The sequence below is a fragment of the Aeromonas sp. MR19 genome, assembly GCF_963899305.1.
Classification (GTDB): Bacteria; Pseudomonadota; Gammaproteobacteria; order Enterobacterales; family Aeromonadaceae; genus Aeromonas; species Aeromonas bestiarum.
Genome location: NZ_CAWQWZ010000001.1, coordinates 1 through 114625, shown reverse-complemented (window position 1 = coordinate 114625; position 114625 = coordinate 1). Strand labels below are relative to the sequence as shown.

Genomic DNA, 114625 nt, shown 5'->3' with positions numbered 1-114625 from the left:
CGCGCCTTGATGGCCAGACATTCGCGCTCAATTTCCTCTGCATCCAGCGTCTTGCGCTTCAAGCGATTGCTCATGGAAAAACCGCAGTAGGAGCAGTCGTTGGCACAGAGGTTCGACAGATAGAGGGGCACGTAGAAGCCCACCGTATTGCCGAAACGCTGGCGGGTGAGGCGCTCGGCCTCAGCCGCCATCTGCGGCAAAAACGCCTCGGCGGCTGGCGAGATCAGCGCCATAAAGTCGGCCAGGGTGCGGCGCGGATTGGCCAGCGCCCGCTCCACATCCCGGGTCGTCTTGGCGCGGATCTGCATGCCGATATCGTCCCACTCCAGCTCGCGCCAGCGCTCGACAAAGCTTGCGTCCTTTGTCTCAGCCGCGGCCCTCACCCCCAACCCCTCTCCCACAGGGAGAGGGGAGCGGATCCCATCCCTCTCGGGAATCGGGGCGAGAGAGGCCACCGCCACCGAGTCTTGTCCAGTGCTGAGGCTCATAAGGCCTCCAGAAAATCGGTGAGCGGGCTGGAGGCGCTGGCTTGCAGACCGCGCGCGCCGAGGCCCGCCTCATAGGCGCTGCGACCGGCCTCGCAGGCCAGCGCGAAGGCGCGGCCCATGGCGATCGGATCCCGGCTCACGGCGATGGCGGTGTTGACCAGCACGGCGTCGGCGCCCAGCTCAAAGGCGGCGGCGGCGTGGCTCGGCGCCCCTATCCCCGCATCCACCACCACAGGCACCCGCGCCTGTTCGATGATGATGGCGAGGAAATCCCGGGTCACCAGCCCCTGGTTGGAGCCGATGGGGGCGCCGAGCGGCATGACGGCGGCGCAGCCCACCTCTTCCAGCCGCTTGCAGAGCACGGGATCGGCCCCGCAGTAGGGCAGCACCACGAAGCCCTCTTTCACCAGCTTCTCGGCAGCCTTGAGCGTCTCTATGGGATCGGGCAGCAGATATTTGGGATCGGGATGGATCTCCAGTTTCAGCCAGTTAGTCCCCAGCGCCTCGCGGGCCAGGTGGGCGGCAAATACCGCCTCGGCGGCCGTCTTGGCGCCCGAGGTGTTGGGCAGCAGCTTGACCCCGAGTTTGAGCAGCGGGGTGAGGATGTCGTCGTGGCGCTTGCCGGGGTCCAGGCGCTTGATGGCCATGGTCACCAGCCGGGAGCCGCTTGCTTCGATGGCGGCAGCCATCAGATCCGGGCGGGCAAACTTGCCGGTGCCGGTAAAGAGACGGGACGAAAATTCATGGTCGGCTATGGTCAGCATCTCAGCCTCCGGCGATGGCAGTGAAAAGGTGGATCTGGTCCCCGTCATTGAGTCGGGTGTCTGGCCAGCGGCTGCGGGGCAGCACGGCGCCGTTGAGTGCCACCGCCACCCCCTGCGGGGCTACCTCGCGGGCAGCCAGCAGCTCGGCCACGCTGATCTGGTTATCCGGGCTGGTCGTCAGCACCAGCTCGCTGTCGTTCAATCGGATCTTCATTGCGCATCCTCCATGGGCTGGGCAAGGGTGACGCCGCCACACACCGGGCAGGCGAGATCGGGGGACAACCCCAGGGTCTGCCACTCGTGGGTCAGGGCATCGAAACGGCGCAGGGTGCCCGCCACCGGGCTGGGTTTGCCCAGCAGCAGACGCAGGGCTTCCAGCGCCTGCAAGGCGCCCATCACGCCGACCAGAGGGCCTGTGACGCCGCTGCTCTGGCAGCTCTCCGTGATGCGGGTATCCAGCGGATAGAGGCAGGCGTAGCAGGCCTGTTCGGGAGCGGCTCGCACCATCAGCTGACCTTGCCAGCCGACGGCGGCGGCGGAGATCCAGGGCTTGTTATGAGCCACGCAGACGGCGTTGATGGCGTGGCGACTGGCCAGGTTGTCGCAGCAGTCGACAACCAGATCCACCTCGGCCACGAAGGCTGGCAGGCTCTGCTCATCGAGCCGCTGATTGATGGCGATCAGCTCCACATGGGGATTGTTGGCCGCCAACCGCTCGCGGGCCAGCTCGGCCTTGGAGTGATTGACCGCCTCGGAATCGAACAGGATCTGGCGCGGCAGGTTGCTGGAATCCACCACGTCGCCGTCGGCCAGCCACAAGGTGCCCACCCCGGCCCCGGCCAGATAGAGCGCCAACGGCGAGCCGAGCCCACCGAGGCCGACGATCAGCACGGATGCCTCTTTCAGCCTCGCCTGCCCCGCTTCGCCGATTTCGCTCAGCATCAGTTGCCTGCCGTAGCGCAGGTATTCAGCATCAGAGAGCATGATCGGCCTCCTGCTGCGTGATGGCCTTATGGGTAAGCGCAGAGCAAGGCTCATCCCCCGCCCCCACGGCCGCCAGCAGTCGGGCTATGGCCCCCTGCCAGTCGTCGCTTGCCGTGATGGCAGAGACCAGGGCAATGCTGCCGACCCCGCTTGCCTGCACTGCAGCCACTCTATCCTCGCCGATGCCGCCGATGGCGACCGTCGGCCAGTCGCACATGAGTGCCCGATAGCGTTGCAGCCGCACCAGCCCCTGCGGGCGGGACGGCATCTGCTTGGTGTTGGTAGGGAAGATATGACCCAGCGCTATGTAGGAAGGGGCCAGCTCCCGGGCCCGCATCAGCTCGAAGTAGCCGTGGGTGGAGAGACCGAGGCGCAGGCCGGCAGCCTGGATGGCGGCGAGATCCGCCGTCTCCATGTCCTCCTGCCCCAGATGCACGCCGTAGGCACCGGCGGCTATGGCCTGCTGCCAATGGTCGTTGATGAAGAGCCGCGCCCCGTGGCGGCGACCGAGCGCCACCGCCTCGGCTATCGCTGGCGCAACCTGGGCGGCGGGCAGGTTCTTGATGCGCAGCTGGATGGTCTTGACCCCGGCCCCCAGCAGACGCCTGAGCCACTTGACCGAATCCACCACAGGATAGAGGCCGAGCCGATGTTCGGTCCGGGCGAAGGGGCCATCCGGCAGGCGAGCCTCGCTGGCGGGATAGAGACCAAAGCGGCGATCCAGGCTCGATCCCGCCAGTACGGCGCGGGGAAAGTGCGCGAGACTGGTCGGCCAGCCGAGATGGGCTATGGGGCCAGGGCCGGCCCCCACCCCTTGCGCCCCCGCCAAGCCTTGCTGCAGGTAGGCGCGCGCCAGCGTGATGGCGTCATCGACCGGGTGATCCTGCGCCACCACGGCGGCGATGGCGCTGGCGTAGCAGCAGCCGGTGCCGTGGCCGTGGCGGGTGTCGAGGCGTGGCGCCCCTAGCCAGAACTCGCGGTGCTCGTCCTGGTAGTAATCGAGGCAGAGCTCTTCGCTCCAGCCCAGATGGCCGCCCTTGACCAGCACGGCGCGGACGCCGAGTTCCCGCAGTCGCGCCGCCCCCGCTCGCACCAGCTCAGGGCTGCTGGCGGGAATGCCGGTCAGCGCCTCCAGCTCGGGGCCGTTGGGGGTGATGAGAGAGAGGCGCGGCAGCAGGTGCTCACGCACCGCCGCCAGCATATTGGCTTCGGCCATGGGGGTGCCCGTGCTGGCAATCGCCACCGGGTCGTAGACCACAAAAGGCGCCGCCAGAGTATCGAGCCGCCGGGCCAACACCTCCACATGGAGCCGGGTCGGCAGCAGGCCTATCTTGATGGCCGCCGGCGGCAGATCGACGCCAAGGGCGTCGATCTGGGCGCAGAAGGTCTGCATCAGCACGGGATCCACCATCTTCACCGCCACCGAATTCTGGGCCGTGATGGCGGAGATGACGGAGCAGCCGTGTACACCCAGGCTGTGCAATGTGTGCAGATCGGCCTGAATACCGGCGCCGCCCCCCGAGTCGGAACCGGCTATGGTCCAGACTATGGGTCGGCTGTTCATGCCTCCTCCCGCGCCGGTTTGAGGGCCGCCGCCTGATGGTAGAGCTCGCTCCCCTTCTCCTTGAAGGTCTCAGCCATGCGACTCATGCCGCTTTCCACCTCGGCCACTACCCGCTCCTGCTGGCCATCCATGCCCACCAGTTTCACCTCGACCGCTTCCAGGCTGGCGGCGTAGTCGCGCACGTCCTGGGTGATCTTCATGGAGCAGAACTTGGGGCCACACATGGAGCAGAAGTGCGCCACCTTGCCGGACTCCTGGGGCAGAGTCTCGTCGTGGTAGGCGCGGGCGGTCTCGGGATCCAGTGCCAGGTTGAACTGATCCTCCCAGCGGAACTCGAAGCGCGCCTTGGACATGGCGTTGTCGCGGATCTGGGCGCCCGGATGACCCTTGGCGAGATCGGCGGCATGGGCGGCGATCTTGTAGGTGATGAGACCCTGCTTCACGTCCTCCTTGTTCGGCAGCCCCAGGTGCTCCTTGGGGGTGACGTAGCAGAGCATGGCGCAGCCATACCAGCCGATCATGGCGGCGCCTATGCCGGAGGTGAAGTGATCGTAGCCGGGGGCTATGTCTGTGGTGAGCGGGCCAAGCGTATAGAAAGGCGCCTCGTGGCAGTGTTCCAGCTGCTCCGTCATGTTGCGCTCTATCATGTGCATGGGCACATGACCCGGCCCTTCTATCATCACCTGGACGTCGTACTCCCAGGCGATTTTGGTCAGCTCGCCCAGGGTGTGCAGCTCGGCGAACTGGGCCTCGTCGTTGGCGTCATAGACGGAGCCGGGACGCAGGCCGTCGCCGAGCGACAAGGCCACATCATAGGCGGCGCACAGCTCGCAGATCTCCCGAAAATGCTGGTAGAGGAAGTTCTCCTTGTGGTGCGACAGGCACCACTTGGCCATGATGCTGCCGCCGCGCGAGACGATGCCGGTGAGGCGCTTGGCGGTCATGGGTACGTAGCGCAGCAGCACGCCGGCATGGATGGTGAAGTAATCCACCCCCTGCTCGGCTTGTTCGAGCAGGGTGTCGCGGAACAGCTCCCAGGTGAGGTCTTCGGCGATGCCGTTGGTCTTCTCCAGGGCCTGATAGATGGGCACGGTACCGATGGGGACCGGGCTGTTGCGCAGGATCCACTCGCGGGTCTCGTGGATGTTGCGACCGGTGGAGAGATCCATGACGGTGTCGGCGCCCCAGCGGGTCGACCAGACCAGCTTCTCCACCTCCTCTTCGATGCTGGAGCTGACCGCCGAGTTGCCTATGTTGGCGTTGATCTTCACCAGGAAGTTGCGGCCTATGATCATGGGCTCGGTTTCCGGGTGGTTGACGTTGTTGGGGATGATGGCGCGGCCGGCGGCCACCTCATCGCGCACGAACTCGGGGGTGATGTTCTCGGGCAGGCGGGCGCCGAAACCCTGACCCGGATGCTGGCGCAGCAGCAGCTCGGAGCGCACCCGCTCGCGGCCCATGTTCTCGCGGATGGCGATAAATTCCATCTCTGGGGTGACCAGCCCCTGACGGGCATAGTGCAGCTGGGTCACCCGGCGGCCCGGCTTGGCGCGGCGGGGCTTGGGCAAGTTATCGAAACGCAGGTGATCCAGCCCCTCGTCGGCGAGGCGCTCCTGAGTGAAAGCGGAGCTGAGACCATAGAGTTCCTCGGTATCCCCCCGCTCCAGCACCCAGCCTTGCCGCAGGCGCGGCAGACCAAGACGCACGTCGATGACCGCATGCTCATCGCCATAGGCACCCGAGGTATCATAGACGGGGACGGGCTCGTTGGCTTCGAACTGCGGGTTCTCCTTGCTGCCGCCGACCAGGGTGTCGGCCAGGGTGATTTCACGCAGCCCCACCCGGATATCGGGGCGAGAACCTTCGATGAAGATGCGGCTGGAGTTGGGGTGGGCCATCCCCTTGAGGTTGTCGATAAAGCGCTGGGCGCTGGCGCGCTGCTCGCGACGGCTGGGGGCTGGCTTGCGCTGTTCGGAAACAGCCTGCTCGGATACGGCCTGTTCAGTGGCGGATGATACGGAAGTAGACATAGCAAAACTCTCATTAACTGGTTGAAGTTATGGGTGTTTGCTTGTCTGGAGTTCGAGGAGAAGTGATGAACCTGTGGGTGAGTTGTGCCGCAAGAGGGAGCGAGCCCGGGATCTGTTCCTCCCTGCTCTGCTGTCCGGATCCCCCCTTGTCAGGTGGGTCGTACGGCGCCCTCCTGGGCAGACCGGACGGGACAGACTCCCTCTTGTGCGCCCTGACTCATCGAGGAATGGCTCCTCTTGATGAGCGGGAGAGGCTTGTCCCTCCCCCGGCGCGGCAACCCGCAAGTTACCCTTGTTTCCCTTCGCAGGTGCTAGCCTGATCAGGTTCCACGGATCCCGAATTAACGGTCTCAGCCTCGCGTCGTTCGACGGTTGGCACTCCGACAAGATGGCGCCAGTATAAGTGGGGAAATGGAAAGCACAAGCCTTTAACAAGCCCGACCAGTGCAAACAAAAACCGGGCCAGAGGCCCGGTTCCATCACTACAACGCGCTGCCGTTATTGATTGGCAGCAGGGGTCACGCTGAGGCTGACGTTGTTGAAGCCAAGCCCGGAGAGCTCTTGCGCATCGAGCGGGATCTCCAGCCTCAGGCCCTGACCAGCGCCGTCCACACTGCGAGCACGACGCACCTTGCTGTCAGCCGCGAGCGGCACGGGAGCACCGATCTCTATGTTGCCGGCAAACTGGCTCTCGGCACTGAAATCACCGGTGATCCCCGCCCGCACCGGGCGCAGCACTCTGGCCAGGTTGTTCTGCATGGTAGACAGACCGTTCTGCTGTATGGTCCAGTTCCAGTCCCACCACTTCACTTCACCCGGGATGTAACGCTTGTCCCACTGGTAGCGAATGCTGCTCGCCTTGTCCTTGTACGGGCCTATGACGAAGGTGTGGTTCCAGTTCGGACGGTTGTCCGGATGGGTATACCAGGCGTTGCCGCCCCAGCGCAGGAAGCCGCTCAGGGTCAGGTCATAGCTGACATCGGCCTTGAACTCATAGGGGTAGGAGATGTCGGCCTTGTAGAGCTCTATCTTCACCGGGATCTTGGAGCGGGCCGGCACAGTCGGTCGCACGGACTGAGACAGGGAGGTGGTAGTCGAGCCCCCGTTCTGGGACGCCCAGGACTGGTTGGCAGCAATCTCGATGGAGAGTTCGGTTTCCCCCACCAGTGGCCACTTGAACTTGTTCTTGGTGGTCACCTTCTCGCTCAGGCCATAGGTGTTGGTCTTGGACCAGTTGGTGGCAGTGTCGTAGCGCAGGGTGACGTCATAGCCTGATTGGGGGGTGTCGCTGTCGTTGACCGCCCAGCCCACCACAGTCTTGACCAGCTGGCGGTCGGACTGGGTGACATCGCCATGCTTGAAGCTGTCGGGATCCAGGTTATAGGCGAAGTTGCTGACCTTGATGGCGGTCTTGTCACCACAGCGATAGCCGTCACAGCCACCGTCATTGTTGCCACGGATCACCCAGCCATCGCCATCACGGGTCACATCCATGTCTTCACCGACATATTGGCTGTGATTGCCGCCCACCCAGGCATAACCGAGATAATGGGCCAGATAGCTTGTTGGTTTGATGAAATTCGCACTGTCGTGTACCAGCCGCCACTGCACATCGACTTCGTCACCATCTGGAATATCCAGGGCAGACAATGTCGGTATTTCACCGGTAACAGGACTGGTCGGATAACACCAGGTATTGGACGCTGTCCCTGGTTTTATTTCACCGTTATAACCCGGCCCCATAATGACCCAGCCGTTGGCCAGCCCGCTTATTTGCCATTGCCCCATCATGCCGACAATATTGCTTTTAACGCTCTGGGCTTCTTCTCAATTGACGGGGCGATACTTGTCGCCACAGACCCCTTGGCCCAATGAAAACAAGCGAAGCTGGTCTGGATAGACGGGCTCTGCCGCTTTCGCCTGTGCCATCAGCAGGCCGGATATGATTAATGACAAGCCAGTTAGTTTTAATTTTTGCATAGCAACCCCAATATATTGAACATTGACATGCATTCACCAACTTTATATATCAGCGGGTGGCATGTGAGTACGACAATATCAGTCATGTTAATCTCAATATGCGATCCAGCCCACATTTTAATATGCACAATATATTAACAAAATCATAAATTGAACTTCATTCAATATTGATTGACATAATATCAGAGCACTCGCTCTATTATTTTATTCGTCACTTAATCATCTTTTGGAATATAGATAAAAAAGATATTTCTAATTTAGCAAAATAAATATTAAGCGTTTGGCTGCATGATCCTTATTCCGGTTCATCCTCGGGGTTGGGGATCAGGATCTCGGTTACCCGACCCGTTTCATCGCGGCTCAGCACCAATTGGCGACCCGGTTGCAGATCGGCGGGACCGCCGTTGAGCCAGCGGGTGCCGGCATCGAAGGTGATTGTGCCCAACCCCTGCAATTGCAGCGAGTGACCGGCCACCGCAAGCAAGGGGGCCTGTGCCCGTCGCCAGTGAACGGCCGCAGCTGACTCGGGCGCGAGATCTGTGCGGCGAATATGCTCGGCGACCCCGTCACGACTGAGGATGGCGAGCCGCATGCCGGGTCTGAGCTCGCCTGTGTGGCGAACCCCGCTCAGGCGTGCACTGCCCAGTTCCAGTTCAGCGCCCTGAAATTGCAGGCGAATGCCGTCGTTGTGTTCCAGTTCCACCAGCCAGAGCTCGCCATCGGCGGCCAGGGTGCAGAGCGGCAGTGCCAGCAACAGAAGGGAGGTGCGCGTCATAGCAATAAGCCCATGGTCAAACTCGTGTCGAGGTTTAACTATGGATCTGGGCAGGCCATTTTGCCGGTAGACAATTGAAGCTTATGTTCAGTCGTCCTCGCGGCAGCGGCTCAACCGCATGCCGTCAAACTTGCACTCCAGCTCCAGCCAGCGGCCTTCGAAGGGGGCCAGGCTGTCATCCGAGGTGACATATCCCCAGATACGCCCCTGTGCGACCGGCCCTTCCAGCTCCATCTCATCGTCCTCCTCCAGCGCCTCCACTTCGCGGATCACCCTCAGCTCGCCCTCCATCACCCCTTCCAGATCGACCCAGGTGCCACCGAGATCGTCCTCGCTCAGCCCGTCCTTGAAGCGGGTCCCTTCATCGAGCACGAAGGGAATGCCATTGACCATCAGCTGGCCCAGCTGCCAGGTGGTGCGGCCGGTCAACTTGAACTCGGCCGACTGCGCGGTGCCAAGTGGCAACAAGATAAACAGCAAGAGCGCGCAGAGAGACTTCTTCATCGGGGATCCTCGGGGTTACACTGCCACACAGGATGGCTTGTCCGGTGTGAGACGAGCGTGAAATGCCGGTCAAAACCAGGAGATCAAAACATGAAAATACTGGTGGTGGAAGACAATCCCCAGGTGGCGGAAACCATCATGGATTACCTGGAGCTGGCCGGGCACAGGATGGACTGTGCCTATCACGGTCAGGCAGCGCTGCAACTGCTGGCGCAGCAGCGCTTCGACGTCATCATAATGGACGTCATGATGCCACGCCTGGATGGTCTGAGCACGGTAGAGCGGCTGAGAGCCGACGGGGTATCGACTCCAGTGCTGTTTCTCACCGCCCGCGACAGCCTGGATGACAAGCTGGCGGGCTTTCGGGCCGGTGGCGATGACTATCTGGTCAAGCCCTTCGCCATGGAGGAGCTGGAAGTGCGGCTGCAGGCGCTGGCCCTGCGCGGCCCCCGCAGCGACATGGGGGCGCTGTGCGTGGGCGAGCTGACGCTGGATCCCGCCAGCGGCCGCGCCACCCGGGCCGGGGTCGAGCTCAAGCTCGGCAAGATCCCGTTCCAGATCCTCACCCTGCTGGTGCGTCGCGCCCCCCATCTGGTGAGCCGTCAGGAGGTGCTCGACACAGTCTGGGGCGATGAAGAGCCCGACTCCGATGCCCTGCGCAGCCACATCTATGCCCTGCGCAACGCGCTCGACAAGCCCTTTGCCACCCCCATGCTGGAAACCCTGCACGGTCAGGGCTATCGGCTGGTGACCTCATGACCAAACCCGGAAGCCATGACCGACCAGCGACTGATGACCCCATGACCAAACCCGGAAGCCATGACCGACCGGCGACAGGTGACCCCATGACCCAACCCAGAAGCCATGACCGACCGGCGACTGGTGACCCCATGACCCAACCAAGAGACCATGACCGACCAGCGACTGGCGACCCCATGACCAAACCCGGAGACCATGAGCCATCCCCATCGGGTGACTCAATGGGCCAGCCTGCAGAGGGCCTTGACCAGACACGGCCAGATGCCCAGGACAGCCTGCCCAGCTTGCGCCGTCGCCTGATCCTGACCCTGAGCGGGGCCGGCATGCTGCTGCTGATCATCATCAGCCTGCTGATGGTGGTGGCCGAAGACAAGATGGAGGAGCTGAGCCTGCGTCACTGGCTGGAAGCCGAGGTGACCCGCTACAACGACGACTGGCTGCGGCTCGGCGTGGCGGCCCCCGCCCCCAGCCCGCGTCAGTTCTCCAGCTACTGGACCCAGGCCGGCCGGCTGCCCGCCTGGCTCAAGCCCTATCAGAGCCCGGGCTTCTACGAACATGTGCTGGGGGATGAAGACAAGCACTTCCTGGTGCGGCCCCATCCGTCCGGCGAGGGGCTGCTCTATCTGGTATTCAACGATGACGCCGACGATTACCTTGATCCCTATGAAGACCAGCTGCATCTGGCGACCCGGCTGATCGGGCTGGCCCTGCTGCTCGCCTGCATCGGCTTCGGCATCTGGCTGGTGCGCCACATCACGCGCCCCCTTGAGCGATTGCGTCAACGGGTGGCTCATCTCACGCCGGATCAGGCGGATTTCGTACCCGACGCCCCCTGGCAGGAGCTGCGGGACATAGAGCTGGCGCTGCTGACCGGCAAACACGAGGTGGCCGCCGTGTTCGCCCGCGAACAGGAGTTCAGCCGCTTCGCCAGCCACGAGCTGCGCACCCCCAACATGGTAATCCAGGGGTCCGCCGCCTTGCTCGGCAAGGTAACTGACCTGCCGGCTCCGGCCGCCCGCGCCACCCTGCGCATTCGCGCCGCCGCCGACGAGATGGCGCTGCTCACCGAGACCTTCCTGCTGCTGGGCCGCAAGGAGGCGGTGGAGCGTCCCCCACAACGAGTAGCGCCGCTGATCCAGCAGGAGCTGGCGCGCCTGGCCCCGCTGCTGCAGCGGGAGGAGCTGGATATCCGGCTGCAGCTGGACGAGGAGAGCGAGGCGCTGGCCCCCCTCTCCCTGCTCGCCATTGCGCTCGGCAACCTGCTCAAGAATGCCCTCAGCTACGCCGAGGGGCACATCGACATCGAGCTGGCCGGCCCCGTGCTCACCATCAGCAACCCCACCGCCGCCGCGCCGGACCAAATCCTCGGTTACGGCTGCGGCCTCACCATCATCCAGCGCATCTGCGAGAAGCTGGGCTGGCAGATAGAGACCCGGCTGGAGGGCGGCATCTTCAGCGCCAGACTGGCGATGCGGGAGTAAAAACGACAAGGCGCCCGAGGGCGCCTTGTTCATTGTTTCAACCACCAAAACCGGCCAAGAGGCCGGTTTTGCATTCAGGCCAGGCCCTTACTGACAGGCGCCACCTGTGGGCGACCCTGCAGGCGATCCCAGAGGGCCGCCAGCAGCAGGGCACACAGCGAGGGCGGCAGCCAGGCCAGCCCCTGCTCGTTCAGGGGCAGGGCCAGGCTCCAGGCCGGCAGCAGGTCGGCCAGGGCCGAGGCCTTGAGCCCGTCGATCAGGCCGAACAGCAGGCTGATCAGCATGACAGGCCCCACCACCCGGGTGCCGTTGCCCCACCAGCGCAGGGTGAAGCTCAGCACCACCAGCACTATGCAGGGGGGATAGATGGCGGTCAGCACCGGCACCGAGAGCTGGATCAGGTGGCTCAGCCCCAGGTTCGAGACCAGCATGGAGAAGCCCCCCAGCAGCAACACCAGGGTGCGGTAGGAGAGCGGCAGGTACTGGGCGAAGAACTCGGCGCAGGCGCAGGTCAGGCCGACGGCCGTCACCAGACAGGCGATGAAGATGAGCAGCGCCAGGAAGCCGCTGCCCATGCTGCCAAAGGTGTGCTGGACGTAGGCGTGCAGGATCTCGGCGCCATTCTGGGCATGGGGCACAAGTTCACCGCTCACCGAGCCGAGGCGGAACAGGCTGAGGTAGACCAGGGTCAAGCCCATCCCGGCGATGAGGCCGGCCAGTATGGTGTAACGGGTGAGCAACTTGGCGCTGCTCACCCCGCGCGAGCGGGCCGCGTTGACGATGACGATTCCAAACACCATGGCCCCCAGCGTGTCCATGGTGAGGTAGCCATTGACGAAGCCGTTGGAGAAAGGCTGATGCTGGTAGCTCTCGATGGCAGGGATGGCAGAACCGGCAGGCCACAACAGAACGGCGAGGCCCAGCGCCGCCAGCGCCAGGATCTTGATCGGCGCAAGCACGTGGCCCACTGTGTCGAGCAGCCGACCCGGATAGAGGGAGATGCCGATCACCAGGCTGAAGTAGACCAGGCTGTAGATCAGCAAGGCCGAGCCATCGTCGCCAAACAGGGGCGCCAGCCCCACCTCGTAGGAGACAGTCGCCGTGCGCGGGGTGGCAAACAGCGGCCCCACGGCCAGATAGCAGACGGTAGCGAGCAGCAGCCCGGCCTTGCGGCCGATGGGCGCACTCAGGGCATCCACACCGCCCCCCACCTTGGCCAGCGCCACGACTGTGAGCACCGGCAGACCGACCGCCGTCAGCAGGAAGCCGGCGGCGGCGCTCCACACCAGCTCACCGGCCTGCAATCCGACCATGGGTGGAAAGATGATGTTGCCTGCGCCGACGAAGAGCGCGAAGGTCATGAAGCCCAGAGCGACTATGTCTCTGGATGTTAATTTTTGGTTATTCATGCTGCGTAGTCTGCCTATGACAAGGTAAAATCATGACGGAAGTCGGCGCGAATGGCGTATTCGTGCAAGAAATCCGCAGATAGTTTTATTAAATTTTTATGTTCCGCGACGTGCGAAGGGCGCCAAGTAGAGCGTTTGTGCCACCCGGAGGCAAGTGCGGCACCGCAATCCAGTCACTTCATCCAGAAAATAATTAAGCATTGGTGTTTGATCGTGAGGTGGTGCAATTTTGCAACAGATGATAACGCAAGCATGAGCGCCATTTGCCGCCCTGCTTTGCCGCTTCTTCTGCCGGCCTGGGCCTACTGGAGCCCTCCTTCTTGCGCAGCGCTATGGCCTTCTCCATCCCCTCTTGCTCGACCCCTCGGCAACCTGATTGAGGCGGCGTTGAGCTGCACCGACGGCCAGATCGAGCTCACCCTGGCGGCCCGGCCCCTCACCCGAGCGGCGAGCCAAAAAACGACGAGGCGCCCGAAGGCGCCTCGTCTGTTCCAACCATTCTGGTTGCTGCGATCATTCGGCAGGCTTGTTCTTGCGGCTCGCCTTGAGTTCGAGGAACTCGATGATCTTGCCCGCCACATCCTTGCCGGAGGCCGCTTCCACCCCCTGCAGGCCGGGGGAGGAGTTTACCTCCAGCACCAGCGGGCCACGGGCACTGCGCAGAATATCCACCCCGGCCACATCTAGCCCCATGATCTTGGCGGCCTGCACCGCAGTCGCCCGCTCTTCCGGGCTTATCTTGATCGCCTCGGCGGTACCGCCACGGTGCAGGTTGGAGCGAAACTCCCCCGGCTGGGCCTGACGACGCATGGCCGCCACCACCTTGCCATTGACCACCAGACAACGAATGTCGGCGCCGTTGGCCTCGCGGATATACTCCTGCACCAGGATGTTGTTGTTGGTCTGGATAAAGGCCTCGATCACGCTCTCGGCGGCCTTCTGGGTCTCGCACAGCACAACGCCTATCCCCTGGGTCCCCTCCAGCAGCTTCACCACCAGGGGTGCGCCGCCCACCATGGTGATGAGATCCGGCACGTCGTGGGTGCTGTGGGCATAGCCGGTGATGGGCAGGCCTATGCCGTGGCGTGACAGCAACTGCATGGCACGCAGCTTGTCACGGGAACGGGAGATGGCGACCGAGCTGTTCAGCGCCATGGTATTCATCATCTCGAACTGACGCAGCACTGCGGTGCCGTAAAAGGTGATGCTGGCGCCGATGCGCGGGATCACAGCGTCGTAACTCTCCAGCTCGCGTCCTTCGTAGTGAATGGAGGGGCTGTGGGAAGCAATATTCATGTAGCAGCGCAGGGTGTCGAGCACCTCTACCTGATGACCGCGCGCCTGTGCCACCTCGACCAGACGGCGGGTGGAATAGTTTCTGGGCTCACGGGATAAAATGGCGATCTTCATGAAAATTCCGCTAGAAGGCAGTGCCTGGGCAGGATGGGGCGGGAGAGTATAAGGTGCCACAGCGCCAAGACAACGCCAATTGTTTCTCCTGACAACAAGACAAACCACACAGAACTGCACACTGCAATCCCGTTGTCACCGATATGTCAAACGGCGGCCCTAAGCTGGTCTGTCCACCAGCCCAAGGATGCCGCCGTTTCTCGTCAAAGATCAACCCGTGTCACGGGGAGATCACCCTTCAGTTCAGGTTTGGCCCCAGCCAACGCTCGGCTTCCACCAACGTCATGCCCTTGCGCACGGCATAGTCTTCCACCTGATCCTGCTGGATCTGCGCCACCGCGAAGTATTTGCTGTCGGGATGGGAGAAGTACCAGCCCGACACGGCAGCCCCCGGCCACATGGCGTAGGACTCGGTAAGCTTCATGCCGATGGCCTGCTCTACCCCCAGCAGCTCCCAGATGCTGCCCTTCTCGGTGTGCTCGGGGCAGGCGGGGTAGCCGGGGGCCGGGCGTATGCCGCGATAGTTCTCGCGGATCAGCTCCTCGTTGCTGAGGGCCTCATCCTGGGCATAGCCCCAGTGCACTTTACGCACCTGCTCGTGCAGGTACTCGGCGAAGGCCTCCGCCAGACGATCGCACACCGCCTGGATGAGGATGGCGTTGTAGTCGTCGTGATCGGCCTTGTAGGCCTGAGCTATGACCTCCTCACCTATGCCGCCGGTCACCGCGAAGGCGCCGATCCAGTCCGGCTTGCCACTCTCTTTCGGCGCCACATAGTCCGCCAGACAGTAGTTCGGGAAGCCCTGCTTCTCGCTCTGCTGGCGCAGGTGGTGCAGCACCTTGCGCACTTCGGTGCGCGACTCGTCGGTATAGACCTCTATGCTGTCCCCCACGGCGTTGGCGGGGAACAGGCCTATGATGCCGGCGCAGCGCACGCTTCCATCGCGCTCGAGCTGGTCGAGCATGGCGTTGGCATCGGCAAACAGCTTGGTCGCCTCCTCGCCGATAATCTCGTCTTCCAGGATGCGCGGATACTTGCCTGCCAGCTCCCAGCTCAGGAAGAACGGCGTCCAGTCGATGTAGGGGCGCAGCACTGAGATGGGCACGTTCTCGAACTTTTGCACGCCGGGTTCGCAAGGGGCAGGCGGCTGATAGCCGACCCAGTCCAGCTGATGACGGTTGGCACGGGCGTGGGCCAGGCTGACCGGCTTGGAGCGCGGCTGCTTGCGAGCGTGCTGCTCACGGGCGATTTCGTACTCCTTGTCGATGCGGGCGACGAAGGCGGGCTTGAGCTCTGTGCTCAGCAGGCTCTGGGCCACCCCGACGGCACGGGAGGCGTTCGACACATAGACCACGGGTTCGCTGTAGTTCTGCTCTATCTTGACCGCTGTGTGGGCCTTGGAGGTGGTGGCCCCGCCGATCAGCAGCGGCAGCTTGAAGCCCTGGCGTTCCATCTCTTTCGCCACGTGCACCATCTCGTCGAGAGACGGGGTGATCAAACCCGACAGCCCGATAATGTCGGCGTTCACCTCGCGGGCGGTCTTGAGGATAGTCTCGCAGGAGACCATGACCCCGAGATCCACTATCTCGTAGTTGTTGCACTGCAGCACCACGCCGACGATGTTCTTGCCAATGTCGTGCACGTCCCCCTTCACGGTGGCGAGCACTATCTTGCCGTTGCTGTAGCCGCCCTGCTTCTCGGCTTCGATGTAGGGCTGCAGATAGGCCACCGCCCGCTTCATCACCCGCGCTGACTTCACCACCTGGGGCAGGAACATCTTGCCCGCGCCAAACAGATCGCCGACCACGTTCATGCCATCCATCAGCGGCCCTTCGATGACGTGCAGCGGCTTCTCGGCCCCGGCCCGCGCCTCTTCGGTGTCTTCCTCGATGAAATCGGTAAGCCCCTTGACCAGGGCGTGCTCGAGCCGCTTGCCCACAGGCCAGCTGCGCCACTCCTGATCCCGCGGATCCTCCGCCTGGGCACCGGCGCCGCGATACTTCTCGGCGATGGCCAGCAGCGCCTCGGTGGCATCGTTGTTCAGGTTCAGCACCACGGCCTCGACCTTCTCTTTCAGCTCCGCCGGAATGTCTTCGTAGATGGCGAGCTGACCGGCATTGACGATCCCCATGTCCATGCCGTTCTGGATGGCGTGATAGAGGAAGACCGCGTGGATCGCCTCGCGCACCGGCTCGTTGCCGCGGAACGAGAAGGAGACGTTGGAGACACCGCCCGAGATCATGGCGTGGGGCAGGTGCTGCTTGATGTCCTTCACCGCCTCGATGAAGTCCACCGCGTAGTTGTTGTGCTCGTCGATGCCGGTCGCCACCGCAAAGATGTTGGGGTCGAAGATGATGTCTTCCGGCGGGAAGCCCACCTGATCCACCAGGATCCGGTAGGCGCGCTGGCAGATCTCGAACTTGCGGGCACGGGTGTCCGCCTGGCCCACCTCGTCAAACGCCATGACGATGACGGCGGCGCCGTAGCGACGCAGCAGCTTCGCCTGGGCGATGAATTTCTCCTCCCCCTCCTTCATGGAGATGGAGTTGACCACCGGCTTGCCCTGCACGCACTTGAGGCCGGCTTCCAGCACCTCCCACTTGGAGGAGTCGATCATCACGGGCACCCGGGCGATGTCCGGCTCGCCGGCGATCAGGTTCAGGAAGCGCACCATGGCCGCCTCGGCGTCCAGCATGCCCTCGTCCATGTTGATGTCGATGATCTGGGCGCCGCTCTCCACCTGTTGCTTGGCGACGTCCAGCGCCTCGTCGTAGAGCCCCTCCTTGATCAGCCGCTTGAACTTGGCCGAGCCGGTGACGTTGGTGCGCTCCCCCACGTTCACGAACATGGACTCCGCCGTGATGATGAGCGGCTCGAGGCCGGACAGGCGGCAGGCGACCGGCAGCGTTGGCAAGACGCGAGGACGGATGCCCGCCACGGCGTCGCTCATGGCGCGGATGTGGGTCGGGGTGGTGCCGCAGCAACCCCCCACCAGGTTGAGGAAGCCGCTCGAAGCCCACTCGCGGATGTGCTCCGCCATCTCGCCCGCGTCCAGATCGTACTCGCCGAACGCATTGGGCAGACCGGCGTTGGGGTGGGCGCTGACATGGGTTTCGCTGATGCGCGACAGCTCTTCCACGTACTGGCGCAGCTCGTCCGGGCCGAGCGCGCAGTTGAGGCCGAACGAGATGGGCTTGACGTGGCGAAGCGAATGGTAGAAGGCTTCCGTGGTCTGGCCCGAGAGGGTGCGGCCCGAGGCGTCCGTGATGGTGCCGGAGATCATCACCGGCAGGGCATAACCGAGCTCCTCGAACACCAGATCCACCGCGAAGGCGGCGGCCTTGGCGTTGAGGGTATCGAAGATGGTCTCGATGAGGATGAGGTCGGCTCCACCCTCGATCAGGGCGTGGGTTGATTCGGTGTAGGCGGCCACCAGCTGGTCATAGGTGACGTTGCGCTTGCCGGGATCGTTCACGTCCGGCGAGATGGAGCAGGTGCGGTTGGTGGGGCCCAGGACCCCGGCCACGAAGCGCGGCCTGGTGGGGTCCTTGGCCGTCCACTCGTCCGCCACGGCGCGGGCCAGACGGGCGGCCTCGCGGTTGATCTCGGCGGAGAAGGCTTCCATCTCGTAGTCGGCCATGGCGATACGGGTGGCGTTGAAGGTGTTGGTCTCGAGGATGTCGGCGCCGGCGGCGCAGTACTGATCGTGGATCTCGCGGATCACCCCGGGCCGGGTCAGCACCAGCAGATCGTTGTTGCCCTTGATGTCGGTGTGCCAGTCGGCAAAGCGCTCGCCCCGATAGTCCGCCTCACCCAGCTTGTAGCCCTGGATCATGGTGCCCATGGCACCGTCGATGATCAGGATCCGTTCCTTGAGACAGGATTCCAGCTTCTTCTTTATGTCCGACTTTTTATTCGACTCTATGCTCGACACCGCTCGTTCCTCTTACATCCATGCAACTGCGTGAACTTCATCCTAGCAGCAAACAAATCAAATGGAAATCTAGCCGTCTATCTGTCCGTAATTGCGACCTATATACTCATAAATGGGTAATGAGTAACATGTGACCCCAGAGTACCCTATGCCCGTCCTCAATAGGGATACGTGCTTGCTGTTTACTAAAGAGAAAAATAACTATGAGCGTCTACTACACACTCTGCTTCCTGGCAGCCTTGGCGATCTTCATCGCCTTTGCCAATCAGTATGTTGTGAAGATCCAGACCACCATCGCCATCACAGCCGGATCCATGCTGATCTCCGCGCTGCTGGTGCTGTTCGGTAAGCTGGGCTGGTTCAATCTCGAACCCCTGGCCGTCAAAACCATGGAGAGCATAGACTTCCAGAACTTCCTGCTGAAGGGGATCCTGGGCTTCCTGCTGTTCGCCGGTGGTCTCGGCATCAACCTGAAGGCATTGCGTAGCCAGAAGTGGGAGATCACCATTCTCTCCATAGTGGCAACCTTGCTCTCCACCTTCCTCATCGGCTACGGTTTCTGGTTCATCGCCAAACTGCTGGGCTGGGAACTGCCGCTGGTCTACTGCATGTTGTTCGGGGCCCTGATCTCCCCCACCGACCCCATAGCCGTGCTGGCCATCGTCAAGAAGATGAAGGCGCCACCCCAGATCGCCATCCAGATCGAAGGGGAATCCCTGTTCAACGACGGTGTCGGTCTGGTGATCTTCGCCACCGTGTTTGCCGTCGCCTTTGGCGGGGTTGAACCCACCTTCGGCAGCGTGGCCGGCCTGTTCCTGCATGAAGCCCTCGGCGGCATCTTGTTCGGCGCCGTGCTGGGCCTCATCGCCCACGTGATGATCAGTGCCACCGACGACGGCTCCCTGGAGCTGCTGCTGACCCTCTGCATCCCGACTGCCGGCTTCGCCTTCGCCAACATGATCGGCGTCTCCGGCGCCCTGGCCATGGTGGTCACCGGCATCATGATCGGCAACTGGACCCGCCAGTCCGGCTTCTCCGAGCAGAGCAAGCACCACCTGGATCACTTCTGGGAGTTGATGGATCAGTTCCTCAACGCCCTGCTGTTCCTGCTGATCGGTCTGGCGCTGGTGTTGCTGGAGCTCGCCTGGCAAGACTGGATCCTGCTGGTCATCGCGGTTCCCCTCTGTCTGGCCGCCCGCTTCATCAGCGTGTCGCTGCCCTACATGGCCTTCCGCCGCTATCGCAGCTACAACAAGTTCTCGGTGCGGATCCTCACCTGGGGCGGTCTGCGCGGCGGTCTGGCCATGGCCATGGCGCTGGCGTTGCCCTCCGGCGTCATGATGCTGCCGGAACACGGCGTCGATCTGCGGGAAGTGATCCTGGTGATGACCTACTCTGTGGTGATGTTCTCCATCGTGGTGCAGGGCATGACCATCACCCCCATGATCACCGCCGCCAAGAAGGCCACCGGCGACTATTGAGTCACCCGCTGACCCCGGTTGGCATCATGCAAAAGGGCTCCCGACGGGAGCCCTTTTTGTGGCTGGCGATACTGAAAAAAACGGATTTGAGATAAAATCACCAAATAATTGTTTGCTTTTTATTCATATCGAGGAGAGAATGCGCACCGGCTAGTTAATCAGCCCTGTTTATGTTCGCAATGCTTCAACGTTAGATGAATCCTGCCAGTACCTACATAACCTTCCTCTGATTTACTCGCCTCGAGAACCGTCAGGCTGTCTGCCTGCGTTGCCCGGCTCTCACGGCGCAGACCCGTTCTGCCCACCCAATTTGATTTATGCATCAGCATATTCCTTGACAGTGCAGACGCCCGTGACTCGGGCTGGGTATTCCTGCGCGCTTGTCGACCCTGGCGGTTGACCGCGCCCATTAACCTGAAATTTGCAAAAACAAGGAGCAAACACTTAATTTATATAGAGAAATACCATGATGAAAGCCATACATACACACAAGCCCCTGCGTCGCAGCAAACCCATCAACCTGCCTCCACAAGAGCAGGATTCCGATGCGTTCCTGATCCAGTTCAGCACCCGCTTCAGCGGCGGTTTCGCCATCTCCTGTGATGGTATCGCTGGCGAGTTCTCCATCGAAGACCTCAACTGATCCTGCCTGCCAACCGGCAGCGCCCGATGCAGACAGGCCGCAACTCACGGCGGCCTCTTTGTTTCACCTCTTGAACTTAATTTCTCCCGCACCAGCGCCACTCACAGCGCCTTCCATCACAGACTGTCAGCCACGCCTCGCCGTTGCACGCTTCAGACCGGACAGGTTTGAGTTCCGACCGCCTCCAGCAGCAGACACTCATCAGCATCCTCGCTCAGCTTGACCAGACGACTGCGCACCAGCCCCAGCTTGGCCAGCAGTGCCACCGATCGCTCGTTGCCCGGGGTGACGATGGCGATCACTCGCTCTATCCCCAGCCTCTCCCGACCATCTTGCAGCGCAGCCTGCGCCGCTTCTATGCCGTAACCCTGACCCCGATAGGCGGGCAGGAAGGCATAGCCTATGTCCTCGCAGGGCAGGGTATCGCGCTTGATAAGGCCGCAGATGCCGAGCTTGGCCTCATCGCTCCTGCGCACGACCAGATAGAGGCCGTGGCCATGACGGGCATAGCTGACGGCAGGCCCCTGCTGGATGTAGTTTTCGGCGTCGAGCAGGGTGCGTATGCCGCGATCACCGATATAACGGTGAAAGTCGCTGTCGTTGAGCAATTCGAGAATGAAGGGGGTATCGGCTGTGGTCAGTTCGCGCAGCAGCAGGCGCTCGGAGAGGATCATGGCAAGGACTCTTTTCAACAAAAACAGGCCCTCAAGACTGCCCCTGCTCCGCCTCATTGGCAAGGCAAACCCCATGAAAAAGGGCCGCAGTGCGACCCCGATAACAGGATGAGCAGGCTCAGGCCGCCAGCAGACCCGCATAGCCATTGCCCTGCTCGCGCAAGGCCATGAACACGGCGGCACAATCCGGCCAGGCCAGACCGAGTCGCTCGGCCACCTGGACGGGCCACTCGGGCGGCGCCTCCTCCCCCACATCCGACTGCGCCGCCAGCACTATGCCCAGGTGGATCAGCGCAGCCTCGGCAGAGAACTCCTTGGCCAGCAAGGGGTTGTAGTGATACTCCACCGCATGGCAGATGCTGAGGGGAAATTGCCAGCGCCTGGCCATCTCGGCCCCTGTCTGGGCATAGTTGAAGCCTACCACCAGCTCCTCGGCCTTGGCGCGCCCCTTGCTGGGCTCCAGATCCTTGATGTGGTTCACCATGTTCTCCGGCAGTCCCACATGCATGATGAGCCGCCCCATGTCATAGAGCAGGGCGCAGGTGAACACCTCCTCCCCCTTCATGCCCTTGAGCTTGGCGAGCCGTCTGGCCAGCTCGGCCACGTCGAACACCTTGCCCCAGAAGTGTTTGAGGTCGATGCCGGGCACCGCATTGATGGAGCCTGTCAAACCGCAGGCCAGCACCATGTTGCGCACCACATCGACCCCGAGTCGCACCACAGCCTCGTTGACGGTGGCGACCTGGCGACTGCCGCCAAACTTGGCGGAATTGGCCAGCCGCAGCAGCTTGGCCGAAATGACGGGATCCTTGTTGATCTTCTTGGCGATCAACAGGATATCCGGTTCCTTCTCACTGAAGGTCTGCACCAGATCGCGCATGACTTCGGGCACATTGGGCAGATTTTGGGGCTTGGATAACAGCGAGTCTATGGTGGGCATCTTGATATCCGTCCATGCAATTTTATGATGTCTTTCGTTTGCCGACAGCAAACCCTCAGTAAGTATGGGTAACAAAAAGCGGCCTCACAGGAATGTTTTTATCGACATATTTCAATGTGTTAATAGCATTGTGGCTATACTGGCACCCTTTATGACATGACGAGGAAGTTGAACATGAGCGAACCCACCGAGTTCTTTGACGAACAAACCCTGCTGGAAATGGTCGACAACCAGCTGATCGATGGTCACCCGTTGCAGGTCAAGGCGACCCTGATGCGGCTGGTGATGAAGGGCACCCCACGGGAAGAGGCGCTGCAATACATCGCCTGTGCCCTGGGCGCCGAACTGATGGCGATGGAGGCGGAACAGGGTCCCTTCAACCTCGAGCGTTACGCCCAGTTTCTGGACTCCCTGCCCGAGATGCCCTGGGCCGAATAAACGCGCTTGCCAGCCGATTGCGGCCCGGCCGCAGGCCTGGCCCCGTTAGGCAAGCCGCACCGCCAGCCATTATCATTACTGCCATTGCACATGAGGGGAGCAAGGCTATGCGCTGGCAGAATCGCCGTGAGAGCAACAATGTTGAAGACAGGCGCCAACAGGGCGGCGGTGGCGGGCTTCCCATCGGCGGCAAGGGTCGCCTGATCCTGCTGGTGGTAGTCATGGTGGCCGGCTACTACGGGGTGGACCTCTCCCCCCTGCTCAGCGAGCCGACGACCCAGAGCCAGCCCCAGCGTCAGGAGGTGTCTCAGCCGGCCAAGGATCCCCTGGCCAAGTTCACCTCGGTGATGCTGGCCTCCACCGAAGATGCCTGGGGCGAGATCTTCCAGCAGAGCGGCAACCCCTATCAGGCCCCCAAACTGGTGCTCTATCGCGGCGCAACCCGCACCGGCTGCGGTCAGGGCCAGTCGGTGATGGGTCCCTTCTACTGCCCGGCGGATCGCACCGTCTACATAGACCTCTCCTTCTATCAGGAGATGCGCGACAAGCTGGGAGCCGACGGCGACTTCGCCCAGGGCTATGTGGTGGCGCACGAGGTGGGTCACCATGTGCAGAACCTGCTCGGCATAGAACGCAAGATGCGCCAGCAACAACAGGGGCTGAGCCGCGCCGAGCAGAACAAGCTGTCGGTCAAACTCGAATTGCAGGCCGACTGCTTCGCCGGCGTCTGGGGCCACTACATGGAGCGGGAACAGGTGCTGGAGCATGGCGATCTGGAAGAGGCGCTCAACGCCGCCCAGGCCATAGGTGACGACCGCCTGCAACAGCAGAGCCAGGGCCGGGTGATCCCGGACAGCTTCACCCACGGCAGCTCGGCCCAGCGTTACGCCTGGTTCAAGCGCGGCTTTGACAGCGGCAAACCCGCCAGCTGCAATACCTTCGCCGCCCGCTAGACGCCAGGAAAAAAGGGCCGGCTCCTGACAGGAGCCGGCCCTTTTGCCAACCGCAAGACGGCGATCAGAACTGGGAGTCGACTATCACCTCTTCCCCCAAAGCGCCAGCCAGCGGCAGCGGCCGGTAGGTGGAGTTGGCTGCCCGCAGCAGGCGTATGCCGCGCACACCCACGGCCTGCGCCGCCTTGATATCCCCGTCCGCATCGCCGTAGAAGATCTTCATCTGTTTATCCTTGAGCCACTGCACCTTGGTGTTCTGACCCGGTTGATCGCCGGCGAAGATCACCGGATTGAGCCGATCGGCCGGGATCCCCATGGTCTGCTGCAGCGTCTGGCTCACGGTTTCGGTCTTGGTGGCCGAACGGCCGGTGACGAAATAGATTTGATCGCCGCGCTTGAGGTGCATGGCGATCAGCGCCTTGCCCACCTCTTTCGGCACACTGAACGCATCCCAGCCGTTGTTCATCTTCTCCCAGAAGGCGGGATTCTTGAGGTAGCTCTCGTCGTTGGGCGAGAACTCCTGCTTGCCGCGATAGAAACCCGGGCTGGAGAAGAGCAGGGTGTCGTCGATGTCGAAGCCCACCGCCATCGGCGGTAGGCCATCCAGACTGGCGGCAATCTGCGCCACCGACACCCAGTGAATGGGCGCCTGCTGGGCCAGAGTCACAGTCGTGACACCGGTCGGGCTGGTCACGGCCTGATCGGCCAGGGCGGGCAGGCTGAGGGTTGCGGCGAACAGGGAGGCTAGCAGGGCAAGACGGGGGAAAGCGGGCATGGTACGACTCGTGACGTGAATAAAACAGGGTGCCAATCCTGCCCCATGCTGTCGACCGAAACCGTGAAACCGGCCACAAAACGGAACCAGGTGACTCGCGCCAACCGGTATTTTCCACGCGGGATGAACGCCAGGCGCCGCGTGAATGTGGCCTCATCCGAGCGATCGTCACATCTGATCGCCACCAGCCCCTTTTGACCCTTAATTCAGGCCTAAAGAGCCCGCGTGAGCTATAACTGCTTAACACCCTTTATTGATATCAACATCAACGACATTCTCTCACTGGAGATGCCATGGACGCACACACCTCTGCCCATTCCACCAAGACCGGCTCAGCATCATCCCCTCACCAAGCCCAGATGGACGCCATCGACAAGATGCTGGCGCGGCTCGAACTCTCCCCCGACGGGCAGATCCTGGACGCCAACCCGCGCTTTCTCGCCCTCATGAACTATTCGCTGGACGAACTCAAGGGCCAGCACCACGAGGTGCTGCTCTCACGGGATAAAGCGCAATCCCCATCCTATACCGCCTTCTGGGAGGCACTGCGCAGCGGCCAGCCACAGGAGGGGGAGTTCCACCGGCTGGACAAGCAGGGGCGGGATGTGTGGACCCTGGGCACCTGCAGCCCGATGCTGGATGCACAGGGCAAGCTGATCCGGATCATCGAATACGCCATGGATCTGACCGAACAAAAGCAGCTCAACGCCAACTTCGAGGGACAGATCAATGCCCTGAGCCGGGTCATGGGCAAGGTGGAGTTTTCCCTGGATGGCACCATTCTGGATGCCAACTCGCGCTTTCTCGACATAGTGGGCTATCAGCTGGAGGAGCTGAAGGGTCAGCACCACAGGTTGCTGGTCGACCCGGATTACGCCCAGTCGCCCGATTATCGCGCCTTCTGGGAAACATTGCGCCGCGGCGAGTACCTGGCCGGCGAGTTCTGCCGGCTCGGCAAGCAGGGCGAGGAGGTCTGGATCCAGGGATCCTACAATCCGGTGCTGGATCTGAACGGCAAGCCCAGCAAGATCGTCAAGTTTGCCACCGACATCACGGCCCAGGTGGAGCAGCACCGTCAGCTCAAACGAGCCATGGAGGAGGCGGAAGAGGCCGCCAGGGTGCGCGAGGAGCTGCACAAGTCGCTGCAGGAGATGTCGACCCCGGTCACCCCCATCTGGGACGGCATCCTGCTGCTGCCGCTGGTGGGGATCATAGACTCCATGCGTACCGCCGACGTGATGAACAAGTCGCTCACCAAGATTGCCGAGACCCGGGCCCGGGTCTTCGTGCTGGACATAGCCGGCGTCGCCACCGTGGATACCGGGGTCGCCAACCAGTTGATCAAGATCACCAAGGCGACCCAGTTCATGGGGTGCGAGGCCATCATCTCAGGGGTCTCTCCCGCCATCGCCCGCACCATGGTGGAGCTGGGGGTCTCGGTCGGCGATATCCGCACCACGGCGACCCTGAGGGATGCCTTCGAAATTGCCCTCAAGCGGGTCGGATCCACCCTCTAGGAGCCGACCATGACCATGCAGCTCAACAACGATCTGGGCATAGCCAATGTGGCTGACTGCGTCGTGGTCAGCATGCGTCCCGATCTCGGTGACGACGGCATGCAACTGCTGATGCAGACCCTCTCCCAACGGCTGGTACAGGGCCGTCAGCGCGCCGTGTTGCTCGACTTCTCCGGCGTCATGCTGCTCGATCACCACGAATTCAGACAGGTGTGCAAGCTGGCCGACGTGTGCCGCCTGCTCGGCGCCATCTGCCTGCTGGTCGGGTTGAATGCTGGGATCGCCGCCTTTCTGGCGCTGGCCGAGGCGCAGCCGGGACAGCTGCGCTGCTTCATCGACATGGACGATGCCTTCGCCCATGTCAATCGCCTCAAGGCCGAGGAGTAAATCCCATGCAACTGGAACAGACAGCGCAGGAAGCCAGGTATCCGTTGCGCCACGACATCGACCTGCACCTGACGGTGATGGCGGTGCGTCGTCTCCCCTTCATCGCCAGCCTGTCCGAGGTGGACCGCGCCATGCTCTCCACCGTGGTCTCCGAGCTTGGCAGCAATATCCTGAAATACGCCACGAAGGGGGAGATCACCCTGGCTCTCAATCACCCCAAGGGACGCCCCTGCATCGACATCATCGCCCGTGACAAGGGGCCCGGCATCCCGGACGTGCACCAGGCCATGCAGGATCACTACAGCACCTCGGGCACGCTTGGGCTGGGGCTGCCCGGCGTGCGGCGCATGATGTCCGAACTCACCATCAGCACACCGCCCGAGGGGGGCACCCTGGTACAGGCCCGCAAGTGGCTCGGGGCGGCACCCTCGATGGCCCGCGTCACCCTGCCCACTCAGGTGTCGAACACCCGCGCGCTGACACTGGAGTGGGCCAGCGAGAACCGGCCCTGCTATCCGGAGCGGGTCTCGGGCGACTTGGCCTTTATTCGCCCAGGCCCCGACGGGGTCTCGTTGGTGCTGATCGATGTGAGCGGCCACGGTGCCTCGGCCAACAAGCTGGTGCAGATCCTCGAGGAGGCGCTGCACAACAGCCAGGAGCAGGAGCCTGCCCGTCTGCTGCACCTGCTCCACCAGCACTGCATCGGCACCCGGGGAGCCGCCGCCGGCGTGGCGCTGATCAATGGCGAACGCGGCGAGCTGAGCTATGCCGGCATCGGCAATACCCGCATCTGCCTGCGTGGCCACGAGCCCTGGCGCGGCATCTCCCGCGACGGCGTGCTGGGGGAGCGTTTCCCAACCCCCTTGCTGCAACGTCAACCCATAGTGCCGGGGGATGTGGTGATGCTCTACTCGGATGGCATCAGCGAATCACTCAACCTGCGCGACGGCGCACTGGAACTGGGGGCGGATCCCGCCACCCTGGCTCGCCAGGTCATAGCCCACAGCGGCCGCAGTACGGACGATGCAAGCTGCATAATATTGCGGGTGCAACCGGAGGAGGAAGGCTAGATGCAACAGCTGATAGGTGACATTCGGATCTCTGGCCCGGCGGCGGCCCTCACCGCCAGACGCAAGGTGATCCAGGTTCTCACCTGCATCGACAAGAGCCCCACCTTCGTGGCCCCGCTGGCGGGGGCCACCTCGGAGCTGGTGCGCCAGCTGGCGGCGACGACCGGCTGGCTGCAACTGCGGCTGTGGCTGGAGAGCAAGACGCAGGAGCTCTGGCTCTCCCTGGCCGCCGATGAACCGCTGCAACCCGGTTCACCCGGCACCGCTCATGGCGCCATACGGCTGGTATCTCACTCGGGCAGTGCCATCGCCCTGGTCTGCCACCTGCCCCACTGGCCGGATGACGGCATGCTGCAACAGATGCAGCAGCAGTTCGCCGAGCCGACCCGGGAAGAGCTGTTCGCCGTGATGCAGACCAAGAATCAGGAGCTGGAACAAGCCTATGAACTGGCGGAGAGCGCAACCCGGGCCAAGAGCGACTTTCTCGCCAACATGAGCCACGAGATCCGCACCCCCATGAACGCCATCCTCGGCATGGCCCACCTCGCCCTGCAAACCCGGCTCGACCCGCAGCAGTTCGACTACGTGGGCAAGATCCAGCGCTCCGCCCAGCACCTGCTCGGCATCATCAACGACATCCTCGACTTCTCCAAGATAGAGGCCGGCAAGCTGGATCTGGAGCGGATCGAATTCGATCTCGACCATGTGCTGGAAAACCTAGCGACCCTGGTGGGCGAGAAGGCCGAGGCCAAGGGCATAGAGTTGCTGTTCGAGGTCGACCACCAGCTCGATACCCTGCTCTATGGCGATCCGCTGCGCCTCGGCCAGATCCTGATCAACTACGCCAACAACGCGGTCAAGTTCACCGAGCAGGGCGAGATCCTGGTCAAGGTCAGCTGCCTGGAGAAGCTGCCGCAGGAGGTGCTGCTGCACTGCTCGGTGCAGGACACGGGGATCGGCATGAGCCAGGAACAACAGCAGCGGCTGTTCCAGTCCTTCCAGCAGGCAGACAGCTCCACCACCCGTAAGTACGGTGGCACCGGCCTCGGACTCGCCATCTCCCGCAAACTGGCTGGGCTGATGGGAGGCGAGGTGGGGGTGCAGAGCGAACCGGGCCAGGGCAGCACCTTCTGGTTTACCGCCCGCCTTGGCCGGGGCAGGTACAGATCCCGCTACCTGCCCAGCCTGGATCTGCGCGGCCGCCGCATGCTGGTAACCGACGACAGCGCCAGCTCCCGCACCATACTGGCCGCTCTGCTGAGCAGCATGAGCTTCGTGGTGGACACCGCAGAGTCTGGCCAGCAGGCGCTGCAGATGATCGCCAGCGCCGAGCAGGAGGGGAGACCCTATGAGGTGGTGCTGCTGGATTGGCACATGCCGGGGCTGGATGGCATAGAAACGGGTCGCCGCCTCATCGCCCGCGGCTTCACCCAACGCCCCTACCGGGTCATGGTGACGGGTTACGGACGGGAGGAGGTATTTCGCGAGGCGGAGGCCGCCGGATTTGACCGGGTACTGGTCAAGCCGGTGTGCGCCTCAGTGCTGTTTGATACCGTCATAGGTCTGTTTGGCCAGCAAGCCACGCCGGTCGCCTTCAAGTCACAACAACCGGCCCACAGCTACCGCTTCGACGGGCTCACCATACTGCTGGCGGAAGATAACGAGCTGAACCAGCAGGTGGCGCGGGAGCTGCTGCGAGCGGTCGGGGCCAAGGTCGACATAGCCGCCAATGGCGCCATCGCCCTGAAGATGGCGGAGCAAGCGCACTACGACCTGATCCTGATGGACATGCAGATGCCGGTGATGGACGGGCTGGCCGCTACCCGGCTACTGCGCCTGCAGGAGCGCGAGGGGCATCACATCCCGATCCTGGCGATGACGGCCAATGTCATGGCCGGCGATCGGGAGCGCTGCCTGGAGGCTGGCATGGATGACCACATCGCCAAACCCATAGATCCCGACAAGCTTTATGCCGCCCTGCAGCGCTGGGCGACCTCCTTCAGCCGTGAAACCGGGGGGCGGATCAAGTCCTCGGTGACCCAGCGCGAGGAGCCCTTGCAGGCGCAGTTGCAGGCGCTCGGGTTCAAGGCAGAGACAGCACTGCAGCGCCTGATGCATAACTGGGAGTGGTATCGGGACCTGCTGCGCCGCTTCGCCCAGCAGGGCGTTCAACCCATGCAGCATCTGATCGCCGCCCTGCAGAACAACGATAGCGAAGAGGCGCATCGGCAAGCCCATACTCTCAAGGGCATAGCCGCCACCCTGGGCGCCGACCCGCTACGGGACATAGCGGCCCGGCTGGAGAGTGCCATCGCCCGGGGAGACGATGCCAGCAGCCTGTTACCCCTGGCCGAGCAGGGGTTGCAGATGCAGCAGCAACTGACCGATGGCTTGCTCCCCCTGCTGCCCCCCCAGGCCTCCCCGGCTCGACCCGAGCTGCCGCAACCGGACATAGCGTCCGTACTGACACGGCTGACCCAGTTGCTGCTGGAGGATGATGCCGAGGCCTTCATCCTGTTCCAGCACCATCAGGCCAGGCTCGCCCCCTTGCTGGAGGAAGCCGCACCGGCCATGGCCAGCGCCATGACCCGGTTCCGCTTCACCGACGCATTGGCACATCTGCAACAAGTCCGGGCCCTCAAGCCCGATCTGTTCAACCAAGAGTGAGGGCACCATCATGCTCAATTTGCTGGATCCCGACACCAAACCCACCCTGCTGGTGGTCGATGACACGCCGGAGAATCTCTCCCTGCTCAGCGCCTTGCTGAGCCCTCACTATAGAGTCAAGGTGGCCATCAGCGGCCGGCGGGCGCTGGAGATACTGTCGGCCGGAACCCGGGTGGATCTGATCCTGCTCGATGTGGTGATGCCCCTGATGGACGGTTACCAGGTGATGCAGGCGCTGCAGGAGATGCCACAGACGCGGGACATTCCAGTGATCTTCCTGACCGCCAAGGTAGAGGAGAGCGCGGAGGCACACGGGCTGGCGCTGGGCGCGGTGGACTATATCCACAAGCCGATCACCCCCGCCATCGTGCTGGCCCGCGTCAGAAACCATCTGGAGCTGAAAGCCGCGCGGGACCTGCTGCACGACCAGAACGCCTATCTGGAGCAGGAGGTGGAACGGCGCACCCGGGAGAACGAGCTGATCCAGAACATCACCATCCACTCACTCGCCTCTCTGGCCGAGACCCGCGACAACGAGACCGGCAACCACATACTGCGCACCCAGCACTACGTGAAGCTGCTGGCGGAAACCCTGTGCGATCACCCCCGCTTTCGCGCCGAGCTGACCCCCAAGACCATAGAACTGCTGTTCAAGTCGGCGCCCCTGCACGACATCGGCAAGGTCGGCGTGCCGGACCGGATCCTGCTAAAACCCGGCAAGCTGGATGCAGACGAATTTGCCCAGATGAAGCATCACTCCATCCTCGGCAAGGAGGCCATAGTCCATGCCGAGGAGGCGCTGGGGGTGGAGGTCGAGTTTCTGCGCCTGGCCAAGGAGATCGCCTGTTACCACCATGAGAAGTGGGATGGCACCGGCTACCCCTATGGCCTGATGGGGGACGAGATCCCCCTCTCGGCCAGGCTGATGGCGCTGGCGGATGTGTACGATGCCTTGATCAGCAAGCGCTGCTACAAGGCCGCCATGTCCCACGATGAGGTGGTTCCCATCATATTGGCGGGGCGCAGCAGCCACTTCGACCCCGACATCACGGATACCTTCGCCCGCATCCACTCGCAGTTTCACGACATAGCCCTACGCTACAACGACGACAAGGGCGAGCGGGAGACAAATACCGACTAGACGATAGGGAGGTCGGCAGGCAGCAGGTCGGTGAAGACGAAGCCATCCCGCTCTACAGTCTCTCCGACCCGTATGGTCAACGGCCGCAGGAACATGGGGCCGTCCCAGGCCAGGGTATGAAACTCGCCATTCTCGCCGCAGGGATCCACCCCGGCTGGCAGGGCCGCCAGCAAGGCGGGATCAAACTCGTGGCCGCCCAGGCTGGCATCCAGTTTCTTCGGATCCAGGGAGCTGATCCTGGCCCTGAGCCCAGCCGCCATCATATGCTGCGCCAGCTTGGCCGTGTCGCTGCCCCACAGCGGAAACAGCGGCTCAATGCCCGTTCCCAGCAGCTGTTTCTCCCGATAGGCGCGCACATCCTCGAGAAAGAGATCACCAAACGCCATCTGGTGGATCCCCTCTGCCACCACGCCCGCGATGAAGTCGGTCATGATGCGGGCGTAATCCTCATTGGTGCAGGGCCAGGGCAGATCGATGGCGGTCAGCGGCAAGCCAACGCACTCGGCCTGCTGCATCAGCAACTGCTTGCGCACCCCGTGCATGGCCACCCGCTCGAAGGTCTGATTGAGGGTGGTAAACAGACCCACCACCTCGATGGCCGGATCCTGCCGCAATGTGTGCAGCGCCCAGGCGCTGTCCTTGCCGCTGCTCCAGGAGAGCAACACCTTGGTTTTCTTCATGATTTCTCCAGCTGTCTTGTACCCGGAAACGGGTTGAGTACCCGGGTATAGTTGTAGTCATTCGCCCCGGGAGCAGGCTCCCGGATATGGGCCCGGTTCCCCGCCTCGCTGCACCAAAAAGCTGCAAGACAGTGTTGCGAATTGTGCGATTTACATACCGGGATGCAAAAGCATACCCTCGGTCATGAGCGTGTCCCCTCAAAGGATGGGGAACAATAACTAAAAAAACGATGGGAAACATAAGGATATGACGACAGTCACGCAAGCTTACGACCACAGCCGTCCCCTCAACCGACAGGATTACAAGACCCTGAGCCTGGCCGCCCTCGGTGGCGCCCTCGAATTCTACGACTTTATCATCTTCGTCTTCTTCGCCGTGGTGATCGGCGAGCTGTTCTTCCCGGCCGACATTCCCGAGTGGCTGCGCCAGTTCCAGACCTTCGGCATCTTCGCCGCCGGCTATCTGGCCCGCCCCCTCGGCGGCATCATCATGGCCCACTTCGGCGATCTCATCGGCCGCAAGCGCATGTTCACCCTCAGCATATTGCTGATGGCGCTGCCGACCTTGCTGATTGGCCTGCTGCCCACCTACGCCACGCTCGGCATCGCCGCCCCCCTGCTGTTGCTGCTGCTGCGGATCCTGCAGGGAGCCGCCATCGGTGGCGAAGTGCCGGGTGCCTGGGTGTTCGTGGCGGAGCACGTGCCCGCCCGCCGGATCGGCGTCGCCTGCGGTACCCTCACCGCAGGATTGACGGCCGGCATACTGCTTGGCTCCCTGGTGGCCACCGCCATCAACCGCGGCATGAGCCCGGCCGAGGTGAGCGACTGGGGTTGGCGTCTGGCCTTCGTACTCGGCGGAGCGTTCGGCATAGTCGCCATGTACCTGCGACGCTGGCTGCACGAGACCCCTGTCTTCGCCGAGATGCAGGCCAACAAGGCACTGGCGGAAGAGCTGCCGCTCAAGACTGTGCTGCGCAACCACAAGGGCAGCGTGCTGATCTCCATGCTGCTGACCTGGTTGCTCTCCGCTGGCATAGTCGTGGTGATCCTGATGACCCCCACCTACCTGCAGAAGGTGCATGGCATCAGCCCCGCCGATGCCCTGACCGCCAACTCCCTGGCCATCCTGGCCCTGACCCTGGGCTGCATCTTCTATGGCCGGCTGATCGATGCCCTCGGCAGCGGTCCCACCTTCATGCTGGGCTCCCTGTTGCTGGCCGGCGCCAGCTACGCCTTCTACCACGGCCTGGCGACCGGCATGGACCAGCTGATCCCGCTCTACATGCTGGCGGGCTTCGCGGTCGGGATCGTCGGCGCCGTGCCCTACGTCATGGTCAACGCCTTCCCGGCAGTGGTGCGTTTCTCCGGGCTGTCGTTCTCCTACAACGTGGCCTACGCCATCTTCGGCGGCCTGACACCCATGCTGGTCACGCTCTGGATGAAGGAGGACGTGCTGGCCCCCTCCCACTATGTGGTGAGCCTGGCTGCGCTCGGCTTCGTGCTCGGCCTGCTGCTCTGGCTGCAACAGCGCAGCCAACGGCAGGCTGCGCCGCAAATCGCCTGACCCCTCGCAAGCCCCACTGAAATCGGGGCTTTTTTCATATGGCTGGTGTTCAGCCCGGCCGACATAAGATAGCCTCCCTCTCGGGCCTGTCGACGGCCCGGGACACTCCTCCACTCTAGTCATCCGAGGTTCATGATGTTCTTTCAGGTCGTATTTCTCGCCTTGCTTGCCCTGCTGCCCATGGTCAATCCACCCACCACGGCCACCCTGCTGCTGGGGCTGAGCAAGGGCATGTCCCGTGAGCACGTGCGCCGCCAGATCAATCTGGCCGCCATCTATCTGTTCTGCACCCTCTGCGTCAGCTTCTTCATCGGCTCCTCCATTCTGGATCTGTTCGGGATCTCCATTCCCGGCCTGCGCCTGGCCGGCGGTCTCATCATCGCCTTCATCGGCTTTCGCATGCTGTTCCCGGCCCCGAGCCAGGCGGCCGGGGTCGATATCAACCAGAGCATTGCCTTCGTGCCGCTGACCATGCCCAGCATGTGCGGGCCGGGCACCATGGCGCTGGTGATCAGCGGCGCCGCCCAGATAGCCGAGCTGCCCGACGAGTACAACCGTTTCACCATCTATGCCGCCATGGTGACCGCCTTCGCCCTGATGAGCGCACTCAGCTGGGGCGTGCTCAAGCTGGCGGATCCTGTCTGCAAGATCCTCGGTGCCACCGGCATAGATGCCATGACCCGGATCATGGGCTTCCTGCTGGTGTGCATGGGCATGCAGTTCTGCATCAACGGCATCAAGGAAGTGGCACAGGATCCCGTGTTCCACGGCGCCACTGCGGCACAAACGGCACCTGCATTGCCACATGTATCCGGTGCACTCGAACAATTGGAAGAGGCCCGCCAGCCCTGACTGAAAACGGTGTCATAACCGCCGACAATCGTCACTGATCTTGCGCCTGATCATGTTGCTGACACATAAATGAGATAGTGTGTTTTTTGTACAGACTCGATTCAGAGTGTGCTTGATAGGTTTGTGGGTGGAGACACCCACTCACTGCAGGAGATGTGCAAATGGAAAAGATGCTGACCGAGATTGGAAGCTACAGCCTGTTTCATGAATATCTGAATGTGGTCGGTGCAGCCAGCCCCGCCCTGGCCAGGATAAAAACACGGTGGGAATACAAACAGAGCGATCGTCTGGTTGCCCAGATCAGGGTCGATCCACAAGGCAATGCGCGCTTCTACATAGACGCCAGAGCCATATCGGTCAACTGACCCAGTCACCCTATCCACCAGCCCCGGCCATGTGCCGGGGCTTTTTGTTGGTTGCCGTCTGCCTGAATGACAAAACCCCGGCAGGTGCCGGGGTTTGACTTTGCAGATGCAGCGTCGGGTTATGCACGGCGCGGCCGACCCAACCTAGGAGGTGCCACCCACTGTGAGCTGGTCCAGCTTGAGGGTGGGCTGGCCGACCCCGACTGGAATGCTCTGCCCCTCCTTGCCGCAGACGCCGACTCCGCGATCGAGCGCCAGATCCCGACCCACCATGGAGACCTGGCTCATGGCCTCGGGGCCGTTGCCGATCAGGGTCGCGCCCTTGATGGGGGTCGTTATCTTGCCATCCTCGATGAGGTAGGCCTCGGAGGCGGAAAAGACGAACTTGCCGGAGGTGATGTCCACCTGACCGCCGCCGAAGTTGGGGGCATAGATGCCCTTCTTCACCGAGGCGATGATCTCCGCCGGATCATACTGACCCGCCAGCATGTAGGTGTTGGTCATGCGCGGCATCGGCAGGGCGGCGTAGGATTCGCGGCGACCGTTGCCGGTGAGCGGCACGCCCATCAGGCGGGCGTTCTGCTTGTCTTGCAGATAACCTTTCAGGATCCCGTTTTCGATCAAGACGTTGTAGCCGCCCGGCGTCCCCTCGTCATCTATGCTGACGGAGCCGCGCCGACCCGGCAGGGTACCGTCATCGACTATGGTGCAATGTTTGGAGGCGACCTGCTCGCCGATGCGACCTGCGAAGGCGGACGAGCCCTTGCGGTTGAAGTCCCCCTCCAGACCATGGCCCACGGCTTCGTGCAGCAGCACGCCTGGCCAGCCGGCGCCGAGCACCACCGGCATGGTGCCGGCCGGGGCGTCTATGGCCTCGAGGTTGACCAGCGCCTGACGCACGGCTTCGCGCACATAGCCAAAGGCCCGGCTCTCCAGCCCGTCCAGCTCCAGGAAGTAAGCATAACCACAGCGACCACCGCCACCCGCACTGCCGCGCTCCCGGCGATCCCCTTTCTCGGCGATCACAGTCACCGACAAACGTACCAGCGGGCGCACGTCGGCGGCGAGCGTGCCGTCGGTGGCGGCCACCAGGATCTCCTCATAGACGCCGCTGATGGAGGCCATCACCTGATTGATCGCGGGATCCAGGCTGCGGGCAAACTTGTCCATCTGCTCCAGCAGGGCGATCTTCTGGTGCTTGTCGAGGGTCTGCAGCGGATCCATGGCCGGATAGAGCAGATTGGCCTCAGTGCGGGCCCAGGCCTTCACCTTGCCCTGCGCGCCGGCGGCGGCTATGCCACGGGCAGCGGTAACCGACTGTTGCAGCGCCAGCAGGCTCAGCTCATCGGAATAGGCGAAGCCCGTCTTCTCGCCACTGACGGCGCGGACCCCGACACCCTGGTCTATGTTGTAGCTGCCATCCTTGACGATGCCGTCTTCCAGCATCCAGGACTCGTGCCAGCTGCGCTGGAAATAGAGGTCGCCGAACTCCACCTGATGGCTCATCAGGCTGCCGAGCAGCTGTTGCAGCCGCCCTTCATCTAGGTCGTTCGGGGCCAACAGGGAGGCACTAACCTGGCTCAATAGACTCAATCTTCTTCTCCACTCTCGTAACGAGATGTTTTAACCGTTTGTCGACTCGCAGGGTCGATTGGCCGCATGGCGGCATCATCGAATGGCTGCGAATCCAATTGCATAGGGTCTGCATCACGGCCGAACAGGCTTTGCCCAATCGACCCGACCACAGCCGGACCCGGCTTAGTACCGGTCAGCGGCTGCGTTTCAATTCAGCACCATACCGTCAAAGCAGGCGGGCGTGGCTCAGCACCGGCATGGTGCGCTTCAATTCATCGACAAGCCCGGCATCCATCTTTGCCAGCACTGTGGCACGGCCCGCTGGCTGGCAGGCCAGCACCCGGCCCCAGGGGTCGATCACCATGCTGTGGCCCCAGGTCTGGCGCCCCGTCTCGTGGGTACCGCCCTGATTGGCGGCCACCAGATAGCACTGGTTTTCGATGGCGCGGGCCCGCAGCAGCGGCTCCCAGTGCGCCTCGCCAGTCACGGCGGTAAAGGCGGCAGGCACCAGCAGCACGCGGGCTCCGGCCCGGGCCAGCTGGCGGTAAAGCTCGGGAAAGCGCAGATCATAACAGATAGAGAGGCCGAGGGGACCAAAGGGGGAGTCCACCAGCACAGGCTGGCTCCCCGGGCTGAAGGTCTCCGACTCCCGGTAGCGACCCTGATTATCGGCCACGTCCACATCGAACAGGTGGATCTTGTGGTAGTGGCCCTTGAGCTCGCCGCTCGGGTCGAACACCAGCGAGCTGGTGTGGATATGCTCCGAACCGGCGATGGTGGTCGGCATGGCACCGGCCACCAGCCAGATGCCGTAGTCGCGGGCCCACTCGGCCAGCTGTTGCTGGATCGGCGCTGCTCCGCCCAGACCGGGGCCTATGGTCTCGGCCCCGTCCAGATAGCCCTGCCGCTCGCCAAACAGGGCGAAGTTCTCCGGCAGCAGCACCAGCAGTGGCCGCTCTTTGGGCAGCGCCGCCAGCTCGGCGGCGATCTGCTCCCGGTTATCCTGCCAGCGACGGCCGGACACCAGCTGTATTGCGGCTAACCACATGACTCTCTCCTTGTCGCTCGGGCCGTCAGACAGTGACAGCATCCCCCGCTTGCAGGGTGTAATCCAGCACTATGATGCGATCCAGCACGGGACGAAAGAGTGTCTTGAGAGCGTCGTGATCTGGATGGGGCAGATAGCGCTGGCGGGCGGCCTCGTCGGCGAAGGTCATCAGCACGCTGTGGGTAAAACCTTCGGCACGCCCCTCCGGACTGTCATTTTGGCCCCACTCCACCGCCAGCACGCCACTGACCTGATGGGGGATGGCGAGAAAGGCCGCCCTGACGGCTGCGATATCGTCGGGGCTGGCCTCACCCTTGAAGGTGATCAGCAGAATATGTCGGATCATGGCTCACTCCTTGTGATGGCAAGACCCGCCACCAGCCTCAGCGCTGGGCGGGCCCCGCGTGTTTGGGGGTCAGCAGGAAGGGGGTCACCTCCTGCGTCGGAAGGTTGGGGGCCACCGCATCGACCGCCTCCTTCTGCTGCTGGTTGAGCTTGATGCGGGCCCGATCCCGCCCCGCCTCGATCAGCTTGGGAGCATCCAGCGGACCCGAGACCCGAAAATCGATGCGGGTGACCACGTCCACCACCGGCTCCAGCAGCTTGGAGAGGGCCAGTACATAGAGGCCGGTGATCGGGGTCAGGGAGAAGGCCGCCACCACCGGCAGGGTGCCGCCCAAGTTGGGGGAGAAGCTCAGCTCGTAGTCGAGTCGCCAGCGCACCAGGTCGGCGATGCCTTCGCCGCGCAGGTTGCCCGCCGCGCCCTTCATGTAGAAGTCCTGGTTATCCACCACCCCTTGCTTGATCTTGGCGGAGGCGGACATGGATTCGAAATAGAAACCCTTGTCGAACACATCGCGAAAATCGAGCCGCAGCTTGCGCAGCAGGGAATCCAGGCTGAGCAGGGAGAGCAGGCGCGCCCCCTTGTCGTTGACCTCGCGCAGCGTGCCCCCCTCCAGCTGATAGTTGGCACTGCCGGCCAGGGTCGGCACATCCAGCCGATAGGGCACATCGTTCCAGTTCAGATCCAGCGCCATCTTGCCGGGCGCATCGCCGATGGGCGAGGTATAGCCGAGCCGCTTGAGCAGCAGCTCGCTGTTGTTGCTGCTGATGCTGGCACGGGCATGGGTCTGCATCCGGCCGGGCTGGGCCAGCCAGTCTACCGTGCCGGTCAGCTGGCTGCCCGCCAGCCGCATGTCCAGCCCCTTGAGGGTCAGCTTGTTGGCGCCGGGCACCAGCTCTCCCTTCACCTCCCCCAGCGGCAGGGCGCCGAAGCGGCAGTCCACGCAGCTGAAGGTGAGCCAGGGAATGGCGTCCATGATGGCCCTGTCCTGTCTGGCATCGGGCTCGGGGCTCAGATCCGAACTCTTGCCGGACCAATAGATGCGGGCAAATTTCGCGTCTATGGGCTGACGCTCGGTCACCGGCAGGCGCACCACTCCCATCACGTCCGGGCTGTCGATCATCACCTCGGTGGCCTGCTTGACCGGCCCCACTGTGAAGTGCACCGCCTTGAGGTTGGCGCTGCCGATGTCGGCGCGGGCCAGCTGGCCGTCCACCCACCACTCCTGGGGCAGGAAGGCGGGACCGACCACGGCATTGCCGCCCGCCGCCGTGCTCGCCGGCAGCCATTGCTTGAGTCGGGCCAGCCAGCCGGCCACATCCGCCTGCTGCTGGTTGATGGCCAGCAGCATGGGCTTGTCACGCAGCACCCGGGCCCCGGGCTGACCCACGTCCACCCGCACCCGGCTGAGGTAAGGCACCCCATCGCCATAGACCAGCCGGCTCTGCATATCCACATCGGCGCCCAACACGGCGCGAATGTCGGCGCTGCCGTCGCGGCCACGGGCTGTCACCTTGAGCGGCAAGCGGCTGTTGGCGTCCTTGGCCAGCGGCGAGGGCAGATCCAGCCCCATGCCCTGCAGGTTGGAGTCCAGCGCCAGCTGGAAGCTGAACGGTTTGTCGTTGGGCAGGGTCAGCCCCAGGGTGCCGGCCCAGTTGCCACGCCCCTTGAGGATGTCGAGCACAGGCAGATCGCGGCGCTGGCGGCTGCTGTCCCACAAGCCCTTGAACTTGAGGTCGACCTGATAGCGGTTCGGCTGCTGCCGGCCCTGATAATCCAGGGTCAGCGGCTGGTTCCACAGGCTGGCCTTGAGGTTGCTGAAACGGGTCTGCTCATTGTCATATTCGAGCCGCCCCTGCACCTGCTCCAGCGGCAGATCCAGGCTGGCCACCCGCACCTTGTTGTTGCTGAACAGGGCGTCGCCGCTCGCCTTGACCTCGCTCTCGCCATCGAGGGGGATATCCAGCTTGACCGAGCCCTTGAGCGGGCCCCGGATCTCGATCTCCCGCAGCGCCTGACCGACGGAGTCCCCCAGCGGGGAGTCCTGCAGGTAGTCGCTGATGGCCTTGCCCTCGCCCTCGACCTTGGCATCCACATAGAGGTGGGCACCCGGGTAGAGATCCGGGATCCAGGCATGGACCGAGTCGGAGCCGGCCTTGCCGAGCCGGGTGGAGCGGCTGTTCATGTCGAGGCTGGCGTTCTGGAATAGCAGGTCTATCTGCAGATCGGTGAGCGGTTGCCAACCGGGGAAGAACTGGAAGGTGGCCCGTTCCAGCGGCACCGCCACCTGGAAGATGCCCTCGCCCTTGCTGTAGGGGAAATCCTTGAACTCACCGTACCAGAGCAGATCCGCGCCCCTGGCCTGGCCGCCCTTGATGGCGCCGCTCAGGTAGTCCACCAGGCTCTTGCCCATCACCTGCAAGGGGTAGTAGCGATCCGCATTGCCCGCATTCTTGACGTCGATGCGACCGGTCAGGGCGAGGAAGGTATGTTCGTACAGATCCATCCTGAAACGGCTGGCGAGGGTCAGATCCGGGTTGTCCAGCGCCACGTCCTGACCATAGAGCACCCAGCCCCTGGGATCCTGCCACCAGTCGAGCCGTGCCGAGAAGCTGTCGACCGGGATCGGCTCCTTGAAGTGGCGCGCCGGATCCACTTTGTCCTTGTGCAGCGCCAGCCGGGCGCTGCCGCCGGTCGGGGTCAGCCAGAACTCGCCGTTGAGATCCTGCACGCCGGGCACGTCTTGCCAGGCAGTGACCTTGATGTGGGAGAGCTGGCCGCTGAGGGAAAGCCCGCGCCAGTCGGCGTCGGCCTGCAGGACAAGATCCTGCAGCTGGCCCTTGGGCTGGGTGCGCTTGATGGTTTCGGTCAACTCTGGGTAGAGGCCGGAGACCAGCTGGCTCAGATTGGCGACCTGATCCAGATCGATGGCGGGCACATAGCCCTGAATGCGGGAGCCAACCCGCTCGAGCTGCAACCGGCTCTGCAGCCAGGGCTTGCCGTCGAGCTTGAAGGTCACGTCATGGCTGGCGAGCTGCCACTCTTCGCCATCCCGGCGCAGCTGGATCTTGCCCCCCTGCAGGCCGAGACGGTGCATGGCACCCTGCTTCTCATCCTGCCAGATCAGGTAGTTGTTGCCGAATGCCAGCAGGGATTCCCCCAGCTGACCGCTGGCAAAGGTGCTCCAGAGCTGGAAATCGAGCTGGCCGGCCACCCGTGGCTCGCCGGCGTGGATCCGTGCCAGCATGGGGCTGATGTCGAGCTGGCTGGCCCCCAGATAGAGCTGCCCCTTGAGCCGATCGAGCCGCGCCTCGGGGGCATCCACATCCAGGATGAGATCTATGGTGCTCTCGCCCACCCCGTTGATGAGATAGGCCTTGCCGACCCCCTGATGGCGCTTGCCGCGGTTCTGCCAGCGCAGCTGGGCGATGTCGAGGGCCCGCACCTCCCCCAGCGCCGTGGTCAGGCTGAGGCGGGTGTCGTGAATGTCGAAGGTGGAGAGCTGGGTCAGCAGGAAACGCAGCAATGCCTGCTGCTGATCGCGGCCGTCACTGGGCTCGGGGTCGGCCGGCTGGGCCAGATCCAGCGCTATGTCGCCATCGCTCAAGATGAGCTGGCCGAACACAGGCTTGAGTTCGTTGAGGGAGCGCCAGAAGTCGAGGTGCGCCCACACCTTGCCAAGGCGCAGGGCGAAACGGCCGGAATCCGGCGCTATCACCAGCTGTTGCAGTTCGAGAGCCGGGCCGCGCCGGGTCCAGTCCAGGCCGATGCGATCGACGCTGGCTTCCAGCTTGCTGTCGGCCAGCAGGGTGTCGAGCAGTGCCTGCCTGTGCTGATTGAGCAAGGGGCCGCCAAAGCGCACCAGACTGACCAAGATGGCCAGCAGCACGAAGAAGACCCCGAGGGCTAACCAGCCCCGACTCAGCCAGCGATAGACCAATTACATCATCACCACATCGAATTGTTCCTGGCCGCAGAGTGGTTCACTCACCACCCGGACCTGCTTGCCGATGAACACCTCCAGCTCGGCGAGGCTGTGGGACTCTTCGCCCCGCAGGTAGTCGGCCACGGCCGGCGCGGCGTAGACGGTGAACTGATCCGCATCGTAGGCGCGATTGACCCGGATGATCTCCCGCAGGATCTCGAAGCAGACCGACTCCACCGTCTTGACCCGGCCGCGTCCCTTGCACTCGGGGCACTCGGAGCAGAGCACGTGCTCCAGGCTCTCGCGGGTACGCTTGCGGGTCATCTCCACCAGACCGAGCTGGGAGAAGCCGTTGACGTTGGTCTTGGCTCTGTCCTTGGAGAGCGCCTGCTCCAGGCTGTGCAGCACCCGCCGGCGATGATCCTCAGACTGCATGTCGATGAAATCGATGATGATGATGCCGCCGAGGTTGCGCAGGCGCAGGTGGCGGGCGATGGCCGCCGTCGCCTCGACGTTGGTATTGAAGATGGTCTCTTCCAGATTGCGATGGCCGACGAAGGCACCCGTGTTGATGTCCACCGTGGTCATGGCTTCAGTCTGGTCGATGATGAGGTAACCGCCGGATTTCAGCTCTACCTTGCGATCCAGCGCGCGCTGGATCTCGTTCTCCACGTCGTAGAGATCGAAGATGGGCGACTCGCCGGAGTAGTATTCCAGCTTGCCGGCCAGTTCAGGCACGTACTCCTCGGTGAAGCGCTTGAGCTGATCGAAGCTCTGGCGCGAGTCGACCCGGATCTTGTCGAGCTCGGCGCCGACGAAATCGCGCACCACCCGGAAAGCCAGGCTGGGATCTTCGTAGAGGATCTTGCAGGGCGGGTACTTCTGCTTGCGCTCCAGGATCTTGCGCCACAGCCGCTTGAGGAAGGCGGCGTCCTGCTCCAGCTCCTGCTCCCCCACCCCTTCGGCGGCGGTGCGAATGATGTAGCCACCGAGATCATCCACATAGCTGGCCACGGTGCGCTTGAGGCGCTCGCGCTCCGCTTCGGACTCGATGCGCTGGGAAACCCCCACGTGGGCACTGCCCGGCATGAACACCAGATAGCGGGACGGCAGCGTGATGTCGGTGGTGAGACGGGCGCCCTTGGTGCCCAGCGGATCTTTCACCACCTGCACCATGATGTCCTGCCCCTGGCGCACCAGCTCGGCTATGTTGCCGGCCTGGAACTGCTCCTTCTCCTTCACCGCCACGCACTCGGTGTGCGGCACTATGTCGGAAGCGTGCAGGAAGGCCGCCTTGTCCATGCCGATATCGACGAAAGCCGCCTGCATGCCGGGCAGCACCCGGCTGATCTTGCCTTTGTAGATGTTGCCCACTATGCCGCGCTTGGCCTGACGCTCTACGTGCACTTCCTGCAGCAGACCGTTTTCGACCAGGGCGACCCGGGTTTCGGAGGGGGTGACGTTCACCAGCAGTTCTACCGACATAAGTTACCTTGCCTTTCTAGTTTTAAATTCTGGCAGCCAAACCGGCGCGTGCCCGGTGAGTAACGCAGTAAGAAACAGCCGGCGAGTTTCACCGACCCATGCCTTGCCTGTGATGGCTTCAAATTCTGACCGCCATGTTCCGACCCTGTGCCTGCCCGCTGAACGGGCCTCGCAGAACACGGCTGGCGGATAGATTACCGAGACTGTTCCAGATGATGCTTGATCAGCAGATCCGTTTCCAGCAGGGGCAGGCCGACCACGGCGCTGTAGCTTCCCTCGATGCGGCTGACAAACTTGCCGGCAATCCCTTGAATCGCATAGGCACCCGCCTTGTCACAGGGCTCACCCGTGCGCCAGTAGGCTTCGATCTCGGCCTCGTCCAGCTTGCGAAACGCCACGTTGGTGGTGACCAGGCGCACATCGCAGCGCTCTGGAGTCGCCAGCGCGACCGCCGTCATCACCTGATGCACCTTGCCGGAGAGCGCCTCCAGCATGTCTTTGGCATCGAGCAGATCGGACGGCTTCTCCAGCACCCGATCACCCAGCACCACTATGGTGTCGGCGCCCAGCACCGGCAGTGCCGTCGGGGCGGCTGCCACGCCGGCCATCGCCTTGTCGCGGGCGAGGCGGCAGACGTAATCCTGCGCCTTTTCACCCTCTTCCCGCCGTTCCGGCACATCCAGTCTGAGCACCTCGAAGCGGTACCCCAGCTGGGCAAGCAGTTCATGACGGCGGGGCGAGCCCGAGGCGAGATACAGTTGCAGTTCGTTGTGCTTGTTCATATTCACTTAATGAGATGAGGTAAAGTTACAATGCATTGTTTTTGCTCATATTCACTTGATATTGAAGCGGCGGCGCACCTTGCGCAAGACCAGAAACACCCAGGGCCATATTAGCATCGTGCTCAGGGTCGACCAAAAGTAGGCAAGATTGAGGCTGGCACGGCTGAACAGGTGTTCGGCCCAGAAGATGGTCACCTTGCCCACCAGCGAGAGACAGCCGATGATCAGCGCCTGTTGCCAGAGGGAGAAGTTGCGGATCTTCTGGAACTGGAAGGCCGCCAGATAGGTGGTGATGGCCATGGCCATGGCCCGCACGCCGAGGGTGCTGCCCAGCAGCACGTCCAGCAGCAGGCCCGCCACCCAGGCGGAACCGACGTTGGTCCTGTGCGGCAACGCCAGCGCCCAGTAGATGAGCACCATGGCGAGCCAGTCCGGACGGAAGGGTTCAAATTGAAAGGGAAGCGGCAGGATCGACAGGCACAGAGCCAGCAGGATCGAGATCCAGATCCAGATCCTGCCGCTGGCGGGTTGCAACATCAGCGCGTCGCTCCCGCAGCCGAGGCTGCCGCTACCGGCGCAGCCGCCGGGGTCGGCGCCTCTTCATCATCGTGCACGTCCGGCTTCTTGTCGGTCCAGAGCAGCAGCAGGTAGCGCAATCTGTCCAGTGCCACCAGCGGCTTGGCCTCGACCTGAGCGAAGGGCTTGCCCTCCACATAGTCGGAGCGGGTCACGGTCGCCACCGGATACCCTTCCGGGAAGCGGCCGCCAAGGCCGGAGGTGACCAGCAGGTCGCCCACTTGCACGTCCGTGTTGCGCGGCAGGTTGCGCAGCTCCAGCTTGTCCAGCTCGCCGCTGCCGGAGGCAATGGCGCGCAGATCGTTGCGCAGCACCCGCACCGGGATGCCGTGGCTGGAGTCGGTGATGAGCAGGACACGGCTGGTGGTGGAACCCACGTGCAGCACCTGACCTATCACCCCCTGATCGTTGATCACCGGCTGGCCGTTGTAGACACCATCCAGCGCCCCCTTGTTGATCAGCACCTGATGGCTGAAGGGGTCGGAATCCACCGACAGCAGCTCGGCCACCATCTTGCGGGACTCCTTGTGCACCGGAGAACCGAGCAGCTCACGCAGACGCTGGTTCTCGTGCTCCAGATGGTCCATCTTGAGCAGGCGCGAACGCAGGGTGAACAGCTGTTGTTCCTGCTGCTTGGTCTGCTCGATCAGGCCGGCCCGGGTCTGCACCTGGGTCGACATGGTATCGAGCATGATACCTGGCGCATTGGCCATGTATTGCAGCGGGCTGACGAGCGAACTGAGGTAGACGCGGACATGGGTAAACACACCGAAGCGAGAGTCCGCTACGATGGCTGCAATGGAGATGATGACGGCGAGAAACAACCGTAACTGAAGCGAAGGGCCTCTACCAAAAATGGGTTTCATGAGTCGTCAAAAAAGAGCCGGCGCGCTGGCCGGCTTTGGGTCTTATTCGTAGTGGAACAGGTCGCCACCGTGCATGTCGATCAGCTCCAGCGCCTTGCCGCCGCCACGGGCCACACAGGTGAGGGGATCTTCGGCAACCACTACCGGTATGCCGGTCTCTTCCATCAGCAGACGGTCGATATCCTTCAGCAGTGCGCCACCACCGGTCAGCACCATGCCGCGCTCGGAGATGTCGGACGCCAGTTCCGGCGGAGACTGCTCCAGCGCCACCATCACGGCGGAGACGATACCGGACAGCGGCTCTTGCAGCGCTTCCAGGATCTCGTTGGAGTTGAGGGTGAAGCTGCGCGGCACACCCTCGGCCAGGTTGCGACCACGAACTTCGATCTCGCGCACCTCTTCGCCCGGATAGGCGGAGCCGATTTCGTGCTTGATGCGCTCGGCGGTGGCTTCCCCGATCAGGCTGCCATAGTTGCGACGCACGTAGCTGATGATGGCTTCGTCAAACTTGTCGCCACCGATCCGCACGGACTGGGAGTAAACCACGCCGTTCAGGGAGATGATGGCCACTTCGGTGGTACCACCACCGATGTCGACCACCATGGAACCGGTCGCTTCGGAGACCGGCAAGCCGGCACCGATGGCGGCAGCCATGGGTTCGTCAATCAGGTAAACCTCACGGGCGCCGGCGCCCAGTGCGGATTCCTTGATGGCACGGCGTTCTACCTGGGTAGAGCCACACGGCACACACACCAGCACACGGGGGCTGGGGCGGAAATAGTTGTTGTCGTGAACCTGCTTGATGAAGTGCTGCAGCATCTTCTCGGTCACGTAGAAGTCGGCGATGACGCCGTCTTTCATCGGACGGATGGCGGAGATGTTGCCTGGGGTACGACCCAGCATCTGCTTGGCGGCATGACCGACGGCAGCGACCGATTTGGCGTTCCCGCGCTCTTGGCGAATGGCGACAACTGAGGGTTCGTTAAGGACGATCCCTTGATCTTTTACGTAGATCAGGGTGTTGGCAGTTCCCAAGTCGATCGACAGATCGTTGGAAAAGACGCCTCTGAGCTTTTTGAACATGGCTACGGGAAATCCTAAGAATTTGGAGGTGCAGAAAACCGGCTAACTTTACCAATGCCCACCCCAATGGGCAAGCGCTCAAACTGTCGCCAACCCATCAGGCGCGACAAAAATGCGAGTCATCACTCACCCGCACAGGCTGACAAACGCTAATAAACAAGAAGATAGGGGGGAAGATCGCGAAGATCCGCCGCCCCGCCTCCATTACGGCATCACTTCGCGCCGATAAATAATTCTGTCATTGCCCCGGCTGGAGCCAAAAATGGCCTCGCCTTGCAGAGTAACAGGGTCAGACAACCAGAGCGGCCGCAACGGCTGTTTCGACAAATCGACCCTGTAGGGGATCCGTACCGAGATATCCGGCTTGGCAAACTGGAACAGGATCTCGCCATCTTTCGCCTGGGCAGACTCGCCCCCCGGCGCCGCACTACCCAACCCCAGCCGGATCTTGCGATTGCCCCCCAGACTCAGGTCACGGGTACTCGCATCAAACGCCTGGCCCGGATTGAGGAAACTGAACCCCTGATTGGCCAGAGAGAGCTGGGTACATTGGTCCAGCTTGTTCAACTGCCAGTTGCCCGCCTCGTAATATTGCATCTGCAAGGGAACGGCCAGCGGCGCAGAGGCAAGACCCGCCCCCGTGCCCGCCAGCAATCGACCGAAATAGACCTGCATGGCCACACTGTCGATCAGCCGGGCATTGCAACCAGCTCCGCTGCAATTGCCGGCCACGGCATCGTTGAAGTCGGGGCTGGCAATCAGGGTACGTTCGCCATCGTTGTCTTTCATATAGAGACCAAACAGCAAAGACTGGTAAGGGCCATCCTGTTGGGTGTCGGAGAGGCGAACAAACTCGCTATTACCGGTAAACGCCGACCGCCCATTCACCCAGGGCAGCGCAGACAGGCTGCGCAACCGGGCCGACAGGGATTTGCCATCCTTGTTGTTGGCAACAGAGAGATAGGCGTCTCCCTTGGCAAACAGCCCCGTATAGTTCTGGGTCTGGCCACCCGACAGGTTGCGGGCCAGCACATCCAGCGCAACCCCAAAGGGCTGCCCCATATAGGAGAAGGCATTGCAGGCAGGCACTATGTCGCCGCTGACCAGATTGAAATCGGCGGGGATAAAACGGCCCACCGGCTGGCTCTGGGCGGATGGGATTGTGTAAGTGAAGTAACCGCTGGCTGGCGGGGTCGCCGTCATCCGGAACACCCCCACCTCGCTCACCGTCTGGTTGACGCTGTTGAGACTGTTGGCGGCGGCCACATGGTTATAGCTGGTGGTGCCAAGCGTGGCATTGGTGCCCGGGCTGGGGGCCACCAGAGTGCTGCCCAGACCGATGCCGCTCAGTACAAAGTTGGGCGTGGTCTGATTTCCGGCGCAGATATCCCCATCATTGGCGGATTCCCAGGCCATCGCCTTGATGTCTACCTGGAATGTCTCTCCCGCTTTCTTGAACACAGGGCAGCTGCTATTCCCTGCCGCACACACACCTTGCGGGGGTGTAATGCACAAGCCGACAGGACGCGCCACAAACTGGTCGGCGCCAAGCATCACCAGCCCCGCCTCATTGCCCGTGCCGTCGTAACGGACATCCAGTTGCACCTGACCGGCGTCCGGGTAGCTGACCGTCATGCTCGACTGCCCCTGGGCATCAAACATGAGGGATACAGGCGTCGCAGTGCCCAGACTGGTACCGATCACACTGCTGTTGACACTCATCTTGCTGTTGTAGTTATTGCTATTCGGCAAGAGATAGCTGCTCCAGAACTTGATGATCTTGCTCTGGCTGGCAAAACCCGGCACGCACTGCTGGGTCAGGTCGCTCTTCTTGACCGCCTTGATGGTCACCGTCTGCGGCTGGTTGGAATAGGTATCCGGCACGTCGAAGAAAAAGCCGCTATCGGCAAAATTCAGGGTACAGGCTGCCGCACTGGGCGTCCCGGCGCCAGCCTTGCACAAGGTGGTACTGAATGGCTTGGTGGCCGGGGTCGAGCCGGACACCCCTATGGTAACCGCAGTGGCGGTGTTGTTGCGCAACTGAACGGTCGTGGAGCCGCCACTGAAGGTCACCGTATTGCCGCCGATCCAGCCATTGCTGCTGGAAACAGGATCCAGACTCAGGGTCGCGGTGACAGGATCTGTGATTAGCGTGGTACAAGCAGCATCGGCGCACGCCTTGATAGTCACAGTCTCCGGATTGCAGGTCAGTGCCTGACCGGAGTGATCGAGCTGGAAGTGGTCGATCTGCACCCCGACCGGGTTGGATCGCAGGGCGCAGATCCGCACGTTGTCGATCTCGTGGTAGTTGGTTACCGAACCGGTGGAGCCGGTCAGGGAGAGCAGGAAATTGGCCGGCACCGCCGCCTGGCCGGCCTGACTCGCCATGTTGATGGGACCAACCAGGGTGCCATAGCCCGAGCCGGTATCCCGCTCGACTTTCGCCAGCGAGCTGCCAGTCGTCCTGGAGTCGACCGTGATGCGGTAGCGGTGGGGGCGATTGCCGTTGATGCCGCTGTCGACGGACGGACTCAGGTTGCTGACGGTACCGGCCAGATAGTTGTAGCCGGAGGTGCCAGAACCCGAGCCACGGATGGAAACGGCCTGAGGACGGGACCCCCAGTTGTAGTTGCCCCCTTCGTTGGCATAGTTGCCGTACTCGTCGAGCCCCACCCCGAGCCAGCCGCCCGCGAAGCCACTGATCCCAGTCTTGAAGCCATAGCCCAGCGGGCCGCCAAAGGCCCCCGGCTGCGGCGTCAGGGTGGCATCCGAGAGCACCACCGCCATGCCGTCCGCCCCGCTCGTGCCGAAGGTCTTGTAGGCGAACTGATCGAATTCGACCGTCACCAGGTTGCCGGCTCCCGGAAAGAGGCGCTGGAAGGTGGCCGAAGTGGCCTGATCGGTGACGTTCTGGGTGAGGCGCAGGCGGCCATTTTGCACCGATGGCAAGGTACTGTTGTTGCGCTGGGCCACCACCCAGCTGTCCGGGTTGATCTGGGCGCTGTCAAAACCGTCCTCAAAACAGGTCAGCGGAGGAGGAACGGCATAGTCGTTGATGCTGGACTGGGCATCCATGCTCAGATAACGGGCCGTCACCCGCCCATAAACGGTGGCATTGTTGTTCATGGTCAAACGACCATCGGTGTAGAGGTAGCCATAAAATCGGGAGTTGTTGTCTATGGTCATGTCGCCATAGTTGACCCAGACAAGGCTGCCCTGATTGGTCGCATTGATGTTGACCGTGTTGAGCAGCTTCATGTCCTTGTTGACAAAAATGCGCGTCGTGCCGTTGCCGGACAGGCGGATGGTGGCATTGTCGAGGATCAGCGAGTCGATAAAGTAATCCCCATCCCCCAGCACCAGCACACCGTTGTTGCGTACACTCAGCGACTTGATCTGGTAGGTGCTGCGGCTCGGAAAGGTCACAGTGCAATTCTCGACCGTGGCAGACCCGTAGTCCGAGAAGAGTGCGGTTTGCTGGCCCTGCTGGCAAAGAAGCGGCATCACAGAGGTGATGGTCGGGAACTTGTTGTTCCCCGTTGCCATCGGGAGGCCGCGAATATCGCTGCCGGTGATGGCGCAGACCTTGTAACCGCCAGCCCCGTTATCGCAACGGGGCGTATTGTTCTGATCGGGCAGGATGGAACAGAAATTGAGCGGCAGACCGCCGGTGCCATTGATCTTGGGATTGTTGAGCTGGCTCAGCTGGTTGCCGCTGATCTGGTGGCAGGTATTGTTGTTGTCACCATGATGACCCTGTACCACAGCAGGGAAGAAGGTGCTGGTGTCGATAGGGTCAAATGCCCAGACCGGGCTAGTGAAGAGGGCCAGCGCCCATAGCCATTTCATCATGAACCTCCATCATAGGCTTCAACGGCCAGAGTGCGACTCACGGCAAAATCCGGGTTGGCGCTGCCGAGATCGGTAGAACCACAGGAGCCGACACTGAGCAGACGGTAGCCATTGGTCACCCCTCCGTTGTAGGTCACGGGCAGTTGCACGCAACTGATCCTTGCCTCGCAGCCAGCCAGTCCCGGATTGCCATTAAACACAGGTGATGAGAGTACCCACTCGCAGCGATCAAGCGGTGATGGTGGTGTCGGTCTATTGGGAAACAGCTGATACAAGGCTATCTCAAGCCCGCTCTGGGCTGCCAGCAGGGCACGCACACTGCGCACCTCCACCGTGTTTTTCTCGCTGCTGTCGGTCAGAAAGCGGCCCATGGCGGCCGCCAGCAGCGCCATCACCACTATGACAAACAGGGCAATCATCAGGGCACTGCCACGCATGCGTCCAAGAGCCTGTGTATCAGGGCACATTGAACACCTCTATCTTGTGGTTGAAGGTGACCGACTCCCCTTTGCGCTCGAACACAAAGCGCATGCCAAACTCCCCTTGTGCGTTGAAGGCCAGCGCTTCCCGATAGAAAGCGCCAGTACGAATGGACTCCGCCATCAGCACTCCCGTGGCAGGTAACGCGGCAGCGATGGCCGCGCTGGCGCGGGTGAGCCTGTTCCCTGCCACGCAGTAGCGCACCTGCTGGCTGGCAAAATAGACCCGACTGCCCGGCGAGAGGCCTGCCAGGGTCTCGCTACTGCTGTAGCGAATGGTCTGGGCCCCGGATACCGGAGCCAGCACCTCGGTCACTCGGGCGACACAACGGCCATAGTCGCAACCAGCGGTCAGTGAATCCACGCCTGAATTCGGCACAGGGAAGACGGCCATCAGATCCCCTGCCTTGACGGCATTGGCATCCTGACTCAGTGGATTGGCCGCAGAGGCGGGGGTTGCCATCACCAGCTCCAGGGTAGCGCCGCTGCCCGACATGGCTCGATTGAGGACAAGATAGCGGCTGGAGGCGCTGATGGGCCAGAAACGCAGGCAGGCCCCCTCGTCAAGCCAGTTGCCATTCTGGTCTTCAATCCGCTCTGAACCCGGCACAGCATCACGCAGCTCGCGATTGAGCCGCTCCATGGCGAAACGGGCATCGCTCATCAACTGCTCGCGGCTGCTGGCATCGCCATAGATCTGGGTGCCGATGCCGATAAACTGGCTGGTAAAGGTCGCCATGATACCGAGCAGCAGGATCACCATCACTAGTTCGATCAGGGTAAAACCGCACATCGCCGCCCTCATCAGTAGTTCCCCCGGTAGAAGGAGAAGTCGAGCACACTCTGATCCGGCAGTCGCACCTGCAGATCGATGCGTTTGCCCACAGAGCAGGGGGCGACGCAGCTTTTGAAAGTGCCATCGCTGAAATCGACCGCATTTACCGCGATTTTGACCCGATAGTTGCGATACTCTTCGCTGCTGATACCCGCTGCCGTCTGGGTAAACAGATTGGCATCCACCCAGTTACCCGAGGTATCGAAGTCATCCACATCGTTGAAAGCATAAGGGGCCGGCTCGCCATCCGTGCCATAACGGGTCGAACAGGCAGGGATGGTGACGCTGACGACCGTCTCGCCGCAGCGGTAACGGCCACCGTTGTGATCCGAGTTTTCATCGAACGACTTTTGCAGTATCTCCCCGGCCAGGCGCTGGGCCAGCTGGGCGGCGCGTACCTGCTGTACCGGATCCACCGCCTGGGGCGCCTGATTGATCAAGAGCCCGAGAATGCCGGTCAGCGCCACCGCCAGCAGCACTATGCCGACGATCAGCTCTATCAGGGTAAAGCCGCGCTCAGGGGCTCTCATGGATATACCCCTCGGATTCGATCTTGATGCGACTCGTCTCGCCCCCATCGCTCACCTGCAGAGTGCAGCCACCCGCACAGGCACCAAGCGGCCGCCCCATCGGATCAAAGCGGAGTACAAAACGTCCATTACCGGTACCGACCAGAGAGATCAGCAGGCCGGATGAGGCGCTCACCACCCGACCACGGGTCAGTTGGTTGCCAGTCCAGCCAGTCAAGGGATCGCTGCCCGGGCAAGCCGTCTGTGCCGTGACGCCATAGGTGCGATGGGCAAAACGGGGGGAGGCAACGATCAACTGGGTACAGCGGCTGGCAGGTTCGTGCATATTGACGGTCTGTACCAGCCGCAGCCGGGCCAACAGCTCATCGCGGAGGGTTTGAGTTTCAAAGCCGCCTTTGCCCAGCAACTTGGGCACGGCAAAGGCGGCCAGAATCCCGAGCAACAGGATCACCACGACCAGTTCAATCAGGGTAAAGCCCTTGGTTGCAGGCATGGGGTTTCTCATTGGGGAAAGGAGAAAGCGAGGCCGAAGCCTCGCTGAATTGTCGATCTTATTAGCTACAGTTGGCACCGCTTAGAGATACCGAGAAAGTGCCACCTGCCACTGACGGGGCGGTGTAAATAACCTGGCAGCTGTTGGCTTGGCTAGAAGTGTAAACACCATCGTCATTTTTCTGCTCCCAGCTACCATCCACCGTTACTGCATTGCCGATACCAGCTTTATTTGCAGTCGGATAACCAAAGGCAGTGGACACTGTACTAGTGCCTGCGGAAACTGACGCGGTTGGATCTTTCTCTTTGCCATCCAGAGCTGACCGGCTATAAACCAGCTGAGCACCACTTTGCAAAGCCGCCGCAACGCCCTGTGCAGCAGCCTGATTTGCATCATCCTGCAAATTCAGGAACTTGGGGGCAGCAGTCACTGCCAGAATGCCCAGAATGATGATCACTATGACCAGCTCGATCAGGGTAAAACCCGCCTGTTTTTTCATTTTACTTTCCTCTGTCAATTGATATTGGTGGTCACCTGACCGGAAGCCGGACGGTAACTGAAACTCATGAATGCATCAGTACTGCCTTGCGGATCCTGATACTTGCCATCACTACCCTTACTCAAACTATTGACCAGATAGTAGCGGCAGACTGAGTCCAGGCCGTTATTGGTCACACTGACATAGTATTTCAGGTCATTGCCGCTACCGCGCACCTCGTCAAAGCTGGCAGTAGCCTTGGGCGGGTTCTGCAACAGACCCTCCCAAATCTTGAGACAGCGCTGGGCCGTCAGGTTGGCCGGATCCACATCGATACCGCCACCCGCCGAGGTATCCATGGGATAACCGGGGGAGAGCTCGCCATTGCTGACCTGGGTCTCGGTCGGCGTGGTCAGATAGAAGCGGGAACCGTCATACAGCACGGTATTGAGGCTGTCCTGCTTGGCACGTCCCTCCGCTTCCCACTGGGCCCGCACCAGCGAAACGCCGGTGGCAAAGCCGCCGGAGACCCCTTCCACGCTGGCCTTCTTGGCCTCGTCGGTCACATCGAGGAAGCGAGGCAAGGCGGTCACCGCCAGGATCCCCAGAATAACGATGACGATCACCAGTTCGATCAACGAGAAACCCGCCGCCCGAGACGTCATCACCAACCCGGGATGTGTTGGTGCCATTCGATTTGTTGCCATGGTCCCTCCGTAATAACCCGCATTATTTCATGCAGATATAAAAAAATCATTTAACTGAGCCACACAATCGGCCTCATTCAAGGCTTTTGTTGCACTCTGCCATCAGAAAATTGATAAATCAGCCAATTATCTTCCCAACCGAACTCGCATCCCCCGCCATCGCGGCTCGCCAGCGCTTGCAGCGGCGGCAGATCCTGGCTCTGTGTGCCTATGATCGACAACCAGAGCTGGCGGCAATTTTCCGAGGGCGCCAGCAGGGATCCGGCCCCTATCGGCCAGCCCCTGTCATCGAACTGCCAGGCCAGACCATCGGCAAACAGACTCGCGGGACGGCGCTGATCCAGCCAGAGCCCGTGCAACCTTTGTGCCCGCTCGGCAAACTGTTCTCCCAGCAGGGCCAGGCCGAGGGCCAGCGCCTCCGCTCTGTGGGTGCGATAGCTCTGGGCCAGGGTCGCCACTATGATCAGCAGCAAGATCAGCACGGCCATCCGTCTATATCCCCCCAGCCAGCGATCATCCTGTTGTGACTGTCTGCTCACCTGTTTCGCTCCACATCTTGCCGCTTATCCACTCCCCGCATCACTGACGGTAAAGCTGCCTGTTTACTTGCCACGCACGGCCCGCATCATGTCCCACATGGGCGTGAAGATACCGAGCGCCAGCACCAGCACCATGACAGCCACGATCCCGATCAGGATGGGCTCGATACGGGCGGTCAGGCTCTTGAGGTCATAGTCCACCTCCCGCTCGTAATACTCGGCCGCCTCGTGCAGCAGATCGTCGACCTGACCCGTCTCTTCCCCCACCGCGATCATCTGCATCACCAGGGGGGTAAACAGGCCGCTGCTGCCGGCGGTGCGCAGCAGGCTCTCACCCCGTTCGATACCGGCCCGCATGTCGCGGATCTGGCCCGCCATCCAGGCGTTGTCCACCGCATCGGCCACCAGAGTCAGCGCCGTATTGAGCGGCACCCCGGCCTTGAGCATCATGGAGAAGCTGCGGGCGAAGCGGGCCAGCAGGGAGCGCTCTATGATGGTGCCGACGATGGGCAGCCTGAGTTGCCATCTGTGCCAGGTCAGCTTGCCCTTGACCGTGCTCACCCAGCGGCGCCAGCCAAACACCATGGCCAGCAGTGTGCCAAGCAGCAGCCACCAGTAGTGGACGAAGAAGTGTGAGGTGGCGAGCAGGATCCGGGTCGCCAGCGGCAACTCAACGCCGAACTTGGCAAACATGCCGGCGAAGACCGGGATCACCATGATATTGAGGATCACCATGGCGATGCCGATGGCCGCCAGCACGAAACTGGGGTAGCGCATGGCGGTCTTGATCCGCTTGCGGGTCTCCAGCTCCAGATCGAAATAGTTGGCGAGCTGCAAGAAAGCCTCTTCCAGCTGACCCGTGTTCTCGCCCACGTGAATGATGGCGACGAACAGGCTGCCAAATACCTTGGGGTGGGCCTGCATCGAGCTCGACAGCGGCCGGCCGTTGCCCAGATCCTCCCCCAGCGCGTGCAGCGCTCGCTTGAGCGGCTTGCTGTGGGCGCTCTCCTCCAGCCCGGCGATGGCACGCAGGATCGGGATCCCCGCCCGGGTCAGGGCGTACATCTGGCGGCTGAACACCACCAGCTCGTCCAGCTTGACGCCCCCTTCCAGCAACAGCGACCAGTCGACGGCAGCGGATTTCGCCTTGCCCGGCTTGAGTTCGGTCGGCATCACGCCGCGGCGCATCAGCTGCTCGGCCGCCGCCATCTCGTTGGCGGCGTCCACCACGCCGCTGACGGCATTGCCCTGGCTGTCGCGCCCCTTGTAGGCAAAGGTACTCATGAGGAGTGCCCCTGATCGACAGCGTCATGGCAACCGGCACGGGGGTTGGCATTGAAGTGAGTCATGGCTTACCCCAGATCCTCGGCCAACCGCAGCACCTCGTCCACCGAGGTGATCCCCTGGCGGGCGTAGTCAAGGGCGGTCAAGGCAAGCGGCCGATAGTGTTCATGCTGGCGCGCCGCCTTGGCGAAGCCTTCGGCATCATTGCGGCGCAGGGCATCCATCATGGGTTGATCCAGCTCCAGCAGCTCGTAGACCCCGATCCGGCCAGAGTAACCGGTAAAGTTGCAGCTCTGGCAGCCACGCCCCTTGTGATAGGCATGCTGACCGGGCGCCTCGCCGGAGAGCACGGTCAGCCAGGTGGCCTGACCCTCGTCAGGCGCCCTCTCCTCGACGCAGTGCTCGCAGACCCGCCGTACCAGCCGCTGGGCCACCACGGCCCGCAGCGCGCTCGCCACCAGATAGCCGGGCGCCCCCATGTCGATGAGACGCAGGGCGCTGGTGACCGCATCGTTGGTGTGCAGTGTGGTCAACACCAGATGGCCTGTGATGGCGCCGCGCAGGCCTATCTCCACCGTCTCGTTGTCCCGCATTTCGCCCACCAGCAGTATGTCCGGATCCTGGCGCAGGGTGGAACGCAGCACATGGGAGAAGGTGAGGCCAATCTTGGGGTTCACCTGCACCTGATTGACCCTGGGCAGCCGGTATTCCACCGGATCTTCCACCGTGATGATCTTGTGGCTGGCCTGATTGAGCTCTGAGAGGGCGCCGTAAAGGGTGGTGGTCTTGCCGCTCCCGGTGGGGCCCGTCACCAAAATCATGCCGTGGGGGCGTTTGAGCTGACGGCGGAAACGGGTCAGGATCTCCGGCGGCATGCCGGTCTCGCTCAGCGACAGTATGCCGGAGGATTGATCCAGCAGCCGCATCACCACCGACTCGCCGTACTGCACCGGCATGGTGGACATACGCACATCCACGTCCCGGCCGCGCACCTTCATGTTGAAGCGGCCATCCTGGGGCAGCCGCTTCTCCGAGATGTCGAGCCCTGCCACCAGTTTCAGGCGCAGCACCAGCGCCTGGGCGATGCGCACCTCGCTGAGGATATTCTCGTGCAGTATGCCGTCGATCCGCTGGCGAATGCGCAGCACCTTCTCATCCGGCTCTATGTGAATATCGGAGGCCCCCACCTGCACCGCATCTTCGAACAGGGAGCGCAGCAGCTTGGCGACCGTCGCCTCCCCCTCGTCGTTGGCCCCGAGGTTGCTGGAACCCAGCTCGAAGCCGGTATCCTGGTACTCCTCGTGCAGCTGTTCGGCGAAGCTCTCTATTTCACGGGTACGGCGATAGAGGCGGTCGAAATACTCCAGCAGCTGGCCTTCCCGCGCCACCGCCAGCACCATCTCCCGCGGGCGCAGCAGCGCCGCGATGGCGTCGAGGGCGCTCAAGTCCGCCGGATCCGACATGGCCACGGTCACCCGGTTGTCGGTGAGGTTGACCGCCAGCGCGCGATAGCGACGCGCCTGCACCTCGGGCAACAGCGGCACCGCCGAGGCGTCTATGGTGAGGTTGTTGAGATCGAAGAAGGGCACGTCCAGCTGGCGGGCAAGAAACTGCAGCAGCTGTACCTCGCTGATGAAGCCGAGATCGATCAGTGTGGTGCCCAGCTTGCGGCCGGTCTGACGCTGCTGCTGCAGGGCGAGCTGCAGCTGATCATCCGAGATGATCTGCTCTTGCACCAGCAGGTCGCCGAGGCGCATTTTCAGTCTGGGTTGTGCCATGCAAACTCCAAAAAAGTGAACCAGCCCGCCCGTCAGGGGGCAAGCTGGGCAATTCGCTGTTCAATCCAGCTGGTCGAGGCCTCGCCGAGGTTGCCGTGCAACTGGGCGTTGCGATAGGCATCGAGCGCCCGCTGGCTGTGGCCCTGGCCATCTTCGGCCACGCCGAGCCCGAGCCACCAGCGGCCCTGATCCGGCTGCTGGCGCAGCAAGGTCACATAGATCTCGGCCGCCTCGGCATTGCGGCCCAGCTCCTGGGTCAGGCCGGCCCAGGTGGCGTAATAATCCAGATTGCTGGCCAGATCCGGCTGATAGCCGGTCAACCAGCCGAGCGCCTTGAGCTGATCGCCGCTGCTGATGGCGAGCCGCGCCAGCAGCAGCCGAAAATCCGCCTGTGCGGGATCGAGCTGGATCCCCTCTTCCAGCAGCTGGGTGGCCTCGCTCAGCCGCCCTTCGCCATAGAGCAGGCCCGCCAGTTGTTCGCGGGCGCCCTGATTGTGCGGGTCGTGGACCAGCACCTGATAGTAGTTGTCCTGGGCATCGCGCAGTTGCCCCCTGGCCATGGCGGTGGTGGCCTTGCGCTCGGCCAGGGTCGCCAGCTCGGCCTCGGAGAGGTTCACCGTCTCTATCTTCAGCACGCCCGGTTTGCGCGGCGGCGGGGCAACCGCCTCTTGCTCCGCTTCCAGCTCGGCATAGAGATCGGGCTGCAGCGACTCATCGCTCGGGGGCAGAGCGTCATAACCGGTCTCGCCCTGATCTTCCGCCGCCGGCTCGGGGTCGGGGTCGGCAGCAGCGTGGGGCTCGGACCTGGTGCCCGGGGTGGGCAAGGCCACCACCAGATCCACCGGCTCCTGCTCCTCCTCCGTCGGCGTGACCGGCACGGCGCGGGCAACCGCATCAGGCCCGGGTTCGCTGGCCGCCTGTGCCAGGCTCTGCGGTGCGACCCGCTGACTCTGCTGCCAGTAGATCCAGGTCCGCCAGCCGAGAATGCCGAGGGCCAGGCCGCAGATCAGGGTCAGCACCAGCATCCACCAGCCCTGCTGCCGCACGGGAGGCACATAGACGGCCCCCTCGCCCCCCTGCTGACGCTGTTCCAGATCCTTGAGCATCTGGTTGATCACGCTCATGACCAGACTCCATAGGCCAGCATAGGTATCCGCCAGCCCCATGCTGACGCACAACGCAGCTGGGGCGCTCTCATATCCCCGAGCATCTGGTTGATCTCGTTCATGATGGCCAGACTCCATAGGCCAGGGCACACCCCAGCAGTAGTAACAGTGGCCACCAGCGCCCCCGACCGGGGCGGCTGGCATCGTCGGTATCGCGAATGGCGAGGTGCACCAGACCGGCATCGATCTGGCGCTCACCCCGGCCATAGGCCAGCATCAGGCACTTCTGCGCCAATATGTTGATGAGTCGCGGTATGCCACGGGAGGCGCGCCACAGCAGGCGCATGGCGCGACCATCGAACAGCGGAGCCCCGCGATAACCCGAGACCTGCAATCTGTGCTCCAGATAGGCGCGGGTCTCGTCAAAGCGCAGCGGCCGCAGGCAGTAGGAGAAACCGATCCGCTGGCGCAACTGGCGCAGATGGAGTTTGGCCAGCCTGGTGTCCAGCTCGGGCTGGCCGAACAGCACTATCTGCAGCAGCTTGCTCGACTCGGTCTCCAGGTTGCCGAACAACCGGATCGCCTCCAGGGTCTCGTCCGGCAGGGCCTGCGCCTCGTCGATCAGCACCACCACCCGGCTGCCCTGCTGATGCAGGCCTATGAGGTGGCGATGAATGCGATCCGTCAGATCCAGCTCGTTGCCTTCGCGCACCGACAACCCCAGCTCCAGGGCCAGCGCGGTGCGCAGCTCGGCCGGGCTGAGGTGCGGGTTGGGCAGCCAGGCCAGACGCACAGGACAGGCCTCCGAGCCCAGCTCGCTCAGCAGCTTGCGACAGAGCAGCGTCTTGCCGGTACCGACCTCGCCGGTCACCTTGATAAAGCCCTCCCCCTGCATCAAGGCCCAATTTAGAACCTGCAGCGCCTCCTCATGGGGAGGCAATCCGTAGTAGAAACCCGTGTTGGGAGTGAGGCCGAACGGCGCCTCCTGCAAACCGAAGTGATTCAGGTACATGAGTCGTCACCGGCCTGGGGGCCTGTCGTGGCACCGAGCCACAGGCCGCATGGAACAAGGCCAACCGCGTGCTGTGTCATGGCTTAGCCCTTGGGCGGATACCACTTGTCGAGCAGATCGGAGGAGCGCTGCAATTCGTTCTGCCAGGTGTCCTTCTCCACCACGGTCGGTTTGAGCATGATCACCAGCTCCACCTTCTTGGTGCTCTCGCGGCGGTTGGTGAAGGCCTCGCCGACCCAGGGAATGTCCCCCAGCAGCGGCACCTTGCTGACGATCTCCTGCTTGTCGGTCTTCATCAGACCGCCGATGACTATGATGTCGCCGTTGTTGGCCTGCACCACAGTATCGGACTCGCGGATCGAGCTCTTGGCCAACGGCAGAGTCATCTTGCCTCCCGTGGTGCCCAAATCGATCGTCTTGTTTTGCTCTTCGGTGTCGATGACGGAGGGGTGGATATGCAGCAGCACCTTGCCCTCTTCGTCTATCTGCGGTGTCACGTCCAGCGCTATGCCGGAGAAGAAGGGAGTCAACTCTACATTGGGAGTCCGCTCTGATCCTGTTGTAGTAGAGGTGATGGTTGTCGTTGCATTGGTGACGAAGTACTCGTCCGTCCCCACCTTGATCACCGCCTTCTGGTTGTTGGTCGCCGTCACCCGCGGGCTGGAGAGGGTGTTTACATCCCCCTGGGTCTTGAGCAGGTTGACCGCCACGTTGAAGTTACCGTCAGTGATAGTGAAACCGGCACCACCACCAATCGCGTTAAAAATAGGATTCACAGCTCCAACCAAGCTCTCCCCAAGAGACCCACCACCATTCAACAGGTTGTACTCTGGCGTAGCACCTGGGGCTACCAGCTTCGGCTGAGCCACCTTGGGAATTCCTTTATTCCCATCCCAACTTGCTGTCAAACCGCTCCAATCTACCCCCTGCTCATAGCCTTCGCTAAGAGCCACCTCCATAATCCGCGCCTCCAGCACTACCTGGCGCTTGAGGTGGGTCTCGGACTGGCTGAGGAATTCGCGCACCGCTTTGAGCTCTTTTGGATAGGCGCGGATGGTGACCAGACCCGCCTGCGGGCTGGTGATGACGGCACGGCCATCGCCACTGCCGATCAGCATCTCCAGCGAGGTGCGCAGATCGGTCCAGTAGTCGCTGTTGGTGTCCGTTTCTATCTGGGTACCGTTCGATGTCGTCTGGGTACTGGAGTTGCTAGAAATACCTGTGCCATTCTGGTTAGAAGATATTTCAGCATTGCTGCTGGAGTTGATGCCGCCGTTGTTTGAATTGTTGTCGTTAGAGGTCACCCCGCCCGTGCTGACCGAGGTACGGGACAGGCCACGACGGGACATCATCAGGTAGTTGACCGGTATGGTTTCGGTGCGCAGCCCAGCCGGATAGACGTGGAACACATTGCCCTTGCGCTGCACGTCGAAGCCATACATGTCACCCACCACCGCCAGCACCTCGGGCAGGGTCACGTCCTTGAGCTCGACGGAGATCTGGCCGGCCACGCCGGGATGCACGGCAACGCTGTAGCGGGAACCCTTGAACAGGGAACCGAAGAACTCCACCGCATCCACATCGTGGGCGGCGATGCGCAGCCGCTGTTCCGGCATGCTGAGGGCCTGGGGCGGCCGGTTCATCTGCAGCAGTTCGCTCTGTACCGACTTGGGCACGGTCGCCAGTGCCCCGACCTTGTTCTGCTCGGTCATGGCGTGCTTCAGTGCGTCCTTGGCCTGCACGGGTTCGGGGTGCCGGTAGCTGGTACAGCCTGCCGCCAGCACGGCCACAGAGATCAGGCAGAGATGATTTTTTTTCATGTAATGAGTGCACCCTGACTTGCAATTAAACTCGACAAACCTTGCCCCACCCATCCCGGGCGGGGCGCGTTCAGATGCGGATCTTGCTGGCGAACAGGGTCAGCGACTGGCGCTTGCCCCCCTTCTCCAGCACCACGGCATCTGCACTGATGGACACCAGTCGATATCCCTCGACCTGCTGGCCCACCCGGTAACTTTTCCCGTTGAGCACCGCCAGTGCCGGGCCATTGCCCAGCATCACGCTCTGCAATGTTGGCAAACCTGCGCTCTGGCTGGCGGTGGCTCCCGCCTGACTGTTCATCCCGTCCAGCGGTTCCGTGGGATCCTGCAGCACCTCGGCTTGGGCTACCGGACCCAGCAGACAACACAATAGCGTCAGCCATCTAACCACGAATAAACTCCTTGCTGGTGCTCAGGGTGTAGATTTCCATCTCCACCACGGCCTTGGGATGCTCCTGCACCTGGTAGTCAAACTGCTTCCAGTAGAAGTGGCGGGGCAGCGCCTCCAGCGCCTTCAGGTACTGATAGACATCGAAGTAGCCGCCCTCCAGCTTGAGGCGAATACCGTGCTTGAACAGGTTGATGCGCTGATCCCCCGCCATCAGCGGCTGAGGGGCGAGGGAGGTCAGCGCCAACATGTGCAGATTGGCGGAGCGCGACAACAGGGCCTCCAGCACGGCCGGCATCTCGTGGGCCTGGATCAGATCCACCGTCTGGGCCTTGAGCTCGGCATCCAGCTTGCCGATATCCCCCTCGACCCGCACCAGCTGCTCGCGCACGTTCTGATCGGGATCCCGCGCCAGCCTGGCCTGCTTGCCCAGGTTCTCGAGATCCATGATCTCCAGATCCCGCTGGGCCGTGGTCAAGGCCACCCTGTCCTGCTCCAGCCGCAGGGCAGCGCCATCCAGCCAGCCATAGATGGCGCCGGCACAGACCAGCACCAGACCGGTCAACAGGATCAATACCCGCTCGCGCTGGCTGAGGGCGGCAATCTTGTCCGCCCATGCCTGCCATTGTGCTTTCAGGCTCATCAGGGCTTCTCCCGCTCGATACCACTGAGCTGGAAGGCCAACCGGCCCTCCTTGTCGCGGCTCAGGGTCAATTCACCAAACTGCTTGCCCGCCAGCGACGGGGTCTGCTTGAAACGGTTTACCCAGGCGGGCACATCCTGGCTGCGGCCGGCAAAGCCGGACAGATTGATGCGCCCCTCGGCGATCTCGATCCGCTGCAAGGAGAGCTGCCTGTCCCGAATGCGGGAGAGATCGGCCATCAGGCCGGCGTAGCCCTGGGATTTTTGCAACGCCAAACTGCCCAGCTGGCGCATCAGCCCCTGCTTGGCGGTCAGCTCCTCCTGCCGGGTGGCAAGCTGCTGTTGCAGCAGGGTATTTGCCTGGTGACGGGTCAACTCGGCATCCAGCCGCTGGGCCTCGCCCCGCTTGACCTCCAGCGCCGCGCGCACCTGCGCCAGCTCGCGGCCGACCCCTTGCTGCTGCCAGCCGTAGAAGGCGGCCATGCAGAGCAGCAATGCCACGCAGCCACCCCACACCAGCGCCATCTGGTTGAGGCTGGCCCACTGGCGTCTGGGGCGAAATTCGGCGCCATAGAGGTTGATCTGACGTTTCATCAGGCATCCTCCCCGAGGGCAGCGGCATAGGCCGAGAGATATTCGATGCCAGACAGTAATTCGGACTTGTTGGCCTTGGTAGCCGACATGGCAAGCACGCTCATTGCTCACCTCCCAGAGCTGCTGCATAGGCCGAGAGATATTCAACGCCAGAGAGGATCGCCTTGTTGGCCATGGCGGAGACGGCGAAGCCAAAGGTCTGCTCCATGTGGCGCACCAGGGTGCCGATGAAGGAGGAGGCGATGGCGAGCTGCATCTGACCCAGCTCCGGCAGCTTGAGCTGGCCGACCAGGTAATCGAGAGAGCGCTGGATCTCCAGCGCCAGGGAGTCGAGCAGCATGCTGTCCGGCTCATGCTCGCCGGTGAGGGCGGTGAAGCCGCGCAGCTGGCGGGAGAAGCAGAGGCCGCCCTGATGGAAGACCAGCAGTTGCAGATCCTGCCCCCTGGGTTGCCACAGCAGCATGCGCACCGTGTTATCGGCCTCATAGAGCGCCGTCATGGCCAGCTCGTCGCTGACGATGGCATCCAGGCTGGCAATGCTGTTGACCGCATCCGCCAGCTGTTGCACCCGCGCCTTGGGCACGCAGATCACGCTGATGCGTGGCCGGCCGGCCGGCGGCGTGGGCAAATCCACGTAGTCCATGGCGAGCTGCAACACGGGTTCATTGACGTAATCCTTGACCGCCCAGGGCAGGGCACCGGCCATTTCGGCCTCGGGCACGGCGGGCTTGTCGATCTGGACTTGCTGATAAAGGCTGGCGGCGAGGGCGACCCGCACCTTAGACTTGGCGAGGCCATGGCGGCTGAACAGCTCGCTCATGGCAAGCGCCCACTCCTGCGGGCCATTGATGGCGCGGGTAGCGAACACTGGCTGGGGCCCCAGCGAGGCCAGCATGATACGATCGCTGGCCAGCAGGATCCCTACCTGACGGCTCGGGGTCGAACGTCTGAAAAGTTGTTTCATTGAAACCCGCACCTGGCTGCATAAAACGGATTAAACCTTAGCATAAACAGGGTATTAGCCTCCAGATAAATGATGGATCACTCATTGCAACCCAACTCGACCCGCTCGCAGGTGTTTGCCCTGCAGCCGACCCGGCTTCCCTCGCCGCTCCAGGCCATCTCGCACCCTCTGCTGACAGCGCATGGCGTCACGCTCTGGTGCAAGCGGGATGACCTGATCCACCCGACCATCTCGGGCAACAAGTGGCGCAAGCTCAAGTACCAGCTGCAACACGCCCGGACGCAGGGCATAAAGCACCTGCTCTCCTTTGGTGGAGCCTACTCCAACCACATACATGCACTGGCGGCGGCAGGGTGCCAATCCGGCCTTAACACTACCGGCATCATACGCGGTGAGCCGGAGGCTGCCAGCAATTCCACCCTGAGCGCGGCAAAAGGCTGGGGCATGGATCTCATTTTTGTCGACCGCCAGAGTTACCGGCGGCGGCAGGATCCGGAGTGGCTGGCCCAGTTCGCGGCACCCGATACCCTGATAGTGCCGGAAGGGGGCAGCAGCCCGCTCGCCCTTCCCGGGGTGGCCGAGCTGGTCGACGAGGTGCCCTTCTCGCCGGATCTCTGGGTACTGCCCTGCGCCAGCGGCGGCACCCTGGCGGGCCTTATCGCCGGCAAGCGGGAGCAGGAGCGGATCCTCGCCATCGCGGTACTGAAAGGCGCAAGCTTCATCGCCGACGAGGTATGTCGCCTTCACCCGGCCGCGGCCACCACCCCCGGCTGGCAGGTAGCGCTGGATCACCATGATGGCGGCTATGCCAAATTCAGCCCGGCCCTCTGGCAGTGGGTGCAAGCCTTCAGTGCGCAGACAGGCCTGCCGCTGGAGCCCATCTACAGCGGCAAGGCCATGTGGGGCCTGTTTCGCGAACTGGCCGCCGGGCGCATCCCCCGCGGCAGCAAGATAGTCTTCATCCACACGGGTGGCATGCAGGGACTCGCGGGTTTGCAAGAACAGGGCCGGATCTGAAAGCGGCCCTGCGGTCACAGGATCAGGCGCCGGCCGGCTCCATCACCAGCCGCTCCGGCTCGGCGAACCAGGGCCCCTGCCCGGCATGGACGCCGAGGTGGCGCAGCATCTTCCACTCGTCGCCGCTCTCCACCCCCACGGCTATGACCCGGGTGCGGGTGTTGGCACAGCCCCCCACCAGGCTGCGCACCGCCATCTGGTTGACCTGACGGGTGTGGATCTCCCGCACCAGACTGGGGTGGAGCTTGAGGAAGTTGATCTCGAACTCCTTGATGTATTGAGTGCTCACCACATCCTGACCGGCATGATCGATGGCCAGCTGGCAACCCAGCATGCGCAGCGCCCGCAGCGGCCGCTTGAGTGCCTCGTAGTGGCGGGTCACCTGGGCCTCCGACAGTTGCAGGACCAGCCGCTCGTTGGTGCTGCGCGGCAGCTGGAACAGATCGAAGAAGAGCCAGCGCTGGAACTCGCGGTGCAGCAGGCTCTGGGCGCAGAGGGTCAGGCTGATGGGGCAACTCTGCTCTGAGCGCTGACGCAGCAGCCGCAGGGTCTGCTCCGCCACCAGCCGATCCAGCGGCAACAGCAGCCCCGCCTTCTCGGCCATCGGCATGAAGACACCGGCCTGCAACTCCCGCCCCTGCTCGTCGTGAATGCGGATCAACAAGTCCTGCTGCAGCACCACCTGATCCCGCTCCTGCTGCACCGGCTGGACGTAGAAGTCGATGCCGTGCTCCTCGATGCGACGGCCGATCAGGGTGCGCCAGCGTACCGTGCCCTTGCTGCTCTGCTCCTCATCCAGCTGCTTCTCGTAGAGGAACCAGCCGGTATGTCCCTGCAGCCGTGCGCTCTTGAGCGCCAGCTCGGCCTCTTCCTGCACCTTGAGCAGGGAATCCTGCGCCTGATAGCAGACAGCACCGAGGTAGACGGCTGTCTCGACGTTGACCGCCTCGGGCCAGTGCAGCCGCTGCAGGCTCTTGTGCAGCTGACCCGCACCGTCCACCATCTCGCTCTCGGACATGTTGGGCAGCAGCACGGCGAACACCTGGCCGGCATAGCGGGCCTGCAGGGCACCGTTGTGCTTGCGCACGAAGGCGGTGATGGAGGCGCTCGCCTCCATCAGCAGATCCTGGCTCTGGCGCCCGCTCAGCTCGGGATCCAGATCCTCCAGCCCGGCCAGCTCGATCAGCAGCACGCCGCCGCTCATCACGCTCGCCTCCATGATGGCGCTCTCCAGCCGGTTGTCGAAGAACAGGCGGTTGCCTATGCCGGTCATCTTGTCGACGAAGGCATTGCTGCGGATGAAGTTGTCGAAACGGCTGCGCTCCTTGCGGGCATCCGCCAGCTCGGCCAGCAGATAGTCGAGGGCCTGGCTGGCGGAGACGGGCCACTCATCAGCCGGATCGTGGGCCAGCTTGGTGAGCTTGTTGTCGAGGATCAGCTGGGCGCGCTCGGCCAGCAGCTCGGCGCCCCGCAGTTGCAGCCGCAGCCAGCGAATGGAGTACCAGAGTCCGAAGATGACGATGAAGACGCCGAGGGAGATGCCGGACATGGCCCGCATGGAGTATTCAAACTCCTTGAACGGCCGCTCCAGTTTGAAGTCGGCCTGCATGCCGGCCTGATGGGAGATGGGCTGGCTATAGGGGATCAGCAGGCTCTCGTCGGTCTGCTGCTGCACGTCGCGAAACCAGTAGACCCGCTGCTTGCCCTGACGGATCTCCAGCTCCACCACATGGGCCGAACGCAGCAGGGTCGGCAGCCAGCGGGTGAGATCCTGATGGTCGTCGGCCACCTCCAGCTGCTTGTCGATGATCTCGACCAGGGAGTTGACCTTCTTCTGCTGCAGCTCCATGCCCAGCTCGCGAAAGCTGAATACCCCGCCGAGCAGCACCATGGCCATGGCGGCGATCACGCACAGGGTAATAAACGAGACAAGCTGAGTGGTCAGTTTCATGTGCCTTTCCGTATGCCCGACAACATCCATGTGGCCTCATCGTATCAGCCAACGCCGAAGCGCGCCTATGGACGAAGATCCCGCTTCTGGAATTAAGCGGGCGAGCATAACCAAATGGGCACCTGAACACCAAGCCTGACGGCAAGCCGGCCATGAAAAATGGCCACAGGGGCAGGAAACGGGAGATGGGCAACGGGATCAGGGAATTTCAGACAGAAAAATGGTCCCACTAAGGGGACCAAAAGAAACACTCATATCAAAACTAACACTCTGTGCTACTGACAAAAAAACAGATACAGGAGTATTGAACACACGGTGAGTCAAACCGCACCGCTACTCTAGCCACTTCAGATAAGCTGGACAATTGTCATTTATGACAGGTCAGCGATTGAATCTTCAACAGCTCATTTTATAAAACCATTATTTATCAGCACATTATAAATTCGCGCCACAAGTGTGATCAGCCCCGCTCAAATCGATTCAGCTAATGCACTATGATGATGCCACCCATATGCATCCCATCCGCACACCAGGCAGGTGCACCATGCGACCCATCCCCCCCCTCTGGCTCAGCCTGTTGCTGTTCTGCCTGCCCCTGCTGGCCAGCCTGCCTCTCAGTCAGCTGCTCGGCGGCCCGTTGGCCCACCAGCTGTTGCAGGAGAAGAAGGAAGAGATCGAGACCGCGCTGGCGGAACGTCACCGTCTGCTGGACAACAACGTCCGTAGCCAGCTGACCCAGTTTCGGTTCGATTGCGGCGAGCAGGACATGGCGCTGCTGCGGGATCCCCGCTTCTACAACGGCCATATCCGCATTCAGGGGATCCTGCTCGCTAGCGGCGGTGGCTGTTCCAGTCTGGGGGTTGACCTGCCCTTCACCCCGATCGAGCTGCCCCCCTACGCCAACCAGGAGCCGTTCGGGATCGCCGCCACCCAGTCCCGCTTCCACACAGAGCAGGAGCTGGTCGCCTACTACCGCACCGGCGGCAACATCGTCTACTGGGTGCTGAGCAACAGCTGGAGCCATTCTCTGCTGCAATATCCTTGCACCGACTGTTTCTATCTGGAACTCGACCAGCAACCGGGGACATCGAGCCAGACCTTTCCCCGCGGCGACAGCAGCATCAAGCAGGAGGTCGGCAGCCAGAGCATAGGTCTGAGCTTCCGCGATCCCGATGAACAGATCAGGCAGACGCTATGGGCGGGCAAGGCGCTGGAGCGCTATGCCCGGCAACAGGCACGGCACCATGGGCTCTGGTATGGCGGAGCCTTGGGAGCCCTGCTGGTCGCCGCCTACTGGGGGCTGCGCAACTATCGTCGCTCTCTCAAGGGGTTGCTGCAAACCGGGCTGGCCAGGCGGGAGTTTGTCCCCTTCTATCAACCCATAGTGGATAACCGCAGCCAGCAGGTGGTTGGCTTCGAGGCGCTGCTGCGCTGGCAGCGGGGGCGCGAGCTGGTGCCGCCCGGCGCCTTCATCGACTACGCGGAGGAGCAGGGGCTGATCCTGCCGATGACGGAGCAACTGCTGGAGCGGATCATGACGGATCTTCCCCGGCTGGCGCCGGCGCAGTGGGTCAGCGTCAACATAGTGGCCACCCACCTGGAGCAACCCCATCTGCGCACCCTGTTGCAGCGGCACGGCTGGCCCTCACCGACCCGGCTCACCTTCGAGCTGACCGAGCGCAAGCCGATCACAGATATCAAGGCGGCGATCGGCGAGATCACGGCGCTGCAGCAGCTGGGCTATCACTTCAAGCTGGATGATTTCGGCACCGGCTATGGCGGCTTCGCCTACCTGCAGCGACTCGGCATCCGCCAGATCAAGATCGACAAGATGTTCGTCGACACCATAGGCACGGACGACCTCAAGCGGACGCTGCTGGACTCCATCATCGCCTTCGGTCACGAATCCGGCATGGAGATGATCGCCGAGGGGGTCGAAACCGGGGAACAGGTCGACTATCTGCGCCAGCACGGCGTGCATCTGATCCAGGGCTATGTGTACGCCAGGCCCATGGCCCTGGCCCGGCTGCAGATCTGGCTGTTGGCATGGCGACAAAACCATGCCGGAGAAGGCTGACACCGGTGAGAAAGGTCAACGCCGGTATTGCAGTATCTGACCGCGAAAGGGCTGGCTCAGATAGCTCACGTCCAGCGGCTTGTGCTGACTGTGCGCATAGCCCAGGCTCGTCATCAACTTGCTGAAGCGACCCTGCTGGCCACGCCCCGGATCCACCAGGATCACCTCGCAGTGCGACTTGGCGTGCTGCTCGATAAAACCGGCCAGGGTCTCGACCTGGCCGCGCTCGTAGAGCAGATCGCTGCCTATGATGAGATCGAAGCGGCCCAGCTCGGTGACGGCATCTTCCCAACCGGTACGGATGAAGGGGATGAGCGCCCCCTTGTTGAGCAGCACGTTGGCCGCCAGAAAGGCCCCCGCCTCCGGGTGATAATCGGTGGCCGTGATGTCCGCCAGCCTGTGGTTGAGCACCAGACTCGCCAGGGCTATGCCGCACCCCACCTCCAGGATCCGCAGATCCGCCACCTCGTGCTCCACCATCAGGTGGGCCAGCACATTGCCGGAGTCCCAGACGATGCCAAACAGCGGCCAGAACGCCGAGGAGATGCCGAGCGCTTCCGCCTCTCCCTCGTCATCGGAGAACTGCTGGTTGTCACGCAACGTGCGCAGGTGGATGTCGAGTTCGCCAAACTCTATGGTGTGATAACGCAGACGCACAACAGACATGGGAGTCCCTGGTCAGGATGCCGCCAGATCCACGGAAGCATGAATTCGACCGGCATGCCCCCATGCTACGCAGTAAGCGGGCAGATACCTATCTATATCCCGACCCGACGGGGCAGTTGCGGCAGATTACATCCTGCAACAAAATGATTTTCCCCTGGCGGTACAACTCCCTTTATCATTAGCAGGCCCGCCACACCCGTAGCGGCGCCGTTTTGCCTCCATACCCCGTCGGCCCCGGCCGCCCCGAGATGAGAACCATTGCCTATGAAGTCATTTATCCGGCAAGAGATTGCCCTGTCCATTGGCCTGCTGACCCTGCTGTTTTTCAAGACGCTGGGCAGCGACCTGCTGACAGAGGCCACTCCGCTTGCGATTTATCTTCCTGTCTCGGCGGCGCTGCTTGCCATCGTCACCTGGGCCATCTTCTCTGTGGTACGCCACTCGGATGCCCTCGCCATCAAGCTGGGTGAACCCTTCGGCACCCTTATCCTGACGCTCTCCGTCATCTCGCTGGAAGTGGTGATGATCTCCTCCGTCATGCTGACCGGCGACCCCAATCCCGTGATGGCCCGTGACACCATGTTCGCCGTGGTGATGCTGGTCACCAACGGCCTGGTGGGCTTCACCCTGCTGTTCGGCGGCTGGCGCTACCACACCCAGAGCTTCAATCTGGATGGGGTCAAATCCTACCTGGTCGCCATCATACCGCTGGCCCTGCTCTGTCTGGTGCTGCCCAACTTCACCCGGGGCGGCACCATTGGCAGCATGTCGAGCCCCATGTCCTGGATGCTGATCATCATCTCCATCCTGCTCTACGGTATCTTCCTGCTGATCCAGACCCGCAGCCACAGCCACTTCTTCGTCGACAGCGACCACGAGGATTACGAAGAGCACCACGGCCCGCTGCAGAGCAACCTCTACCACACCCTCTTGCTGCTCGCCTATCTGGTGGTGGTGATCCTGCTGGCCAAGACGCTGGCGATCCCCATCAACTACGGGGTCAAGGTGATGGCTGCGCCGCCTGCGCTGGGTGGCTTCATCGTGGCCTGTATCGTGCTCGCACCGGAAGCCGTGGGCGCCATCAAGGCTGCCTTCAACAACCAGTTGCAGCGCGCCATGAACCTCTACTTCGGCTCTGTGCTGGCCACCATAGCCCTGACAGTGCCCGCCGTGCTGTTTATCGGTGCCATGCTGGGCCAGGAGGTGCGCCTCGGCCTCTCCGCCGCCGACATGGTGCTGCTCGTCACCACCCTCATGGTCTGCAAGGTGACCTTCAGCAGCGGCCGCACCAATGTGCTGCACGGTGCTACCCACCTGGTGCTGTTCGTGGTCTACCTGTTCCTGATGTTCGAGCACGAATAACGGATCACGCTACCGCAGCAACGAAAAGACCGCCCCTGAGGGCGGTCTTTTGCTATGGAGCGAATGGGGCTTAGAGGCTGGGCAGCACACCTGCCGGGATCAGGTCGTTGTAGCTCGCCTGAGCCAGCAGCTCGGCAGCCGCTTCGATGTCCGGCGAGAAGTACCTGTCTTTGTCGTAGAAGCTGACCTTGCTGCGCAGCCGACCCTTGGCCAGCTCAAGCAGCTCAGTGGTGCGCAGCGGAGCACGGAAATCCAGCCCCTGCGCCGCCGCCAGCAGCTCGACCGCCAGTATGCCACGGGTGTTCTCCGCCATGTCCGCCAGTCGGCGCGCGGCGAAGGTAGCCATGGAGACGTGATCCTCCTGGTTGGCGGAGGTGGGCAGGCTGTCCACCGAGGCCGGGTGGGCCAGGCTCTTGTTCTCGGAGGCGAGCGCCGCCGAGGTGACCTGGGCGATCATGAAGCCGGAATTCACCCCACCGTTGTTGACCAGGAAGGCGGGCAGACCCGACATGCGCGAATCGATCAGCAGCGCCATGCGACGCTCGGACAGCGACCCGATTTCGGCGATGGCCAGTGCCAGGTTGTCGGCGGCGAAGGCCACCGGCTCGGCGTGGAAGTTGCCGCCGGAGAGGATCTCCTCATCCTCGGCAAACACCAGCGGGTTGTCGGAGACAGCATTGGCCTCGCATACCAGCACCTCGGCAGACTGACGGATCTGGGTCAGGCAGGCCCCCATCACCTGGGGCTGGCAGCGCAACGAGTAGGGATCCTGCACCTTCTCGCAATTGTGGTGAGACATGCCGATCTCGCTGCCATCCACCAGCAGCTGGCGGTAGCAAGCGGCGGCATCAATCTGGCCGAGCTGACCGCGCACCTCATGGATGCGGGCATCGAACGGACGACGACTGCCCAGCGCCGCCTCCACGCTCATGGCACCTATGGTGATGGCGCCGGCGAACAGATCCTCGGCGTGGAACAGGCCTTCCAGCGCAAACGCCGTGCTGGCCTGGGTGCCGTTGAGCAGGGCCAGTCCCTCCTTCGGTGCCAGAGAGATGGGCTCGAGACCCGCGATCTTCAGCGCCGTGGCAGCGTCCATCAGCTCGCCCTTGTGGCGCGCCTTGCCTTCACCAATCAATAAACAGCTCATATGGGCCAGCGGCGCCAGATCGCCGGAGGCACCGACGGAGCCCTTCTTCGGCACCACAGGATAGACTTCGGCATTGATCAGGGTCATCAGCGCCTCAAGCACAGTCAAGCGGATGCCGGAGAAGCCCCGCGCCAGCGAGTTGACCTTGAGCACCATCATCAGCCGCACAGTGGCGTCATCCATGTAGGTGCCGATGCCGGCCGCGTGGGAGAGCACTATGGAACGCTGCAATTCGTCCAGCTGCTCCACCGGGATGCGGGTGTTGGCCAGCAGGCCAAAGCCGGTGTTGATGCCGTACACCACGCGATTCTGCTCGATCACCTTGGTGACCACGGCAGCGGAGGCGTGGATCCCCGGCAGCGCGGCCGGATCCAGGCTGATATGCACCGGCTCGCGGCTGACGCGGCGCAGGGTATTGAGGCAGAGCTTGCCCGGTAACAGATTGAGTTCAAACATCTTATTTAACCCCTTTGCCCGTTGCGGTCAGCATCGGCAGATCCAGTTTCGCCTCATGGGCGCAGTTGATGGCAATCTCGTAGCCTGCGTCGGCGTGACGCATCACACCTGTGGCCGGGTCGTTGCGCAGCACCCTACCGACGCGCCTGGCGGCGTCATCGGTGCCGTCACATACGATCACCACGCCCGAGTGCTGGGAGAAGCCCATGCCCACACCGCCACCGTGGTGCAGCGACACCCAGGTCGCACCGCCGGCGGTGTTGAGCAGGGCGTTGAGCAGCGGCCAGTCGGAGACGGCATCGGAGCCATCCATCATCGACTCTGTCTCGCGGTTCGGGCTGGCCACAGAGCCGGAGTCCAGGTGATCCCGACCTATGACCACGGGCGCCTTCAGCTCGCCATTTTTCACCATCTCGTTGAAAGCCAGGCCCAGGCGTACCCGATCCTTGACCCCGACCCAGCAGATCCGCGCCGGCAGGCCCTGGAAGGCGATGCGCTCGCGGGCCATGTCGAGCCAGTTGTGCAGGTGGGGATCGTCCGGGATCAACTCCTTGACCTTCTGATCCGTCTTGTAGATGTCTTCCGGATCGCCGGACAGCGCCACCCAGCGGAAGGGGCCTATCCCCTCGCAGAACAGCGGACGGATATAGGCGGGCACGAAACCGGGGAAGTCGAACGCATTCTTGACCCCCTCCTCCAGCGCCATCTGGCGGATGTTGTTGCCGTAATCCAGCGTGGCTGCGCCACGGGATTGCAGGGTCAGCATGGCTTCCACCTGGCGGGCCATGGAGTGACGAGCGGCCTGGTTCACCTCCTGGGGCGCGGATTTTTGCAGCGCGCGCCACTGGGCCACGCTCCAGCCCTGGGGCAGGTAGCCATGGATAGGGTCGTGGGCCGAGGTCTGGTCGGTCACCACGTCCGGCGTGATGCCGCGGGCCACCAGTTCGGCAAAGACATCGGCAGCGTTGCCGAGCAGGCCGACGGAGACAGCGGTGCCGTTGCGTTTGGCCTCCTCGACCATGGCCAGCGCCTCATCCAGGCTGTGGGCCTTCTTGTCGACGTAGCGGGTCTTGAGACGGAAATCGATGCGGGTCTCGTCGCACTCGACGGCGATCATGGAGAAGCCGGCCATGGTGGCGGCCAGCGGCTGGGCGCCGCCCATGCCACCCAGACCGCCGGTCAGGATCCAGCGGCCCGCAGGTTCGCCGTTGAAGTGCTGGTTGGCCACCGCGAAGAAGGTCTCGTAAGTGCCCTGCACTATCCCTTGAGTGCCTATGTAGATCCAGGAGCCGGCCGTCATCTGGCCGTACATCATGAGGCCTTTCTTATCCAGCTCGTTGAAGTGCTCCCAGTTGGCCCAGTGTGGCACCAGGTTGGAGTTGGCGATCAGCACCCGAGGCGCATCCTTGTGAGTCTGGAACACCCCGACCGGCTTGCCGGATTGCACCAGCAGGGTCTCGTCTTCCTCGAGCCGGGTCAGCACCTCGACTATCTTGTCGTAGCAGGCCCAGTTGCGGGCGGCGCGGCCGATACCGCCATACACCACCAGGGATTGGGGATGCTCGGCTACTTCCGGATCCAGGTTGTTCATCAGCATCCGCAGCGGCGCCTCTGTGAGCCAGCTCTTCGCGGTCAACGCGGTACCACGGGGGGCACGGATGACCCGGCTCGGATCCTGACGGGGATCCAGGTGTTGCTCAGACATACACACTCCTTGTTTTATCAATGCAGCAGCATGGCGACCTGCCCTCGGCAGAGCGCTACTTGGTTAACTGATGGACCAGCCGGGCGGCCACGCGGGCGCTGCGGTTATCCTGATCCAGGTTCGGGTTGTACTCGGCCAGATCGGCGAGCCGCAGCTTGCCGCTGGCTCGGATATGGGCAATCAGGGGTTCGATGACCGCCAGCTCGACACCGCGGGCGGCGGGGGCGCTCACCCCCGGCATGACGGCGCCGGGCAGCACGTCGAGATCGATCGTCAGATAAAGGTGATCACAACGGGCGATAAAGGCATCCAGCCCGTTTAGAAGCTCTGGCAGTGCGGCCTGGGTCATGGCCTCGTCCAGCGCATACCAGACCCCCAGTTCATCGGCGCGGGCAAACAGCGCCTGGGTATTGGCTGTCTCGGCCACCCCGAGGCAGGCGTAATGAAACCCTGTGCCTTGGGCGGCGCACTGCTCGGCGATCTGGAAGAAGGGGGTGCCCGAGCTGGCCTGCTCCACCTTGCGACGCAGATCGAAGTGGGCATCGAAGTTGATGATGCCGACCCGACCCTGACCGGCCAGATGGCGGTTGAGGCCGCTCCAGCTGCCGAACGCCACCTCGTGACCGCCCCCCAGCACCAGCGGGAAGTGACCCTCATCCAGCAGGCTCGCCACCCGCTCGGCCAACCGGCCGTGGGCGGCATCGAGATCGCCGTCGTCACAGCACAGATCGCCGCTATCAAAGACGGGACGGGTCAGATGCCAGGCACTGTTGGCCAGCAGCTTGCGGATCGCCAGCGGTGCGCCGGCCGCCCCCGTGCGCCCCTTGTTGCGGCGCACCCCCTCGTCGCAGGCAAAGCCCACCAGGGCGACGCCGGGTTCGGCTGTTCCGATCAGCGGCCAGGCCTGCACCTTGTCGTGCCAGCGCAAGGCAAGCTCGCCATCTTCCGGATCCTGGCGCCCCTGCCAAACCGACATATGGGGCAGGCTGAACTTATCCATGCAGCGTCTCCTCGCCATTGACGATACGGCTCACCAGCTGATCGACGCCGATGAGGTAACTGAGCTCGGCCGGGTGCCCGCAGTTCCAGACCAGGAAGTCCGCCAACATGCCCACTCTCAACTGCCCCAAACGCTCCTGCTCGCCGAGCGCGCGGGCGGCGTTGCGGGTCACCCCGACCATGGCCTCGACCGGGGTCAGACCGAACAGGGTACAGGCCATGTTCATGGCCATCCGCAGGGAGACGATGGGGGCCGTGCCCGGGTTGATGTCGGAGGAGACCGCCATGGGCACGTGGGCCTTGCGCAGGGCGGCGACCGGGGGCAGCCTGGTCTCTTTCAGGAAATAAAACGCGGTGGGCAGCAGGGTGGCGACCACGCCACGGTGGGCCAGCGCCTGGATCCCTTCCTGATCCAGATGTTCCAGATGATCCACCGAGAGGGCGCCAAAGTTGGCGGCGAGCGCACTGCCCCCCAGGTTGGAGAGCTGTTCCATGTGGCCCTTCACCGCCAGACCGTATTGATCCGCAGCCAGATAGACCTGCTCGGTCTGGGCCAGCGAGAAGCCGATGTGCTCGCAGAAGACGTCCACCGCATCGGCCAGGCCCGCCTCGGCGGCCGCCGGAATGATCTCCTGACAGATGGTCTCGACCCAGGAGTCGGGATCGTCGCGATATTCGGGCGGCACCGCATGGGCCGCCAGCAGGGTGGTCTTGACCCGGATCGGCAGCGCCTCTCCAAGCCTGCGGGCAACCCGCAGCATCTTGAGCTCGTCATCCAGCGTGAGGCCGTAGCCGGACTTGATCTCCACAGTGGTGACCCCTTCCCGGATCAGGGATTTGAGCCGCGGCAGTGCCAGCTCAAACAGCTGATCCTCGCTGGCGGCACGGGTGGCCCTTACCGTGCTGAGGATGCCGCCACCCTTGCGGGCGATCTCGGCATAGGGCACCCCTTTCTGGCGCAGTTCAAACTCTTCGGCCCGGCTGCCGGCGAAGATCAGATGGGTGTGACAGTCGATGAGGCCGGGGGTCACCAGCTTGCCCTTCATCTCCTGCCAATGGGCGGGATAAGGGCCCTTGAGATCCTGCATGGGCACCAGGGCGTGGATCTTGCCTTCATGCACGCCGAGGGCGTGGGGCTCCAGCAGACCGTAGTCAGCCAGATCGGGGCGCAGGGTGGCGGGTGTCACGTTGAGCCAGACCCGCTCGCAGTTCAACAGTTCCTTGTTCATACCGACCTCTAAATGTATATACATTAATTTATATCCGATCTCTGGCAGGAAAGAAAGGATCAAATTCACATCTTGATAACAGCGCTGTAATTAGAGTTTAAACACAAAAAAGCCCACCATGAGGTGGGCTCTGTTAAAAACAATATGTATATACAATCAACTGAGGCTGGTCTTGGAACTCAGCTTGTAGCGGGAACCCGGCGAGAGCAGGCGGGCGTAGGAGACCAGGTAACCTTCCGACCAGGTACGGCGGTGCAGCAACAGGCAGGGGGTATCGACCCGCACCTGCAGCAGACCGGCCTCACCGGCGCTCGGCAGCACGGCTTCCACCACGTGCTCCATCTCGGAGAGGGGACAGACCTCCATCAGATAGCGGTTCGGCGTCTGCTGGGTGAAGTCCTGCCCGCCGTAATCCGGCAGGCGCTCGGCATCGACGAAGCGCTCCTCCAGCTGCAGCGGCTCCCCATCGGCCTGATGGACGATGAGGCTGTGGAAGATGGGGGCGCCGACCCGCAACCCGAGCTGGACCGCCACCTTCTCGTCGGCGGCCTGGCGTTGCAGCCGGATCACCCGGGCGCTGTACTCGCTGCCGCGCTCGGCGATCTCGTCGGCTATGTTGCGAATGGCCAGCAAGGGAGACTCGGTGCGCCTGTCCGCCACGAAGCTGCCGGAACCAGCGGTGCGTACCAGCCAGCCCTCGGCCACCAGCTCACGCAGCGCCTTGTTGACCGTCATCCGGCTCACGGTGAACAGCTCGCACAGGGCGGCCTCGGTCGGGATCCTGTCCCCCGCCTGATAGTGGCGTTCGCGGATCCCGTCCAGGATGTGCTGCTTGATCTGAAGATAGAGGGCTGGCGCCAACGGCAGGTTCCTCAGCGACGGCGGTGGGGCGGACGCATGTCCGGCCAGGCGCGATAAACATCGGGGATCTGATCCGGCCCGCTGATGCAGAGATCCAGATCGTGCAGCAGACCGTCCTTGATGCCATAGATCCAGCCGTGCACCGCCAGCTCCTGCCCCTTGCGCCAGGCATTCTGGATGATGGTGGTGTGGCAGACGTTGGCCACCTGCTCGGCCACGTTCAGCTCGCACAGGTAATCGAAACGCTCGTGCTCATCTTCGATGGCATCCAGCTGTTCGCGATACTTGAAGTAGACATCCTTGATGTTGCGCAGCCAGTTGTCGATGAGCCCCAGCTCCTGGTTCTGCATCGCCGCCTTGACGCCACCGCAGCCATAGTGGCCGCAGATGATGATGTGCTTCACCTTGAGCACCTCGACCGCGTATTGCAGAACCGAGAGGCAGTTGAAATCGGTGTGCACCACCAGGTTGGCGACGTTGCGGTGGACGAACACATCCCCCGGCAGCAAGCCCATCAGCTGGTTGGCGGGAACCCGGCTGTCGGAGCAACCGATCCAGAGGTATTCGGGGGCCTGCTGGGCGGAGAGGGTAGCGAAGAAATTCGGGTCCTCGGCCTTGATCCGTTCCGCCCACTCGCGGTTGTTGGTAAACAGGTCGTTCAACAGTTTCACTATCTGCTCTCCCTACTGTGGCAGTGGCGGCAACATAACATAGACAAGGGTAACCAAGGCAAGGCCGACCAGATGCTCGTGAAACAAAAACAGGGCCATCAGGCCCTGTTTTTGTGAGGGAGGCATCAGGCCTCCATGGCGTCTTTCAGCTTCTTGAGTGCGTTTTTCTCAAGCTGACGCACCCGCTCGGCAGAGACACCATAGGTGTCGGCCAGCTCCTGCAGGGTGGTCTTGCTGTCATCATCGAGCCAGCGGGCGCGGATGATGTGCTGACTGCGCTCATCCAGAGTGGCGAGGGCCGAGCTCAGGCGACGGGTCGCATGGTCATCCCAGTTGTCATTCTCTATGGTGGCCGCCAGATCGGACGACTTGTCTTCCAGATAATGAACCGGGGCGAAGCCACCTTCATCTTCATCATCACCGACCAGATCGAACGCCTGATCGTAGTTGCTCATGCGTGCTTCCATCTCGGTCACATCGGTCGGGGAGACCCCCAACTCGGCGGCGACGGCCTGCACTTCATCGTGGCTGAACCAGCCCAGACGCTTCTTGGATTTGCGCAGGTTGAAGAACAGCTTGCGCTGGGCCTTGGTGGTCGCCACCTTGACCATGCGCCAGTTGCGCAGGACATATTCGTGGATCTCGGCCTTGATCCAGTGCACGGCGAAGGAGACGAGTCGCACCCCGACAGTCGGGTCGAAGCGCTTGACGGCCTTCATCAGGCCGATATTGCCTTCCTGCACCAGGTCAGCCTGGGGCAGACCGTAACCGGCATAACTCTTGGCGACGTGAACGACAAAACGCAGATGCGACATGACCAGCTGACGGGCAGCCTCGAGATCGCCGCCCTGCTGCAAACGCTCAGCCAGCTCACGCTCTTCCTCTGCGGTCAGCACAGGAATCGAGTTAACTGCCTGGATATAGCCTTCCAGACTACCTTGCGGAATCAGAGCCATAGTGCGCTGCAATGAAGTTCCCATGTTCTACCTCTTTCTTTTCAATCGAATCAGTCTAACACCCTGAGAGGGTCTGTCTACTGACCGGACGCCATTCTGCGGCCTGTATCAAACATCATAGTGAGCATGTCTGAACCGGGGTTATCTTAGGCCGGCAGGATGAATCATGAATGAACAGTCAAAAAAAGGGGGTCACAATCAAGGACCCCCGAAAAGTAGCATGCTAAGTCCATTGTTGCGGAGCTCGCAACCTTCACATGCTTGCCAAGTCAGACGAGCAAGGCAGAGGGGCCACACCCGTATAAGTTCTTCAGCACTTGTAGACTGCTTATAAATCAGAAGGTTCACAGGATCCAGAGAAGATCCCGAAGATCGGTACCGTTCAGATTACTCTCAGAACGCTGGCCGTGCCAGAAACGGCCCCTCTTTTACTTGATCCGTGTCTCAAAATCCAGCGCTTTAAAACGCTGATAAATCAATCAGGATGGTTCTATGTCGCGAATGTGGCGATGGACCGAGAACCAGGAGGCGATCAGCCCCAGCAGAGCCCCCAGCAGAATCAGATTAATCCCATCCACCGCCCCCATGCCGACCAGCCGGAAATTGCTGTTATACAAGCCCGCCAGCTCCTTTACCACACCCTCGCTCCAGATCACCATCACCTCGGTCAGCCACCAGGCCAGCATGCCGCCGATGACCCCGAACCAGATGCCGGTATAAAGGAAAGGACGGTGAATGAAGGCATCGGTCGCCCCCACCAGCTTGAGCACTTCGATCTCGGATCGCTGGTTGAGTATGTTGAGGCGCAGGGTATTGCCGACGATCAGCAGCACGGCGGAAAGCAGCAGCACGGCTATGCCGGTAATGGTGTGGCGCAACAGGTTCATGATCCCCTGCAAGCGGGTCAGCCACTGCAGATCCAGCTTGCCCTGTTCGACGCCATCCTCGTTGTTCAGCTTGTTGAGCAGCTCGGCGGCCCCTTCCGGATTCTGCCAGCGGGGATCGGGAATAACGCTCAGCACAGGCGGCAGCGGGTTGCTGTCGAGGTAGTCAAGCGCATCGCCGAAACCGGAGATCTCGCGAAACTCCTTGAGCGCCTCATCCCGGCTCATGTAGGTGACGGACTCCACCTCGGGATAGAGCAGGATCCGCTGCTTCATGTCGAGAATGCTCTGCTCGGGCAGATCCTTGCGCAGATAAAGGGAGATCTGGGAACTGGTCTGCCAGCTCCCCTCCACCACCTCGGCATTTTTCAGCAGCACGTGAAAGCAGGAGGGCAGCGCCAGGCTGACGCCAAGCACCGCCAGCGTCATCAGGGAGGCGAGCGGATTGCGCCACAGCTCGCCCAGACTAGAGAAGGCCTGACGGGCGTGGTCGACCCAGTACATCATGAACCGGCGCAGCGGCGGTTGTTTATGACGAACGATAGCCATCAGAGCATCTCCCCTGGCAAGTGGCTGACGGGCAAGCGGGCATGATCCTCACCCCACGCCAGCATAAAGCGGCACTGTGGTGGCTGCTTGTGGCGGAAAATAGCCATCAGAGCTCCTCCCCTGCCGAATACATGCGCCCCGCCTTGAGGGTCAGGGTGCGATAGCGCATGCGGGCGATCAGCCCCAGATCGTGGGTGGCAATCAGCACGGAAACGCCGAAGCGGTTGAACTCCTCGAACAGCCGCATGATATCCATGGAGAGCTGGGGATCCAGGTTGCCGGTCGGTTCATCCGCCAGCAGCAGCGGCGGCTTGTTGACGATGGCGCGGGCGATGCCGACCCGCTGCTGTTCACCACCTGAGAGCATGCGCGGCTGGTAGCGCTCCTTGCCGAGCAGCCCCACCTTGTCCAGCGCCGCCGCTACTCGCTTGTTGATGTCGGCATGGCTGTAACCGTCGATCACCAGCGGCAGTGCCACGTTGTCGAACACGGTTCTGTCCATCAGCAGCCGGTGATCCTGAAAGATCATGCCGATCTGGCGCCGCACATAGGGGATATCTCCCCGCTTGATATGACTGACATCGTCGCCGTGGAAGAAGACACGCCCGTCGGTCGGCCGCTCCATCACACTGATGAGCTTCAAGAGGGTACTCTTGCCCGCCCCTGAGTGCCCGGTCAGGAAGGCCATCTCCCCCTTGCGCAGGTGAAAGCTGACCTTCTGCAACGCCTGATGGCCGCCGCTGTATACCTTGCTGACCTTATCGAAACGAATCATAACGGATCCCTGACAGTGACAAGCCCCGACCTGGGTCGGGGCATGTGGCGCTTACCATGGCGCCTGAGCTTACTCATCGCGACTGAACAGTGCCTCGATAAAGTCGTTGGCGACGAAGGGGCGCAGATCGTCGATCCCCTCGCCCACCCCGATATAGCGGATCGGGATCTGGAACTTGTCGGCCACCGCGAAGATGACGCCGCCCTTGGCGGTCCCGTCCAGCTTGGTGAGGACGATACCGTCCAGCCCCACCGCCTCGCTGAACAGCTTGGCCTGGCTGAGGGCGTTCTGGCCTGTGCCCGCATCCAGGGTCAGCATGACCTCGTGGGGCGCCTCTTCATCCAGCTTCTTCATCACCCGCACCACCTTCTTGAGCTCTTCCATCAGGTTGCTCTTGTTCTGCAGGCGGCCGGCGGTGTCGGCAATCAGTACGTCGGCCCCGCGCGAGCGGGCAGCCTCGATGGCATCATAGATGACGGAGGCAGAATCGGCGCCGGTATGCTGGGCGATCACTGGGATGTTGTTGCGCTGACCCCATACCTGCAGCTGCTCGACCGCAGCGGCACGGAAGGTATCGCCGGCGGCCAGCATGACGCTCTTGCCTTCGGCCTGGAACTGCTTGGCCAGCTTGCCAATGGTGGTGGTCTTGCCGACACCGTTCACGCCCACCATCAGGATCACGTAGGGCTTCTTGCTGGTGTCGATCACCAGCGGCTGCTCGACCTGGGCCAGCATGGCACCCATGTCCTGCTTGAGCAGACCGTAGAGCGCCTCGGCATCCTTGAGCTGCTTGCGATCCGCATGCTGCACCAGGCCATCTATGATGCGGCGCGTGGTATCGACCCCCAGATCGGCGGTCAGCAGCTGGGTCTCCAGCTCTTCGAACAGCTCATCGTCGATCTTCTTGCCACTGAACAGGCCGAAGAAGCCGGAGCCAATATTCTCCTTGGTGCGCACCAGACTGCGCTTGAGGCGGGCAAAGAAGCCCTCCCGCTGCGGCTTGTCCTGGGTATCGTCATCCACCTTGGCGGCCAGCGGCAAGGCAGCCAGTGCGGCGGCCTCAGCTTCCATCTCGGCGACCAGGCGAAGATCTTCCGCTCTCTGGGCTTCTTTGGCGATACGGGCGGCTTCGGCAGCCTGTGCCTCGGCGGCGATACGGGCAGCTTCGGCAGCTTGTGCCTCGGCGGCGATACGAGCGGCTTCTGCAGCCTGCGCCTCGGCGGCGATGCGGGCGGCTTCGGCAGCCTGTGCCTCGGCAGCGATACGGGCAGCTTCCGCAGCTTGCGTCTCGGCGGCGATGCGAGCGGCTTCGGCAGCTTGTGCCTCGGCGGCGATACGGGCAGCTTCGGCAGTTTGCGCCTCGGCGGCGATACGGGCAGCTTCGGCAGCCTGTGCCTCGGCAGCGACATGGGCGGCTTCGGCAGCCTGTGCCTCGGCGGCAATACGAGCAGCTTCGGCAGCCTCTGCCTCGGCAGCGATACGGGCGGCTTCGGTAGCCTCGGCCTCGGCACTCTCCTGCTCGATCAGCAGTTCATTGACGATGACGGGCTCCAGCTCGGAGGCACACTCTTCCACCACCAGCGGACCCGCGTCCAGATCGGTGGGGGCACAGCAATCGTCATCGTGCGCAGCGCCAGCGGGCAGGAGATCATTCTGTGCGCTGACGGGCAATTCAGTGGGCACTACCGGCGTAGTATCGGAAACGGGGTGAGCAACGACCTCAGGCTCAACGATAATGGGGGTGGCTTGGGGTGTCTGTGGTTGGACAGCCTCAGCCTCTTCTTTCTTGCGGCCGAAACCCAGCCAGGAAAACAAACCTTTTGCCATCTAAAAAATACTCACTTCGTTGGCTGACTGCTAAGATAGCCGTCCCTCGGCGGGTCGGCATAAAAATGAACCGCCTTATACTACCACTTTATTTTCTGACGACGAAACGCGATGCCCAGAGTGAAATCCAGCCATAACAGCCCGAGCAAGAGCCCAGCCCCACAGGGGAAATCAGGCTTTGTCAGAATCATCAGCGGCCAGTGGCGAGGCCGCAAATTGCCGGTCAAGGATGTGGAGGGGCTCAGACCCACCACGGATCGCGTCAAGGAGACCATCTTCAACTGGCTGGCCCCTCATGTCCGTGGCACCCGCTGTCTGGACCTGTTCGCCGGCAGCGGCGGCCTGGGGCTGGAGGCGCTGTCGCGCTATGCCGAACAGGTGACCCTGATCGAGATGGACAAGGGCGCCGCCGACCAGATCAAGAAGAATCTGGCCGCCCTCGGCAGCAATCAGGGCCAGGTGATCCAGTCCGATGCCGTCAGCTGGCTGCAAGGCCCGGCCACGCCGTTCGATCTGGTGTTCCTCGATCCGCCGTTTCGGCGCGAGCTGCTGCCTCAGGTATGCGAACTGCTGGAGCAGCGCGGCTGGCTGGCACCGGATGCCCTCATCTATCTGGAGCGGGAGAAGGAGATGGCCGATCTGCCGCTGCCAGCCAGCTGGCAACTACTCAAGGACAAACAGGCAGGCCAAGTCTGCTATCAACTCTATCTGCGGGAGGTAAACGATGAAGCGGGTATTTAATCTGTTGGCGATGGGGCTGATCCTGTTCTTCTGGTTCGGCGTGCTGGTCAGTCTGCTCGCCCCCCTGCCAGGCAAGCTCAACGGTTTTCTGCCGGTGTGCGGCGTGATAGTGATCCTGATGCACTGGGTGCAGGCCAGCATGGTCAAGGCCGCCTGCAAACCCTACTTCGCGGTGAGCCGGCTCGAATTCGTCCAGGTGCTGGTGTTCGGCGTGTTTGGCATGGTGGAGATCCGGGCTCGACTGCAGGCCATAGTGGACGCCAAGCAGCGCGGCACAGACAACAAAGCCGGATAAACCCGGCTCTGTCATGATTTATCAGGAAGGAGTGCGCGTCACTCCTTCTCTTTTTTCCCCACGCTGATGCCCAGCTTGATCGACAGCACGGCCAGCAGCAGCAACATCATGATGAGCGAGAAGAAGTTGCTGCCAAGCTCGGGGTACTGCACCTTGACCAGCGCCGAGTGGCCGAAGCCGCCGATGAAGAGGCAGAGCAGCATGCAGAGCGGGGTATTGCCCTCCAGCGAGACGTGACGATAGTGCTGGTAGAGCTGATAGGCCGCCAGCACCAGGGCAATCATGGGGAAGAAGGAGAAGGGGATCACCGACTCGGTCAGCACCGACAGGGAGGCATCCCCACAGATGCCGATGAGCAGGGCCAGCAGCAGGGGTTTCTTCGGGATCGGATTCTGATCATGCATAGAAGTGTCCATCCTTTGACTTAAGAGAGAGGTTGGCGGCGCTTCTGGTTCTGAACCTCGGCGCCCATGGCGATCATGCGCAGCTGGCTTATGGTGCGATCGGACAGGGCCCGGCACTCTTCGCTGGTCATGTCGAGGGCATCGGCACCGGCGCTGAAGACGATGGTCACCATGGCTTCGGCCTGGATGTAGGCCTCTTCCCTCGGCGCCCCCGTGGTAGCTTCGAGGTAATCGGTCAGCTCGGCGATGAAGTGCTGTATCTCCCGCGCCACCGCCTGCCGAAATGCCGCCGAGGTACCGGAACGCTCACGCAGCAGCAGCCGGAAGATGTTCGGGTTGTTCTCGACGAACTCCATGAAGGTCTGCACCGAGGTGCTGATGACGCTGCCGCCACCGGCGATACGCTGACGCGCCTGGCGCATCAGCTGGCGCAGGGTCAGGCCCCCTTCATCCACCAGAGTCAGCCCCAGCTCCTCCATGTCGCGAAAGTGACGATAGAAAGAGGTCGGCGCTATGCCCGCCTCCCGCGCCACTTCCCGCAGGCTGAGGTTGGAAAAGCTGCGATTGGCGCACAGTTGGCTGAACGCCGCATCGATCAGAGTACGCCGGGTTTTTTCTTTTTGTTGCGCGCGAATACCCACGAAAACAGTCACCTTCAGGTTATCGAGGCCAAATGATAACCCGAAGGCCGAGCCGGGATCAGGTTTGTCTCCTACTTTTTTACCATTGACCCGAATTCTGGCTGCGTGGAGAATGGCGCACAGCTGTTCGCTGAAAGGAACCGAGTGAGATGGAACGCCCCCCGATCATCATGACCAATACCCTGCTGTTTGCCCTCTCCGGGCTGACCGCACTGATAGCCGTGCCCTGGTACGGCATGACCCATGGCTATGACCTCTGGCAGTGGAGCTGCTTCCTGCTGCTGTTCTGTTACAGCGGCATCTCCATCACCGCCGGCTACCACCGCCTCTGGTCGCACAAGGCCTACAAGGCCCACCCTATCCTGCAGTGGATCTTCGCCATCGGCGGGGCCCTCGCCTTGCAGAACTCGGCCCAGCACTGGTCTTCCGATCACCGTCGCCACCATCGCCACGTGGATGACAACCTGAAGGATCCCTACAGCGCGGGTCGCGGCTTCTGGTACTCCCACATCGGCTGGATGCTGCGCGAGTACCAGCGCGATATCTACAACGATTACAGCAACGTGCGGGATCTGCAGAACAACCCCGTCGTCGTCTTCCAGCACAAACACTATCTGGCGCTGACCCTGGCTACCAACATTGGCATCCCGCTGCTGCTGGGGCTTGTCCACGGCGATCTGCTCGGCATGCTGCTGCTGGCCGGGGTGCTGCGCATGGTGATGACCCACCACACCACCTTCTTCATCAACTCCCTGGCCCACATCTGGGGCAGCCAGCCGTTTACCGACCGCAACACGGCGCGGGACAACGGCATCCTGGCCTTCTTCACCTTCGGCGAGGGTTATCACAACTTCCACCACCTGTTCGAAAACGACTATCGCAACGGCATCCACTGGTGGCAGTTCGATCCCACCAAGTGGCTGATCCGCAGCGCCTCCTGGTGCGGGCTGACCCGGGATCTGAGATCCTGTCCGGAAGAGCTGATCGAACAGGCCAGACTGGAGATGCAGCTCAAGCGGGCGCAGGCCAAGTTGCGCAAGCAGGAAGACAGGGAGTTGTGGCAGGCGCTGTTGCAGGAGGAGTACGACAAGCTGAGCCAGCAGTTGCAGCACTACTACGCCAGCCGCAAACGCCTGCTGGAACAACGCAAGCGCAAGGCACTGGCCCGCTATGACAAGTTGAAGCTGCAGCTGGAGTATCGCAACCTGCACGATGGCTTCGTTGCCAGCAAGCGCAACTGGAGCCGGCTGCTGGCGGGCATCGCCTGACCATGAGCCGTCGGGCTGAACAGAGAAAAAGACCGCCAACCGGCGGTCTTTTTCTGGGCGCCGCTCCGTCAGCGGGCCATAAAAAATGGGGTGACATTTCCATGTCACCCCCTCGCAAATAGCATGTTCCATATTGGAATCCGGTCCTGTCGGGTGCCTGTCCTGTTTCCTGAGTTTCCGCTACCCATCCGAAGCAGGCGCCTGCTGGAGCAATCCAACCGGCCAGTGCCCTTCACGACCCTCTTCCGCACGGCAGACAAGCCACCGTGTTTGTCCTTGCAACTGAAATATTACGCAGTTGAATAAAATAAAAAACCGTTTTATTCAGTGGAGTATGCAAGTGACTGGGCGCTCCCAGGATTCCTACATCTGAACAAACTGATTAAAAACAATACGATAAAGAAATTCATCGCCTTTGGATGGCAAACGTTATCCTCGAAGGCGCACAAGGCTTTGCGAGATCTCGCACAAGAAATGACCCGCTCACAACCAGCGCTGCAGCGGCAGCCAGTCGCTCACCCTGGCCAGCAGTCGACGCAGGGTCGACTGTGGCGCGGCAACGGAATGGGACGACCGCTGCTGCCACCCCGCCAGCCACAGCTGCAATTCGGCGCAGAGCGCGGGGCACGCCAGGTGCAGCATCAGCTCGGTGTTGAGCATCAGGGAGCGGGGATCCAGATTGAAGCTGCCGAGCAGCGCCTCTTCCTCCCCGATCAGGATCAGCTTGGCGTGCAGGCTGAGCGCCTCCCCCTCCAGCTCCGACAGGGCGATGCCCTGCCGTATCAGCCAGGGGCGATGACGCCGGTAGGCGCCATACACCAGGGGCACGTCCGTGCTGGCCAGGGAGTTGGTAAGAATCTCTATGCTCACCCCCGCCTGGCGCTGTTGCCTCAGTCGACGGCGCAGCCCCCGAGTCAGGATCAGGTAAGGGCTCACCAACTTCAGGCTCCCCAGGTTGTCGGCCAGCTTGCGCCAGAGCAGGGGCGCCGTGGTCGGCCTCGACACCAGCCCCTTGCCGGGCCGGTCGAACCACACCTCGGCCTCTCCCGGATACCAGTTCAGGGCAACAGGCTCGGCGTCAAACAGGCTGGCGGGCAGATCATAGACGGCCGCCACCTGCGGCTCGGTCAGGGTGAGCAGAAAGTCGTTCACCGCCGTCACCTCGGCCCGCAGCAAGGGGCGACGCAGCAGACGGCGGATCGGGTGACTCCAGCGGCTGCGCCAGAATTGATCGAAGCCCTGCTCGGCCTGCTGGCAGAGCGGGCCACGGCAGGCGAGATCCAGGTCGACGAATCGGGGCGTACCGCCCAGCCCGAAGTAGCGGTCACCTATGTTGCGGCCGCCGATCACCGCCTGGCTGCCATCCACCAGCAACAACTTGTTGTGCATGCGGTGATTGATGCGGCGAAAGCTGAACATCCCCTCCAGCAGCAGAGTCAGCGGACGCCAACCCCGCAGCCAGAAGGGGTTGAACAGCCGCACCTCTATGCCGGGCTGATGGGCCACCATCTCCAGGAAGCGGTTGTCGCCGGCATAGAGGTCGTCGATGAGCAGTTGTACCCGTACTCCGCGCCGGGCCGCATGCAGCAACTCGGACAACAGCAGCTTGCCGCTGCTGTCCTCATCCCAGCTGTAGTATTGGGCCTGGATCCGGCAGCGGGCGCTGCGGATCAGCTGGCAGCGCACCTTGAGCGCCAGCTCGGGTTGATCAATCAGTGCAAATTCGCCGGGGATCATGGCGTCATCTGCCTGTCATGGGGAAATGGCATAACGCTGGCTACAGGCCTCGTTGGAATGTGGATGAAGGAATTTACCATGGAACTCACGGATCGCCCCGCCATCAGCCATCGACCGCAAGCCAGTCAGCCGGATCCCTCGCCGACCGGCCAGCTGGCCCCCTGGTATCTGCAGCACAGGGATCAGGGTTGGGAACCCTTTGCGCCACCCGCCCAGCCTGTCTAGACGGGCCAGAAAATATCAGGGCTGGGCCACCGCCTCGATGGCGGCCGCCTTGCCCTCCAGCTGCGGCAGGCTGAAGCGATAGGCCACGTAGTACTTGTAGATGGTGCTGACGTAGTTGATGGGCCCCTGACCGACCTCGTTGGCCACCAGCTGCTCCACGTTGCCAAACCAGACGTTCGGATCCAGCCCGGCGGCCTCCGCCTTGGCCCTGATCGCCTGTACCCGATTCGGGCCTGCATTGTAGGCCGCCAGCGCAAACAGGTGGCGGTTGAGCACATCCAGCCCGGGATCGTTGAAGTAGGTATCCAGGATCAGCCGCATGTAGCGGCAGGCCGCCTCCACATTGCCCTCCAGGCTGGCGAGCCTGGCACCGCGAATGCCCACCTCGCCCCCCGTGCTCGGCAACAGCTGCATGATCCCCACTGCCCCCCGCTCTGAGCGCACACCGGCATTGAGGCCCGACTCCTTGTAGGCCAGCGCCGCCAGCATCAGCCAGTCCAGCCGGTACTTGTCGGCCTGTTGCTCCAGCACCTTGCGTATGGTCGACAGCCGCCCCAGAGGATCCGGCGCCAGAATATTGCTCATCTGATCGCTGCGGGCCAGCAGACGGCGCAGGGTCATGTCGCTGTAGAGGGTGCGCTTGCCCGCATCGGCCAGATAGGCGTTGACTGCCTTGAGCAGCTCGGGACTGTTGTTACGCAGCGCCCAGGCACTGCGGCCCTTGTCCCGCAGCGGGATCAGCTTGTGGGCTCTCAGGCCGCTGATCATACCGAGCCAGATGCGCCCCTTGAAGCTGTCGGTTACCGTGAGCGGTATGATGCCGGCCGCCACCATCTCCAGCAGATCCCCGTCCTGCAGGTATTCGGGCACCGTCTCGATATAAATGGGTGGCAGCCCCAGCTCGCGAAACAGCCAGTTGAGCTGGCGCAGGCTCTCGTAATAGCTGGAACTGGCCCGCACCCAGACCCGCCGGCCGGAGAGCTGGGTGATGCGGTTGAAGGTCGGCAGGGAATGCTGGCTCACCAGCCACTCTTCGATGGGGGCGATCACCGGATCCGAGAAGGTCACCTGCTCGCGCCGGGTCGGCGTCACCGTCATGTTGGCCGCCACCAGATCGCCGCGCCCCTCGCTGAGGTAGTCCAGCAGCTTGTCCTGACGCACCGGTATGTAGATGATCTTGAGCTTGATCTTCTCCTTGGCGAGATAGGTCTGGTTCAGCCAGCGCTCGAACCCCTGCAGCTGATTGACCAGGATGCCGTGCTGGGTCCCCTTGTCGAGGAAAAAGAAGCCCCGCTCATAGACCACCAGGGCCCTGAGTTCTTTCTTTTGCAATATGTGTTCGAGGTCCCCGGGTTGGGGCAGGCGCTGTGGCTTGAGATCCGCCGCCAGCAGAGGAAGACACCAGAGGGCCAGCAGGCCCCAGATCCATCGCAGCCTCATTATGTGGTCGCCTTCTGTTGGCCGACTCGCGTCGGGCAAAGCCGTCTGTGGGATAACTAACTATAGAACGCAGACCCACAGCAGAAGGGTCAACACGGCAGGCGAACCCGCCGTGTCATCACTGGGCTCAGATAGAGCGGGCACGCATCTCGAAAATCAATTTTTCGGCGGTGCAGGTGAATTGCAGGCGGGCTTTCAGGATCACGCCGTTGGCGCCCTGGCTCAGCTCGCTGCTGATGCTGGCTTCGGCGGTCACCTGTTTGGCCAGCGCCTCATAAGCGGCCAGCTTGGTGCGGGCATCGGCTTCTGCCGCCGCCTCGATCACCAGATCCATTACATCGTCACCTTCACCTATGATGGTGCCGATCTCGGCGAAACAGCCGCAGCTGTCACAGGTTTCATTCAACTCGACTTTCTCGTCTACAGACATCACTCAACTCCCACTTATTTCGGCTGTACTTCATCGTCACGCAAGGCTTTACGAAAATCCTTGATGGCGGTGCCCAGATCCTCACCGGCGCCGGCCAGGCGTTTGCTGCCAAACACCACGACCACGACCACGAGCAGGATCAACAAATGCCAGATATGAATTCCACCGAGTCCCATAGGGATGCTCCTGACTGATAGATACCGATTGTTTGTATCAAAAGAAGGCGCAAAGATTGTTGGGCAAAATCAAGGCAGGTGCAAGTTTGCAAATAAATCACGCAAAAAATACGGCGACCCAGGGTCGCCGTATCACTTGATGCTACTTGTCCCCTCAACCACTACATCCTGTACCAGCCGCCATCGAAGGCGAGAGACAGTTCGAGCATAGGTTCGCCAAGATATGAAAACAAATGGTATAAATTCATCTAAGAATTGAAGGAGATTCATATCATGTTGCTGGAACAACTGGGGCGTATCGACCTCAACTTATTGATTATCCTGCAAGTTTTGCTGGAAGAGCGGAACGGCAGCCGGGCGGCCCGCCGCCTGCACCTGAGCCAGTCTGCCGTCAGCAAGGCCCTTGGCCGTCTGCGGGAAACCTTCGATGACCCCCTGTTCGTGCGCTCCGCCTACGGGCTGGAGCCCACCGCCCGCGCCCTGACGCTGCAGCAGCAGCTGCAGCCCATACTGCTGTCGCTGGACAACCTGATCCAGCCGCCGGATTTCGATCCGGCCAATACCGAGCGGGAGTTCGTCATCGCCAGCATGGACAGCGCCTTCACCCTGTTCGCCCCGCTCTACCTGAGCGAGCTGAAACGGCAGGCGCCGGGCATACGGCTGCGCTATGAGGAGTGGACCGAGAACAGCCTGACCGAGATGAGCCAGGGCCAGGTGGACATCGCCTTCACGGTGCGGGAGAATTGCATCAGCTCGGATTTTCGGCTCGACACCCTGCCCAACGCCATCTGCCAGCGCTTGCTCGCCATCGATGACCTCACCTGTCTGGTGCAGCACGATCACCCGGCCCTGCACGAGCCCGAGTGGGATCTCGCCCGCTACCTGGCCTATCCCCATGTGCAGACCTACTGCGAGGGGCGGGACCGCTGGATGCTGGATCACAAGCTGGCGGGGATGGATCTCTACCGCCGAATCGAGGCGACCGTGCCCTCGTTCGAGGCGGCGCTGCGGATGGGCATGCACTCGGACATGATAGTGACCCTGTCCAGGCTCTACGCCCGTCACGCCACCCAGGTCTATCCGCTGGTGCCGCTGCCGCTGCCCATAGCGCTCGACAGCATCTCCCACCTGCTGATCTGGCATCAGCGCCACGAGGAAGATCCAGGCCACCGCTGGCTGCGGGAAACTCTGCTCGCCCTCATCATGAGCAAGCTGGAACCCTCCACCGTAGAACAAGCCTGATCATGCGGCTGGCTGCGGGAGACGCGCTTCATCTTCGGCATCAGCAAGCCGGAGTCTTCCACCGCAGAACAAGCCTGATCATGCGGCTGGCTGCGGAGATACGCTCCATCCTCGGCATCAGCGATGCTGGCAGCCGGGGCTGGCAAGCAGCCCTGACAGCTAGCCCTGGCCGGTCACCGCCAGATAGTGGTGCACCCCGTCCAGCAGCATCTGTACCGAGATCATCACCAGCAGCATGCCCATCAGCCGCTCCACCGCTGTGAGTCCTCGCTCACCCAGCAGCTTGTTGAATACCTCGTAGAACATCAGGATCACGGCGCTGGCGCCCCAGGCCATCAACAGGGCCAGCGACCAGTCCGCCATCCGGGTCGGCTCCTGGTTGGCCAGCAACAAGAGGGAGGCGAGAATGGAGGGGCCGGCGATCATGGGAATGGCCATGGGCACCAGGAAGGGCTCCTCGCCCGCCGCCAGCCCGGTTACCCCGCCTTCACTCGGGAAGATCATCTTGATGGCGATGAGGAACAATATGATGCCGCCCGCTATGCTGACCGCCTCCTGGCGCAGATTGAGGAAATTCAGGATCTGCTGACCGGCGAACAGGAAGGCCATCATGATGGCGAGGGAGAACAACAGCTCCCGCATCATCACCTTGCGCCGCCGCTTGGGATCGATATGACGCAGGATCGACAGGAATACCGGCAGGTTGCCCAGCGGATCCATGATCAGAAACAACATGACGGCAGCGGAGAAAGTGTCCATACAACGCCCAGGCTAAGCCTTCAACAAGGAGGGGAAAGAGGGCGAAATATAACAAAGGCGGCGGGATTCGGCGAGCGTCACAGACCGCTCGCCGCAGGGGATCACCCGTGGTTGCAGATCTTGTCGGCATGGGTCTGGAAACCCTGCTCCGATTCGATGAATTTGCCGCGCTGGGCCAGGAAGGCGATCAGCGCATCTGCATCCATCTCGCTGGCGCTGCAGGTATGGAAACGGGCGTCGGCACCGAAGCGCGCATCGATCGCCTGCTTGAGGCTGGCCCGGGTAAATTGGCCACCCTGTGCCAGCATCATCTCCATCACCTCGTGACCGTGTACCGATTGAGTCATTGCAAACCTCTTTAATAGACATATTTGATGCCTATTAAATCCCGCACCGCCGCTGACGACCTTGATATAGGCCAATAAATTGCCGATTTCCTGCAGGACCTGCTGGTTGTGAGGCGTGCTTTGCCGATAATGTGGCAACCTGACAAGGGGATGGCTACACTAACGCCCCTTTTTGCCATCGCAGACCGAATATAAGGACATTGGCGTCATGCTGTTCCATGGATTGGCTTTCAAGCCCTGGCGGATCTGGACCCGCCGTCCCCTCTGGTTGAAGACCCTGATCGGCATGCTGACCGGGATCGGACTGGGACTCGGTTTCAGTGAACAGGCATTGCAGCTCAAGCCCATTGGCGTCCTGTTCGTCAACACAATACAGATGCTGATGGTGCCCCTCATCTTCTGCTCGGTCATCGCCGGCCTCACCTCATTGCTCAAGGGCAAGAGCCTGGATCGGATCGGCAGCAAGGCCATAGGCCTCTATCTCTTTTCCACCGCCATCGCCATCTGCATAGGCCTGATGATGGGCTGGCTGCTGGAACCCGGCATGGGCGCCAACATGGGGCCCTATGAGCGCGTCGGCATGCTGGAACAGCCTACCCTGGCCAGCGTGCTGAGCCATCTGGTACCGCGCAACCCGGTGCAGGCCATGGTGGATGGCAAGATATTGCAGGTGATCGTGTTCGCGGTGGCCCTCGCCCTCGCCCTCAACGCCACCGGCCGGCGCGGCCGCCCCGCCATCCTCTTCTTCACCTCGCTGGCGGAAGGCATGTTCAAGCTGACCCAGATGGTGATGGCGCTGGCCCCCTACGGCGTCTGCGCCCTGATGGCCTGGATGACGGGCAAATACGGGGTGAGCCTGCTGCTGCCGCTGCTCAAGGTGATCGGCGCCGTCTATCTCGGCTGCCTGCTGCACGTGCTCGGCGTTTACAGCAGCCTGCTGATCCTGCTGGCCCGGCTCAACCCGCTGCACTACTTCAAGAGCATCGTCGATGCCCAGGCCGTGGCCTTCACCAGCAGCTCCAGCAGCAGCACACTGCCCATCAGCCTGGCCTGCGCCGAGCGCCGACTCGGGGTCTCCCCCGCCATCACCGCCAAGGTGCTGCCCATAGGCGCCACCATCAACATGGACGGCACAGCCCTCTATCAGGGGGTGACGGCCCTGTTCGTGGCGCAGGCCTTCGGGGTGGATCTGCACATGGTGGATTACCTGACCATCATCAGCATCGCCACCCTGGCCAGTATCGGCACGGCGGGCACACCGGGCACGGGGCTCATGCTGCTGACGCTGACGCTGACCGCGGTGGGATTGCCGCTGGAAGGGGTGGCGCTCATCGCCGGGATCGACCGGATCCTCGACATGGCGCGCACCACGGTCAACGTCTCCGGCGATATTCTGGTGTCCGTGCTGATTGCCCGCAGCGAGAAAGAGCTGGATCTGGCGACCTATCACGACGCCAGCGCGGGGGAGGATATCGACTTCACCCTGCGCTGAGGCAGGGTGAGCGATTAATTATCGTGGGGATCGTGATGACAGCGCCAGCAGACCTCGAAGTTGGCGCCGTTCTCCTCCCCGCATTGACCACAGAGCCAACCATTGCCCTGGCGCTGCTGATAACGCTCTATGACGCGCCCCGCCTTGCTGCGATCCTGCTCGCGCACCATCAGGGTCACCTGCAACATATCCACCGGCAGCTCACCCAGGGCGCCGGACAGCGCCTCCCCGTTGAGCCGTACCAGTACCCCTTCCACTTCCAGTGCCCCCTTCAGGGCATGGGCCTCCAGCGAATGGGAAGCCCGATAAAGATTGATCCATTGATCCATGCCTTCCCCCTGCAACCGGTTGTCGATGCCACCTGTAACCGGCACCATGCCCCTCTTCCATCCTAGGGATCAAACCTGGATCCCGTGATCCAGACCTCCCCCTTTTCCTATCCACCTATCACAACAGATTGTCGATGCCGTAATCGGCCCCCTGCGCCACCATGAAATCGATAAAGGTCCGCAACTTGCGCGGCATCAGTCGCCGCTCCGGAAACAGCAGATAAATCGGTACCTTGGGCTGCTGCCACTCCGGCAGCAGAGTCACCAGCGCCCCGCTGGCCAGCTCCTCATGGCAGAGCATGGCGGGCAGAGAGGCCAGCCCCAGCCCCGCCTTCGCTGCCTCCCTGGCGCAGGTTATATTATTAACCCGAAAGCGGGAGGGAGGGTCAACCAGCACCTCTCTGCCCTCGCGCTCGAAACACCAGTGAGAGGCCAGAAAACCGCTGCTCACCGCCACCCGCTCGTGTAAAAGCAGATCTTCCGGCCGCGTGATGGCCGGGCTGCGCGCCAAGTAATCCGGGCTGGCACACAGCAGCCGCTCCGTGCTCCACAGTCGCCGCGCCGCCAGGTTGGAATCGCTCATGTCGCCGATGCGCACGATAGCATCCAGTCCCTCGTTGATGGGATCCACGATGCGATTGGTCAGCTCCAGCTCCACCTGCAGGCCCGGATAGACCTGCAAGAATTTGGCCACCAGCCGGCCGACCACCAGTTGCCCCGTCTCGATAGGCACCGCCAGCTTGAGGGTACCTGTCACCTCCTGCTGGCTGGCACTCACCATCAGCTCGGCCTGGGCCAGCTCGTCCACCGCCTTGCTGCAGCGCAGATAATACTGCTCGCCGGCCTCGGTCAGGGTGAGCTGCCGGGTGGAGCGGTAGAGCAGCCGCACGCCGAGGCGCTGCTCCAGCTCGGCAATGCGGCGACTCACGGTCGCCTTGGTCATACCCAGCTCCTGGGCGGCCGCGGTGAAAGAGCCCTTGTCGACGATCCGCACTAAAATCAATGCAGCGTTCAGATCCATTGTTGCACCAGTGAAACTGTATATCTCATAAATGGATACTAATCGAAACAGTTGGCCGGTGTTAGCCTGCGTCTCTTAAGTTCAGGAATCCCCCCAAAATGAGTCAACACAAGAAGATCCCCCTGCTGGCCGCCATGGTGCTGGCCCTGCTCGGTCTGCTGTTCGCCGGTTACTGGTATCTGCATGGCCGCTATTTCGAGAGTACCGACAACGCCTACCTGCAGAGCGAGGTGACCGGGATCGGCTCCAAGCTGCCGGGCTACATCAGCGAGGTGCTGGTCACCGACAATCAGGCGGTGAAGGCCGGTCAGCTGATCGCCCGGCTGGACGATCGGGAGTACAAGACCAAGGTGGCCGAGGCCGAAGCCGACCTGCGCCTCAATCAGGCAACGGCGGAGAATCTGGCCGCGACCCGCACCCAGCAGTTGAGCCTGATCCGTCAGGCCGAGGCCAAGGTCAGCTCTGCCAATGCCGAGCAGGTGCGCGCCCGGCAACAGGTGCAGCGCGTCAGCCAGCTCAACCAGCGCCATTACAGCTCGCAGGACAGTCTGGACGAGGTGCGGGCCGGACTGCAGGTCAATCTGGCACAGGAGCAGGAGACCAAAGCCGCCCTGCAGGCAGCCCGTGAACGGCTGCTGGTGCTGGATGCCGAGGCCAAGCAGAACCAGGCCAGACTGGCATTGAGCGCCGCCCAGCTGGAGCAGGCCAAACTTGAGCTGACCTATACCGAGTTGCGGGCACCGGCCGACGGCATCATAGGCAAGCGCAGCCTGCGGGCCGGGCTCTACGTCCAGTCAGGCATGCAGGTCGCCAGCCTGGTGCCGCTGCAACAGGTGTGGGTCGAGGCCAACTTCAAGGAGACCCAGCTGCTGCACATGCAGCCGGGCCAGAAGGTGAAGGTGATCCTGGATGCCTATCCGGATCAACCGGTCGAGGGGATCATCGACAGCCTGGCCCCCGCCACCGGCGCCAGATTCGCCCTGCTGCCGCCGGAGAACGCCACCGGCAACTTCACCAAGATAGTGCAGCGGGTACCGGTCAAGATCCGCATCCCCGAGCCGGGCACCCTGGCCGGCAAGCTGCTGCCGGGCCTCTCCACCGAGGTGATAGTGGATACCCGGGATCCTGAACCTCTGGTCGCCGCCCACTGATGGAACCCATTCCACGTCGCAACTGGATTGCGGTCATGGGGGGCCTCATCGGCGCCTTCATGGCCATCCTCGACATCCAGATCACCAACGCCTCCCTGAAGGACATTCAGGGGGCCCTGTCGGCCACCCTGAGCGAGAGCTCCTGGATCTCCACCTCCTATCTGGTGGCGGAGATGATCGCCATCCCCCTGAGCGGCTGGCTCAGCCGGGGGCTGAGCGTGCGCCGTTACCTGCTGTGGACCACGGGGGCCTTCATCATCGCCTCAGTGCTCTGCTCGTTCAGCTGGAACCTCACCAGCATGATCGTCTTCCGGGCGTTGCAGGGCTTCACCGGCGGCGCGCTCATTCCCATGGCCTTCTCCCTCATCGTCAGCCTGCTGCCGCTGCACAAGCGGGCCACCGGCATGGCGCTGTTCGGCCTGTGCGCCACCTTCGCCCCCGCCATAGGCCCGACCCTGGGCGGCTGGCTGACGGAGCAGCTCTCCTGGCACTACATCTTCTATCTGAACGTGCCACCGGGACTGCTGGTGATGGCCATGCTGGCCCACGGGCTGGACAAGAAGCCGGTGGACTGGGAGGTGATCAAGCGAGTGGATCTCATCGGCATAGTCACCATGGCGATGGGGCTGGGCCTGCTGGAGGTAGTGCTGGAAGAGGGCAACCGGGAGGACTGGTTCGGTTCCAGCTTCATAGTGCGACTCACAGTCATCTCTGTGGTGGCCCTGGTGTTCTTCGTCATCAGCCAGCTGCTCAGACGCCATCCGCTGGTCAACCTGCGGCTGCTGCACAACCCGCGCTTCGCGCTGGCCTGCTTCGCCTATCTGGTGCTCGGCATGGCGCTGATGGGCTCCATCTATGTGCTGCCGCTCTACATGGCGCAGATCCACAACTACAACGCGCTGGAGATCGGTGAGGTACTGATGTGGATGGGGCTGCCACAGCTGCTGGTGTTGCCGCTGGTGCCCAAACTGACCCACAAGATAGATCCGCGCTATCTGGTGAGTTTCGGCTTCCTGGTGTTTGCCATCAGCTGCTTCATGAACATGAACATGAGTGCCGACTACGCCGGCCCCCAGCTGATCCAGTCGCTCATAGTGCGGGCGCTGGGCCAGCCCTTCATCATGGTGCCGCTCTCCCTGGTGGCGACTGCCAGCCTGACCCATGACGAGATCCCCTCCTCCTCGACCCTGCTCAACGTGCTGCGCAACCTGGGGGGGGCCTTCGGCATCGCCATCATAGCGACCCTGATCGACAACGACACCCGCGTCCATGTCAGCCAGATCAGCAGCACCCTGGCCGCCAGCAGCATAGAGGGGCAAAGCTACCTGCTGCAGCTGGCCCAGACCATGATGGCGCAAGGCTCGGGTCCCGAGCTGGCCCAGCAGCAGGCCCAGGCCATGCTGTCGAACACCATCAGCCGCGAGGCGGCCATCATGGCCTACAACCAGGTGTTCTACGTGATGGGCATCTTCCTGCTGATCGCCAGCGCCCTGATGCTGCTGCTCAAGCAGCCGGCTCCCAGGGCTGCCGACGCCGAGCCGCTCGAGGCATAGCAAGGCGCTGAAAACAGACAATAAAAAATGGGCCAACAGGCCCATTTTTTATTGTCGCGGATCTTCACCCTCCGGCGCAGTTCAGGATTCAGGTCCGCGCGATGAAAGAGAGCGGCGCCTCTTCACCCCGCCAGCGAGGCGGCGATCAGGAACTGGGCGGCAAAGTAGCTGCTCATCACCCAGGCCGTGGCATGGGGGAAGGGGCGACGAAAGCGGTCCAGCGCCAGCATGCTGTCGGAGAAGAGGAACATCAGCGCCCCCACCAGGGCGGCGGCACTGCCTGCGGTCAAGGAGGCGTGCCAGGCACCGGCAGCCACCCAGGCCATGCCGATGATCACCAGCATGTAGCAGAGCACGGGGATCTTCATCTCCCCGAGCTTGCCCCACAACAGGCCGAACACCATGCCTGCCACCAGCAGCAACAGCAGGCCATCCACCAGGTTCAGCACCAGCGGCCCCTGGGCGAAACCGACTATGTAGCAGAGGTGCGCGACAAAAAATGCCGCCAGCCCCTGAATGAAACGATCGCTTGGCAGCATCAGCAGCACGTCACCGGCCAGCGACAGGCAGAGGCCAAGCAGGATCCAGGCGTGGGATCCGTCGTGGTCATAGCCCTGATAGCCGAAGGCCAGCGCTATGATGAGCAGCATGGTCAGCGGCTTGCTGATGTAGAACTGACGGGAGTCTGAGCCATAGGCCGCACGAATGTGCCACCAGCCCGATGCGATGATCAAGAAACTCAATAACATGCCCTGCTCCTCACGTGTTGCTCGCAGTCATACGGCAACATCTTCTTGCTGACAAGCAGAGTAACAAATTCCCCCGCCCAGTGGCAGGGGCGCTCAGCAAATGAGCAGCCTACGCCTAAAGTCTAATTGCCCCGCCTTCGAGGCTCGGGCATAAGGAACGGGTCTGGAGGATCACCATGGAAGAAGGAATGAAAAACTATCTGCCCGCTATCGATATCATGATGTGCCACCTTGGCATCAGCTTCGAGCAAGCCTGCGAACAGCTGGGCCTGAGTCCGGTGGAACAACAGACCCTGAGCCTGCTGCAGGAACAGGATCCACAGGAATAAGCCCTCCCGGTTATGGATATCATGATGTGCCACTTAGGGATCAGCTTTGAGCAGGCCAGCGAACAGCTGGGCCTGAGCCCGGTGGCACAACAGACCCTGAGCCTGCTGCAGGAACAGGATCCACAGGAATAAGCCCTCCCGGTTATGGATATCATGATGTGCCACCTTGGCATCAGCTTCGAGCAAGCCTGCGAACAGCTGGGCCTGAGTCCGGTGGAACAACAGACCCTGAGCCTGCTGCAGGAGCAGGATCTGCAAGAATAAGCCCCGACCGGGAAGATGAAAACGGCGCCTCGATGGCGCCGTTTTTATTGACCCTTGTTAGGCTCGCACCGCCCGTCGCCGTTGCAGCCCGACGATCAGCGCAAACAGCAGGAAGCCGGGCAGCCACATCAGCTCCTTGCGCCAGCGCTCGGTGGGCGCCTTGACCACCAGGATCTCCTGATCGAACTCCATGCCGGCCGCGGCGGCCGGGCTGCCGAAGGTGACGCTGTCGATCAGGGTCTTGCCATCCTGTTCATACAAGGCCAGCCCCAGGCTGGCGAGGCGGGCCTCCCCATCCTCTCCTGCCGGCACCGCCAGCAGCACGGTCGACTGACGCAACTTGCCCACCGCATCTTCACCCTGGACGCGCAGCCGCAGTGTGCTCTCCGCCTCCACCTCGCCCAGGGTCCGGGCCAGCTGGGCCGGCGGCGTCTCGCGATAGGGATCGTGCACCATGTCCATCCAGAAACCGGGGCGGAACAGGGTGAAGGCCACCAGCAGCAGCAGCACGCTCTCGTACCAGCGACTCTTCACCAGGAAATGGCCCTGGGTGGCGGCGGCAAAGATCAGCATGGCAACGGTGGCCACCATGAAGATCAGCACCCCGTGGGCGAAGTCCACGTCGATCAGCAGCAGATCCGTGTTGAAGATGAACAGGAAGGGCAGCGCCGCGGTGCGCAGGCTGTAGTAGAAGGCGGTGATGCCGGTCTTGATGGGATCGCCCTTGGAGACAGCCGCCGCCGCAAACGAAGCCAGCCCCACCGGCGGCGTCACGTCCGCCATGATGCCGAAGTAGAAGACGAACAGGTGCACAGCGATGAGCGGCACTATCAGGCCGTTCTGCTGCCCGAGCGTCACCACAACGGGCGCCAGCAGGCTGGACACCACTATGTAGTTGGCGGTGGTGGGCAGCCCCATGCCGAGGATCAGGCTGAGCAGGGCGGTAAGCAACAGCATCAGCAGCAGGTTGCCCATGGAGAGCATCTCCACCAGATCCGCCAGCACCAGACCGACCCCGGTCTGGGAGACGGCACCCACTATGATCCCCGCCGTGGCGGTCGCAATGCCGATGCCGATCATGTTGCGGGCACCGGCCACCAACCCCTCCCGCAGATCGACCATGCCATCGTTGAAGGTGCCGTAGTCGTGCTTGCCATCGCTGCGCAGCCAGTTGAGCAGCGGGCGCTGGGTCAGCAGTATGATCACCAGCATGACGGTCCCCCAGAAGGCCGACAGCCCGGGCGAGAGCCGTTCCACCATCAGGCACCACACCAGCACCACCACCGGCAGCAGGAAGTGCAGACCGGACAGCAGCACGGCGCGGGTGTTGGGCAGCTCAATCAGCGGCTTGTCCGGATCCTCCGCCGCCAGCGGCTCATGGCTGGCCGCTATTTTCAGCAAACCCAGATAGGTGATGGCCAGCAGCAGGGCTATGCCTGGCAGGGCGTACTCACCCAGCGCTGGCTTGAGCCAGCCCAGGCCGTAGTAGACCGCCATCGACAGCCCGCTGATGAGGGCAGCGCCGAAGGCGAAGCCGGTCAACCGGCGCAGCCAGGGCTTGGGCTGATGACCACCTATGGGCTGCATGCCGAGCTTGAGCGCCTCCAGATGCACTATGTAGAGCAGCGCTATGTAGGAGATGGTCGCAGGCAGGAAGGCGTGCTTGATGATCTCGACGTAGGGAATACCCACGTACTCCACCATCAGAAAGGCGGCAGCCCCCATCACAGGCGGCATGATCTGGCCGTTGACCGAGGAGGCCACTTCCACCGCCCCCGCCTTCTCCGAGCTGAACCCCACCTTCTTCATCATGGGAATGGTGAAGGTGCCCGTGGTGACCACGTTGGCGATGGAGGAGCCGGAGATGAGGCCGGTCAGGCCGGAGGCCACCACAGCCGCCTTGGCCGGGCCGCCGCGCAGGTGACCGAGCAGACTGAAGGCGAGCTGGATGAAGTAATGGCCGGCACCGGCCCGCTCCAGCAGGGCACCGAACAGCACGAACAGGAACACGAAGCTGGTGGAGACGCCGAGGGCAATCCCGAACACCCCTTCCGTAGTGATCCACTGGTGGTTGGCCAGCGCAGTGAAGCTCACCCCGCGATGGGCCAGCAAGCCCGGCATCCAGGGCCCCGCCAGGCTATAGGCGAGAAACAGCAGGGCGATGACCGCCAGCGCCGGCCCCAGGGCGCGGCGCGCCGCTTCCAGCAGCAGCGGGATGCCGATGCAGGCGGTGATCAGATCCTCTGTGGTCAGGCTGCCCGGCCGCAGGGCCAGCGCCTGGTACATCACGAACAGGTAGCTGGCGGCCCCGGCGGCGATGAGTCCCAAGGCGATGTCGCCGAGCGGCACCCGATCCCGTGGCGATGAACGAAACGCCGGAAACACCAGATAGGCCAGCAGCAGGGCGAAGGTGAGGTGAATGGCGCGGGTCTCGGTGTCATTGAGCACGCCAAAGCCCAGCATGAAGGGCAGCGGCGAGGCGATCCAGAGCTGGAACAGGGACCAGGCCAGCGCCAGTGTGGTGATGAGCCCGCCCATGAGGCCGAACGGCAGGCGAGCGCCCACGTCCTGGGCGATCAGTTCCTCGGTAGAGAGTTGTTTATCTTGCATAGGGTTAACTTGTGCCAACGAGTACAACAAGAGCGACACCCGCCCCCGCAACCGGGCAGCGGCTGACGGGTGTCGAAGAGAGTGACCTGGGCCTTTGGGCCGTCAGTCAGAGCCAGCCGCGCTCCTTGTAGTAGCGGGCAGCCCCTTCATGCAGCGGCGCCGAGAGCCCCACCTTGATCATGTCGGCCTCTTTCAGATCGGCGAAAGCCGGGTGCAGGCGCTTGAAGCGATCCAGGTTGTCGAACACGGATTTGACCAGCTGATAGACCACTTCCGGATCAGCCTTGGCACTGGTGGAGAGCACCGCCTTGCCACCGATGGACGGGGTCGGCTGATCGCTGCCCTTGTAGATGCCGCCCGGGATCTCGGCCTTGGTGTAGTAGCTCTTCTCGGCCAGCAGCTTGTCAATGTCGGCACCGGTCACAGGTACCAGCACGGCGTCTGTGGTGGTGGAGGCCTCCTGGATGGCGCCGTTCGGGTGGCCGACGAAGTAGCTCATGGCATCTATGTTGTTGTCGCCAAGGGCGGAGGCCTGCTCGGCCGGTTTCAACTCGGAGACCAGACCGAAGTCACCCTTCTTCCAACCCTTGACCGCCATTATCTCTTCCATGGTGTCGCGCTGGCCCGAGCCCGGGTTGCCGATGTTGACGCGCTTGCCCTTCATGTCATCGAAGCTGGCGATCTTGGCATCGCGGCGCGCCAGTATGGTGAACACCTCGCTCTGCAGGGAGAAGACGGCGCGCATGTCGCCCATGGCCCCTTCGGTCTGGAACGGCGGCAGCCCCTTCATCGCCTTGTACTGATGGTCGGACTGCATGATGCCGAAGTTGAATTCACCGCTGCGGATGCCGTTGACGTTGGCCACCCCGCCACCGCTGGCCGGGGCGTTGCACTTGATCTGGTGATCGGCGGCGCCGCGATTGAGGAAGCGGCAAATGGACTGGCCCGCCACGTAGTAGACGCCGGTCTGACCGCCTGTGCCTATGGTCACGAAGCGCTCCTGCGCCTGCAGCGGACCACCAAACGAGACACCGACCAGGGCAGCCGACAAGGCACACGCCAGGGATAATCCTTTCATGTTGTTCATCCTTTTTGATTGATTCAGCTCGCCCGTTCCACGGGCGAATGCCGGACAAACCACCGTTCTGCGTCGGTGGTCATCCATGACCTCGATATGAGGAATCGGGTGAACGGCGAGCGTTCCCCAAAAAGCCACCAGCATCCTGTGGTGAGACAGTCGGCTTCATGCCAACCGAAGATAATTGGCCCGGAAGGGACCAATCAAAGCGTCATAACGGCTTCGATTAAGCACATGGCGCCAACATAAATCAAACAAAAACACAAAATGATGGATATGGATGACGAGAAATTTGAAGCCGATCATTAATTTACTGATCGGAGATTAATTGGAGTGTGCTACCGGTTGGCAGGCGGGGGATATAGACAAGATTCTTTTGCAGCCCTTGACTGGCAAGGGCTGCAACCTTGGTGACTTATGCTTTCGGCTTAGCCAGATCCAGGATAAACGCAAACTCCAGCGCGATATCCTCGTAGGCCTTGAAGCGACCCGACTTGCCGCCGTGGCCGGCATCCATGTCGGTATTCAGCAACAACTTGTTATCATCCGTCTTCAGCTCGCGCAGCTTGGCCACCCACTTGGCGGGCTCCCAATACTGTACCTGGGAGTCATGCAGCCCTGTGGTCACCAGCATGTTCGGGTAGGCCTGCGCCTTGACCTGGTCGTAGGGGCTGTAGGCCTTCATGTAGTCGTAGTAGCGCTTCTGGTTCGGGTTGCCCCACTCGTCGTACTCCCCGGTAGTGAGGGGGATGGACTCGTCCAGCATGGTGGTGACCACGTCGACGAAGGGCACCTGGGCCACCACGCCACGATAGAGCTGGGGCGCCTGATTGATGACGGCCCCCATCAGCAGGCCGCCGGCGCTGCCGCCCATGGCGTAGACCTGATCCCTGGCGCCATAACCCTGCGCCACCAGCGCCTCGGTCACGTCGATGAAATCGTTGAAGGTATTCTGTTTTTTCAGCAGCTTGCCATCTTCATACCAGTGGCGGCCCAGCTCCTCGCCACCCCGGATATGGGCGATGGCATAGACGAAGCCCCGGTCCAGCAGGCTCAGGCGAGCCGTGCTGAAATCAGGATCCATGCTGGCGCCGTAGGAGCCATAGCCGTAGACCAGCAGTGGATTTTTTGGCGACCCGGCACTCTCTTTCTTGAACAGATCCTTGCGATAGACCAGGGATACAGGCACGGCCACACCATCACGGGCGGTCACCCAGAGGCGCTCGCTGGCGTACAGCTCCGGCTTGAAGCCCGCCACCGCCTGCTGCTTGAGCAGGGTGCGCTTGCCGCTCGCCATATCCAGCTCATAGGTGGACGAGGGGGTGGTCATGGAGGAGTAGCCGTAGCGCAGCTGGCTGGTCTCAGGCTCCGGGTTGTAGGCGAGCCAGGTGACATAGGCGGGGTCGTCGAAGGCGATCTCCTTCTCGTCACCGCTCTGCCAGTTTATCTGGCGCAGCCGGGTCAGCCCCTGGTTGCGCTCCTCCAGCACCAGCCACTCCTTGAACAGGGCATAGCTCTCCAGCAGCACGTCTGGATTGGGGGCGATCACCGCCTTCCAGCGCTCGACCGGGCTCTCCTTGGTCTCGTACAGGCCGAAGTTCTTGCCGTCCTTGTTGGAGCGCACATAGAAGCGACCGCGGTAGTGATCCAGGCTGTATTCGTGATCCACCTGACGGGGCAGGAACAGCCGCGGTGCCTGAGTCGGCACGTTGGCGTCGATGAGGCGCGCCTCGCCCGTGGTGGTGCTGGAGAGGGCGATGACGATGAAATCTTCCGAGGTGGTGGCATAGAGGCTGACGTAGAAGGTGTCGTCCTTCTCCTCATACACCAGGGTATCTTTCGCCGGATCCGAGCCAAGCTCGTGGCGATAGACCTGATAGGGCAACAGTGTCTTGGGGTGCTTGCGCACGTAGAACACCGTCTTGCTGTCATTGGCCCACACCAGGTTGCCGGAGGTGTTCTCGAGCTTGTCGGCGGCCCATTTGCCGCTCTCCAGATCGAGGAACTGGATCTGGTACTGACGGCGCGAGAGGAAATCTTCCGCCACCGCCAGCCAGCGATTGTTGCGGCTCACCTCCAGGGCGCCAAGGGAATAGAACTCGTGCCCCTCTGCGCGCTGGTTGCTGTCCAGCATCGGCTCGGACTCCTGCGGCCCGTCCACCTTGCTGCGGGAGTAGATGCCGTACTCCTTGCCCGGCTCATAGCGGGTCTGGTAACGGTAGCCGTTCTTCACATAGGGGACGGACTCATCCTGCTGGGGAATGCGGGCCACCATCTCCTGGTAGAGCTGGTCGCGCAGCGGCCGGGTCGGCTTGAGCATGGCCTCGGTATAGGCGTTCTCCGCCTCCAGGTAGGCCAGCACCTCGGGTTTCTGGCGCTCGTCATCGCGCAGCCAGTAGTAGTTGTCGACCCGGACGTCGCCGTGTTTCTTGATGGTGTGAGGGTGTTTGGTGGCCACGGGAGGCTGGATAAGGGTGTCGCTTGTGGGCATGGCGGACTCATCATTGGCATATGAACAGGGAACGGCAACCAGGCAAGCCAGCAGCAGAAGCCCTCGGGGAAAGGTGAACATGTCGCATCCTTTGCGCTTTAAAAGGGTTAGCAGACCTGAGCCTTGGCTCCTTGGATAGGGGATCAATCTGCCCCTTGTCGCCCCCAGTTGCAAGTTATCACCCTGCAAAACCCGCAAGAACAGGTAAAAGGGCCGCTATCTCGCGATAGCGGCCCTCAAACCTGACCATGAGCGACACAGGTTCGCTCAGGTGTGCCTCACATGATGGAGTCGTGCCTGCTCATGGCCAGTTTGCATCAGCCGGGGTAGCTCGACCAGACCCTGGTCGCGCCCTCGTTGCTGATGCTCAGCACCTGGTAGGGCTGACCCGGAATATCCATGCCTGGCGCACTCTGGGGCATGCCCGGAATGGTCAGACCGCGGATCGCCGGTTTTTCCTTGAGCAGCTTCTGCACGTCGGCGGCGGGTACATGCCCCTCCACCACATAGCCATTCACCACGCCCGTGTGGCAGGAGGCCAGCTGCGGTGTGATGCCGTACTGCTGCTTGATGGGATCGAGCTGCTCGGTTTCGACGACCTTGACCTCAAAGCCGTTCTCTTCCATGTGCTTGATCCAGGTCTTGCAACAGCCGCAATACTGGGACTTGTAGACGGTCATCTGCTCGGCCGCGAGGGCGGAGAAGCTGACGGTACCGGCCAGCAGGGCCAGTAACAAGGACTTGTACATAACTCACCTCAGATAAGAAGAAATACCCAAAAAACAGGGGAACTCGGCTCAACCTGGATGACGGGGAGGACGCTCGAGCCGCTCGAGCGGCACCTCGGGCGTGAACAGGGAGGGAGAAACAAAGTGCGGGCTATCGGGTTCCAGTACGGCCACCGTCAGGCTGTCGCTGGTGAGCACCGTCATGGCCAGCGCCGAGGTGAAGCTGCCGCATGGCATGGCCTTCTCCAGGGTACGCTCGCTCTGGCTGCAATGGAGTGTCAGGGTACAGAGATCGGTCGCCGCCCGGCTGCCAAACGACATCAGCACCATCAGCAGACTCCACAGGGGGAGCCAGCGGCGGGCGCGAGCGAGTTGGCGACGGGTCAGAACCATGACATGACTCATTGATCGGAGGAGCCCTATGGTAACCCTTGGCCCAGGGGGAGGGTCAAGCCCTCCCCTCATGGCCAGTCCGGATCAGGGTTGCTGACGGGTGGCCGCCAGCACGATTTCGCGTACGCAGACGTTGGCGGGCTGATGCCAGGCATAGAGCACGGCCTCGGCGATCACCTCGGGCGCGATCACGCCACCCATCTGATCCTTCCAGTCGTGATAGCCGGCCTTGATGCTCTCGTCCGTGGTGTGACTGAGCAGGTCGGTCTCGACCGCGCCCGGGGCTATGGTCACCATGCGCACGCCTACGTCGGCCACCTCTTCCCGGATATTCTCGGTCAGGGCGTGCACCGCGAACTTGGTGGCGCAATAGGCCGCATGGTTCGGGAAGGTCTTGCGACCGGCGATGGAGCTGATGTTGACTATGGTGCCGCTGCGGCGAGCCTTCATCCCGGCCAGCACGGCATGAACGCCGTTCAGCACCCCCATCACATTGATGTTGAGCATCTGCTGCCACTCGGCGGGATCCTGCACGTCGGCCTGCCCCAGCAACATGACGCCGGCGTTGTTGACCAGGCAACCCACAGGGCCAAACCGGGTCTCTGCCTGCTGGACGGCGGCCTTCATGGCGGCCGTGTCGGTGACATCGACGCTGACACACAAGGCGTTGGGCAGACCCAGCGCCTGCATGGGCTCGACCCGGCGGGCCAGCAGCAAGAGTGGATGACCGGCGGCCGAGAAGGCGCGGGCGATGGCGGCACCGATCCCGGCGGAGGCACCGGTGATCACGACGAGGGACTTGGACATGGTATTTCCTTTTGATTCGATGAGAAACGGGATCACACAAGCGGCTGGCCAGCACGGAACTCAGTCACTATAGTCGCTGCATCCATCAGTGATAAATATTGTTTTCCGCTGGTTATCATCTGAAAAAACTATGGTTGGGCTCATGCTGGATCTGAGATTGCTGCGCTTCTTCATCGCCATCTATGAAGAGAAAAACATCACGGCGGCGGCACTGCGCTGCCACGTCAGCCAACCTTCCCTCTCGGCCGGCCTGCGCCAGCTGGAAGAGGCGCTCGGCGACAGCCTGTTCACCCGGGGCAAGAAGGGGGTTGAGGCAAAGGATCCGGCCCATTACCTCTATCCCCATGCGGTCAAGCTGGTGGAAGAGGCACGCCGCCTGCCGGAGCTGTTTCGCCAGAAGGCGACGCGCGCACGACTCAACATGGCCATCATGCCGGATCTGAGCCGCCACCGGCTGGCCGGCTTGCTGCAGCGGGTGCAGGACGTGCTGCCCGAGCTGGATCTCACCCTCTCCGACTACGGCAGCCCCGCCGACTGCCGGCTGACCCTGGATGCGCTGCGCCGGGAGGACGAGATCTTCCTGCCCCTGTGGGAAGAGGACTATGTGCTGTGCGTGCGCACCGACCACCCCCTCGCCAGCCGCGCCCGCATCGCGCTGACTGAGCTGCAGCATTATGATTTTATTGAGTGCCCGCCCTGTGAGGCCCATCAGCAGACCATAGGGCTGCTGGCCTGCGACCGGCTCACCCTCAATCTGGTGGCCAAGGCCGAAAGCAAGGGGCTGGTGATGGCGCTGGTGCTGGCGGGCGTCGGCATCAGCTTCCTGCCCGACGGCCTGGTGGACGACGAACCCGGCCTGTGCACGGTCGCGGTGAGCGGGCCGCGGATGTTTCGGCGCATCGGACTCTGCTATCCCGCCCATCAGACCCTGAATCCGGCGCTGCGCGATCTGATCCCGGAACTGGCGGGCTATTGCGCTTCTTGATAACGTCGCAGCTCAATGCATCTTCTTTTCACCGGTATCAGGCCCATCTTCAGGTTATGACTTCATGAAACGCATTCTGGTTCTCTTTTCACACCCGGCCCTGCAGAGCTCCCGGGCCAACAAGCAGCTGCTGCAGGCCGTCTCCGATCTGGAGGGGATCACGGTGCACGACCTCTACCAGCACTACCCGGACATGTTCATCAACGTGAAGCGGGAGCAGGCCCTGCTGTCGGAACACGACATCATCGTCTTTCAGCACCCCTTCTACTGGTACTCCTGCCCCGCCATCATGAAGGAGTGGATGGATCTGGTGCTGGAGTATGGCTACGCCTACGGTCCGGAAGCCCACGCCCTCAATGGCAAACAGTGGCTGAGTGCCATCACCACGGGGGGCGCCCCCGACTCCTATTGCAGCGAAGGCTACAACCGCCGCCCGCTGCTCGACTTCCTGCTGCCATTCCAGCAAACGGCGCAGCTGTGCGGCATGAGCTGGCTGCCGCCGTTCGTGCTGCACTCCTTTCACAAGATCAAGGATCCGGAGGCGCTGCGCCGCTGTGGCCAGGATTATCGCCAACTGTTGTGTGCCCTGCGCGACGAGCAGCTGACCCCGGCCCAACTCGGCGGCAGCCCCTATCTGCGGGATCTGCTGGAGGTGCTCTCATGAAACACTGTCAGTCATTTGGCCGACCCTGTGAGTCGGGCCAGACATGCGAACGGAGGGCCGGCTGATGGGTCACGGATTACTGTTTGATGCGCTTATCTACCTCTCGGCGGCGGTGATCGCCGTGCCGCTGGCCAAGCGCTGGGGGCTGGGTTCCGTGCTCGGCTACCTGCTGGCGGGCATCATCATAGGTCCCTTCCTGCTGGGGCTGGTGGGAGAGCAGAAGGATGTGATGCACTTCGCCGAGTTCGGGGTGGTGCTGATGCTGTTTCTGGTCGGGCTGGAGCTGCGCCCTGCCCTGCTGTGGCAACTGAAGGGGCCCATACTCGGCACCGGTGGCCTGCAAGTGCTGCTCACCACGGGGGCCCTGACCGGAGTCGCTCATCTCATCGGCCTGCCCTGGCAACAGGGACTGGCCATAGGTCTCATTCTGGCGCTATCGTCCACGGCCATAGTTCTGCAGAGCCTGCAGGAGCGCAAGCTGATGCAGAGCGAGAGCGGCCGCTCCGCCTTTGCGGTGCTGCTGTTCCAGGATATCGCCGTCATTCCCATACTGGCGATCCTGCCACTGCTCGCCATAGCGCCGGTGGCCAGCAATGGCAGCTCCGAGCTGGCCGGCTGGCAGCATGGCCTGCTGGTGGTTGCGGCCATCTCCGGCATAGTGCTGGGTGGCCACTACCTGATGCGCCCGGTGTTTCGGGCCATAGCCCAATCCCACATGCGGGAGATCTTCGTCGCTGCCGCCCTGCTGCTGGTGATCGCCATCGCAGTGCTGATGGAGTCGGTGGGGCTCTCCCCGGCCCTTGGCTCCTTCCTCGCCGGTGTGGTGCTGGCCGACAGCGAGTATCGCCACGAGCTGGAGGCGGACATAGAGCCGTTCAAGGGCTTGCTGCTCGGCCTCTTCTTCATGTCGGTGGGCGCCGGCATCAACTTCAGCCTGTTTGCCGAACACCCCTTGCTCATCCCGACCCTGGTGGTCGGCCTGATGGCGCTCAAGTGGCTGGTGCTGATGGCGCTCGGCTTTGTGATTCGCATCTCGCCGAGCCAACGCTGGACCTTCGGGCTAGCGCTGGCGCAAGGGGGAGAGTTTGCCTTCGTGCTGTTCTCGTTCGCCGCCCAGAACAAGGTGCTGCCCGGCGACACCATCTCGCTGCTCACCCTGGTGGTGGCCCTCTCCATGGCGCTGACGCCGCTCTTGCTGATCCTCAACGATCAGGTGATCCAGCCCTGGTTCGATTACCGCACCCACAGCGACACACCGCAGCATGAGCAGCCGGAGCTGGTGGAACACCCGGTGATCATCGCCGGCTTCGGCCGTTTTGGCCAGATAGTGGGACGCCTGCTGCACGGCCACGGCATAGGCACCACCATACTCGAGCAGGATGCCAGCCAGATCGAAATGCTGCGCAAGTACGGCTACCAGGTGTTCTACGGCGATGCCAGTAGGCTCGACCTGTTGCATGCCGCCGGCGCCCACAAGGCCAAGCTGCTGGTGCTCTCCATCAACGATCCGGCCACCTCGCTCGAAGTGATTGAAATGGTGAAGAAACACTTCCCGCACCTTAAGATACTGGCGCGAGCCCAGGACAGACCTCACGCTCACGAGATCCTGCGCCAGGGCGTGGGCAGCGTGTATCGGGAAACCCTGGGTTCCGCCGTGGATCTGGGGGTGGAAGCCCTGACCCAGCTGGGATTTCGGGCCAACCAGGCCTGGCGGGCGGGACAGACCTTCAAACAGCACGACAACTGGTTGCTGCGGGAGCAGGTCAACTACCTGGACGACGAACACACCTATATCAACAAGAGCCTGCAATACCGGGATATCCTCTCCGATCTGTTGCAAGACGATCAGGAAGGACAGGAGCGCATTCACGCTCACAACTGGAACAGCGGTCTGCCCGACAACGACAAGGAAGCAATATGATTGCCTATTACCCCATGCTCAAACATCTGCACATGACCCTGGCCATCGTCAGCCTGCTGCTGTTCGTCTATCGCTGGATGCTCTCTCTCAACGGCAGCCCGCGTCTGCAACAGCGCTGGCTGAAGATAGCGCCCCACGTCAACGACACCTTTTTGCTGCTGTTCGGGGTGCTGTTGGCGGTCACGTTGCAGATGAGCCCGGGGCAGCAACCCTGGCTGATGGCCAAGCTGATCGCACTGGTAGTCTACATAGGCCTCGGCGTCATGGCGCTCAAGCGACCGGCCCGCAACCAGAAGCTGGTGGCCGGCCTAGCTGCCCTGGCGGTATTCGGCTACATGGTAGGAGCCGCCATCAGCAAATCAGCCTGGTCCTGGCTGGCCTGATAACAGGTCGCCATCTGGTGGAGGGGCCGCGCCCCTCCACATCATCTTCTGCCTCTTCCTGCTATTTTTATTTTTTCCTCTCCCCAAAAACCGCAAGACAGCACTTTCATTTGCGATTTTTTCATCAATTAAAAGCCTCGATTGCTGCCCACCAAAACATGTATTAGCTTTAATATCATGCAGTTAAAGCGTTTTGTATGAAAATGGCGACAGTTGTCGCAGCAAAACTTGCGACATAGACTGTCGCATGTCATGGCTAGGATACACTCAACGCTAAACCAGTGAAGGCATGCACCATGAGTAAGAAGCTGTTACGACAACTGACCTTGGCGCGTTGCATCCCGCACCGCCCTTACAAGCTGACCGCCAGCCAACTCCAGGTAAAACTGGAAGAGGAAGGCATACACGTCAGTCTGCGTACCGTGCAACGGGACCTGGAGGAGATGTCCGGCATGGGGTTGTTCGACCTCACTTCGGATGAACGCAGCAAACCCCACGGCTGGTGCTTTGAGCGCCATGGCCTAAACGACTTCGCCAACATAATGCCGCTATCGCTGGCAGTGGCCCTGAAAACCTGGAGTGATCAGGCAAGCCAACTGTTGCCGGCAAGTGTGCTGACCGAATTGAACCCGCTGGTCGACAAAGCCAGCCAGGTGATCCGCGACAGCCAGAGTGAACTGGCCGAACGCTGGCTCGAAAGCGTGCATCAGTCACCGCGCCCGTTTGCCGGCAATCCTGAGATCCGTCGCAGCACCCTGATCCGCGATGCACTCTGGCGTGGTCGCAAGTTCAGTGCCGAGATCCAGCGTGTCATCAAGGAACGTACCGTATGGCTCTGCTATGACCGCATCAATCCCCTCGGTATCCTGAATCAGGCCGACGGTCCGACCCTGCTCTGCACCCTGTCCGAGCTGGATCCCAAGGTGTACGGCATACCGTTCGATCACATCAAGGGCGTGGAGCTGACCAACTTCAGCGCGACCCAGCCGAAGGACTTCAATATCCAGAAGCTGATCCGCGATCAGGGCTACCAGGACGTCAGCGGCCCGATCCGCTTCGTCGGTCGCATAGATGCCAACTGCCCGACTCTGGTCGATGGACAGATCCCGGGCCACAACCCGCGCATGACCCGCTACGATAAGCGCAGCGTAGTCGTGGAGACCGAGGTACAGGACACCCCTGAATTTCGCACCTGGTTGAACAACATGAGCGGCAACCTGGAAGTGTTGGCGCCAGAGTCGTTGCGCAAGGCATATCCCACCCCTGGCAGCCGAGTCAGCTAATCCCAAAAAAGCCGAGCCCAGCCTCGGCTTTTTTGTATTCTTTTTGAGCATATTTATTCAACTAATTTTTAACTCTTGCCCGCTTAATTGAGCCGCTTTGTACCATCGTTTTCCCCCTGTTTTTACGTGTGAGAGATCCGCCATAGCCGCTGTAAGAGGCCACTGTGTTGAGCCGTACGCGAAGCCATCTTTGAATCCATGTGCTTTCCAATGAAACAAACTAAGATAATGATTAGTATGGATTTATCTTGTTAATGGCTGGGTTGAACCAAGCCGGGTCATGCCGATAACCGCCCAACCTCCCTTGTTCCGCTATGCGGTTCCCTTAATATGGGTCTCACAAGGACGGAGCTGGTCCGGCAGGATGCAGGAACAGCGCATAAGTAGGGAATAATCCACAGGACGTGGTCAGGGACACCTCAGGATGAGGCAGGTAGCCAGGAAGGTTATCAAACGGATTGAACAGGACGCCACAGGATGTGGTTGTGGACACCTCGGGATGAGGCAGAGCGGTACGGATTGCGGCTCTTCAGGAAGAACAGGAGCTCGCCGGATGCGAGCAGGACAGCTTCAGGATGAAGCGAGATAGCCCGGATGGTTATCTATCAGGACGATGCAAGGAACACCACAGGATGTGGTAACGGACACCTCCAGGATGGAGAGAGTGCAGCAATCAGGATCGATTGCCAGGCTAGGATGGCCACAGGACACCTCAACGGATTGGGAAGGGGATATTCCGAAGGATCAGGATAAAGTCAGGGATTGCAGGGAGCGTTGCAGTTCATGGACTGGACTAGATGACTTGAGGGGACGGCAGCTGCCGTCCCCTTTTCTTTTACCTCTTTACAGCCCTTGGTCCCATCGTTCGATGGCCATGCGTGCGCACCCCGCCTTAGATCAACATCTACGACTTATCCGCATCACAAGCCCCCCGAACGAACGTGTACAACCGCAGCCCCTCTTAGAGGACATAACAAAGCCATCCATACAAAGTCTGATGGGCTTGGCTCAAGCGAAGGTGATGGTGATGGTGATGGTGATGGTGAGTAAGGCTATCCACATTTACACCATAGAGCACCTGCGTCAGTCACTGAGATCCAAGCGCTTTAAATTGCTAGATGCTAGGGAGCACAAGGGGTGACAGACTGGGATAGAGACGCCAGTGGCAAGTCGCAGCCCAGTTTGTTGTTCCTTGTTTCCTTATGCCGTTCGTCAAAACCAGATAGCAAAAAGGCCTTCCCGATGGGGAAGGCCTTTCAATTTACTGGCGGAGCGGACGGGACTCGAACCCGCGACCCCCGGCGTGACAGGCCGGTATTCTAACCGACTGAACTACCGCTCCGCTGTCTGGTTAGCTTTTTGCTAAATTGTCTGCCGTCTCAACGAGGTGTCATCCTCTCGGCCAACGTCGTGATGTGCACGGCGCTGTTTAATTGGGTGCCTGGCAGTGTCCTACTCTCGCATGGCGAATGCCACACTACCATCGGCGCTACCGCGTTTCACTTCTGAGTTCGGCATGGGATCAGGTGGTTCCACGGCGCTATGGCCGCCAGGCAAATTACTTCAATCTGAGAAAGCTGACGTGAATAACGAGTTGCCTGTTGGCTTCGCTATCACTGAATTAGGTAGTAGTTCTTCGATTTGCTACAAGGCCCAGAACACTTCTTGGGTGTTGTATGGTTAAGCCTCACGGGTAATTAGTATGGGTTAGCTCAACACATCACTGCGCTTACACACCCCACCTATCAACGTTGTGGTCTCCAACGGCCCTTTAGGACCCTCAAGGGGTCAGGGATGACTCATCTCAGGGCTCGCTTCCCGCTTAGATGCTTTCAGCGGTTATCGATTCCGAACTTAGCTACCGGGCAGTGCCACTGGCGTGACAACCCGAACACCAGAGGTTCGTTCACTCCGGTCCTCTCGTACTAGGAGCAACTCCCTTCAATCATCCAACGCCCACGGCAGATAGGGACCGAACTGTCTCACGACGTTCTGAACCCAGCTCGCGTACCACTTTAAATGGCGAACAGCCATACCCTTGGGACCGACTTCAGCCCCAGGATGTGATGAGCCGACATCGAGGTGCCAAACACCGCCGTCGATATGAACTCTTGGGCGGTATCAGCCTGTTATCCCCGGAGTAC

At 62.1% G+C, this 114625-nt stretch carries 101 protein-coding genes, 1 tRNA gene, 2 rRNA genes, 1 pseudogene and 1 riboswitch (1 of these 106 cut by a window edge); of the genes and pseudogenes, 31 read left to right on the top strand and 74 right to left on the bottom strand.

The features are described from left to right. From thiH to AACQ95_RS00485, 9 genes and pseudogenes are all read right to left on the bottom strand, one after another. A protein-coding gene (gene thiH, locus AACQ95_RS00525) for a 2-iminoacetate synthase ThiH (protein ID WP_277604455.1) crosses the window boundary here: on the bottom strand, positions 1-488 show its 5' end (the start). The gene continues 763 nt to the left of window position 1, outside the view; only the first 488 of its 1251 coding nucleotides appear in the window; its start codon is at positions 486-488; its stop codon lies off the left edge, out of view. After that, complete coding sequence (locus AACQ95_RS00520; protein WP_241280167.1) at positions 485-1252, bottom strand: thiazole synthase; 768 nt, start codon at positions 1250-1252, stop codon at positions 485-487. Before AACQ95_RS00520 ends, thiH begins: the two co-directional genes overlap by 4 nt. A 1-nt stretch (position 1253) precedes the next feature. Beyond that, entirely contained in the window at positions 1254-1466 is a 213-nt protein-coding gene (gene thiS, locus AACQ95_RS00515; protein WP_098980943.1) for a sulfur carrier protein ThiS, read from the bottom strand. Continuing rightward, positions 1463-2236, bottom strand: coding sequence for a HesA/MoeB/ThiF family protein (locus tag AACQ95_RS00510; RefSeq protein WP_241280166.1), 774 nt, complete (start codon positions 2234-2236; stop codon positions 1463-1465). Before AACQ95_RS00510 ends, thiS begins: the two co-directional genes overlap by 4 nt. Continuing rightward, positions 2226-3800 carry a thiamine phosphate synthase gene (thiE, locus tag AACQ95_RS00505; RefSeq protein WP_241280164.1) on the bottom strand — a complete coding sequence of 525 codons (1575 nt, stop codon included), beginning with the start codon at positions 3798-3800 and terminating at the stop codon, positions 2226-2228. The genes AACQ95_RS00510 and thiE overlap by 11 nt, the downstream gene beginning before the upstream one ends. After that, on the bottom strand, positions 3797-5830 hold the full coding sequence (gene thiC, locus AACQ95_RS00500) for a phosphomethylpyrimidine synthase ThiC (RefSeq protein ID WP_277604454.1): 2034 nt from the start codon (positions 5828-5830) through the stop codon (positions 3797-3799). Before thiC ends, thiE begins: the two co-directional genes overlap by 4 nt. Before the next feature lie 279 nt (positions 5831-6109). Beyond that, positions 6110-6223: riboswitch (TPP riboswitch) on the bottom strand. A 105-nt stretch (positions 6224-6328) separates the two neighbouring features. Next, positions 6329-7810, bottom strand: a pseudogene (gene aerA / locus AACQ95_RS00495) (beta-barrel pore-forming toxin aerolysin). 295 nt (positions 7811-8105) lie between these two features. After that, a complete protein-coding gene (locus tag AACQ95_RS00490) occupies positions 8106-8585 on the bottom strand; it encodes a hypothetical protein (protein WP_241280162.1) in 480 nt (159 codons plus the stop codon). Between the two features lie 87 nt (positions 8586-8672). Next, positions 8673-9089 carry a hypothetical protein gene (locus tag AACQ95_RS00485; protein WP_043134934.1) on the bottom strand — a complete coding sequence of 139 codons (417 nt, stop codon included), beginning with the start codon at positions 9087-9089 and terminating at the stop codon, positions 8673-8675. 90 nt (positions 9090-9179) lie between these two features. On the opposite strand from AACQ95_RS00485, the gene AACQ95_RS00480 reads away from it, so the two are divergent. Continuing rightward, a complete protein-coding gene (locus AACQ95_RS00480; protein ID WP_241280160.1) occupies positions 9180-9848 on the top strand; it encodes a response regulator transcription factor in 669 nt (222 codons plus the stop codon). Between the two features lie 221 nt (positions 9849-10069). Next, positions 10070-11329, top strand: a complete 1260-nt coding sequence (locus AACQ95_RS00475; RefSeq protein WP_241280158.1) for a sensor histidine kinase — start codon at positions 10070-10072, stop codon at positions 11327-11329. A gap of 74 nt (positions 11330-11403) precedes the next feature. Here the strand turns inward: AACQ95_RS00475 and brnQ are convergent, their stop codons facing one another. The 3 genes from brnQ to metH form a co-directional block, all read right to left on the bottom strand. After that, the gene (gene brnQ, locus AACQ95_RS00470; RefSeq protein ID WP_098980951.1) at positions 11404-12738 is read right to left on the bottom strand and encodes a branched-chain amino acid transport system II carrier protein; all 1335 of its coding nucleotides are present in this window, start codon (positions 12736-12738) and stop codon (positions 11404-11406) included. 513 nt (positions 12739-13251) lie between these two features. Next, a complete protein-coding gene (gene rimK, locus AACQ95_RS00465; protein WP_043134929.1) occupies positions 13252-14148 on the bottom strand; it encodes a 30S ribosomal protein S6--L-glutamate ligase in 897 nt (298 codons plus the stop codon). Between the two features lie 238 nt (positions 14149-14386). Further along, the gene (gene metH / locus AACQ95_RS00460; RefSeq protein ID WP_241280157.1) at positions 14387-18082 is read right to left on the bottom strand and encodes a methionine synthase; all 3696 of its coding nucleotides are present in this window, start codon (positions 18080-18082) and stop codon (positions 14387-14389) included. Positions 18083-18285: 203 nt separating this feature from the next. Between metH and AACQ95_RS00455 the strand changes: the two genes are divergently transcribed. Both AACQ95_RS00455 and AACQ95_RS00450 read left to right on the top strand, forming a co-directional pair. Further along, complete coding sequence (locus AACQ95_RS00455; protein ID WP_103471759.1) at positions 18286-19563, top strand: cation:proton antiporter; 1278 nt, start codon at positions 18286-18288, stop codon at positions 19561-19563. Between the two features lie 466 nt (positions 19564-20029). Next, positions 20030-20206, top strand: a complete 177-nt coding sequence (locus tag AACQ95_RS00450; RefSeq protein ID WP_098980954.1) for a hypothetical protein — start codon at positions 20030-20032, stop codon at positions 20204-20206. 152 nt (positions 20207-20358) lie between these two features. On the opposite strand, the gene AACQ95_RS00445 is transcribed toward AACQ95_RS00450, so the two are convergent. After that, complete coding sequence (locus tag AACQ95_RS00445) at positions 20359-20880, bottom strand: GNAT family N-acetyltransferase (protein WP_241280155.1); 522 nt, start codon at positions 20878-20880, stop codon at positions 20359-20361. Between the two features lie 118 nt (positions 20881-20998). Continuing rightward, positions 20999-21820: an HDOD domain-containing protein gene (locus AACQ95_RS00440; RefSeq protein WP_043134925.1), complete on the bottom strand. Its 822-nt coding sequence runs from the start codon at positions 21818-21820 to the stop codon at positions 20999-21001. 174 nt (positions 21821-21994) lie between these two features. Between AACQ95_RS00440 and AACQ95_RS00435 the strand changes: the two genes are divergently transcribed. Both AACQ95_RS00435 and ypfJ read left to right on the top strand, forming a co-directional pair. Beyond that, positions 21995-22258, top strand: coding sequence for a hypothetical protein (locus AACQ95_RS00435; RefSeq protein ID WP_043134924.1), 264 nt, complete (start codon positions 21995-21997; stop codon positions 22256-22258). Positions 22259-22365: 107 nt separating this feature from the next. Continuing rightward, the gene (gene ypfJ, locus AACQ95_RS00430) at positions 22366-23211 is read left to right on the top strand and encodes a KPN_02809 family neutral zinc metallopeptidase (RefSeq protein WP_241280153.1); all 846 of its coding nucleotides are present in this window, start codon (positions 22366-22368) and stop codon (positions 23209-23211) included. A 64-nt stretch (positions 23212-23275) separates the two neighbouring features. Here the strand turns inward: ypfJ and aphA are convergent, their stop codons facing one another. Further along, entirely contained in the window at positions 23276-23986 is a 711-nt protein-coding gene (gene aphA, locus AACQ95_RS00425; RefSeq protein WP_241280151.1) for an acid phosphatase AphA, read from the bottom strand. 293 nt (positions 23987-24279) lie between these two features. Here aphA and AACQ95_RS00420 point away from each other — a divergent pair, with 293 nt between their 5' ends. From AACQ95_RS00420 to AACQ95_RS00400, 5 genes are read left to right on the top strand one after another with little or no spacing between them, the layout of a single operon-like run. Further along, on the top strand, positions 24280-25503 hold the full coding sequence (locus AACQ95_RS00420; RefSeq protein ID WP_241280150.1) for a PAS domain-containing protein: 1224 nt from the start codon (positions 24280-24282) through the stop codon (positions 25501-25503). Positions 25504-25518: 15 nt separating this feature from the next. After that, complete coding sequence (locus tag AACQ95_RS00415; RefSeq protein WP_098984970.1) at positions 25519-25890, top strand: anti-anti-sigma factor; 372 nt, start codon at positions 25519-25521, stop codon at positions 25888-25890. A gap of 5 nt (positions 25891-25895) precedes the next feature. Beyond that, entirely contained in the window at positions 25896-26960 is a 1065-nt protein-coding gene (locus AACQ95_RS00410; RefSeq protein WP_241280149.1) for an ATP-binding SpoIIE family protein phosphatase, read from the top strand. Then, positions 26961-29627, top strand: a complete 2667-nt coding sequence (locus AACQ95_RS00405) for a response regulator (protein ID WP_241280148.1) — start codon at positions 26961-26963, stop codon at positions 29625-29627. 10 nt (positions 29628-29637) lie between these two features. Then, entirely contained in the window at positions 29638-30768 is a 1131-nt protein-coding gene (locus AACQ95_RS00400; protein ID WP_043134915.1) for an HD-GYP domain-containing protein, read from the top strand. Here AACQ95_RS00400 and AACQ95_RS00395 read toward each other — a convergent pair. Next, complete coding sequence (locus AACQ95_RS00395; RefSeq protein WP_241280147.1) at positions 30765-31448, bottom strand: adenine nucleotide alpha hydrolase; 684 nt, start codon at positions 31446-31448, stop codon at positions 30765-30767. The genes AACQ95_RS00400 and AACQ95_RS00395 overlap by 4 nt on opposite strands. Before the next feature lie 247 nt (positions 31449-31695). Here AACQ95_RS00395 and AACQ95_RS00390 point away from each other — a divergent pair, with 247 nt between their 5' ends. The 3 genes from AACQ95_RS00390 (at position 31696) to AACQ95_RS00380 (ending at position 34229) form a co-directional block, all read left to right on the top strand. Beyond that, a complete protein-coding gene (locus AACQ95_RS00390; RefSeq protein WP_241280146.1) occupies positions 31696-33012 on the top strand; it encodes an MFS transporter in 1317 nt (438 codons plus the stop codon). Positions 33013-33147: 135 nt separating this feature from the next. After that, on the top strand, positions 33148-33864 hold the full coding sequence (locus tag AACQ95_RS00385; protein ID WP_043139769.1) for a MarC family NAAT transporter: 717 nt from the start codon (positions 33148-33150) through the stop codon (positions 33862-33864). A gap of 161 nt (positions 33865-34025) precedes the next feature. Then, complete coding sequence (locus AACQ95_RS00380) at positions 34026-34229, top strand: hypothetical protein (protein ID WP_042868639.1); 204 nt, start codon at positions 34026-34028, stop codon at positions 34227-34229. Positions 34230-34373: 144 nt separating this feature from the next. Here AACQ95_RS00380 and tldD read toward each other — a convergent pair whose 3' ends face one another. The 26 genes from tldD to AACQ95_RS00250 form a co-directional block, all read right to left on the bottom strand. Then, on the bottom strand, positions 34374-35822 hold the full coding sequence (gene tldD, locus AACQ95_RS00375; RefSeq protein WP_241280144.1) for a metalloprotease TldD: 1449 nt from the start codon (positions 35820-35822) through the stop codon (positions 34374-34376). 208 nt (positions 35823-36030) lie between these two features. Continuing rightward, positions 36031-36852 (bottom strand): carbon-nitrogen hydrolase family protein, encoded by an 822-nt coding sequence (locus AACQ95_RS00370; protein ID WP_241280141.1) that lies wholly within the window; start codon positions 36850-36852, stop codon positions 36031-36033. Positions 36853-36877: 25 nt separating this feature from the next. Then, complete coding sequence (locus AACQ95_RS00365; protein ID WP_241280139.1) at positions 36878-37198, bottom strand: Dabb family protein; 321 nt, start codon at positions 37196-37198, stop codon at positions 36878-36880. A 37-nt stretch (positions 37199-37235) separates the two neighbouring features. Beyond that, positions 37236-41135 (bottom strand): YhdP family protein, encoded by a 3900-nt coding sequence (locus tag AACQ95_RS00360; protein ID WP_241280136.1) that lies wholly within the window; start codon positions 41133-41135, stop codon positions 37236-37238. After that, the gene (gene rng / locus AACQ95_RS00355; RefSeq protein ID WP_042868629.1) at positions 41136-42605 is read right to left on the bottom strand and encodes a ribonuclease G; all 1470 of its coding nucleotides are present in this window, start codon (positions 42603-42605) and stop codon (positions 41136-41138) included. Between the two features lie 194 nt (positions 42606-42799). Then, a complete protein-coding gene (locus AACQ95_RS00350; RefSeq protein ID WP_042868627.1) occupies positions 42800-43387 on the bottom strand; it encodes a Maf family protein in 588 nt (195 codons plus the stop codon). Between the two features lie 51 nt (positions 43388-43438). Continuing rightward, the gene (mreD, locus tag AACQ95_RS00345; protein WP_042037959.1) at positions 43439-43924 is read right to left on the bottom strand and encodes a rod shape-determining protein MreD; all 486 of its coding nucleotides are present in this window, start codon (positions 43922-43924) and stop codon (positions 43439-43441) included. After that, positions 43924-44829, bottom strand: coding sequence for a rod shape-determining protein MreC (gene mreC / locus AACQ95_RS00340; RefSeq protein ID WP_042868624.1), 906 nt, complete (start codon positions 44827-44829; stop codon positions 43924-43926). Before mreC ends, mreD begins: the two co-directional genes overlap by 1 nt. A gap of 42 nt (positions 44830-44871) precedes the next feature. Next, positions 44872-45912 carry a rod shape-determining protein gene (locus AACQ95_RS00335; protein WP_005308111.1) on the bottom strand — a complete coding sequence of 347 codons (1041 nt, stop codon included), beginning with the start codon at positions 45910-45912 and terminating at the stop codon, positions 44872-44874. 204 nt (positions 45913-46116) lie between these two features. After that, positions 46117-49764 (bottom strand): DUF6701 domain-containing protein, encoded by a 3648-nt coding sequence (locus AACQ95_RS00330; RefSeq protein WP_277604452.1) that lies wholly within the window; start codon positions 49762-49764, stop codon positions 46117-46119. Beyond that, positions 49761-50231 (bottom strand): MSHA biogenesis protein MshP, encoded by a 471-nt coding sequence (locus AACQ95_RS00325; RefSeq protein WP_445290524.1) that lies wholly within the window; start codon positions 50229-50231, stop codon positions 49761-49763. Before AACQ95_RS00325 ends, AACQ95_RS00330 begins: the two co-directional genes overlap by 4 nt. Next, entirely contained in the window at positions 50221-51048 is an 828-nt protein-coding gene (locus tag AACQ95_RS00320) for a PilW family protein (RefSeq protein ID WP_241280132.1), read from the bottom strand. The genes AACQ95_RS00325 and AACQ95_RS00320 overlap by 11 nt, the downstream gene beginning before the upstream one ends. After that, positions 51048-51608: a type IV pilus modification PilV family protein gene (locus tag AACQ95_RS00315; protein WP_241280130.1), complete on the bottom strand. Its 561-nt coding sequence runs from the start codon at positions 51606-51608 to the stop codon at positions 51048-51050. The genes AACQ95_RS00320 and AACQ95_RS00315 overlap by 1 nt, the downstream gene beginning before the upstream one ends. Further along, entirely contained in the window at positions 51595-52101 is a 507-nt protein-coding gene (locus tag AACQ95_RS00310; protein ID WP_241280127.1) for a prepilin-type N-terminal cleavage/methylation domain-containing protein, read from the bottom strand. The genes AACQ95_RS00315 and AACQ95_RS00310 overlap by 14 nt, the downstream gene beginning before the upstream one ends. 61 nt (positions 52102-52162) lie before the next feature. Beyond that, positions 52163-52600 (bottom strand): prepilin-type N-terminal cleavage/methylation domain-containing protein, encoded by a 438-nt coding sequence (locus AACQ95_RS00305; protein WP_241280125.1) that lies wholly within the window; start codon positions 52598-52600, stop codon positions 52163-52165. A gap of 14 nt (positions 52601-52614) precedes the next feature. Continuing rightward, a complete protein-coding gene (locus AACQ95_RS00300; protein ID WP_241280124.1) occupies positions 52615-53286 on the bottom strand; it encodes a prepilin-type N-terminal cleavage/methylation domain-containing protein in 672 nt (223 codons plus the stop codon). 77 nt (positions 53287-53363) lie between these two features. Beyond that, positions 53364-53825 (bottom strand): hypothetical protein, encoded by a 462-nt coding sequence (locus AACQ95_RS00295; RefSeq protein WP_125597297.1) that lies wholly within the window; start codon positions 53823-53825, stop codon positions 53364-53366. Positions 53826-53888: 63 nt separating this feature from the next. After that, positions 53889-55109, bottom strand: coding sequence for an MSHA fimbrial biogenesis protein MshG (gene mshG / locus AACQ95_RS00290; protein ID WP_241280122.1), 1221 nt, complete (start codon positions 55107-55109; stop codon positions 53889-53891). Between the two features lie 68 nt (positions 55110-55177). Next, on the bottom strand, positions 55178-56887 hold the full coding sequence (mshE, locus tag AACQ95_RS00285) for an MSHA fimbrial ATPase MshE (RefSeq protein ID WP_043139715.1): 1710 nt from the start codon (positions 56885-56887) through the stop codon (positions 55178-55180). 32 nt (positions 56888-56919) lie between these two features. Continuing rightward, positions 56920-58011 carry a tetratricopeptide repeat protein gene (locus AACQ95_RS00280; RefSeq protein WP_241280120.1) on the bottom strand — a complete coding sequence of 364 codons (1092 nt, stop codon included), beginning with the start codon at positions 58009-58011 and terminating at the stop codon, positions 56920-56922. A gap of 100 nt (positions 58012-58111) precedes the next feature. Further along, entirely contained in the window at positions 58112-59005 is an 894-nt protein-coding gene (locus AACQ95_RS00275) for an ExeA family protein (protein WP_241280118.1), read from the bottom strand. A gap of 83 nt (positions 59006-59088) precedes the next feature. Continuing rightward, entirely contained in the window at positions 59089-60825 is a 1737-nt protein-coding gene (gene mshL, locus AACQ95_RS00270; protein ID WP_241280116.1) for a pilus (MSHA type) biogenesis protein MshL, read from the bottom strand. A 70-nt stretch (positions 60826-60895) separates the two neighbouring features. Further along, complete coding sequence (locus AACQ95_RS00265; protein WP_241280114.1) at positions 60896-61216, bottom strand: SctD/MshK family protein; 321 nt, start codon at positions 61214-61216, stop codon at positions 60896-60898. Then, complete coding sequence (locus AACQ95_RS00260) at positions 61209-61856, bottom strand: type II secretion system protein M (RefSeq protein WP_241280112.1); 648 nt, start codon at positions 61854-61856, stop codon at positions 61209-61211. Before AACQ95_RS00260 ends, AACQ95_RS00265 begins: the two co-directional genes overlap by 8 nt. Then, entirely contained in the window at positions 61856-62449 is a 594-nt protein-coding gene (locus AACQ95_RS00255; protein WP_043139728.1) for a PilN domain-containing protein, read from the bottom strand. Before AACQ95_RS00255 ends, AACQ95_RS00260 begins: the two co-directional genes overlap by 1 nt. Positions 62450-62549: 100 nt before the next feature. Next, a complete protein-coding gene (locus AACQ95_RS00250) occupies positions 62550-63413 on the bottom strand; it encodes an MSHA biogenesis protein MshI (protein WP_241280110.1) in 864 nt (287 codons plus the stop codon). 69 nt (positions 63414-63482) lie between these two features. On the opposite strand from AACQ95_RS00250, the gene AACQ95_RS00245 reads away from it, so the two are divergent. Continuing rightward, on the top strand, positions 63483-64430 hold the full coding sequence (locus tag AACQ95_RS00245; RefSeq protein WP_445290523.1) for a 1-aminocyclopropane-1-carboxylate deaminase/D-cysteine desulfhydrase: 948 nt from the start codon (positions 63483-63485) through the stop codon (positions 64428-64430). Between the two features lie 22 nt (positions 64431-64452). Here the strand turns inward: AACQ95_RS00245 and AACQ95_RS00240 are convergent, their stop codons facing one another. Next, positions 64453-66381, bottom strand: a complete 1929-nt coding sequence (locus AACQ95_RS00240) for an EAL domain-containing protein (protein ID WP_172955223.1) — start codon at positions 66379-66381, stop codon at positions 64453-64455. 544 nt (positions 66382-66925) lie between these two features. On the opposite strand from AACQ95_RS00240, the gene AACQ95_RS00235 reads away from it, so the two are divergent. Beyond that, positions 66926-68458 (top strand): EAL domain-containing protein, encoded by a 1533-nt coding sequence (locus tag AACQ95_RS00235; protein WP_241280105.1) that lies wholly within the window; start codon positions 66926-66928, stop codon positions 68456-68458. 15 nt (positions 68459-68473) lie between these two features. On the opposite strand, the gene AACQ95_RS00230 is transcribed toward AACQ95_RS00235, so the two are convergent. After that, entirely contained in the window at positions 68474-69124 is a 651-nt protein-coding gene (locus AACQ95_RS00230; RefSeq protein ID WP_098980988.1) for a class I SAM-dependent methyltransferase, read from the bottom strand. A 264-nt stretch (positions 69125-69388) separates the two neighbouring features. Here AACQ95_RS00230 and AACQ95_RS00225 point away from each other — a divergent pair, with 264 nt between their 5' ends. Continuing rightward, positions 69389-70486 (top strand): calcium:proton antiporter, encoded by a 1098-nt coding sequence (locus tag AACQ95_RS00225; RefSeq protein ID WP_043139740.1) that lies wholly within the window; start codon positions 69389-69391, stop codon positions 70484-70486. A gap of 70 nt (positions 70487-70556) precedes the next feature. Here the strand turns inward: AACQ95_RS00225 and hutH are convergent, their stop codons facing one another. The 10 genes from hutH to ftsY form a co-directional block, all read right to left on the bottom strand. Continuing rightward, the gene (hutH, locus tag AACQ95_RS00220; protein WP_098980989.1) at positions 70557-72089 is read right to left on the bottom strand and encodes a histidine ammonia-lyase; all 1533 of its coding nucleotides are present in this window, start codon (positions 72087-72089) and stop codon (positions 70557-70559) included. A 1-nt stretch (position 72090) separates the two neighbouring features. Beyond that, positions 72091-73794, bottom strand: coding sequence for a urocanate hydratase (gene hutU, locus AACQ95_RS00215; protein WP_241280103.1), 1704 nt, complete (start codon positions 73792-73794; stop codon positions 72091-72093). Between the two features lie 55 nt (positions 73795-73849). Next, positions 73850-74794: a formimidoylglutamase gene (hutG, locus tag AACQ95_RS00210; protein ID WP_241280101.1), complete on the bottom strand. Its 945-nt coding sequence runs from the start codon at positions 74792-74794 to the stop codon at positions 73850-73852. Next, positions 74787-76022, bottom strand: a complete 1236-nt coding sequence (gene hutI / locus AACQ95_RS00205; protein WP_241280099.1) for an imidazolonepropionase — start codon at positions 76020-76022, stop codon at positions 74787-74789. The genes hutG and hutI overlap by 8 nt, the downstream gene beginning before the upstream one ends. Before the next feature lie 156 nt (positions 76023-76178). Then, a complete protein-coding gene (gene hutC, locus AACQ95_RS00200) occupies positions 76179-76883 on the bottom strand; it encodes a histidine utilization repressor (protein ID WP_098980993.1) in 705 nt (234 codons plus the stop codon). Positions 76884-76894: 11 nt separating this feature from the next. Continuing rightward, positions 76895-77554 (bottom strand): carbonate dehydratase, encoded by a 660-nt coding sequence (gene can, locus AACQ95_RS00195; RefSeq protein WP_042868573.1) that lies wholly within the window; start codon positions 77552-77554, stop codon positions 76895-76897. 125 nt (positions 77555-77679) lie between these two features. Continuing rightward, the gene (gene rpoH, locus AACQ95_RS00190; protein WP_011899178.1) at positions 77680-78534 is read right to left on the bottom strand and encodes an RNA polymerase sigma factor RpoH; all 855 of its coding nucleotides are present in this window, start codon (positions 78532-78534) and stop codon (positions 77680-77682) included. A 455-nt stretch (positions 78535-78989) separates the two neighbouring features. After that, positions 78990-79943, bottom strand: coding sequence for a permease-like cell division protein FtsX (ftsX, locus tag AACQ95_RS00185; RefSeq protein WP_042868569.1), 954 nt, complete (start codon positions 79941-79943; stop codon positions 78990-78992). Between the two features lie 106 nt (positions 79944-80049). Continuing rightward, on the bottom strand, positions 80050-80718 hold the full coding sequence (gene ftsE, locus AACQ95_RS00180; protein WP_043139753.1) for a cell division ATP-binding protein FtsE: 669 nt from the start codon (positions 80716-80718) through the stop codon (positions 80050-80052). 69 nt (positions 80719-80787) lie between these two features. Continuing rightward, positions 80788-82545, bottom strand: coding sequence for a signal recognition particle-docking protein FtsY (gene ftsY / locus AACQ95_RS00175; RefSeq protein ID WP_241280097.1), 1758 nt, complete (start codon positions 82543-82545; stop codon positions 80788-80790). 111 nt (positions 82546-82656) lie between these two features. On the opposite strand from ftsY, the gene rsmD reads away from it, so the two are divergent. Continuing rightward, complete coding sequence (gene rsmD, locus AACQ95_RS00170; protein ID WP_241280095.1) at positions 82657-83286, top strand: 16S rRNA (guanine(966)-N(2))-methyltransferase RsmD; 630 nt, start codon at positions 82657-82659, stop codon at positions 83284-83286. Then, entirely contained in the window at positions 83270-83581 is a 312-nt protein-coding gene (locus AACQ95_RS00165) for a DUF1145 domain-containing protein (RefSeq protein ID WP_043139760.1), read from the top strand. Before rsmD ends, AACQ95_RS00165 begins: the two co-directional genes overlap by 17 nt. Before the next feature lie 38 nt (positions 83582-83619). Here the strand turns inward: AACQ95_RS00165 and AACQ95_RS00160 are convergent, their stop codons facing one another. Both AACQ95_RS00160 and fabR read right to left on the bottom strand, forming a co-directional pair. Beyond that, entirely contained in the window at positions 83620-83985 is a 366-nt protein-coding gene (locus tag AACQ95_RS00160) for a YijD family membrane protein (RefSeq protein ID WP_122974306.1), read from the bottom strand. A gap of 20 nt (positions 83986-84005) precedes the next feature. Next, positions 84006-84626, bottom strand: a complete 621-nt coding sequence (fabR, locus tag AACQ95_RS00155; protein WP_043139764.1) for an HTH-type transcriptional repressor FabR — start codon at positions 84624-84626, stop codon at positions 84006-84008. Between the two features lie 149 nt (positions 84627-84775). Between fabR and AACQ95_RS00150 the strand changes: the two genes are divergently transcribed. Then, on the top strand, positions 84776-85894 hold the full coding sequence (locus tag AACQ95_RS00150; RefSeq protein WP_043557047.1) for a fatty acid desaturase: 1119 nt from the start codon (positions 84776-84778) through the stop codon (positions 85892-85894). A 483-nt stretch (positions 85895-86377) separates the two neighbouring features. Here the strand turns inward: AACQ95_RS00150 and AACQ95_RS00145 are convergent, their stop codons facing one another. Then, complete coding sequence (locus tag AACQ95_RS00145; protein ID WP_241280093.1) at positions 86378-87631, bottom strand: phospholipase D family protein; 1254 nt, start codon at positions 87629-87631, stop codon at positions 86378-86380. A gap of 78 nt (positions 87632-87709) precedes the next feature. Here AACQ95_RS00145 and AACQ95_RS00140 point away from each other — a divergent pair, with 78 nt between their 5' ends. Beyond that, positions 87710-87856 carry a hypothetical protein gene (locus tag AACQ95_RS00140; RefSeq protein ID WP_167336115.1) on the top strand — a complete coding sequence of 49 codons (147 nt, stop codon included), beginning with the start codon at positions 87710-87712 and terminating at the stop codon, positions 87854-87856. Between the two features lie 15 nt (positions 87857-87871). On the opposite strand, the gene AACQ95_RS00135 is transcribed toward AACQ95_RS00140, so the two are convergent. The 3 genes from AACQ95_RS00135 to tatA form a co-directional block, all read right to left on the bottom strand. After that, on the bottom strand, positions 87872-89296 hold the full coding sequence (locus tag AACQ95_RS00135) for a lytic transglycosylase F (protein ID WP_043557049.1): 1425 nt from the start codon (positions 89294-89296) through the stop codon (positions 87872-87874). Positions 89297-89423: 127 nt separating this feature from the next. After that, positions 89424-89726 (bottom strand): YfcZ/YiiS family protein, encoded by a 303-nt coding sequence (locus tag AACQ95_RS00130; RefSeq protein ID WP_103471800.1) that lies wholly within the window; start codon positions 89724-89726, stop codon positions 89424-89426. A gap of 14 nt (positions 89727-89740) precedes the next feature. Beyond that, positions 89741-89902: a twin-arginine translocase TatA/TatE family subunit gene (gene tatA / locus AACQ95_RS00125; RefSeq protein ID WP_043141356.1), complete on the bottom strand. Its 162-nt coding sequence runs from the start codon at positions 89900-89902 to the stop codon at positions 89741-89743. 273 nt (positions 89903-90175) lie between these two features. Here tatA and AACQ95_RS00120 point away from each other — a divergent pair, with 273 nt between their 5' ends. Next, positions 90176-91144: a LysR substrate-binding domain-containing protein gene (locus tag AACQ95_RS00120; RefSeq protein ID WP_241280091.1), complete on the top strand. Its 969-nt coding sequence runs from the start codon at positions 90176-90178 to the stop codon at positions 91142-91144. Positions 91145-91303: 159 nt separating this feature from the next. Here the strand turns inward: AACQ95_RS00120 and AACQ95_RS00115 are convergent, their stop codons facing one another. Next, entirely contained in the window at positions 91304-91903 is a 600-nt protein-coding gene (locus AACQ95_RS00115; protein ID WP_042868544.1) for a YhgN family NAAT transporter, read from the bottom strand. Positions 91904-92004: 101 nt separating this feature from the next. Further along, complete coding sequence (locus tag AACQ95_RS00110; RefSeq protein WP_043141360.1) at positions 92005-92250, bottom strand: YecH family metal-binding protein; 246 nt, start codon at positions 92248-92250, stop codon at positions 92005-92007. Positions 92251-92458: 208 nt separating this feature from the next. Here AACQ95_RS00110 and AACQ95_RS00105 point away from each other — a divergent pair, with 208 nt between their 5' ends. Then, on the top strand, positions 92459-93742 hold the full coding sequence (locus tag AACQ95_RS00105) for a dicarboxylate/amino acid:cation symporter (RefSeq protein WP_043141363.1): 1284 nt from the start codon (positions 92459-92461) through the stop codon (positions 93740-93742). 14 nt (positions 93743-93756) lie between these two features. Here AACQ95_RS00105 and AACQ95_RS00100 read toward each other — a convergent pair whose 3' ends face one another. Both AACQ95_RS00100 and AACQ95_RS00095 read right to left on the bottom strand, forming a co-directional pair. Next, entirely contained in the window at positions 93757-94071 is a 315-nt protein-coding gene (locus tag AACQ95_RS00100) for a putative signal transducing protein (protein ID WP_241280253.1), read from the bottom strand. 118 nt (positions 94072-94189) lie between these two features. Next, positions 94190-95092 carry a LysR family transcriptional regulator gene (locus AACQ95_RS00095; protein ID WP_043557051.1) on the bottom strand — a complete coding sequence of 301 codons (903 nt, stop codon included), beginning with the start codon at positions 95090-95092 and terminating at the stop codon, positions 94190-94192. Between the two features lie 98 nt (positions 95093-95190). Between AACQ95_RS00095 and AACQ95_RS00090 the strand changes: the two genes are divergently transcribed. Continuing rightward, the gene (locus AACQ95_RS00090; RefSeq protein ID WP_043141368.1) at positions 95191-96243 is read left to right on the top strand and encodes an HlyD family secretion protein; all 1053 of its coding nucleotides are present in this window, start codon (positions 95191-95193) and stop codon (positions 96241-96243) included. Then, positions 96243-97796, top strand: coding sequence for a DHA2 family efflux MFS transporter permease subunit (locus tag AACQ95_RS00085; RefSeq protein ID WP_043141369.1), 1554 nt, complete (start codon positions 96243-96245; stop codon positions 97794-97796). The genes AACQ95_RS00090 and AACQ95_RS00085 overlap by 1 nt, the downstream gene beginning before the upstream one ends. A gap of 122 nt (positions 97797-97918) precedes the next feature. Here the strand turns inward: AACQ95_RS00085 and AACQ95_RS00080 are convergent, their stop codons facing one another. Beyond that, on the bottom strand, positions 97919-98545 hold the full coding sequence (locus AACQ95_RS00080; RefSeq protein WP_042868534.1) for a lysoplasmalogenase: 627 nt from the start codon (positions 98543-98545) through the stop codon (positions 97919-97921). Positions 98546-98733: 188 nt separating this feature from the next. On the opposite strand from AACQ95_RS00080, the gene AACQ95_RS00075 reads away from it, so the two are divergent. Beyond that, positions 98734-98874 (top strand): hypothetical protein, encoded by a 141-nt coding sequence (locus AACQ95_RS00075; RefSeq protein ID WP_162489544.1) that lies wholly within the window; start codon positions 98734-98736, stop codon positions 98872-98874. 321 nt (positions 98875-99195) lie between these two features. Here the strand turns inward: AACQ95_RS00075 and AACQ95_RS00070 are convergent, their stop codons facing one another. From AACQ95_RS00070 to AACQ95_RS00045, 6 genes are all read right to left on the bottom strand, one after another. After that, positions 99196-101748, bottom strand: coding sequence for a TRAP transporter permease (locus AACQ95_RS00070; protein WP_241280089.1), 2553 nt, complete (start codon positions 101746-101748; stop codon positions 99196-99198). Between the two features lie 106 nt (positions 101749-101854). Continuing rightward, positions 101855-102826 carry a TAXI family TRAP transporter solute-binding subunit gene (locus AACQ95_RS00065; RefSeq protein WP_241280087.1) on the bottom strand — a complete coding sequence of 324 codons (972 nt, stop codon included), beginning with the start codon at positions 102824-102826 and terminating at the stop codon, positions 101855-101857. A gap of 415 nt (positions 102827-103241) precedes the next feature. Beyond that, a complete protein-coding gene (locus AACQ95_RS00060) occupies positions 103242-105398 on the bottom strand; it encodes a S9 family peptidase (protein WP_241280084.1) in 2157 nt (718 codons plus the stop codon). Between the two features lie 236 nt (positions 105399-105634). Beyond that, on the bottom strand, positions 105635-106066 hold the full coding sequence (locus AACQ95_RS00055) for a DUF411 domain-containing protein (RefSeq protein ID WP_098981008.1): 432 nt from the start codon (positions 106064-106066) through the stop codon (positions 105635-105637). A gap of 48 nt (positions 106067-106114) precedes the next feature. Next, positions 106115-106438 (bottom strand): hypothetical protein, encoded by a 324-nt coding sequence (locus AACQ95_RS00050; RefSeq protein WP_241280082.1) that lies wholly within the window; start codon positions 106436-106438, stop codon positions 106115-106117. 84 nt (positions 106439-106522) lie between these two features. Further along, positions 106523-107245, bottom strand: a complete 723-nt coding sequence (locus AACQ95_RS00045; protein ID WP_043141381.1) for an SDR family oxidoreductase — start codon at positions 107243-107245, stop codon at positions 106523-106525. A gap of 142 nt (positions 107246-107387) precedes the next feature. Between AACQ95_RS00045 and AACQ95_RS00040 the strand changes: the two genes are divergently transcribed. From AACQ95_RS00040 to AACQ95_RS00020, 5 genes are all read left to right on the top strand, one after another. Then, a complete protein-coding gene (locus AACQ95_RS00040; RefSeq protein ID WP_241280080.1) occupies positions 107388-108230 on the top strand; it encodes a LysR family transcriptional regulator in 843 nt (280 codons plus the stop codon). Between the two features lie 64 nt (positions 108231-108294). Further along, a complete protein-coding gene (gene kefF, locus AACQ95_RS00035) occupies positions 108295-108894 on the top strand; it encodes a glutathione-regulated potassium-efflux system oxidoreductase KefF (protein ID WP_241280079.1) in 600 nt (199 codons plus the stop codon). A gap of 64 nt (positions 108895-108958) precedes the next feature. Further along, entirely contained in the window at positions 108959-110815 is a 1857-nt protein-coding gene (locus tag AACQ95_RS00030; protein ID WP_241280077.1) for a monovalent cation:proton antiporter-2 (CPA2) family protein, read from the top strand. Further along, the gene (locus tag AACQ95_RS00025; protein ID WP_241280075.1) at positions 110812-111198 is read left to right on the top strand and encodes a SirB2 family protein; all 387 of its coding nucleotides are present in this window, start codon (positions 110812-110814) and stop codon (positions 111196-111198) included. Before AACQ95_RS00030 ends, AACQ95_RS00025 begins: the two co-directional genes overlap by 4 nt. Positions 111199-111494: 296 nt before the next feature. After that, positions 111495-112481: a helix-turn-helix transcriptional regulator gene (locus tag AACQ95_RS00020; protein WP_042868514.1), complete on the top strand. Its 987-nt coding sequence runs from the start codon at positions 111495-111497 to the stop codon at positions 112479-112481. Positions 112482-113746: 1265 nt separating this feature from the next. Here the strand turns inward: AACQ95_RS00020 and AACQ95_RS00015 are convergent. The 3 genes from AACQ95_RS00015 to AACQ95_RS00005 all read right to left on the bottom strand — a co-directional run. Continuing rightward, positions 113747-113823 (bottom strand) — tRNA-Asp (locus AACQ95_RS00015). Between the two features lie 97 nt (positions 113824-113920). Beyond that, positions 113921-114035, bottom strand: a 5S ribosomal RNA gene (gene rrf / locus AACQ95_RS00010). Positions 114036-114157: 122 nt separating this feature from the next. After that, positions 114158-114625 (bottom strand): 23S ribosomal RNA (locus AACQ95_RS00005); the annotation flags it as partial.

Bases quoted from the DNA above. Each gene is read 5' to 3' on its own strand.
- AACQ95_RS00520 (WP_241280167.1), bottom strand. From the start codon at position 1,252: ATGCTGACCATAGCCGACCATGAATTTTCGTCCCGTCTCTTTACCGGC.
- thiS (WP_098980943.1), bottom strand. From the start codon at position 1,466: ATGAAGATCCGATTGAACGACAGCGAGCTGGTGCTGACGACCAGCCCG.
- AACQ95_RS00510 (WP_241280166.1), bottom strand. From the start codon at position 2,236: ATGCTCTCTGATGCTGAATACCTGCGCTACGGCAGGCAACTGATGCTG.
- thiE (WP_241280164.1), bottom strand. From the start codon at position 3,800: ATGAACAGCCGACCCATAGTCTGGACCATAGCCGGTTCCGACTCGGGG.
- thiC (WP_277604454.1), bottom strand. From the start codon at position 5,830: ATGTCTACTTCCGTATCATCCGCCACTGAACAGGCCGTATCCGAGCAG.
- AACQ95_RS00490 (WP_241280162.1), bottom strand. From the start codon at position 8,585: ATGACGCGCACCTCCCTTCTGTTGCTGGCACTGCCGCTCTGCACCCTG.
- AACQ95_RS00485 (WP_043134934.1), bottom strand. From the start codon at position 9,089: ATGAAGAAGTCTCTCTGCGCGCTCTTGCTGTTTATCTTGTTGCCACTT.
- AACQ95_RS00480 (WP_241280160.1), top strand. From the start codon at position 9,180: ATGAAAATACTGGTGGTGGAAGACAATCCCCAGGTGGCGGAAACCATC.
- AACQ95_RS00475 (WP_241280158.1), top strand. From the start codon at position 10,070: ATGGGCCAGCCTGCAGAGGGCCTTGACCAGACACGGCCAGATGCCCAG.
- brnQ (WP_098980951.1), bottom strand. From the start codon at position 12,738: ATGAATAACCAAAAATTAACATCCAGAGACATAGTCGCTCTGGGCTTC.
- rimK (WP_043134929.1), bottom strand. From the start codon at position 14,148: ATGAAGATCGCCATTTTATCCCGTGAGCCCAGAAACTATTCCACCCGC.
- AACQ95_RS00455 (WP_103471759.1), top strand. From the start codon at position 18,286: ATGAGCGTCTACTACACACTCTGCTTCCTGGCAGCCTTGGCGATCTTC.
- AACQ95_RS00450 (WP_098980954.1), top strand. From the start codon at position 20,030: ATGATGAAAGCCATACATACACACAAGCCCCTGCGTCGCAGCAAACCC.
- AACQ95_RS00445 (WP_241280155.1), bottom strand. From the start codon at position 20,880: ATGATCCTCTCCGAGCGCCTGCTGCTGCGCGAACTGACCACAGCCGAT.
- AACQ95_RS00440 (WP_043134925.1), bottom strand. From the start codon at position 21,820: ATGCCCACCATAGACTCGCTGTTATCCAAGCCCCAAAATCTGCCCAAT.
- AACQ95_RS00435 (WP_043134924.1), top strand. From the start codon at position 21,995: ATGAGCGAACCCACCGAGTTCTTTGACGAACAAACCCTGCTGGAAATG.
- ypfJ (WP_241280153.1), top strand. From the start codon at position 22,366: ATGCGCTGGCAGAATCGCCGTGAGAGCAACAATGTTGAAGACAGGCGC.
- aphA (WP_241280151.1), bottom strand. From the start codon at position 23,986: ATGCCCGCTTTCCCCCGTCTTGCCCTGCTAGCCTCCCTGTTCGCCGCA.
- AACQ95_RS00420 (WP_241280150.1), top strand. From the start codon at position 24,280: ATGGACGCACACACCTCTGCCCATTCCACCAAGACCGGCTCAGCATCA.
- AACQ95_RS00415 (WP_098984970.1), top strand. From the start codon at position 25,519: ATGCAGCTCAACAACGATCTGGGCATAGCCAATGTGGCTGACTGCGTC.
- AACQ95_RS00410 (WP_241280149.1), top strand. From the start codon at position 25,896: ATGCAACTGGAACAGACAGCGCAGGAAGCCAGGTATCCGTTGCGCCAC.
- AACQ95_RS00405 (WP_241280148.1), top strand. From the start codon at position 26,961: ATGCAACAGCTGATAGGTGACATTCGGATCTCTGGCCCGGCGGCGGCC.
- AACQ95_RS00400 (WP_043134915.1), top strand. From the start codon at position 29,638: ATGCTCAATTTGCTGGATCCCGACACCAAACCCACCCTGCTGGTGGTC.
- AACQ95_RS00395 (WP_241280147.1), bottom strand. From the start codon at position 31,448: ATGAAGAAAACCAAGGTGTTGCTCTCCTGGAGCAGCGGCAAGGACAGC.
- AACQ95_RS00390 (WP_241280146.1), top strand. From the start codon at position 31,696: ATGACGACAGTCACGCAAGCTTACGACCACAGCCGTCCCCTCAACCGA.
- AACQ95_RS00385 (WP_043139769.1), top strand. From the start codon at position 33,148: ATGTTCTTTCAGGTCGTATTTCTCGCCTTGCTTGCCCTGCTGCCCATG.
- AACQ95_RS00380 (WP_042868639.1), top strand. From the start codon at position 34,026: ATGGAAAAGATGCTGACCGAGATTGGAAGCTACAGCCTGTTTCATGAA.
- AACQ95_RS00370 (WP_241280141.1), bottom strand. From the start codon at position 36,852: ATGTGGTTAGCCGCAATACAGCTGGTGTCCGGCCGTCGCTGGCAGGAT.
- AACQ95_RS00365 (WP_241280139.1), bottom strand. From the start codon at position 37,198: ATGATCCGACATATTCTGCTGATCACCTTCAAGGGTGAGGCCAGCCCC.
- rng (WP_042868629.1), bottom strand. From the start codon at position 42,605: ATGTCGGTAGAACTGCTGGTGAACGTCACCCCCTCCGAAACCCGGGTC.
- AACQ95_RS00350 (WP_042868627.1), bottom strand. From the start codon at position 43,387: ATGAACAAGCACAACGAACTGCAACTGTATCTCGCCTCGGGCTCGCCC.
- mreD (WP_042037959.1), bottom strand. From the start codon at position 43,924: ATGTTGCAACCCGCCAGCGGCAGGATCTGGATCTGGATCTCGATCCTG.
- mreC (WP_042868624.1), bottom strand. From the start codon at position 44,829: ATGAAACCCATTTTTGGTAGAGGCCCTTCGCTTCAGTTACGGTTGTTT.
- AACQ95_RS00335 (WP_005308111.1), bottom strand. From the start codon at position 45,912: ATGTTCAAAAAGCTCAGAGGCGTCTTTTCCAACGATCTGTCGATCGAC.
- AACQ95_RS00330 (WP_277604452.1), bottom strand. From the start codon at position 49,764: ATGATGAAATGGCTATGGGCGCTGGCCCTCTTCACTAGCCCGGTCTGG.
- AACQ95_RS00325 (WP_445290524.1), bottom strand. From the start codon at position 50,231: ATGTGCCCTGATACACAGGCTCTTGGACGCATGCGTGGCAGTGCCCTG.
- AACQ95_RS00320 (WP_241280132.1), bottom strand. From the start codon at position 51,048: ATGAGGGCGGCGATGTGCGGTTTTACCCTGATCGAACTAGTGATGGTG.
- AACQ95_RS00315 (WP_241280130.1), bottom strand. From the start codon at position 51,608: ATGAGAGCCCCTGAGCGCGGCTTTACCCTGATAGAGCTGATCGTCGGC.
- AACQ95_RS00310 (WP_241280127.1), bottom strand. From the start codon at position 52,101: ATGCCTGCAACCAAGGGCTTTACCCTGATTGAACTGGTCGTGGTGATC.
- AACQ95_RS00305 (WP_241280125.1), bottom strand. From the start codon at position 52,600: ATGAAAAAACAGGCGGGTTTTACCCTGATCGAGCTGGTCATAGTGATC.
- AACQ95_RS00300 (WP_241280124.1), bottom strand. From the start codon at position 53,286: ATGGCAACAAATCGAATGGCACCAACACATCCCGGGTTGGTGATGACG.
- mshG (WP_241280122.1), bottom strand. From the start codon at position 55,109: ATGAGTACCTTTGCCTACAAGGGGCGCGACAGCCAGGGCAATGCCGTC.
- mshE (WP_043139715.1), bottom strand. From the start codon at position 56,887: ATGGCACAACCCAGACTGAAAATGCGCCTCGGCGACCTGCTGGTGCAA.
- AACQ95_RS00280 (WP_241280120.1), bottom strand. From the start codon at position 58,011: ATGAGCGTGATCAACCAGATGCTCAAGGATCTGGAACAGCGTCAGCAG.
- AACQ95_RS00275 (WP_241280118.1), bottom strand. From the start codon at position 59,005: ATGTACCTGAATCACTTCGGTTTGCAGGAGGCGCCGTTCGGCCTCACT.
- mshL (WP_241280116.1), bottom strand. From the start codon at position 60,825: ATGAAAAAAAATCATCTCTGCCTGATCTCTGTGGCCGTGCTGGCGGCA.
- AACQ95_RS00260 (WP_241280112.1), bottom strand. From the start codon at position 61,856: ATGAGCCTGAAAGCACAATGGCAGGCATGGGCGGACAAGATTGCCGCC.
- AACQ95_RS00255 (WP_043139728.1), bottom strand. From the start codon at position 62,449: ATGAAACGTCAGATCAACCTCTATGGCGCCGAATTTCGCCCCAGACGC.
- AACQ95_RS00250 (WP_241280110.1), bottom strand. From the start codon at position 63,413: ATGAAACAACTTTTCAGACGTTCGACCCCGAGCCGTCAGGTAGGGATC.
- AACQ95_RS00245 (WP_445290523.1), top strand. From the start codon at position 63,483: ATGATGGATCACTCATTGCAACCCAACTCGACCCGCTCGCAGGTGTTT.
- AACQ95_RS00240 (WP_172955223.1), bottom strand. From the start codon at position 66,381: ATGAAACTGACCACTCAGCTTGTCTCGTTTATTACCCTGTGCGTGATC.
- AACQ95_RS00235 (WP_241280105.1), top strand. From the start codon at position 66,926: ATGCGACCCATCCCCCCCCTCTGGCTCAGCCTGTTGCTGTTCTGCCTG.
- AACQ95_RS00230 (WP_098980988.1), bottom strand. From the start codon at position 69,124: ATGTCTGTTGTGCGTCTGCGTTATCACACCATAGAGTTTGGCGAACTC.
- AACQ95_RS00225 (WP_043139740.1), top strand. From the start codon at position 69,389: ATGAAGTCATTTATCCGGCAAGAGATTGCCCTGTCCATTGGCCTGCTG.
- hutH (WP_098980989.1), bottom strand. From the start codon at position 72,089: ATGTTTGAACTCAATCTGTTACCGGGCAAGCTCTGCCTCAATACCCTG.
- hutU (WP_241280103.1), bottom strand. From the start codon at position 73,794: ATGTCTGAGCAACACCTGGATCCCCGTCAGGATCCGAGCCGGGTCATC.
- hutG (WP_241280101.1), bottom strand. From the start codon at position 74,794: ATGGATAAGTTCAGCCTGCCCCATATGTCGGTTTGGCAGGGGCGCCAG.
- hutI (WP_241280099.1), bottom strand. From the start codon at position 76,022: ATGAACAAGGAACTGTTGAACTGCGAGCGGGTCTGGCTCAACGTGACA.
- rpoH (WP_011899178.1), bottom strand. From the start codon at position 78,534: ATGGGAACTTCATTGCAGCGCACTATGGCTCTGATTCCGCAAGGTAGT.
- ftsX (WP_042868569.1), bottom strand. From the start codon at position 79,943: ATGGCTATCGTTCGTCATAAACAACCGCCGCTGCGCCGGTTCATGATG.
- ftsE (WP_043139753.1), bottom strand. From the start codon at position 80,718: ATGATTCGTTTCGATAAGGTCAGCAAGGTATACAGCGGCGGCCATCAG.
- ftsY (WP_241280097.1), bottom strand. From the start codon at position 82,545: ATGGCAAAAGGTTTGTTTTCCTGGCTGGGTTTCGGCCGCAAGAAAGAA.
- rsmD (WP_241280095.1), top strand. From the start codon at position 82,657: ATGCCCAGAGTGAAATCCAGCCATAACAGCCCGAGCAAGAGCCCAGCC.
- AACQ95_RS00165 (WP_043139760.1), top strand. From the start codon at position 83,270: ATGAAGCGGGTATTTAATCTGTTGGCGATGGGGCTGATCCTGTTCTTC.
- AACQ95_RS00160 (WP_122974306.1), bottom strand. From the start codon at position 83,985: ATGCATGATCAGAATCCGATCCCGAAGAAACCCCTGCTGCTGGCCCTG.
- AACQ95_RS00150 (WP_043557047.1), top strand. From the start codon at position 84,776: ATGGAACGCCCCCCGATCATCATGACCAATACCCTGCTGTTTGCCCTC.
- AACQ95_RS00145 (WP_241280093.1), bottom strand. From the start codon at position 87,631: ATGATCCCCGGCGAATTTGCACTGATTGATCAACCCGAGCTGGCGCTC.
- AACQ95_RS00140 (WP_167336115.1), top strand. From the start codon at position 87,710: ATGGAACTCACGGATCGCCCCGCCATCAGCCATCGACCGCAAGCCAGT.
- AACQ95_RS00135 (WP_043557049.1), bottom strand. From the start codon at position 89,296: ATGAGGCTGCGATGGATCTGGGGCCTGCTGGCCCTCTGGTGTCTTCCT.
- AACQ95_RS00130 (WP_103471800.1), bottom strand. From the start codon at position 89,726: ATGTCTGTAGACGAGAAAGTCGAGTTGAATGAAACCTGTGACAGCTGC.
- tatA (WP_043141356.1), bottom strand. From the start codon at position 89,902: ATGGGACTCGGTGGAATTCATATCTGGCATTTGTTGATCCTGCTCGTG.
- AACQ95_RS00120 (WP_241280091.1), top strand. From the start codon at position 90,176: ATGTTGCTGGAACAACTGGGGCGTATCGACCTCAACTTATTGATTATC.
- AACQ95_RS00115 (WP_042868544.1), bottom strand. From the start codon at position 91,903: ATGGACACTTTCTCCGCTGCCGTCATGTTGTTTCTGATCATGGATCCG.
- AACQ95_RS00110 (WP_043141360.1), bottom strand. From the start codon at position 92,250: ATGACTCAATCGGTACACGGTCACGAGGTGATGGAGATGATGCTGGCA.
- AACQ95_RS00105 (WP_043141363.1), top strand. From the start codon at position 92,459: ATGCTGTTCCATGGATTGGCTTTCAAGCCCTGGCGGATCTGGACCCGC.
- AACQ95_RS00100 (WP_241280253.1), bottom strand. From the start codon at position 94,071: ATGGATCAATGGATCAATCTTTATCGGGCTTCCCATTCGCTGGAGGCC.
- AACQ95_RS00095 (WP_043557051.1), bottom strand. From the start codon at position 95,092: ATGGATCTGAACGCTGCATTGATTTTAGTGCGGATCGTCGACAAGGGC.
- AACQ95_RS00090 (WP_043141368.1), top strand. From the start codon at position 95,191: ATGAGTCAACACAAGAAGATCCCCCTGCTGGCCGCCATGGTGCTGGCC.
- AACQ95_RS00085 (WP_043141369.1), top strand. From the start codon at position 96,243: ATGGAACCCATTCCACGTCGCAACTGGATTGCGGTCATGGGGGGCCTC.
- AACQ95_RS00080 (WP_042868534.1), bottom strand. From the start codon at position 98,545: ATGTTATTGAGTTTCTTGATCATCGCATCGGGCTGGTGGCACATTCGT.
- AACQ95_RS00075 (WP_162489544.1), top strand. From the start codon at position 98,734: ATGAAAAACTATCTGCCCGCTATCGATATCATGATGTGCCACCTTGGC.
- AACQ95_RS00070 (WP_241280089.1), bottom strand. From the start codon at position 101,748: ATGCAAGATAAACAACTCTCTACCGAGGAACTGATCGCCCAGGACGTG.
- AACQ95_RS00065 (WP_241280087.1), bottom strand. From the start codon at position 102,826: ATGAAAGGATTATCCCTGGCGTGTGCCTTGTCGGCTGCCCTGGTCGGT.
- AACQ95_RS00060 (WP_241280084.1), bottom strand. From the start codon at position 105,398: ATGTTCACCTTTCCCCGAGGGCTTCTGCTGCTGGCTTGCCTGGTTGCC.
- AACQ95_RS00055 (WP_098981008.1), bottom strand. From the start codon at position 106,066: ATGTACAAGTCCTTGTTACTGGCCCTGCTGGCCGGTACCGTCAGCTTC.
- AACQ95_RS00050 (WP_241280082.1), bottom strand. From the start codon at position 106,438: ATGGTTCTGACCCGTCGCCAACTCGCTCGCGCCCGCCGCTGGCTCCCC.
- AACQ95_RS00045 (WP_043141381.1), bottom strand. From the start codon at position 107,245: ATGTCCAAGTCCCTCGTCGTGATCACCGGTGCCTCCGCCGGGATCGGT.
- AACQ95_RS00040 (WP_241280080.1), top strand. From the start codon at position 107,388: ATGCTGGATCTGAGATTGCTGCGCTTCTTCATCGCCATCTATGAAGAG.
- kefF (WP_241280079.1), top strand. From the start codon at position 108,295: ATGAAACGCATTCTGGTTCTCTTTTCACACCCGGCCCTGCAGAGCTCC.
- AACQ95_RS00030 (WP_241280077.1), top strand. From the start codon at position 108,959: ATGGGTCACGGATTACTGTTTGATGCGCTTATCTACCTCTCGGCGGCG.
- AACQ95_RS00025 (WP_241280075.1), top strand. From the start codon at position 110,812: ATGATTGCCTATTACCCCATGCTCAAACATCTGCACATGACCCTGGCC.
- AACQ95_RS00020 (WP_042868514.1), top strand. From the start codon at position 111,495: ATGAGTAAGAAGCTGTTACGACAACTGACCTTGGCGCGTTGCATCCCG.